Origin of the sequence: Phaeovulum sp. W22_SRMD_FR3 (assembly GCF_052113705.1) — a bacterium.
GTDB lineage: Bacteria > Pseudomonadota > Alphaproteobacteria > Rhodobacterales > Rhodobacteraceae > JBGQOG01.
Genome location: NZ_JBGQOG010000017.1, coordinates 1 through 104960, shown reverse-complemented (window position 1 = coordinate 104960; position 104960 = coordinate 1). Strand labels below are relative to the sequence as shown.

Annotated in this window: 98 protein-coding genes, 1 tRNA gene and 1 pseudogene; 38 read left to right on the top strand and 62 right to left on the bottom strand. The window is 64.6% G+C overall.

The features are described 5' to 3' along the window. Window positions 1–399 precede the first annotated feature (399 nt). Window positions 400–1077: an MFS transporter permease gene (locus ACEN2S_RS18180; RefSeq protein WP_441868687.1), complete on the top strand. Its 678-nt coding sequence runs from the start codon at window positions 400–402 to the stop codon at window positions 1075–1077. Window positions 1078–1084: 7 nt separating this feature from the next. On the opposite strand, the gene ACEN2S_RS18175 is transcribed toward ACEN2S_RS18180, so the two are convergent. The 4 genes from ACEN2S_RS18175 to ACEN2S_RS18160 all read right to left on the bottom strand — a co-directional run bounded on the left by ACEN2S_RS18175 (window position 1085) and on the right by ACEN2S_RS18160 (window position 3474). Beyond that, window positions 1085–1942 carry a hypothetical protein gene (locus ACEN2S_RS18175; RefSeq protein ID WP_441868684.1) on the bottom strand — a complete coding sequence of 286 codons (858 nt, stop codon included), beginning with the start codon at window positions 1940–1942 and terminating at the stop codon, window positions 1085–1087. Between the two features lie 224 nt (window positions 1943–2166). Continuing rightward, on the bottom strand, window positions 2167–2901 hold the full coding sequence (locus tag ACEN2S_RS18170; protein WP_441868681.1) for a CPBP family intramembrane glutamic endopeptidase: 735 nt from the start codon (window positions 2899–2901) through the stop codon (window positions 2167–2169). A gap of 67 nt (window positions 2902–2968) precedes the next feature. Continuing rightward, window positions 2969–3244, bottom strand: coding sequence for a hypothetical protein (locus tag ACEN2S_RS18165; protein WP_441868678.1), 276 nt, complete (start codon window positions 3242–3244; stop codon window positions 2969–2971). A 20-nt stretch (window positions 3245–3264) separates the two neighbouring features. Then, window positions 3265–3474 (bottom strand): hypothetical protein, encoded by a 210-nt coding sequence (locus tag ACEN2S_RS18160; protein WP_441868676.1) that lies wholly within the window; start codon window positions 3472–3474, stop codon window positions 3265–3267. 943 nt (window positions 3475–4417) lie between these two features. On the opposite strand from ACEN2S_RS18160, the gene ACEN2S_RS18155 reads away from it, so the two are divergent. Next, window positions 4418–4720, top strand: a complete 303-nt coding sequence (locus ACEN2S_RS18155) for a helix-turn-helix domain-containing protein (protein ID WP_441868673.1) — start codon at window positions 4418–4420, stop codon at window positions 4718–4720. A gap of 720 nt (window positions 4721–5440) precedes the next feature. Here ACEN2S_RS18155 and ACEN2S_RS18150 read toward each other — a convergent pair. After that, on the bottom strand, window positions 5441–5779 hold the full coding sequence (locus ACEN2S_RS18150) for a hypothetical protein (protein ID WP_441868705.1): 339 nt from the start codon (window positions 5777–5779) through the stop codon (window positions 5441–5443). Here ACEN2S_RS18150 and ACEN2S_RS18145 point away from each other — a divergent pair. From ACEN2S_RS18145 to ACEN2S_RS18135, 3 genes are read left to right on the top strand one after another with little or no spacing between them, the layout of a single operon-like run. Next, complete coding sequence (locus ACEN2S_RS18145; RefSeq protein ID WP_441868702.1) at window positions 5699–6298, top strand: hypothetical protein; 600 nt, start codon at window positions 5699–5701, stop codon at window positions 6296–6298. The two genes, ACEN2S_RS18150 and ACEN2S_RS18145, sit on opposite strands and share 81 nt — an antisense overlap. Beyond that, window positions 6291–6497, top strand: a complete 207-nt coding sequence (locus ACEN2S_RS18140) for a hypothetical protein (RefSeq protein WP_441868670.1) — start codon at window positions 6291–6293, stop codon at window positions 6495–6497. The genes ACEN2S_RS18145 and ACEN2S_RS18140 overlap by 8 nt, the downstream gene beginning before the upstream one ends. Continuing rightward, window positions 6494–7540 (top strand): tyrosine-type recombinase/integrase, encoded by a 1047-nt coding sequence (locus tag ACEN2S_RS18135; protein ID WP_441868667.1) that lies wholly within the window; start codon window positions 6494–6496, stop codon window positions 7538–7540. The genes ACEN2S_RS18140 and ACEN2S_RS18135 overlap by 4 nt, the downstream gene beginning before the upstream one ends. A gap of 76 nt (window positions 7541–7616) precedes the next feature. Here the strand turns inward: ACEN2S_RS18135 and ACEN2S_RS18130 are convergent. Both ACEN2S_RS18130 and ypfJ read right to left on the bottom strand, forming a co-directional pair. Beyond that, window positions 7617–7700, bottom strand: a tRNA-Leu gene (locus ACEN2S_RS18130). A gap of 331 nt (window positions 7701–8031) precedes the next feature. After that, window positions 8032–8928, bottom strand: a complete 897-nt coding sequence (gene ypfJ, locus ACEN2S_RS18125) for a KPN_02809 family neutral zinc metallopeptidase (RefSeq protein ID WP_441868664.1) — start codon at window positions 8926–8928, stop codon at window positions 8032–8034. A 178-nt stretch (window positions 8929–9106) separates the two neighbouring features. Between ypfJ and ACEN2S_RS18120 the strand changes: the two genes are divergently transcribed. The 7 genes from ACEN2S_RS18120 (at window position 9107) to gluQRS (ending at window position 16576) form a co-directional block, all read left to right on the top strand. After that, window positions 9107–9685 (top strand): YqaA family protein, encoded by a 579-nt coding sequence (locus ACEN2S_RS18120; protein ID WP_441868661.1) that lies wholly within the window; start codon window positions 9107–9109, stop codon window positions 9683–9685. After that, window positions 9682–10140 carry a disulfide bond formation protein B gene (locus ACEN2S_RS18115; RefSeq protein ID WP_441868658.1) on the top strand — a complete coding sequence of 153 codons (459 nt, stop codon included), beginning with the start codon at window positions 9682–9684 and terminating at the stop codon, window positions 10138–10140. The genes ACEN2S_RS18120 and ACEN2S_RS18115 overlap by 4 nt, the downstream gene beginning before the upstream one ends. A 120-nt stretch (window positions 10141–10260) precedes the next feature. Beyond that, window positions 10261–13011, top strand: coding sequence for a DNA gyrase subunit A (gyrA, locus tag ACEN2S_RS18110; protein ID WP_441868655.1), 2751 nt, complete (start codon window positions 10261–10263; stop codon window positions 13009–13011). A 134-nt stretch (window positions 13012–13145) separates the two neighbouring features. Next, a complete protein-coding gene (locus ACEN2S_RS18105; RefSeq protein WP_441868652.1) occupies window positions 13146–13850 on the top strand; it encodes a hypothetical protein in 705 nt (234 codons plus the stop codon). 116 nt (window positions 13851–13966) lie between these two features. Further along, window positions 13967–14317 carry a DUF6614 family protein gene (locus tag ACEN2S_RS18100; RefSeq protein ID WP_441868649.1) on the top strand — a complete coding sequence of 117 codons (351 nt, stop codon included), beginning with the start codon at window positions 13967–13969 and terminating at the stop codon, window positions 14315–14317. A gap of 76 nt (window positions 14318–14393) precedes the next feature. Further along, window positions 14394–15734: a methylenetetrahydrofolate--tRNA-(uracil(54)-C(5))-methyltransferase (FADH(2)-oxidizing) TrmFO gene (trmFO, locus tag ACEN2S_RS18095; RefSeq protein WP_441868646.1), complete on the top strand. Its 1341-nt coding sequence runs from the start codon at window positions 14394–14396 to the stop codon at window positions 15732–15734. Next, the gene (gluQRS, locus tag ACEN2S_RS18090) at window positions 15713–16576 is read left to right on the top strand and encodes a tRNA glutamyl-Q(34) synthetase GluQRS (protein WP_441868643.1); all 864 of its coding nucleotides are present in this window, start codon (window positions 15713–15715) and stop codon (window positions 16574–16576) included. Before trmFO ends, gluQRS begins: the two co-directional genes overlap by 22 nt. 58 nt (window positions 16577–16634) lie before the next feature. Here gluQRS and hisI read toward each other — a convergent pair whose 3' ends face one another. Next, window positions 16635–16994 (bottom strand): phosphoribosyl-AMP cyclohydrolase, encoded by a 360-nt coding sequence (gene hisI, locus ACEN2S_RS18085; protein WP_441868640.1) that lies wholly within the window; start codon window positions 16992–16994, stop codon window positions 16635–16637. Window positions 16995–17057: 63 nt separating this feature from the next. On the opposite strand from hisI, the gene ACEN2S_RS18080 reads away from it, so the two are divergent. Both ACEN2S_RS18080 and ACEN2S_RS18075 read left to right on the top strand, forming a co-directional pair. Further along, the gene (locus ACEN2S_RS18080; protein ID WP_441868637.1) at window positions 17058–17525 is read left to right on the top strand and encodes an iron-sulfur cluster assembly scaffold protein; all 468 of its coding nucleotides are present in this window, start codon (window positions 17058–17060) and stop codon (window positions 17523–17525) included. 54 nt (window positions 17526–17579) lie between these two features. Next, window positions 17580–18980: a methyl-accepting chemotaxis protein gene (locus ACEN2S_RS18075; RefSeq protein WP_441868634.1), complete on the top strand. Its 1401-nt coding sequence runs from the start codon at window positions 17580–17582 to the stop codon at window positions 18978–18980. A gap of 981 nt (window positions 18981–19961) precedes the next feature. Here the strand turns inward: ACEN2S_RS18075 and ACEN2S_RS18070 are convergent. The 5 genes from ACEN2S_RS18070 to sciP all read right to left on the bottom strand — a co-directional run bounded on the left by ACEN2S_RS18070 (window position 19962) and on the right by sciP (window position 25945). Next, on the bottom strand, window positions 19962–20084 hold the full coding sequence (locus ACEN2S_RS18070; protein WP_441868632.1) for a hypothetical protein: 123 nt from the start codon (window positions 20082–20084) through the stop codon (window positions 19962–19964). 137 nt (window positions 20085–20221) lie between these two features. After that, complete coding sequence (recG, locus tag ACEN2S_RS18065) at window positions 20222–22312, bottom strand: ATP-dependent DNA helicase RecG (protein ID WP_441868629.1); 2091 nt, start codon at window positions 22310–22312, stop codon at window positions 20222–20224. After that, entirely contained in the window at window positions 22309–24585 is a 2277-nt protein-coding gene (gene ligA, locus ACEN2S_RS18060; RefSeq protein WP_441868699.1) for an NAD-dependent DNA ligase LigA, read from the bottom strand. Before ligA ends, recG begins: the two co-directional genes overlap by 4 nt. Before the next feature lie 272 nt (window positions 24586–24857). Continuing rightward, entirely contained in the window at window positions 24858–25571 is a 714-nt protein-coding gene (gene ctrA, locus ACEN2S_RS18055) for a response regulator transcription factor CtrA (RefSeq protein ID WP_441868626.1), read from the bottom strand. A 95-nt stretch (window positions 25572–25666) separates the two neighbouring features. Continuing rightward, window positions 25667–25945 carry a CtrA inhibitor SciP gene (sciP, locus tag ACEN2S_RS18050; RefSeq protein ID WP_441868623.1) on the bottom strand — a complete coding sequence of 93 codons (279 nt, stop codon included), beginning with the start codon at window positions 25943–25945 and terminating at the stop codon, window positions 25667–25669. Window positions 25946–26102: 157 nt separating this feature from the next. Between sciP and mnmA the strand changes: the two genes are divergently transcribed. Further along, a complete protein-coding gene (mnmA, locus tag ACEN2S_RS18045) occupies window positions 26103–27239 on the top strand; it encodes a tRNA 2-thiouridine(34) synthase MnmA (RefSeq protein ID WP_441868620.1) in 1137 nt (378 codons plus the stop codon). 88 nt (window positions 27240–27327) lie between these two features. On the opposite strand, the gene lpxB is transcribed toward mnmA, so the two are convergent. From lpxB to pyrH, 13 genes are all read right to left on the bottom strand, one after another. Next, window positions 27328–28470 carry a lipid-A-disaccharide synthase gene (gene lpxB, locus ACEN2S_RS18040; protein ID WP_441868617.1) on the bottom strand — a complete coding sequence of 381 codons (1143 nt, stop codon included), beginning with the start codon at window positions 28468–28470 and terminating at the stop codon, window positions 27328–27330. After that, the gene (locus ACEN2S_RS18035) at window positions 28467–29291 is read right to left on the bottom strand and encodes an LpxI family protein (protein WP_441868614.1); all 825 of its coding nucleotides are present in this window, start codon (window positions 29289–29291) and stop codon (window positions 28467–28469) included. The genes lpxB and ACEN2S_RS18035 overlap by 4 nt, the downstream gene beginning before the upstream one ends. 25 nt (window positions 29292–29316) lie before the next feature. Then, a complete protein-coding gene (lpxA, locus tag ACEN2S_RS18030; protein ID WP_441868612.1) occupies window positions 29317–30114 on the bottom strand; it encodes an acyl-ACP--UDP-N-acetylglucosamine O-acyltransferase in 798 nt (265 codons plus the stop codon). A 3-nt stretch (window positions 30115–30117) separates the two neighbouring features. Next, on the bottom strand, window positions 30118–30579 hold the full coding sequence (gene fabZ, locus ACEN2S_RS18025; RefSeq protein ID WP_441868609.1) for a 3-hydroxyacyl-ACP dehydratase FabZ: 462 nt from the start codon (window positions 30577–30579) through the stop codon (window positions 30118–30120). Window positions 30580–30759: 180 nt separating this feature from the next. Then, window positions 30760–31632 carry a hypothetical protein gene (locus tag ACEN2S_RS18020; protein WP_441868606.1) on the bottom strand — a complete coding sequence of 291 codons (873 nt, stop codon included), beginning with the start codon at window positions 31630–31632 and terminating at the stop codon, window positions 30760–30762. Beyond that, window positions 31632–33971 (bottom strand): outer membrane protein assembly factor BamA, encoded by a 2340-nt coding sequence (bamA, locus tag ACEN2S_RS18015; protein WP_441868603.1) that lies wholly within the window; start codon window positions 33969–33971, stop codon window positions 31632–31634. The genes ACEN2S_RS18020 and bamA overlap by 1 nt, the downstream gene beginning before the upstream one ends. A gap of 101 nt (window positions 33972–34072) precedes the next feature. After that, complete coding sequence (locus ACEN2S_RS18010) at window positions 34073–34243, bottom strand: hypothetical protein (RefSeq protein WP_441868600.1); 171 nt, start codon at window positions 34241–34243, stop codon at window positions 34073–34075. Between the two features lie 95 nt (window positions 34244–34338). Next, on the bottom strand, window positions 34339–35682 hold the full coding sequence (rseP, locus tag ACEN2S_RS18005; protein WP_441868597.1) for an RIP metalloprotease RseP: 1344 nt from the start codon (window positions 35680–35682) through the stop codon (window positions 34339–34341). Continuing rightward, window positions 35679–36863 carry a 1-deoxy-D-xylulose-5-phosphate reductoisomerase gene (gene dxr, locus ACEN2S_RS18000; RefSeq protein ID WP_441868594.1) on the bottom strand — a complete coding sequence of 395 codons (1185 nt, stop codon included), beginning with the start codon at window positions 36861–36863 and terminating at the stop codon, window positions 35679–35681. The genes rseP and dxr overlap by 4 nt, the downstream gene beginning before the upstream one ends. A 3-nt stretch (window positions 36864–36866) precedes the next feature. Beyond that, on the bottom strand, window positions 36867–37748 hold the full coding sequence (locus ACEN2S_RS17995) for a phosphatidate cytidylyltransferase (protein ID WP_441868591.1): 882 nt from the start codon (window positions 37746–37748) through the stop codon (window positions 36867–36869). Beyond that, window positions 37745–38497, bottom strand: a complete 753-nt coding sequence (gene uppS / locus ACEN2S_RS17990) for a polyprenyl diphosphate synthase (protein ID WP_441868588.1) — start codon at window positions 38495–38497, stop codon at window positions 37745–37747. Before uppS ends, ACEN2S_RS17995 begins: the two co-directional genes overlap by 4 nt. 29 nt (window positions 38498–38526) lie before the next feature. Beyond that, window positions 38527–39090: a ribosome recycling factor gene (gene frr, locus ACEN2S_RS17985; RefSeq protein WP_441868585.1), complete on the bottom strand. Its 564-nt coding sequence runs from the start codon at window positions 39088–39090 to the stop codon at window positions 38527–38529. Between the two features lie 144 nt (window positions 39091–39234). Further along, entirely contained in the window at window positions 39235–39966 is a 732-nt protein-coding gene (gene pyrH / locus ACEN2S_RS17980) for a UMP kinase (RefSeq protein WP_441868582.1), read from the bottom strand. Window positions 39967–40164: 198 nt separating this feature from the next. On the opposite strand from pyrH, the gene miaA reads away from it, so the two are divergent. Beyond that, window positions 40165–41064 (top strand): tRNA (adenosine(37)-N6)-dimethylallyltransferase MiaA, encoded by a 900-nt coding sequence (gene miaA / locus ACEN2S_RS17975; RefSeq protein ID WP_441868579.1) that lies wholly within the window; start codon window positions 40165–40167, stop codon window positions 41062–41064. A gap of 95 nt (window positions 41065–41159) precedes the next feature. Next, complete coding sequence (locus ACEN2S_RS17970) at window positions 41160–42062, top strand: helix-turn-helix domain-containing protein (protein WP_441868576.1); 903 nt, start codon at window positions 41160–41162, stop codon at window positions 42060–42062. A 103-nt stretch (window positions 42063–42165) separates the two neighbouring features. Here the strand turns inward: ACEN2S_RS17970 and ACEN2S_RS17965 are convergent, their stop codons facing one another. The 13 genes from ACEN2S_RS17965 to ACEN2S_RS17905 all read right to left on the bottom strand — a co-directional run bounded on the left by ACEN2S_RS17965 (window position 42166) and on the right by ACEN2S_RS17905 (window position 56253). Further along, entirely contained in the window at window positions 42166–42987 is an 822-nt protein-coding gene (locus ACEN2S_RS17965; protein WP_441868573.1) for a sugar phosphate isomerase/epimerase family protein, read from the bottom strand. After that, window positions 42981–44147 (bottom strand): dihydrodipicolinate synthase family protein, encoded by a 1167-nt coding sequence (locus tag ACEN2S_RS17960; protein WP_441868571.1) that lies wholly within the window; start codon window positions 44145–44147, stop codon window positions 42981–42983. The genes ACEN2S_RS17965 and ACEN2S_RS17960 overlap by 7 nt, the downstream gene beginning before the upstream one ends. A gap of 1 nt (window position 44148) precedes the next feature. Then, window positions 44149–45300 carry a Gfo/Idh/MocA family protein gene (locus tag ACEN2S_RS17955; protein ID WP_441868568.1) on the bottom strand — a complete coding sequence of 384 codons (1152 nt, stop codon included), beginning with the start codon at window positions 45298–45300 and terminating at the stop codon, window positions 44149–44151. Window positions 45301–45436: 136 nt separating this feature from the next. Then, complete coding sequence (locus ACEN2S_RS17950; protein WP_441868565.1) at window positions 45437–46180, bottom strand: TetR/AcrR family transcriptional regulator; 744 nt, start codon at window positions 46178–46180, stop codon at window positions 45437–45439. Then, window positions 46180–47271 carry a Gfo/Idh/MocA family protein gene (locus ACEN2S_RS17945; protein ID WP_441868562.1) on the bottom strand — a complete coding sequence of 364 codons (1092 nt, stop codon included), beginning with the start codon at window positions 47269–47271 and terminating at the stop codon, window positions 46180–46182. Before ACEN2S_RS17945 ends, ACEN2S_RS17950 begins: the two co-directional genes overlap by 1 nt. Continuing rightward, complete coding sequence (locus ACEN2S_RS17940; RefSeq protein WP_441868559.1) at window positions 47268–48317, bottom strand: Gfo/Idh/MocA family protein; 1050 nt, start codon at window positions 48315–48317, stop codon at window positions 47268–47270. The genes ACEN2S_RS17945 and ACEN2S_RS17940 overlap by 4 nt, the downstream gene beginning before the upstream one ends. Then, complete coding sequence (locus ACEN2S_RS17935; protein WP_441868556.1) at window positions 48314–49612, bottom strand: Gfo/Idh/MocA family protein; 1299 nt, start codon at window positions 49610–49612, stop codon at window positions 48314–48316. The genes ACEN2S_RS17940 and ACEN2S_RS17935 overlap by 4 nt, the downstream gene beginning before the upstream one ends. Next, entirely contained in the window at window positions 49609–50700 is a 1092-nt protein-coding gene (locus tag ACEN2S_RS17930) for an ABC transporter ATP-binding protein (RefSeq protein ID WP_441868553.1), read from the bottom strand. The genes ACEN2S_RS17935 and ACEN2S_RS17930 overlap by 4 nt, the downstream gene beginning before the upstream one ends. A gap of 19 nt (window positions 50701–50719) precedes the next feature. Beyond that, window positions 50720–51628, bottom strand: a complete 909-nt coding sequence (locus ACEN2S_RS17925) for a carbohydrate ABC transporter permease (protein ID WP_441868550.1) — start codon at window positions 51626–51628, stop codon at window positions 50720–50722. Beyond that, a complete protein-coding gene (locus tag ACEN2S_RS17920; protein ID WP_441868547.1) occupies window positions 51615–52508 on the bottom strand; it encodes a carbohydrate ABC transporter permease in 894 nt (297 codons plus the stop codon). The genes ACEN2S_RS17925 and ACEN2S_RS17920 overlap by 14 nt, the downstream gene beginning before the upstream one ends. Before the next feature lie 63 nt (window positions 52509–52571). Further along, window positions 52572–53855 (bottom strand): ABC transporter substrate-binding protein, encoded by a 1284-nt coding sequence (locus tag ACEN2S_RS17915; RefSeq protein ID WP_441868544.1) that lies wholly within the window; start codon window positions 53853–53855, stop codon window positions 52572–52574. 330 nt (window positions 53856–54185) lie between these two features. After that, entirely contained in the window at window positions 54186–54941 is a 756-nt protein-coding gene (locus tag ACEN2S_RS17910; RefSeq protein ID WP_441868541.1) for a hydroxypyruvate isomerase family protein, read from the bottom strand. Between the two features lie 34 nt (window positions 54942–54975). Further along, a complete protein-coding gene (locus ACEN2S_RS17905; protein ID WP_441868538.1) occupies window positions 54976–56253 on the bottom strand; it encodes an MFS transporter in 1278 nt (425 codons plus the stop codon). Window positions 56254–56668: 415 nt separating this feature from the next. On the opposite strand from ACEN2S_RS17905, the gene ACEN2S_RS17900 reads away from it, so the two are divergent. The 6 genes from ACEN2S_RS17900 (at window position 56669) to ACEN2S_RS17875 (ending at window position 61737) form a co-directional block, all read left to right on the top strand. After that, window positions 56669–57379 carry a CerR family C-terminal domain-containing protein gene (locus ACEN2S_RS17900; RefSeq protein ID WP_441868535.1) on the top strand — a complete coding sequence of 237 codons (711 nt, stop codon included), beginning with the start codon at window positions 56669–56671 and terminating at the stop codon, window positions 57377–57379. After that, the gene (locus tag ACEN2S_RS17895; RefSeq protein WP_441868532.1) at window positions 57376–58329 is read left to right on the top strand and encodes an HlyD family secretion protein; all 954 of its coding nucleotides are present in this window, start codon (window positions 57376–57378) and stop codon (window positions 58327–58329) included. Before ACEN2S_RS17900 ends, ACEN2S_RS17895 begins: the two co-directional genes overlap by 4 nt. After that, entirely contained in the window at window positions 58326–59300 is a 975-nt protein-coding gene (locus tag ACEN2S_RS17890) for an ATP-binding cassette domain-containing protein (RefSeq protein ID WP_441868529.1), read from the top strand. The genes ACEN2S_RS17895 and ACEN2S_RS17890 overlap by 4 nt, the downstream gene beginning before the upstream one ends. A 40-nt stretch (window positions 59301–59340) precedes the next feature. Continuing rightward, window positions 59341–60489 (top strand): ABC transporter permease, encoded by a 1149-nt coding sequence (locus tag ACEN2S_RS17885; RefSeq protein WP_441868526.1) that lies wholly within the window; start codon window positions 59341–59343, stop codon window positions 60487–60489. A 106-nt stretch (window positions 60490–60595) separates the two neighbouring features. Next, entirely contained in the window at window positions 60596–61051 is a 456-nt protein-coding gene (locus ACEN2S_RS17880; protein WP_441868519.1) for a hypothetical protein, read from the top strand. Next, the gene (locus ACEN2S_RS17875) at window positions 61048–61737 is read left to right on the top strand and encodes an HTTM domain-containing protein (protein WP_441868516.1); all 690 of its coding nucleotides are present in this window, start codon (window positions 61048–61050) and stop codon (window positions 61735–61737) included. Before ACEN2S_RS17880 ends, ACEN2S_RS17875 begins: the two co-directional genes overlap by 4 nt. Here ACEN2S_RS17875 and ACEN2S_RS17870 read toward each other — a convergent pair. The 3 genes from ACEN2S_RS17870 to ACEN2S_RS17860 form a co-directional block, all read right to left on the bottom strand. Next, window positions 61734–62744, bottom strand: a complete 1011-nt coding sequence (locus ACEN2S_RS17870) for a zinc-binding metallopeptidase family protein (protein ID WP_441868513.1) — start codon at window positions 62742–62744, stop codon at window positions 61734–61736. The two genes, ACEN2S_RS17875 and ACEN2S_RS17870, sit on opposite strands and share 4 nt — an antisense overlap. A 179-nt stretch (window positions 62745–62923) precedes the next feature. After that, on the bottom strand, window positions 62924–64087 hold the full coding sequence (gene nagA, locus ACEN2S_RS17865; RefSeq protein WP_441868510.1) for an N-acetylglucosamine-6-phosphate deacetylase: 1164 nt from the start codon (window positions 64085–64087) through the stop codon (window positions 62924–62926). Between the two features lie 116 nt (window positions 64088–64203). Next, entirely contained in the window at window positions 64204–64485 is a 282-nt protein-coding gene (locus ACEN2S_RS17860; protein ID WP_441868507.1) for an allophanate hydrolase-related protein, read from the bottom strand. Window positions 64486–64537: 52 nt separating this feature from the next. Here ACEN2S_RS17860 and ACEN2S_RS17855 point away from each other — a divergent pair, with 52 nt between their 5' ends. Next, on the top strand, window positions 64538–65131 hold the full coding sequence (locus ACEN2S_RS17855; RefSeq protein WP_441868505.1) for a cysteine hydrolase family protein: 594 nt from the start codon (window positions 64538–64540) through the stop codon (window positions 65129–65131). Window positions 65132–65155: 24 nt separating this feature from the next. On the opposite strand, the gene ACEN2S_RS17850 is transcribed toward ACEN2S_RS17855, so the two are convergent. From ACEN2S_RS17850 to ACEN2S_RS17835, 4 genes are all read right to left on the bottom strand, one after another. Continuing rightward, window positions 65156–66004, bottom strand: a complete 849-nt coding sequence (locus ACEN2S_RS17850; protein ID WP_441868502.1) for an alpha/beta fold hydrolase — start codon at window positions 66002–66004, stop codon at window positions 65156–65158. A gap of 181 nt (window positions 66005–66185) precedes the next feature. Further along, window positions 66186–68324, bottom strand: a complete 2139-nt coding sequence (locus ACEN2S_RS17845; protein WP_441868499.1) for a phosphatase PAP2 family protein — start codon at window positions 68322–68324, stop codon at window positions 66186–66188. A gap of 21 nt (window positions 68325–68345) precedes the next feature. Beyond that, entirely contained in the window at window positions 68346–69455 is a 1110-nt protein-coding gene (gene aroB, locus ACEN2S_RS17840) for a 3-dehydroquinate synthase (protein ID WP_441868496.1), read from the bottom strand. Window positions 69456–69458: 3 nt separating this feature from the next. Continuing rightward, window positions 69459–70091, bottom strand: a complete 633-nt coding sequence (locus tag ACEN2S_RS17835; protein ID WP_441868696.1) for a shikimate kinase — start codon at window positions 70089–70091, stop codon at window positions 69459–69461. 315 nt (window positions 70092–70406) lie between these two features. On the opposite strand from ACEN2S_RS17835, the gene ACEN2S_RS17830 reads away from it, so the two are divergent. From ACEN2S_RS17830 to ACEN2S_RS17815, 4 genes are read left to right on the top strand one after another with little or no spacing between them, the layout of a single operon-like run. Further along, window positions 70407–70544, top strand: a complete 138-nt coding sequence (locus ACEN2S_RS17830) for a hypothetical protein (protein ID WP_441868493.1) — start codon at window positions 70407–70409, stop codon at window positions 70542–70544. Further along, window positions 70531–72249, top strand: a complete 1719-nt coding sequence (locus tag ACEN2S_RS17825) for a hypothetical protein (protein WP_441868490.1) — start codon at window positions 70531–70533, stop codon at window positions 72247–72249. Before ACEN2S_RS17830 ends, ACEN2S_RS17825 begins: the two co-directional genes overlap by 14 nt. Further along, entirely contained in the window at window positions 72246–73226 is a 981-nt protein-coding gene (locus ACEN2S_RS17820; protein WP_441868487.1) for a site-specific tyrosine recombinase XerD, read from the top strand. The genes ACEN2S_RS17825 and ACEN2S_RS17820 overlap by 4 nt, the downstream gene beginning before the upstream one ends. A 48-nt stretch (window positions 73227–73274) precedes the next feature. Further along, on the top strand, window positions 73275–74579 hold the full coding sequence (locus tag ACEN2S_RS17815) for an HlyC/CorC family transporter (protein ID WP_441868484.1): 1305 nt from the start codon (window positions 73275–73277) through the stop codon (window positions 74577–74579). A gap of 133 nt (window positions 74580–74712) precedes the next feature. Here the strand turns inward: ACEN2S_RS17815 and ACEN2S_RS17810 are convergent, their stop codons facing one another. The 6 genes from ACEN2S_RS17810 to ACEN2S_RS17785 all read right to left on the bottom strand — a co-directional run bounded on the left by ACEN2S_RS17810 (window position 74713) and on the right by ACEN2S_RS17785 (window position 82732). Further along, window positions 74713–76257: a trimethylamine methyltransferase family protein gene (locus tag ACEN2S_RS17810; RefSeq protein ID WP_441868481.1), complete on the bottom strand. Its 1545-nt coding sequence runs from the start codon at window positions 76255–76257 to the stop codon at window positions 74713–74715. Window positions 76258–76351: 94 nt separating this feature from the next. Beyond that, on the bottom strand, window positions 76352–77440 hold the full coding sequence (locus ACEN2S_RS17805; protein ID WP_441868478.1) for an ABC transporter ATP-binding protein: 1089 nt from the start codon (window positions 77438–77440) through the stop codon (window positions 76352–76354). A 10-nt stretch (window positions 77441–77450) separates the two neighbouring features. Then, window positions 77451–79076, bottom strand: a complete 1626-nt coding sequence (locus ACEN2S_RS17800) for an alpha-amylase family glycosyl hydrolase (protein ID WP_441868693.1) — start codon at window positions 79074–79076, stop codon at window positions 77451–77453. A 13-nt stretch (window positions 79077–79089) separates the two neighbouring features. Continuing rightward, window positions 79090–80223: a carbohydrate ABC transporter permease gene (locus tag ACEN2S_RS17795; RefSeq protein ID WP_441868475.1), complete on the bottom strand. Its 1134-nt coding sequence runs from the start codon at window positions 80221–80223 to the stop codon at window positions 79090–79092. Window positions 80224–80236: 13 nt separating this feature from the next. Then, the gene (locus ACEN2S_RS17790; RefSeq protein ID WP_441868472.1) at window positions 80237–81232 is read right to left on the bottom strand and encodes a carbohydrate ABC transporter permease; all 996 of its coding nucleotides are present in this window, start codon (window positions 81230–81232) and stop codon (window positions 80237–80239) included. 150 nt (window positions 81233–81382) lie between these two features. Then, a complete protein-coding gene (locus ACEN2S_RS17785) occupies window positions 81383–82732 on the bottom strand; it encodes an ABC transporter substrate-binding protein (RefSeq protein WP_441868469.1) in 1350 nt (449 codons plus the stop codon). A 331-nt stretch (window positions 82733–83063) separates the two neighbouring features. On the opposite strand from ACEN2S_RS17785, the pseudogene ACEN2S_RS17780 reads away from it, so the two are divergent. The 10 genes and pseudogenes from ACEN2S_RS17780 to ACEN2S_RS17735 all read left to right on the top strand — a co-directional run. Next, window positions 83064–84083: pseudogene (locus ACEN2S_RS17780) on the top strand (LacI family DNA-binding transcriptional regulator); the annotation flags it as partial. 228 nt (window positions 84084–84311) lie between these two features. After that, window positions 84312–85637, top strand: a complete 1326-nt coding sequence (locus ACEN2S_RS17775; protein WP_441868467.1) for a GH1 family beta-glucosidase — start codon at window positions 84312–84314, stop codon at window positions 85635–85637. A 3-nt stretch (window positions 85638–85640) separates the two neighbouring features. Continuing rightward, a complete protein-coding gene (locus ACEN2S_RS17770; RefSeq protein ID WP_441868464.1) occupies window positions 85641–86612 on the top strand; it encodes a glucokinase in 972 nt (323 codons plus the stop codon). 116 nt (window positions 86613–86728) lie between these two features. After that, window positions 86729–87007 (top strand): STAS domain-containing protein, encoded by a 279-nt coding sequence (locus ACEN2S_RS17765; RefSeq protein ID WP_441868461.1) that lies wholly within the window; start codon window positions 86729–86731, stop codon window positions 87005–87007. Beyond that, window positions 87004–87369: a response regulator gene (locus tag ACEN2S_RS17760; RefSeq protein WP_441868458.1), complete on the top strand. Its 366-nt coding sequence runs from the start codon at window positions 87004–87006 to the stop codon at window positions 87367–87369. Before ACEN2S_RS17765 ends, ACEN2S_RS17760 begins: the two co-directional genes overlap by 4 nt. 12 nt (window positions 87370–87381) lie before the next feature. Further along, window positions 87382–89595, top strand: coding sequence for a chemotaxis protein CheA (locus ACEN2S_RS17755; RefSeq protein ID WP_441868455.1), 2214 nt, complete (start codon window positions 87382–87384; stop codon window positions 89593–89595). A gap of 5 nt (window positions 89596–89600) precedes the next feature. Further along, a complete protein-coding gene (locus ACEN2S_RS17750; protein WP_441868452.1) occupies window positions 89601–90068 on the top strand; it encodes a chemotaxis protein CheW in 468 nt (155 codons plus the stop codon). Continuing rightward, complete coding sequence (locus ACEN2S_RS17745; protein ID WP_441868450.1) at window positions 90065–90949, top strand: CheR family methyltransferase; 885 nt, start codon at window positions 90065–90067, stop codon at window positions 90947–90949. Before ACEN2S_RS17750 ends, ACEN2S_RS17745 begins: the two co-directional genes overlap by 4 nt. Continuing rightward, a complete protein-coding gene (locus ACEN2S_RS17740) occupies window positions 90940–91326 on the top strand; it encodes a response regulator (RefSeq protein WP_441868447.1) in 387 nt (128 codons plus the stop codon). The genes ACEN2S_RS17745 and ACEN2S_RS17740 overlap by 10 nt, the downstream gene beginning before the upstream one ends. Beyond that, entirely contained in the window at window positions 91326–91718 is a 393-nt protein-coding gene (locus ACEN2S_RS17735) for a hypothetical protein (protein WP_441868444.1), read from the top strand. Before ACEN2S_RS17740 ends, ACEN2S_RS17735 begins: the two co-directional genes overlap by 1 nt. A 185-nt stretch (window positions 91719–91903) precedes the next feature. Here the strand turns inward: ACEN2S_RS17735 and ACEN2S_RS17730 are convergent, their stop codons facing one another. The 10 genes from ACEN2S_RS17730 to ACEN2S_RS17685 form a co-directional block, all read right to left on the bottom strand. After that, window positions 91904–92410 (bottom strand): GNAT family N-acetyltransferase, encoded by a 507-nt coding sequence (locus tag ACEN2S_RS17730; RefSeq protein ID WP_441868441.1) that lies wholly within the window; start codon window positions 92408–92410, stop codon window positions 91904–91906. Between the two features lie 263 nt (window positions 92411–92673). Further along, window positions 92674–93057, bottom strand: a complete 384-nt coding sequence (locus ACEN2S_RS17725) for a chemotaxis protein CheD (RefSeq protein WP_441868438.1) — start codon at window positions 93055–93057, stop codon at window positions 92674–92676. A gap of 149 nt (window positions 93058–93206) precedes the next feature. Continuing rightward, a complete protein-coding gene (locus ACEN2S_RS17720; RefSeq protein WP_441868435.1) occupies window positions 93207–94253 on the bottom strand; it encodes a protein-glutamate methylesterase/protein-glutamine glutaminase in 1047 nt (348 codons plus the stop codon). Window positions 94254–94304: 51 nt separating this feature from the next. Continuing rightward, entirely contained in the window at window positions 94305–97478 is a 3174-nt protein-coding gene (locus tag ACEN2S_RS17715) for a methyl-accepting chemotaxis protein (protein ID WP_441868432.1), read from the bottom strand. 117 nt (window positions 97479–97595) lie between these two features. After that, window positions 97596–98363, bottom strand: coding sequence for a squalene/phytoene synthase family protein (locus tag ACEN2S_RS17710; RefSeq protein ID WP_441868429.1), 768 nt, complete (start codon window positions 98361–98363; stop codon window positions 97596–97598). Beyond that, window positions 98360–99997, bottom strand: a complete 1638-nt coding sequence (cimA, locus tag ACEN2S_RS17705; protein ID WP_441868426.1) for a citramalate synthase — start codon at window positions 99995–99997, stop codon at window positions 98360–98362. The genes ACEN2S_RS17710 and cimA overlap by 4 nt, the downstream gene beginning before the upstream one ends. Then, window positions 99994–101409, bottom strand: a complete 1416-nt coding sequence (gene cysS, locus ACEN2S_RS17700) for a cysteine--tRNA ligase (RefSeq protein ID WP_441868423.1) — start codon at window positions 101407–101409, stop codon at window positions 99994–99996. Before cysS ends, cimA begins: the two co-directional genes overlap by 4 nt. Window positions 101410–101730: 321 nt before the next feature. Then, window positions 101731–102807, bottom strand: a complete 1077-nt coding sequence (locus tag ACEN2S_RS17695; protein WP_441868690.1) for an ABC transporter ATP-binding protein — start codon at window positions 102805–102807, stop codon at window positions 101731–101733. A gap of 14 nt (window positions 102808–102821) precedes the next feature. Next, window positions 102822–103628 carry an ABC transporter permease gene (locus ACEN2S_RS17690; protein WP_441868420.1) on the bottom strand — a complete coding sequence of 269 codons (807 nt, stop codon included), beginning with the start codon at window positions 103626–103628 and terminating at the stop codon, window positions 102822–102824. A gap of 10 nt (window positions 103629–103638) precedes the next feature. Next, window positions 103639–104466 carry an ABC transporter permease gene (locus ACEN2S_RS17685; protein WP_441868417.1) on the bottom strand — a complete coding sequence of 276 codons (828 nt, stop codon included), beginning with the start codon at window positions 104464–104466 and terminating at the stop codon, window positions 103639–103641. Window positions 104467–104960: the final 494 nt, after the last annotated feature.

Here is a 104960-nt window from a genome sequence, read left to right as displayed (position 1 = left end):
CTACCTCAGCCCGATGGAGTTCGAGGCCCGCGATATGCTAGCTTAACCTGCTGTCCACGAAACCGGCAGCAGCTCATCGTGCCAGGCGCCGGGTATGACCGGTCGCAGCCCAAAGCAGACCCGCCAATTGCCGCCTTGGCGCGAAGACTGCTCATGCAGGTCGGGCAGCGATCGGCCTGATGACGATGTCGCCTGGCACCGAAGAAAATCGGGAAAGCAGTCATTCGCAAGGCCCGCACATAAAGGTCTAGCCTAGGCGGGGAGAGCGAAGACCACGCCCGACGCTTCGCGTATCTTGATCCAGCAGCCGGAGGAATTGAACGGCCGGATGCAATCTGCTCCTTGGTTAGATGCAGGCCTTTGCGCTACGGTCGGTCGACCCCAAAACACAGGCACGTTATGGACTTCATGAACCTTCTCCGCTCGGCGGAACAACTGCTTTACGAAGTTGTCTCTTGGCTGGTCTTTTACCCGCTGACCCTTTGGCGCTGCATAATACGGCCGATTTCAATGATCGCATATGCGGAGCAGGAGCTGACCCGCCCGCCGGAGGACCAGTTCGCTAGCGCCTTGAGCCCGCCGATCTTTCTGTTCTTGACGCTGATCATCGCCCATAGCATCCAGACCGGCATATTCCACAACGACGCAGTCTTTGAGGGGCTGCTCTCCGATCAGCGCAACCTGCTGATCCTTCGGGCGGTGGCGTTCAGCCTGTTCCCACTCTTGTTGGGGATCCAGCATGTCCGCCTGTCGGGTCAAGCGCTCAGCCGCAAGACTTTGAGGCCGATGTTCTATGCGCAATGTTATGTCACTGTGCCTTTTGTGCTGGCGCTGGATCTGGCGATGATGCTCGTGAATGCCCCTTATGAGAGAGCTGGCCTGGCCGCATGCGCTTTGTTCGTGTCGGGGCTGATCTGGTATGCGGTGGCGTTGACGCGGGGCTTCATGATCCACCGCAACACCAGCCGTTCCCGGGCGATGGGGCAGACGGCGGTGGCGATCATGCTTGGCGCGGTCTGCTTTATGGCGACCATGGCACTGTCCTTGCTCAGCGGACCGGTCACGTTCAGCAACTGAAAAAGAGCTAGGGTGCCACGGCCAATTGACCCGTCGCATCATCTGGCGGAACGATGGCGGTGGTCCAGTTGGTGCCGACGATCTGCCATTCAGGATCGCGGGACTGCATTTCGCGGAACAGACCGGGGAAATGCCCGCTGCCATAGGTGATGTAAATATTCGCCTCAGGACGTGAGGCAATACGGTCCGCCAGACGCTGATTGCGGAAATCGAGGATCACGGCGTTCAGGGCATCCGGGCCTTCTGCATCGCCGAGGATCACCGAGAACATGCCCCGGCAAGCGGCGGCCAGCAGATCTTTCTGGCTGCCGTGAAGGCCCGCGGCAAATTCGATCAGACGCGACATGTTGAAACCTGCACTGTCCGTGCCCGCGCCCTGCGGCAGCGCGTCGGCCAATGCCGGATTGGCGGCAACCTGACGCTGCCATTCTTCATACATCTCTGTCGTCGTGACATCGGCGGTGACCAGATGCATGGGGTCCAGCGCCTGATCCCGCTGGAGGAAGGCCAGGAAGTCGCCCTGAAAGCTCAGCCCGCAGATCTCGCCGATCCTGCCATATTGCGCGTTCAGATCGCCACCGGAATGGGTGGCGGCGTCCAGCCAGGCCTCAGCCTCGGGCGTGCCGGGCTGAACGCCTTCAAAGAACAGCACATAGCCTGCGTCCTTTGCCCGGATCAGGTCATAGCTGACCGAACGGTAGAACTGCTCCGATCCGACATGCACCATGCCCTGAAAGACCACCTCGCGCTTGCCATCACTGAGCGTGACCCGGGGCACGGCCAGCGGATGCAATGCCGGTTGCAGCACCAGCCACCAGCCGGGTGCCGCAACAAGGCCGGTCAGCAGGCCCGCTCCGATCAGCATGGCTGTCAGCCCCGATCCTGATCGCGCTCTGTGGCCAGTGAACAGGCGGCGGGTTCCGAACACGACAAGTCCGATCAGGGTCCCTGAGAGGATCACAGTCCAAAAGATCATGGGCGACGCGGCCCACAATAACGGTGCGCCAATCAGAAAGAAAATCACGACCAGCGCCCAGCCGAGAGCTTTCAGGCGGATCGCGGCATCATGGGACAGGGCCATGGCAGTCCTCAACTTTCACTGCCCATCGGTGCATGGCCGAGGGCAAAAGCAAAGAGGAAACCGGACCAGTCATTCAGAATATGCGCCCCGCTGGACACCCACAGGTTGCGGGTCACGATATAGGCAAGCGTCAGGAATACCCGCGCCGATCCGATCACGATCAGCGCCTGCGCCCAGTTCCAGTCATAGGTCGGCAGATGCGCCGCCCCGAAGATCAGGGCTGACACGATCAGCGCTGCCCCAATGCCAACCCTGCGCGACAGACCAAGACGGGTGACACAGAGCCACAATACGGCGAGGAACGGCACGATTCCGAAAAGCTCTTCACCGATCAGCTGCGGGATCGTGGGGGTCAGTCGCGCGATCAGGTCAGATGTGGTCATCTCGCCCATAGCGGCAGACACGGGGTTGTCGCTGAACGAAAAGAACTGCGACAGGATCAACGCCACCCCCATCGATCCGGCCAGCGTCAGCAGGGCAAACAGCAGCATCTGCCCGATCTGGCGCAGCCCAACCCTGCGGAACAGCGCGGTCCAATGCGGCCCAGCCACCCATCGCAGCGCCAGCAACGGGATGCACAGGAACAGGAGTGCAGGGATCAGGCTTTGTGGAAATGTCTGAATTGGCAACAGGACCAGGGCAGAAAAAGCGATGGCAAGCGCTGCCATAAGGATCAGCCAGTGCCGCCCCGTCAGCAGGACGGGTCGACCCGAATAATAGGGAAAGTCAGGTAATTTGGTCATGGCGTCTCTGCCTCGCGGTCCTAAGAAAGCTGTGTGGCGGGACGCGGAACGCACCCCGCCGCCCGGATCAGCCGTAGGCAAAGAGCTCTTTGACCTGAGCGCTGTTGTTGGTGCGGCAGATCGTCATGTTCTGCCCATTATGGGTCAGAAACATCTGAATACCCGAACCATCGCGCAGCGGCGCAGCGCTGACCACCTCGATAAAGGTTGGCGTGGTGCGCTCGCGGAACGCCATCGCCTGCTTGCAGGCCAGCACATCCGCGGGAAAGTCGCCGGGGCTGGATGTCCCTTCAACACAGGCCGTCAGCGCCAGAGCGCCCAAAGTAAATATGGGGTATTTCATGGCTGTCTCCATCGTCCGGGTTATTCAACGTAGAGGGTCAGGGTGTAATCCGCCGTCTCGTTGCGCCGCGCGGCGTTGCGCATCAGATAGACGTCGATCACATATTTGCCGCTGGAAGGGATGGCCACCGTGGTGCCGTTTCCATCCATTGAGCTGTTGTAAAGCGCCTCATTGGCCCCCGGCGCGGTGATGTTGAAGTAGAGACTGGGGTTGCCAGCGTCGAGTTGCACGCTCATTTTCTGACCCGCTCTGACAGACAGGCTGTATTGAACGGAATTGTAGCCCTTCACCATTGATGTGAGTGTCGCACCCGATGTGCCCGCTGCGAAATGCACAGTCTCGCGGCGGACATCATCGGCAAGTGCGGGCATGCCACTGATCATCAGAAGCAGAGCACAGAGTCGGCTCAGTTTGCGCAACATCATGGAAACGATCCTTTTTGTGAGTGCTGTTTTGACTTTTTCAGGCAGCAGGGTGCCAAGGCAGAGGCGAAAGACAAGAGGTGGTTCCGTAATTGGCGTTTGAACCTAATTCTTGCCGGCGGAGCGGCAGGTGGCTGAAAGCTTCGCACAATCACGTCGACAGTCCTGAGGGAACCGCAGGCGCAGAGCAAGTGCCTCAGCTTTTTCACCGCACCGGCAGCTTCCGCTTTCTGATTGCTGCGGGGCGGTTGGCAGTTCACCGCCTCAGTGCGGAGCAGATGGTGCTGGCCAGCGTCTGGTCGACCTCGCATGAGATTGGCCTGAAAGAACCTCACAGGGTGACATTGCGGTTCCCTTGGGCGGGCCGCATCACCTGCGCCGTGCAAGACGACAGGGTCGGTGCTGACGCGGAAGCTGTACTGGCCTGCGCGCCCAACGGCCGCCGCCCTATGACAGCGCGCCCGCGCCGTGCTTCCTGCCCGGCGGCTGTGCTGACGCGTCTTTTCGCGACCCTTCGGAAGGTGCTGGAGGTCGAGGATCTGAGGCCCAGCCGGATTGCCCCACGCCGGGACGCGGACTCTGCCGTAATCGCGCGACCCCGCGTGCGCGCGGGCCACATGCTGTCGACTGACCGAGCGGGACTGCTCGGTCGCGGACAGGTGGCGGCCTTCAACGCGCTGACCGTTGATCACGCGCTCGCATTTGCAGGCCCAGATCACTTCACCGCCTCGCTCGGAAGACGGCGCGTGGCTTGGGACATTGCGGTGAGGCGGGACCGCCACGCCGAAACGATGTTGGTCGCGGCGTTGGCGCGCGGACGGGGTGCAGTTGTCGAGCTCTTCAGGTCGCTTTTCGAGAAGCAGGCTATGCCACGCCGCAAGAGGTTCCGGCCAACATCCGTCTTAGTGCCGCGCGGGTCAGGTTCTTGTCTGGCGGGCAAAACGTCACCCAAAGCGAACTCGTCAGCGGTGCGACACATCTGGGGCGTTTCATGCATGCTTATCGCCAGCAATTTGGCGAAACACCGGGAGTGACTCTGGGCAAGAGGGTATGACCGCTTAGACTGGCGTATGCTTGGCGACATAGGTGATCCTCCGGGGGATTAATCTACTCTAGATTGCATCCGCAGATTGGCAATCCGAAATGCGAAGATTGCTCAGGAAAGACTTGGAAACTCTGGGGTGAAAAAAGCCCTTGCCTGCGCGCCCAATTGTTTGTGTTAACGCTCAGAATATTTCGATGACGATCTTTCCCTTGGCTGTGTCAGCCTCCATCGCTGCAGGGGCGCGGCGCAAGGCTTCCGTATTGATCGGGTGAAAAACTCGGTCACGGTGGTGCGAATACTGCCTTCGTGGACGGTGTGATTGCGCCGCCACTCAAGCGGCGGCTTCCGGGATTGCTGCCTTGCAGCATTCTTTGGGGCCGATTGGCAGCTCTGGGCCGTCCTTACCATTCAGCGAGACCCTGCGGCCTGAACTTTGCAAAGGTCGCGATCTGCGCAGTGCCGTCGTTCGTGATAAGCGCAACGAAAGTCCGCTCTCCGCCCCTCACGTCGATCCGAAGCCGGAAATGCGGCGCAGTGAACGAACGGCTGCTTTTGCCGGATGCTGCAATCGCGCTGCCGCACATGCATCGGGCGGCTCTCCGCCCTTCACGCACCGTACTGGCTACGTGCTGCGCCGGACACGACCGACGGCAAAGAGCGGCTCTGATAAGCCTCGCCACACGGCTTACGAGCGGCGGGAGCGGACCGGCCGCCCCTCCACCCTGCCCCTCAGCGCCGCCCTGCCCCGGCCATCCGGTCCAGTGCCGCGCCCAAGGCCTTCCGCAGCGCCTCGCGGTTCTTCCCGTCCGAGACCCAGCCGAACCGCGTCAGCACCGCGCTCAGCGTCAGTTCCTCCAGGCAGACGGCATCCACCAGCGCCAGATCGGTGATGATGCCCCGCGCGGCAGCGCCCCGGGCGGAGGGCCGGATCCGGCGGATCTGCATGGCGACGCCGGTTCCGACCCGCGCCCGCAGGCGGCGGATGTCATCGCCCTCGGCCACGAAAGCATCCATGAACTCACCACCTTTGGCAGCAACCGCCACATCCGGGGCGAGATCCGCGACCATCTGAACGATGGTTGGGACATGCTCGCCGTGATGCATCCGCCCTGCACGCGGCTTTGCAAATCCGGCGTCCGCTGGCTGCACGTCCCGCCGCCCGGCCGCACCGCCGCCGAAATGCAGGCCGAGCTGGAAGCGGGTGCTGCGCTCTTCTCGGACTGCTGGCGCGCCCCGATCCCGCGCATCGCCATCGAGAACCCGGTGATGCACCGCCACGCCCGCGCGCTGCTGCCCGCCGATCTGCCAAAGCCGCAGATCGTGCAGCCCTGGTGGTTTGGCGAGCCCTTCTTCAAGGCGACCGGCTTCTATCTGCGCGGCCTCGCCCCGCTGACCGCCAGCAACCGCCTGACGCCGCCCAGGAAGGCGCTGGAACCCGCGCGGCACAAAGCCTGGTCCGCGATCCACCGCGCACCACCCGGGCCGGACCGCTGGAAATTCAGATCCCGCAGCTTCACCGGCATCGCCGAAGCCTGCGCAAACCAATGGGGCGGATGTGCCCAGGAACAGGAGGCCCGACATGGGTAAAGTGACGGTCATCGCAGCAACCCGCCTCACAGCGGCAAAGATGCTCGACCTGAAGCCATCCGATTTCGATACATTGGTCGAAGTCGGTGCGCTTCCAAGGCCAGTAGCGCTGGGAAAACATGAGCGCTGGCCCGTTGCCGAGCTCGAAGCCATCGTGACCGGTAGGAAATTCAGGCCTCAATCGGATTTTGAACTGTGAAAAAATCGGACCGCCCCTACATCATCTGGCGCATGTGCGGCAAAACCCGCCGCGCCTATTTCCGGATCAACTGGACCGAGGGCGGCAAGCGGCGCGCCCGCGAGATCAGGATCAATGCGGCGCCAGACACGCCGGAGTTCGACCGGGAATACTGGGCGTTGCGCTCGGGCATGTCCGAAAAGCTGGCCCCGCCACCGTCCAAGACTTCCTGGCGTGTATTGGTTCGTGAATATCGGTCATCGGTAAAATACCGAAAGCTGGCAGCCAGCACCCGCAAACCCTACGACCGCGTGATCGAAGAGATTCTGGCGAAGAATGCCGATAAGGACGTGGCCTCGATGACCCGCGCCCACATCCGCGCGATCCATCAAAAGTACCGCGACACGCCGCGCAAGGCGGACTGGTACGTACAGATCATCAGCCTGTTGCTGAATTTTGCCGCTAAAACGCTCGACTGGGAAGTGAAGAACGTCGCCGAAGGTATTGAACTCTATGGCAAGCAGCGCGAGTTTCTGCCGTGGCCAGAATGGATGGTTGCGAAACTGCCGACGGCCCCGAGCCACGTCCGGACTGCGGCCGAGTTGATCCTTGGCACCGGACAACGCCCCAATGCGGCGATAACCATGCGCCGTGAGCATTTCCGGGGCGACTGGATGGAGGTGCTCGACGAAAAGAATGCGGAGCGTTTCGAGGTTTTCTGTCCGCAACCGCTGCGCAACTATCTCGCTGAGTTACCGAAATCCGGCGCTTACGTGCTGGCGAAAAACCTGACTGAGCCGATGGGCTATAACACAGTCGAAAAAGCATTTCGGGGCTGGCGCATGACGCTTGGCGACGCGGCCGCGCCCTTCTCGCTGCATGGCCTGCGCAAGCTGGCTATCGTGCGACTTGCCGAAGCCGGATGCACCGACGCACAGATCCAGGCGATCACCAATCAGAGCGCCGAAATGGTCGCCTTCTACCGGCGCCAGGCGAGTCGCAAACGGCGCTCAAAGGCAGCGCATGAGCTTGGAACGAAGCGGGACCAAAACGGGAAAGAGTGAACGCGCGAGTGAATGTTTGTGAATAAAGCAAAAATGTCAGAACTAGATCACTGACATTTTCGCTTTTAATTCAAGGTGGTACCCGAGGTCGGACTCGAACCGACACGCCTCGCGGCGGGGGATTTTGAATCCCCTGCGTCTACCATTCCACCACTCGGGCACAACTGCTCTGCGTTTAGCCTCCCGCGCCGAGCAAGACAAGAGGGGCAAAGCGGCCTTTGGCGAAAAAATACCGCACCTCCGTGCCGGATAAGCCATGGTGTTGCCGCCCTGCCGTCCCCGCGATCCGTCCCCCCGGGATCTGGCAACCCTGCCCCCGCAAAGCACTTTTCCCGCGCGCCTCTGACGGGTCAGCCTGCAGGGGCGCGCAGGTCCGGCCCTCCGCGCGGACAGGTGCGGCGATCTTCCCGGCGGTTCGGCCGCCCCCTCCCGCCCGGGCATCATCCGTGCATTTGATGGGGGCTGGTGCGCGGGCGTCCCAGCAACCGCGCTCAGATCTTGCGCGCCGCGAAAGTGTCACAGCTGTCCAGCCGGCCGCTTCTGTAGCCTTTGGTGAACCAGCTCTCGCGCTGCGCCGAAGTACCGTGGGTGAAGCTTTCCGGCATCGGCACCCGGCCCGCGTTGCGCTGCAACGTGTCATCCCCAATGCGGCGCGCGGCGCCCGAGGCTTCGGCAATATCCCCCGGCTCGATCGAGCCCAGCATCTGCCCCGCCGCTTTCGCCCAGACACCCGAGAAGCAATCGGCCTGCAGCTCAATCCGCACCGAGAGGGCATTGGAGGCCGCCTCGCCCACCCGCGCGCGCTCGGCATTCACCTTGCTCAGAATCCCCAGCTCATCCTGCACATGATGCGCGACCTCATGCGCCACGACATAGGCGGCGGCGAAATCGCCCTTGGCCCCCAGCTGCCCCGAAAGCGTACGGAAGAACGCGGTATCAAGATAGACCTTCTGATCCACCGGGCAGTAAAACGGCCCCGTCGCCCCCGAGGCATTGCCGCAGGAGGAGCGGGTGACGCCGCTGTACAGAACGAGGGTCACCGGACGATAGGCCTCGCCGACCTGCGCGCGGAAGATCCCGTCCCAGACCTGTTCGGTATCGCCCAAGGTGACGGCGACGAAATCGCCCATCTCCTTATCCTCCGCGCTGAGCGCGGCGGGGCGCGAGGCGGTGCTGGTGCTGGTGCTGGTGCCGCCGTCCAGAAGCGGGGTCAGGTCGATCCCGAAGAAGTAGCCGATCACCACAACGGCCACCAGTCCCACGCCACCAATCGGCAGGCCCGCGCCGCCGCGGCGGCTGCCACCCCCCGACATCCTGCCCCCCGACATCCCGCCCGCACTGCGCCGGTCCTCGATGTTGCGGCTCTGCCGCCGTCCCCGCCATTGCATCCCGACTATCCTCCACCCCGGGGTTGGTGCCGCCGAATTCAGCGCACTGGTCACGTTGACGAGACTAACCGTCGCGCCGCTGTCTCAAAAGCCCCCTATCGCTTGACGCCCGCGCAGGCGCAGGCCAAACCAAGCCAAACGGACCATCCGACAGACAAGAACGCATGAGGGGCGCTGAATGATCCGCAGATTATACGACTGGACGATGTCGCTGGCGGAAAGCCGCCACGCGCTCTGGGCGCTGGCGATTGTCGCCTTTGTCGAAAGCTCGTTCTTTCCGATCCCGCCCGATGTGCTGATGATCCCGATGATCCTCGCGCGGCCCGACCGGGCGTTTCGCATCGCGCTGATCGCCACCATCGCCTCGGTGCTGGGCGGGTGCCTGGGCTATTACATCGGCTATGGGCTGATGGATGTGGTGGGACAACCGCTGCTGGCCTTTTACGGCAAGGAAGCCGCTTTTGCGGATCTCTCGCTGCGGTTCAATGAATGGGGCGGCTGGGCCGTGCTGATGGCGGGGGTCACCCCGTTCCCGTTCAAGGTCATCACCATCTTCTCGGGCGCCACGCATCTGTCGCTGCCGCTGTTCATTGCGGTGGCGGTTCTCGCCCGGGCGCTGCGCTTCTTTCTGGTGGCGGCGCTTTTGTGGAAATTCGGCCCGCCCGTGCGCAATTTCATTGAAAAGCGCCTGGGCATGGTCTTCACCGTTTTCGTCGTGCTGCTGGTCGGCAGCTTCTATGCCTTGAGGTTCCTATGACCCGTCTGAAACTGGCGCTTGCCGCCGCCGCCGGTTCCGCAGCCCTTCTGGCAGGGGCCTTCAGCTTTCAGGTGATGGGCTATGCCCCCTGCCATCTGTGCTGGCTGCAACGCTATCCGCATATGGCCGCCGTGGCCCTGGGGGTGCTGGTGCTGATCTTTGGCCCGGCGCCGATCCTGCTGGCGCTGGGGGCGCTGGCCGCCCTCGCCACCTCCGGCCTTGGCCTCTATCACGTGGGCGTCGAGCAGAAGTGGTGGGAGGGGCCGAACACCTGCACCTCGGGCGATATCACGCAAGTGTCGCCGGATGCGCTCCTGGATCAGATCATGGCGGCGCCGCTGATCCGCTGCGATGAGATTGCCTGGTCGCTGATGGGAATTTCGATGGCGGGCTGGAACGCGATCCTCTCGTTCCTGCTGGCGCTCCTCTGGCTGAAGGCGCTGCGGCGCGCCTGATCCCGCGCCAGCGGTCACAGCAAGCAGCGGTGGGTGGCATGTGCCATTGCACCGCAAGCACTCGTTGGGCTATAGTGCGGGCCAACAAGATCTAGAAGAAACAGCAAGGGCGGAAACCGCGTGACCGATACCCCTGAAACGCCTGAAACCGAAGACGAAAAACCGCATGCGCCGGTCTATCACGGCCCCACGGTCTCTATCGCCGAGGAAATGAAGACCGCCTATCTCGATTACGCAATGAGCGTGATCGTCAGCCGCGCGATCCCGGATCTGCGCGACGGGCTGAAGCCTGTGCACCGCCGCATCCTGTTCGCGATGCATGAGACCGGCAATACGCATGACAAATCCTACCGCAAATCGGCGCGCCCGGTCGGCGACACGATGGGGAAATACCACCCCCATGGTGACGCCTCGATCTATGACGCGCTGGTGCGGATGGCGCAGCCCTTCTCGATGTCGCTCAAGCTCCTCGACGGACAGGGTAACTTCGGCTCGATGGACGGCGACAGCGCCGCCGCCATGCGCTACACCGAAGTGCGGATGGACAAATCCGCCGCCGCCCTGCTGGCCGATATCGAAAAAGACACGGTCGATTTTCAGGACAACTATGACGGCAAGGACCGCGAACCGACGGTGCTGCCGGCGCGCTTCCCGAACATGCTGGTCAATGGCGCGGGCGGTATCGCCGTCGGCATGGCGACCAACATCCCGCCGCACAATTTGGGCGAGGTTGTCGATGGCACGCTGGCGCTGATCGAAAACCCGGATCTGACCTCGGAAGAGCTGATGCAGTACATCCCTGCCCCGGATTTTCCGACGGGCGGGCTGATCATGGGCCGCGGCGGCGCCCGCAAGGCCTATATCGAGGGCCGGGGTTCGGTCATCATCCGCGCGAAAACCCGCGTGGAAGAGATCCGCAAGGACCGCTATGCCATCGTCATCGACGAGATCCCCTATCAGGTGAACAAGGCGACGATGATCGAGAAGATCGCGGAACTGGTCCGCGACAAGAAACTCGAAGGCATCGCGCATGTGCAGGACGAAAGCGACCGCGTCGGCGTGCGCGTCGTGATCGAGCTGAAACGCGATGCGACGCCGGATGTGGTCTTGAACCAGCTCTTCCGCTTTACCGCGATGCAAACCTCGTTCGGCTGCAACATGCTGGCGCTGAACGGTGGCAAGCCCGAGCAGCTGACCCTGCGCGATTTTCTGAGCTATTTCATCACCTTCCGCGAGGAAGTTGTGGCGCGCCGTACGGCGTTTGAACTGCGCAAGGCGCGGGAACGCAGCCATATCCTTTGTGGTCTGGCGGTGGCGGTGTCCAATGTGGATGAGGTGGTGCGCACCATCCGCGCCTCGGCCGATGCGGCAGAAGCGCGCGAGCGGCTGATGACCCGGCGCTGGCCCGCGCATGAGATCGCCGAATATATCCGGCTGATCGACGATCCGACCCATCCGATGAACGAGGATGGCACCTATAACCTCTCGGAAACCCAGGCGCGTGCGATCCTCGATCTGCGGCTGCAGCGCCTGACGGCGATGGGCGTGAAAGAGGTGACGGACGAGCTGCAGGATCTGGCCGCGAAAATCCGCGACTATCTGGCGATTCTGGCCAGCCGCGAGCGGATCATGGAGATCATCTCGAACGAACTCCGCGAGGTGCGCGCCAATTTCGCCGTGCCGCGCCGGACCGAGATCATCGACTGGGCCGGGGATATGGACGATGAGGATCTCATCGAGCGCGAGGATATGGTGGTCACCATCACCTCGGGCGGCTATATCAAACGCACCAATCTGGCCGAGTTCCGCGCGCAACGGCGCGGCGGCAAGGGCCTGTCGTCGATGGCGACCAAGGAAGATGACGTGGTCACCACGCTCTTCGTGGCCAACACCCACACGCAACTGTTGTTCTTCACCACCGACGGCATGGTCTACAAGCTGAAATGCTGGCGCCTGCCGCTGGCGGGCCGGACCGCCAAGGGCAAGGCCATCGTCAATATCCTGCCGATCCCGCCGGGCATCTCGATCGCCGCCATCATGCCGGTGGATGCGCCCGAGGAAGAATGGGACAACCTGCAGATCGTCTTCGCCACCTCCGAGGGCGATGTGCGGCGCAACGCTTTGTCCGACTTCACCAATGTCATGCGCAACGGCAAGATCGCGATGAAACTGCCCGAGGGCATCACGCTGGTGAACGCCCGCATCGCGGGCGAAGATGATGACGTGATGCTGGTCACCGCACTCGGCCGGGCGATCCGCTTCCAGACGACGGAAGTGCGGGTGTTCAAGGGCCGCGATTCCACCGGCGTGCGCGGTATCCGCCTCGCCGAGGGGGACACGGTCGTGTCGATGTCGATCATCCGGCATTTCGAGGCCAGCGCTGAAGAGCGTGCCGCCTATCTCAAACAGCGCCGTCTGGTGGCGGGTGCGTTGGATGACGCGACGGAATCGGATGATGACGAAGAGGCGGTTGAGGGCGGCCAGCTGAGCCCCGAACGCTACGCCGAAATGTCGGCGGCCGAGGATCTGATCCTGACCATCACCGCCAATGGCGCCGGCAAGATCTCTTCCTCGCACGGCTATCCGGTGCGCGGACGTGGCGGCCAGGGCGTGGGTGCGATGGACAAGGCGATGCGCGGTGGCGCGCTCGTGGCCTCCTTCCCGGTGGAACCCGGCGATCAGGTCATGCTGGCCACCTCGACCGGCCAGTCGATCCGCTGCCCGGTGGATCAGATCAGCTTCCGCTCCCGCTCGGCGGGTGGTGTGAAGGTGTTTGACACCGCGAAAGGCGAAGAGGTGGTTTCGGTCGCCCGCATCGCCGATCAGGGCGACGAGGCCGACATCGCCGTGGAGCCGACCCCGGAGGCGTGAGCCGGCCCCCCTGACCCAGAGCAGCGAAAGCAGCTCTCGGCAAGTTTACGCCACGCGGTCCGCGACAGGATTGCGTGGCGTTTTCAATAGGACTAAGCAAAAGAAAACCAACAACAAACCGAGGCAGTAAACACATGGCAAAACATCTTATCGCCGCGCTTTCGGCGCTGGCTCTCGTGCCGCAACTGGCGGGTGCTTTTGAGATCACCGGCGCCAGCGTCGGGCTGAACTACTCCACCTTCGCCGACCACGGCATGCGCGACACCAACAAGGCATCGCTCGGCGGGTCGCTGGAAGCGGGTTTCGGCCCGAACTTCTCGATCCAGACCGACATCGCCGCGCATCAATTCGGCTTTCTGGACGACAGCGGCCAGAACTTTGCGCTGCACGGCATCTATCACATGAGCAACGGCGCCTCTGTCGGTGCCTTTGCGGGCCGCGACTGGCTGGCCGGGCAGAACCTTGACCTCTGGGGCATCGAGGCGCGCAACACCTTTGGCATGTTCGACGTCGAGGGCAACCTGACCTTCATCGACGGCGACAATGGCCGGGGCAATGCGGTGGGGCTGCGCAGCGATTATGCACTGAGCGACCGTCTCTCGCTGGGTGGCCGGTTCGACTATGTCGACGACGGCTCGGAAACCCTGACCCGCGTCGGCGCCCTCGCCGATTTCGCGCCGCAGGACGGTATGGTGATCTCGGGTGAATTCGGCGCCGCCGACCTGCCCGATGACAATGTCGAGCCCTATGTCGGCCTGGGTGTGAAAATGACCTTTGGCGGCAACCGGGGCACCACCTTCGGCAGCCGCGGCCTGCAAGACATCCTGCCGGGCTTCTGATCCCCCTCTTGTCGATACCCCTTTCCGGGCGGCTCCCCCCGCGGCAGCCGCCCGGAATTTAAGCGTTTCTCAAGACCTTGCTGTTTCACTGAGGGCGAGTGTCCGGGAGGAACGCGATGAATCTCTATCACTGCATGATCGAGCTGAAATCCGATGCCAAGGCTTTGGCCTTTGCGGCGGCGGCGGAAGTTTGGCTGAACGATCTGAAAGACCGCGCGATGATCGTCAACTGGCGGCTGATGCGGCGCAAACTGGGCCTGGCCACCGACAGCCATTGTGATTTCCTGCTCGAGATCGAGGTTGAGGGGCTGGCGCATCTGGATGCCACTTTCCACGCGCTGGGACAGGCCGATGAGACCGTCGTGCGCCATTACGAGCAATTCCACCACATGATCGGCCGTGCCGAAGTGGGGCTTTACCGCCCCTATCCCGACCCTGAGCGGCGCGAGCGGATCGCCCTGCTCTGAGCGGCCGCAGGCATCGGTGTCGCCGGGGCCATTCTGCGCAATTGCATTGGTCTGCCGGGCCGGATATGACCCGGCCATGACACAAACACTCCACATCCTCGGCGGCGGCATGGCCGGATCAGAAGCAGCATGGCAAGCGGCCGAGGCCGGCGTGCCGGTGGTGCTGCATGAGATGCGCCCGCAGGTCGGCACTTTCGCGCACCGCACCGGCTCTTTCGCCGAAATGGTCTGCTCCAATTCCTTCCGCTCGGATGATGATGAGCGCAACGCCGTGGGCCTCCTGCATTGGGAGATGGGGGCCGCGGGCGGGCTGATCATGGAAATGGCCCGCGCCCACCGCCTGCCCGCGGGCGGCGCGCTGGCCGTCGACCGCGATCCCTTTGCCGAAGCGGTCACCGCGCGGCTGCGCAGCCACCCGCTGATCTCGGTGGCCGAGGGTGAAGTGACGGAACTCCCCACCGAGGGGCATTGGATCATCGCCACCGGCCCCCTCACCTCCGGCGCGCTGGCCGAGAGCATCCGCGCCGAGACCGGGGCCGAGGCTCTGGCGTTTTTCGATGCCATCGCCCCCATCGTCTATGCCGAGAGCGTGGACATGACCAAGGCCTGGATGCAGTCGCGCTATGACAAGGGCGAGACGCTGGAAGAGCAGACGGCCTATATGAACTGCCCGCTCACCAAAGACGAATATGAGGCCTTCATCGACGCGCTGCTGGCCGCCGAGAAGACCGAGTTTCATGAGGGTGAAACCGCGGGCTATTTCGACGGCTGCCTGCCCATCGAAGTGATGGCCGAGCGCGGGCGCGAGACGCTGCGTTTCGGCCCGATGAAGCCGGTGGGCCTGACCAATGCGCATCAGCCGGATGTGAAACCCTATGCGGTGGTGCAGCTGCGCCGCGACAATGCTCTGGGCACGCTTTACAACATCGTCGGCTTTCAGACCAAGATGAAGTACGGCGCACAAACTGCTGTTCTCAAAATGATCCCGGCATTGGCCGAGGCGTCTTTCGCCCGGCTTGGCGGCATTCACCGCAACACGTTCATCAACTCACCGACGCTGCTTGACGCACAGATGCGGCTGAAATCGCGGCCGAATATCCGCTTTGCCGGGCAGATCACCGGGGTGGAAGGCTATGTGGAAAGCGCCGCGATGGGGCTTTTGGCCGGACGTCTGGCCGCGGCGGAAATTCAGGGCCGCAGCCTTGAGGCCCCCTCGGGCGAAACCGCGATGGGCGCGCTGATCCATCACATCACCGGCGGCGCCGAGGCGAAGACCTTTCAGCCGATGAACGTCAACTTCGGCCTCTTCCCGCCGATTGAGGCCAAGGGCGGACGTCGCGGACGCAAGGACCGCTACAAAGCCTATACCGACCGGGCAAAAGAAGTGTTCAGCGAATGGCTTGCGCGCCAAAGCTGAAGCGCACGCGCTTTGCGCCATCGCCCACCGGCCCGCTGCATTTGGGCCATGCGCTGGCGGCATTTGTTGCCGCCAGCCGCGCCGATCCGGGTGCGTTTCTGCTCAGGATCGAGGATATTGACCAAAGTCGCTGCCGCCCCGCCTGGGAAGCGCAGATCTATGAGGATCTGCATTGGCTGGGCCTGAGCTGGCCGGAACCGGTCTGGCGGCAATCCGAGCGGCGGGGCGCCTATGAAACTGCTCTCAACAGATTGATTTCAAGCGGTTTATGCTACCCTTGCCGCTGCACGCGCGGCGATATCCGCGCCGCCCTTGCCGCACCGCAAGAAGGCGCGCCGCTGGTGGGCCCGGATGGCCTCGTCTATCCCGGCACCTGCCGCCACAGGCGCATCGCGGATGCGGCGCCCGGCGACGCGATCCGGCTGGACATGGCGCGGGCCGTGGCCACTCTCTCCGGGGACGAGGGCTTTCAAGAAAGCGGGCCCGCCTTTCGCGGCCTTCACAGGCTGGATCAGGACTGGCTGGTAACCCATTGCGGTGACATCATTTTGTCGCGCCGCGAGATGGGCACCAGCTATCATCTGGCGGTCGTGGTCGATGATGCGGCGCAGGGCATCACCGAGGTGACGCGCGGCGAGGATCTCTTTGAAGCGACCGCCATTCACCGCCTCTTGCAGGCGCTGCTGGACCTGCCGACGCCCGCCTATCATCACCATCGGCTGATCCGGGACGAGAACGGCAAGCGGCTGGCCAAACGCGATGACGCCCGCAGCCTGCACACCTACCGGGCCGAGGGGTACAGCCCTGCCGATATCCGCGACATTATCGAATTTACCGACTAAATTCAGTGCGTTAACGGAAAAACTTAACCCTTCCGACACCACATCCCGGCACGAGGTCTCACACCATCGGTGCCATGATCTCGACTTCATCCCCAGCCCTGACCGCGGTGTAAAAGCACGAGCGGCGGTTGGTATGGCAGGCCGGCCCCTCCTGATGCACCAGCACCAAAAGGCAATCGCGGTCGCAATCCACCCGCATCTCGACCAGTGTCTGCAGGTGTCCCGAGGTCTCGCCCTTCACCCAGAACGCCTGCCGCGAGCGCGACCAATAGGTGACCTTGCCGGTCTCCAGCGTTTTGGCGATCGAGGCGGCATTCATCCAGGCCATCATCAGCACCTCGCCCGTCTCCGGGTCCTGCGCAATGGCGGGGATCAGCCCCTGGGCGTCAAATTTCAGGCTTTCGGGGTCGAAGGTCATGGCAAGGTCTTTCGCATCACGGGGTTGCGCCTTATCTATCACGCAGCAGCGGCGGGGAAAACCATGAGCGACAGCGACCTGATCAAACTCTATTCGCAGCGGATCCTGGCGCTGGCGGCCGATATTCCGCATCTGGGCACGCTGGCGGACGCCGATGGCCATGCCCGCAAGCGCGCGCCGATGTGCGGCTCGACCGTCGCCGTGGACCTGCGGCTCAAGGACGGGCGCATCGCGGCATTCGCGCAGGATGTGCAGGCCTGTGCGCTGGGTCAGGCCTCGGCATCGGTGCTGGGCGATGTGGTGCTGGGCCGCAACCGGGCCGAACTGCAAGCCGCCCGCGACGCGCTGGAGGCGATGCTGCGCGACAGCGGGCCAACCCCGGACGCGCCGTTTGACGGGCTGGCGGTGCTGATCCCGGCGCGGGAATATCCCAACCGGCATGCCTCGGTTTTGCTGGCATTCGAGGCGACTCTGGCGGCCTTTGATGCCGCAGTTACCGCGGATGCGGACAGAAATTCCCGGGCGGGTTAAGCATTCTGCAAGGCGCGGGTGTCACCTTGGGCGCGACTTGTGAGGACTTCGCCCATGATACATACCCCCCCGATGACCGCCGAATCCGACCCGCTTCTGGACCATTTGGCCGCGAGCGCGGTGACGCTCGCACGCGATATCGTGGATGTGGCGGGCTATCTTGATCAGGTCGATGGCGAGGCGGCGGCGCTGCGGCAGCAATTGACGCAGGCCCGCGCCCAGGCCGAACTGGTGGACCGCGCCAATACCGAAGTAATCGCCAGCGTCGATCTGATCTCCTCCTCGGCCGAGGCGACGATGGGTACGGTCACCTCGGCGGTCAAGGCGCTGCGCGAGACGGATGGCCACACCCGCACGGTGGCGGAATGGGTGCAGCATGTCGACGGGCGGATGGCCGAGATCGAGGGCACGCTGAACGCGGTTTTGTCCTCGAACAACGAAATTTCTTCCATCGCGGCGCAGGTGAACATTCTGGCGATCAACGCCAAGATCGAAGCGGCACGGGCAGGCGATGCGGGCCGCGGCTTTGCGGTGGTGGCCGAGGCGATCAACGATCTGTCGCGCAAGACCGCCGCCGCAGCCGAAACCATCGGCGATTCCATTGCCGGGCTGACCCAACGGATCGAATCCCTGCGCAATGAGGCGGGCACGATTGCCGTTTCGGCGGGCGAGGTTCTGCGCGGCGGCGCGCAAACCGATGCGCAGCTGACCGAGATGACCCGTTCGGTCGAAGGCACAAGGGGTGCCGCGCGCGAAATCTCCAGCCGGGCGCAGGAGGTTCGTCAGGCCCATGCCAGCTTCAACCCCAGCTTCCAACAGGTGATCCGGGGCGTCAACGCCTCGGCCGATCAGGTGCATGAGGCGCGCGAGCGGGTCGATGCGCTGATCTCGCTCAGTGAGGGGATGGTTCAGGGCACCGTGGCGCTGGGGGGCGCTTCCGAGGATGCCGGGATGATCGCGATGGTGCAGGACACCGCTGCCCGGATCGGCGCGGCTTTCACCGAGGGCGTGGCGCGCGGCGCGATCCCGCTGCAGGCGCTTTTTGATCAGCGCTACAAGCCGGTTGCGGGCACAGATCCGGTCCAGAGCCTTGCGCCCTATACCCGGTTTTGCGATCAGATCCTGCCGGCATTGCAAGAGCCGATCCTCGGTCTCGACCCGCGTGTGGTCTTTGCGGCCTGCGTGGACCGCAACGGCTATCTGCCGACGCATAACCGGAAATTCTCGGCCCCGCCCAGCGGCGATCCGGTCTGGGACGCGGCCAATTGCCGGAACCGGCGCATTTTCAACGACAGGGTCGGCCTGCGCGCGGGGCAATCCACCGCCCCCTTCGTCCTGCAGGTCTATCGCCGGGATATGGGCGGCGGTGCCTATGTCCTGCTCAAGGATGTCTCGGCGCCGATTTTTGTCGAAGGCCGCCATTGGGGCGGGTTGCGCATCGCCTATGCGTTCTAGCCCCGCGATCCCGGCGGTGCCTCTCCGGCAGGTCTGACACCGCCGCAGGATGCGCAGGTCTGCGGGAGGGGGCCCAAACGCCCGGCGCGCCAGCTCCGGTCACTTGACCCGGCGCCGCAAAGGCCCGGGCGCTGTGCGCGGGGCCGTTTGCCGCATGACGGCGGCGGCCGGACCAGAAACCTGGCCGATGGGATCGCGACATCTCCGCCCGCCGTCGTCAACCGACATCTTTGCCCAACGTCCCCGACCGGCCTTCCCGAGCAATTTCCCCGACCTGGCTTCCGAACCAACCTGCCAAACAGGCCTTCCCAATCGACTGTTCCGACCACCGGGCCTCCCTTAGCTTCGGCGCAGCCACGGCCGCCTCTGCGGTCACCACCGCAGGATCTCGCTGGGCCATGCCCGCACGATTCTGACGGACGAAGCGCCACTCCGTCAGCCCACCCCCGATCTGCCGCAGCTGACAAGCCGCCCCCCGCCGGAGATCGCGTCGGGTGATCGCCATCGGTGATCACCATCGGGGCAGCCGCCGAAGCCGCCAGAAATGCGCGCGCAATCTGCAAACCGCAATCTACAAGACGCAATTGTCTCCGACAGCCCGTGATCCTCCCGCGTTCTCGACAAAAAAAGACCGCCTTGCCCGGAGGCAAGACGGTCAGGAAAGCGCTTCGCGGGGGAACAGGTAGGTGCAGCGGACAGCACCGGGAGCGAAAGCGCAGAGGCAGTAAGCATAGAGACAGTAGGTTCAGTAAAAACGGAGCCGCAGCTCCGCAGAGCCACCAGAGCGAAACGCCCCGGAGGGGGTGATGCCTGACGGGGCGTTCCGGGCCCGGTGTCACGCATCGGAAAGACGACCTCGAATTCCTCCCTAAAATATCACAAGCGCGGATCACAGCGCCCAGAGACAAAGGCCCCCGGGACAAAGGCCCCCGGACAAATTTCCCGAGACAGAGGCCCCGGGCCCAAAGGCCCCGGCAGTTCTCAGATCAGGTTCGGCAAATGCAGGCCAACCACCAGCATCACGACGAGCGACACCGCGCCCAAGGCATCTTGCCACAAGGTGGCGTGGTTGCGGGACAGGACGGATTTCAGTTCCTTGGCCATGACGAACCCTCTCTCTGGCGATCTGTTGCTCCTTTGTTCCCATATTGAGTTCCGCCTGTAAAGAACTTTATGAGAACAAAACGGAACAAAAGATGATTTTATCGCCAGGAAGGGTTTAACCCACGGAAATGAAGGGTTTAACCCACGGAAATCAAACGGATTGCCCGGTCCTGTTCCATCAGCCACAACAGGATGCGCGCCGCCTGCCCGCGCGGGCTTTGCAGGCTGGGGTCCTCGGCCAACAGCCGCCGCGCATCCGATTGCGCCACCGCCATCAGCCCCGCCTGCCGCTCGAGATCCGCAATGCGGAATCGCGGCAAGCCGCTTTGCGCGGTGCCGATGACATCGCCCGCCCCCCGCATCGCGAGGTCTTCCTCGGCGATGCGAAAGCCATCCTCCGTCTCGCGCAGGATCTGCAAACGCCGCTCTCCCGTGTCGGACAACGGCGCCTGATAGAGCAACAGACAGGTGCTCTCGGCAGCACCCCGCCCCACGCGCCCCCGAAGCTGGTGCAGCTGCGCCAGCCCGAAACTTTCGGCCCGCTCGATCACCATGATCGAGGCATTGGGCACATTCACCCCCACCTCGATCACCGTGGTCGCCACCAAAACGCGGGAACGACCCGCGACGAAATCCGCCATCGCCGCATCCTTGTCGGCGGGCGGCAATTGCCCATGCACGAGGCCGACGACGCCTTCCCCCAGCGCGGCACGCAGCGAGCGGAACCGTTCCTCGGCCGAGGTCATATCGACCAGCTCGCTTTCCTCGACGAGCGGACAGACCCAATAGGCCTGCCGCCCCTCGGCAATCGCCCGTTTGAGATGCGCCACCACCTCCTCCAGCCGCGCGGTCGAGAGCAGCGCGGTTTTCACCGGCAGCCGTCCGGGCGGCTTTTCATCGAGCACGCTGATGTCCATATCGCCGTATTGCGCCAGCGACAGCGAGCGCGGGATCGGCGTTGCCGTCATCACCAGCACATCGACGGCCTGGCCCTTGGCGCCCAGCTCCATCCGTTGCGCGACACCAAAGCGGTGCTGCTCGTCCACCACCGCCAGCCGCAGGTCGTGGAAATGCACGTCCTTCTGGAACACCGCATGGGTGCCGACCAGAATCCCGATCTCGCCCGAGGCCAGCCGCGCGAGTTTCGCCGCCCGCTCGCCCGTCTTGTCGCGGCCCGTCAGGATCGCCATCTCGATCCCCGCCGCTTCGGCCAAGGGGGCCAGCCCCTCGGCATGTTGCCGCGCGAGGATCTCAGTCGGGGCCATCATCACGCCCTGCCCGCCCGCCTCGACCGCCGCCACGAGGGCCAGCATCGCCACCAAGGTTTTCCCCGAGCCGACATCGCCCTGCAACAGCCGGTTCATCCGCCGGGCGGTGGCCATATCCTCGGTGATCTCACGCACAGCGCGGCGCTGCGCCCCCGTGGGCGCATAGGGCAGCGAGGCCAGCACCTTCGCCGCCAGAACCCCGCTGCCCCGCGTCTCGCGCCCTTTGGCGCGGCGGCTTTGCGCGCGGGCCAAGGCCAGCGTCAACTGATGCGCCATCAGCTCATCATAGGCCAGCCGCGCCCGGGCGGGGGCGGTCGCCGAAAGATCCTCAAACCCCTGCGGCGCATGCACGGCGCGCACGGCATCCGCCCAATCCGGCCAGCCTTCGCGCGCCTTTTGCGCGCCATCAATCCATTCCGGCAGCGCCGGCACCCGGCTCAGCGCGCCCTGCACCGATTTCGCTATCCCGCGCTGGGTGAGGCCCGCCGTCAGCGGATAGACCGGCTCATATCCCGGCAGATCCGGGGCCTCTTCCGGTCGCAGTATATGGTCGGGATGCACCATTTGCCCGACGCCATCAAAGAGTTCCAGCTTGCCCGAGACCACCCGCCGCTCGCCCGGCGGCAGCTGCTTCTCCAGCCAGTCGCCCCGCGCGTGAAAGAAGACGAGGTTGAAGTCGGTCGCCGCATCGCGCACCAGCACCCGCGCCGGGCCACCTTTGCGCCGTGCCGGGAAATGCTGCAAAACCTCGACCGCCACCGTCACCGTGCAGGGCGCCTGCACCTCCTGGATCGAGCCGCGCAGGCGGCGGTCAATCCCAGAATACGGCAGTGTAAACAACAGGTCACGCGGCCGGGTGACGCCCAGCCCGGCATAGGCTTTGGCGGTTTTCTCCCCGATCCCCGGCAGGGTCTCCAACTCGGCAAAGAGCGGAAAGAGAGGGGCGGGCCTGCCGCTCATAGGCCCTCGATCAGCGCGAGCCAGCCGTCTTCGTCGATCACCGTCACGCCGAGTTCCGCTGCTTTCTTGGCCTTGGAGCCCGCGCCCGGTCCCGCCACCAAAAGGTCGGTTTTCGCTGAAACCGAGCCCGCCACTTTGGCCCCAAGGCTTTCGGCGCGCGCCTTGGCCTCGGCCCGGGTCATCTTTTCCAGCGTGCCGGTGAAAACCACGGTTTTGCCGGTGACCGGCGAGGCGACAGCGACCTGTTTGACAAATTCCTGAACCTCCAGAAATCCGACAAGATCGTTGATCGCCGCGCGTTCTTCGGGGTTGGCGAAAGCATCCGAGAGCGAGAGCGCCACCACCGGACCGATGCCGTCAATGGCCACCAGATCGGCCCAGGCGCGGGCGGCCCCGCGCGGCACATCGGCCGCAGCAATGGCCACGCTGCGCGCCTCCGACACTTTGGCGCGGCGGTTGTGGCCGAGGGCAATGGCCCGCTCCTCCGCCTCGGCCAGATCGGCGGCACGATGCGCGAGGGCGGCGGGGCGTGCGGCGTCCAATGTCTCTGCCAGCGCCTCCCAGCGGCCGAAATGGCGGGCCAGATCCTGCGCCGCCACCTCGCCGACATGGCGGATCCCCAGCGCGAAAATCAGCCGATTCAGCGCGATATGGCGGCGTTCCTCGATCGCAGCAAAGAGATTGGTCACCGATTTCTCACCCCAGCCATCGCGGTTCTTCAGCTTGCGCAAAGGCTCGGCCGCGTCGCGGGTGGCGAGGGTGAAGATGTCGGCGGGGGTGCGGATCGGCAGCGTCTCATCGGCGAAGAACGCCTCGACCTGCTTGGCCCCCAGCCCTTCGATGTCAAAGGCCGCGCGCGACACGAAATGGCGCAGCTTTTCCACCGCCTGCGCCGGGCAGATCAACCCGCCCGAGCAGCGGCACACGGCATCGCCCTCCTCCCGCACCGCGGGCGAGCCGCATTCCGGGCAGGTGGTCGGGAAAGCATAGGCGACACTGTCCCCGGGACGCCGCGCGAGGTCGACATCCTTGATCTTCGGGATCACATCGCCCGCGCGGTAGATCTGCACCCAATCGCCTTCGCGGATATCGCGCCCCTCGCGGATCGGCTGGCCTTTGGAATCGCGGCCCTGAATGTAATCCTCATTGTGCAGCGTCGCGTTCGACACCACGACACCGCCCACCGTCACCGGGCTGAGCCGCGCGACGGGGCTGAGCGCGCCGGTGCGGCCCACCTGAATCTCGATTTTCTCCAGCCGCGTCCAGGCCAGTTCCGCCGGGAATTTATGCGCAATCGCCCAGCGGGGCGTGGTCGAGCGGAAGCCGAGCCGCGCCTGCAGCGCGAGGTCATTCACCTTGTAGACCACCCCGTCGATGTCATAGCCAAGGCCCGCGCGGCGCTGCTCAATCTCGCGGTAGACGGCGCGCAAAGCCTCGGGACCCGCGCAGAGACGGGTCAGCGGATTGGTCTGGAACCCCAGCGCCGCCAGCCGCTCGATCGCGCCCATCTGCGTCTCGGCCAAAGGCTGCGACAGATCCCCCCAAGCATAGGCGAAAAAGCGCAGTGGCCGGGATCTGGTGATGCTGGCGTCCAACTGGCGCAGCGAGCCCGCGGCGGCATTGCGCGGATTGGCAAAGGTTTTCGCCCCCGCCGCCTCTTGCCGCGCGTTCAGTGCGGCGAAATCGGCATGGCTCATATAGACCTCGCCGCGCACCTCCAGCACCTCGGGGGCGCCAGTCAGGTGCTGCGGGATATCGGTGATGGTGCGGGCGTTCTCAGTCACATTCTCGCCGGTCTCGCCATCGCCGCGCGTTGCGGCCTGGATCAGCACGCCGTTTTCATAGCGCAGGCTGAGCGAGAGGCCGTCAATCTTCGGCTCGGCGGTATAGGACAGATCCTGCGCACCCCAGCCGAGATATTTGCGGATGCGGTCGTCGAAATCATCGACATCCTCATCGGCAAAGGCATTCTCAAGGCTGAGCATCCGCACGACATGCGGGATCTTGCCAAAGCCCTCGGCCAGGGCACCGCCCACCTGTTCGGTCGGGCTGTCGGGGGTTTTCAGCGTGGGAAACGCCGCCTCGATGGCCGCCAAGCGCCGCTTGAGCGCATCATAGCGGGCATCATCCATCACCGGCGCATCGTCGCGGTGATAGGCCAGATTGGCCGCCTCCAGCTCTGATGCCAGCGCAGCGTGTTCGGCCCGCGCTTCGGACAAAGACAGCTCTGCCGGATCCCGCTGCACGTTTGAATGATCTGTGAAATCCGCCATTTTCTCGTCCCCGTCCTGCGCCTGCCAGAAATAGGCGCAGCCGCGGGTGAGGTCCAGTGCGGACAAGGTCGGCCTGCCGGAAATACCCGGCGGAAGGTGGCGACAGGGCGTTGTCGCCCCGGGCACGATTGCATATTTGCGCGGCCCCGTCCCGAGACCCCGACCCTGCGCCGCTTGCACAAGCGACAGCAGCAATGTTTGAACCAGCCCCGCAGGATCAGGGGGAACGCAGACGCGCTCCCTCCTGTCACAATGTCCGGGGGGCGTCCGTGTCAGGCACCAATGGCGATGCGGCGTTCATTCTCAACCGGGCTCGGATCGCGCAGCACATAGCCACGGCCCCAGACGGTCTCGATGTAATTGTCGCCGCCGGTCATCTCCGAGAGCTTCTTGCGCAGTTTGCAGATGAACACGTCGATGATTTTCAGTTCCGGCTCATCCATCCCGCCATAGAGGTGGTTGAGGAACATTTCCTTGGTCAGCGTGGTGCCCTTGCGCAGGCTCAAAAGCTCCAGCATCTGGTATTCCTTGCCGGTCAGATGCACGGATTTACCCTCGGCATCCACGGTTTTGGCATCCAGATTGACCGAGATCTTGCCGGTCCGGATCACCGATTGCGCATGGCCTTTCGAGCGGCGGATGATCGCATGGATCCGCGCCACCAGCTCTTCACGGTGGAAGGGCTTGGTCATGTAGTCATCGGCACCGAAACCGAAACCCTTGATCTTGTTCTCGGTGTCATCGGCACCGGAGAGAATCAGGATGGGGGTGTCGACCCGGGCGAGACGCAGCTGACGCAGCACCTCATGCCCGTTCATATCCGGCAGATTCAAATCCAGAAGGATCAAATCGTAATCATACAGTTTCGCCAGATCGATGCCTTCTTCACCCAGATCGGTGCAGTAGACATTAAGATTGGCATGCGTCAACATCAGCTCAATGCTGCGAGACGTCGTGGGATCGTCTTCCACCAAAAGAATTCGCATCCTGAGTACTCCGCTTTAATCCCTCGAACAGCTTCGACATTCACAGTAAATGGTTAACGCCCCGTTACTGTCGCAGGTTTAAAGCGTTTTTCAACTCATAGTTGTCGAAATTTTTGAATTGCTGTCACTTTGAGGGCAGCCTCGCCATGTTTGCTGACCGCGGCGCGCCACATCTCGAACTCTTCCTCCGAGAGATCATAGCGTGCCAAAACCTCGGCCAAGGGGATCAACCCATAGGCTACTGCTTTGACAATGATTGCTTTTCTGCTGGCCACCCAGCGCCGCGTTTCCGCGGGCGGCAGGTCGGCGCGCGTCAGAACCGTGCCATCGGGCAAGGTCACCGCGCGCGGCCCATCCACTTTCTTAAGATACATTGGTACACCCCTCTTCGTCCTTCGAGAGTGAATCTGCACCCGTGGTCCTTAAGGAGGCGTGAAACCTGCCCTTGTGAGTAGTTCGCATTTTCCTATATTCCTTCGAACCCGGTTAACAGGTCGATAAGACCCTCCCTCCCTCGTAAGGTTAATGCTCATGGACACTCTGCCGCTGAACTCGCTGGGCTTTGCCAAGCGGCCGCAGGACACGCGCGTCGTGGTCGCCATGTCGGGCGGCGTCGACAGCTCGGTCGTGGCCGCGATGCTGAAGGAGGAGGGATATGACGTCGTCGGCGTCACCCTGCAGCTCTATGACCATGGCGCGGCACTGGCGAAAAAGGGCGCCTGCTGCGCCGGGCTTGATATCCATGATGCGCGCCGGGTGGCGGAAACCATGGGCTTTCCGCATTATGTGCTGGATTACGAGAACACCTTCCGCGAGGCGGTGATCGATGAATTCGCCGATGCCTATCTGGCCGGGGCGACGCCGGTCCCCTGTATCCGCTGCAACGAACGGGTGAAATTCAAGGATCTGCTGGAAACCGCCAAGGACCTTGAGGCCGACTGCATGGCCACCGGCCATTACATCCAGCGCAAGATGGGCACCGAAGGCCCTGAGCTGCATTCGGCGGCCGATTCCAACCGCGATCAGAGCTATTTCCTGTTCTCGACCACGCCCGAGCAGCTGTCTTACCTTCGCTTCCCGTTGGGCCATCTCGCCTCCAAGGCCGAGACCCGGGCGCTGGCGGCGAAATACGGCCTCTCGGTCGCCGACAAGCCCGACAGTCAGGACATCTGTTTTGTGCCAAACGGCAATTACGCGGCGGTGATCGAGAAACTGCGCCCCGGCTCGGCGGAACCGGGTGATATTGTCGATCAGAGCGGCCATGTGCTCGGCACCCATAAGGGCGTGATCCACTACACCATCGGCCAGCGCCGGGGCCTCGGCATCGGCGGCCTTGGCGATCCGCTCTATGTGGTGAAACTCGATCCCGACACGCGGCAGGTGATCGTGGGTCCGAAAGAGGCACTCTCCACCCGCACCATCCCGGTGCGCGAAGTGAACTGGCTGGGCGATGAACCCTTCGACAGCCGACCCGAATGGCACCTCAAGGTCCGCGTCCGCTCCACCCGCCCGCCGCGCGAGGCGGTGATCCGCCCGATCTCGGCCACCGAAGCCGAGGTGGAGCTGCTGCAAGCCGAGGAAGGCGTCAGCCCCGGTCAGGCCTGCGTCTTCTACGATCCCGACAGCACCCGCATTCTCGGCGGCAGCTGGATCTGGAAAGGCCGCTGAGGCTTTGCCTGATTGAAAATATCCCCGCCGGAGGCTTCGACGGGGAAACCGGGAGCCTCCGGCGGGGATATTTAAGATCAGGCAAAGGTCAGAGCTGCGCCAGGACTGAGCGGGCCGCGCGCAGGCCGGGGGCTTCGGCGCCCTGCCCCAGACGCTCCATGGTGACCGCCATCGCGGCCATTTGGCTGGCGCGGCGCATCGGATCTTCCAGAAGGCGCAGGAGTTCCTGCGCAATCGGTCCCGGGCGGCAATTGCTGCCGAGGAATTCCGGGATCACCCGGGTTTCGGCCACCAGATTGACCAGCGTCACCGTATCCACCTTGAGCAAGCGCCCGATCAGGAACCGGCTGAGCGGCGCCATATCATAGGCGATGACCATCGGCGTGTGGCTGGCCGCCAGTTCAAGGCTGACCGTGCCGCTGGCGGCAAGCGCCAGATCGGCGGCGGCAAAGGCCGCGCGTTTGTCCGCGGCCTGTTCCACCACGATCGGCGCCACCGGCCAGCGGGCGGTCATTTCGCGCACCAGGGGGGCGACGCCGCGCACGGTGGGCAGCACCACCCGCAGGCCCGGCTCGCGGTCACGCAGCTGCATCAGCGCCTCGTCAAAGCGGGGGCCGAGGCGTTTCACCTCGCCCCGGCGCGAGCCCGGCAGGCAGAGCACCAAGGGCTGTTCGGGGCCGATCATATAAGTCTCGCGGAAGGCGGCTGCCTCGGCGGCGCTGGCTTGCGGCTCGGCGACCACCGGATGGCCGACGAAATCACAGCTCATCCCCGCCGCCTGCATATAGGGCGGCTCAAACGGCAAGAGGGCAAGGACATGGTCGATCACTTCGGCCATTTTCGCGGCACGTCCGGGGCGCCAGGCCCAGACCGAGGGGGCGACGTAATGGATGGTCTTTTGCTGCGGCACCGTGGCGCGCACGAGGCGGGCGACGCGCAGGCAGAAATCCGGGCTGTCGATGGTGATCAGCGCATCGGGCGCGGCCGCGATCACCGCCGCCGCCGTCTCGGCAATGCGGCGTTTCAGCTGGCGGTATTTCGGCAGCACCTCCAGGATGCCCATCACCGACAGCTCCTCCATCGGGAACAGGCTCTCGAGCCCCTCATCGGCCATCAAGGGACCGCCCACCCCGACAAAGCTGACCCCGGGGGCCAGTTCCTTCAACCCCGCCATCAGCGCCGCACCGAGCTTGTCGCCCGAGGCCTCCCCGGCGATCAAAAACAGCTTCACGCGCGCGACCACAGGAACAGGCCCGCGGCCTCGGCCGCCGCGACCACCGCCGCGCGGTCCAGCAGCATCACGCCGCCCGCTTCCCAGGCGATGCCCGCAAGGCCCGCCGCCGCCGCACGTGTCACGGTTTCGGGGCCAATCACCGGCAGGTCAATCCGGCGGTCCTGCTCGGGCTTGGGGGCTTTGTAAAACACGCCGCGCGCGCCTTTGGGGTTGGGTTTCAGGCCCTGATGCAGCGCGGCAAAGTCGAGCATGGCATCGGTGCCGGGCAGCGTCTCGGCGGCAAGGCAGAGGCCCTGTGCCACCACCGCGCCCTGCCCCAGATCAAGGACGCCAAGCCCGGCCACGATCCGCGCCGCCTGGGCGGCATCGGCGGCATCGGCCTCGCTCGGGCTGCCGCAGAGCACCCCGGCTTCTGGCACCAGCGCCGGGGCGATGGCATCTGCCCCCACCACTTCCAGATCCCATTCCTCGAAAATCGCGATCACCGCGCGCAGCGCCGCGTCATCGCCCGCCTGCATCGCGCCCAACAGGCGGGGCACAAGCTGCGCCGTGCGCGGATCAAACAGCTCCGGCTCAATCCGCGGCCGCCGGATCGCCCCGGCGAAGACCACCCGGGTGATGCCGCAGTCAACCAGATGATCGAGAAAGGGCACCAGCCGCTCAATGCGGAACCGCAGGGGCTCCGCGCCCGGCACCGCGGCGGGAAACCCCTCCAGCTCGGCCAGAAGATAGCCGCCCTCCAGCGATTTTGCCAAAAGCCCGGGCAGAACCCCGGTGCCGGCGATGATTGCCAGCTTTGCCCCGTCAACACGCGCCATTGCCGTCATCCGACTTCCTAACCTGTTACCGCGGCGTCAGAAAACTACGATCCGACGGACCGAGGATGAAGGCCAGCACTTCGCGGACATAATCATCCTCGGCGCTGCCCTGCTCTGACATTTTGCGGGCCGTTTCGCGGAAACTGCCTTCTCCCAGCGCGGTATAAAGATCGCGCAACGCATGTACGGCCGCCCGATCCGCCCCGCGCCGCTTCAACCCCACGAGGTTCAGCCCCTCGAGATGCGCGCGCGGTCCCTGCACGAGGCCATGCGGGATCACATCCGCCGTCACCATGGTCACCGCGCCGATCATCGCGCCGCGCCCGATGCGCACCCATTGGTGCACGCCCGAGAGCCCGCCAACGATCACCTCATCTTCGAGCACGCAATGGCCCGCAATGGCGACATTGTTCACGAGGATCACATTATTGCCGATCTGACAATCATGCGCCACATGCGCGCCCGCCATGAACAGCCCGTCATCGCCGACGCGGGTGATATAGCCGCCGCCCTCGGTGCCGGTGTTCATCGTCACATGTTCGCGGATGCGGTTGCGCTTGCCGATGATCAGGCGGCTTTTCTCGCCCTTGAATTTCAGATCCTGCGGCACCTCGCCCAAGGTGGCAAAGGAGAAGATCACCGTATCCTCGCCGATCTCGGTGGCGCCGGTGATCACCGCATGCGATTTCACATGCACCCGGGCGCCCAGAACCACCTCCGGTCCGATCAGGCAGAAGGGGCCAACCACGGCCCCTTCGCCGATGACCGCGCCGTCTTCGACAACGCTGGAGGGATGGATGCGGGCGCTCGGATGAATGCTCATGTCTTACCCCTGAAGGTCCATCATCGCGGTAAATTCCGCCTCACAGGCCAGCTGGCCCTCGACCAGACCACGGCCCTCGAATTTCCAGATCTTGCCGCCACCGCGTTTCACGGTGACATGCAGCTCCAGCACGTCGCCGGGCACGACTTTGCGGCGGAATTTGCATTTGTCGATGCCCATGAAATAGGTCAGCAGCGGCTTGTCGACCACATCGAGCGAAATCCCCACCACCACGGCCGAGGTCTGCGCCATCGCCTCAACGATGGTCACGCCCGGCATGATCGGCATTTCCGGGAAATGGCCCTGAAAATGCGGCTCGTTCACGGTGACATTCTTGATACCGACGGCACCTTTGAACGGCACGATGTCGCGGACCTTGTCGATCAGCAAGAACGGATACCGGTGCGGAATGATCCGCTTGATCAGCGAGATATCGGCTTCGGTATAGGGGGCGGGTTCAGTCATCGGGGCTCCTTCCCTTCGGGGTATCGCGCGGCCCCGGACTGCGGGATGGGGACACGCCTGCCTTTTGCGGCTTTGGGTCTTGCTAGCAATGCCCGCGCCCCTTGGCAAGCAGGCGCGGCCTGAGGGGCGGCGCCTTGCGCCATGCGTTGCCGCACAAATGCGGCGTGGAGGGATGAAATTTCAAGGGGTTCCGGTGGCGGGCGCCTCAGCTTTGCCCGCCGCAGGCTTGTCTGAACCGGGCGGCGTGGCGGCAGGCTGATCGGCCGGGTCCGTGTCCGGCACCACCGGCGCCCCCGCCCCTGTCTCAGGCCCTGTCGTCGCCTCAGACCCAGTCGTGGCTTCTGGCCCCGTCGTGGCTTCGGGCCCCGGCACCGGGGCCGCACCCGCAGCCCGCGCGGCATCCACGCGCCCGGCGCCATCGCCCAGACGCTGATCGGCCAGCGTCACCATGTCTTCGGTCACATCCAGCGTCACGAGGCTGCGGATGATCACCCGGGCGTCGATCACCGCCGTCGCCCCGCGTGAAATCAGCACCGTATCCAGCAGCGGCAGTGCCGCGCTGATGAAGGCGCGCCGCTCTTCATCCGCCAGCGCCGCAATCGCCCGCGACTTGGCCTCCTGCGCCCGGCGTATGCCCACGACCTTGGTGTCAAACGCATCCGCCGCCGCGCGAAAATCGGCGGGGGCCATGCCCGCGCGCCGTTTTGTCAGATCGCGCTCTTCGGCGGTCAGCTCTTCGGTGACACGGTTGTTTTCCCGTGTCAGATCGCCCCCGGCGGCGGCAATGTCGCGCGCAACCCGCTGCCCCCAGGCCGAGCGCTGATAAAGCCCGTCCCAATCGACGGTCAGCAGCGGACTCGCCGGCGCCGCCACCTGCGGCACCTGATAGAACTGCCCCCCCGGCGCCTCGGAGGTCCGCCCCGTCGAGAAGGGCAATCCCCCCCAAGGGTCACCGATCGAGGTCTGCGCCGCCGCCCCGGAGCCGATCAGCGCGCCCAGCAGGACGAGCGCGCATCCGGCGCGGTGGCCGTGGTGACGCCGCCGACCGATCATCAGAACTGCGTCGAGATCGTCAGGTCAAAGTTCTGTTCGAGGTCGTAGTCTTCCTTCATCAGCGCTTTCGAGAAGTTGAAGCGCAGCGGGCCGATCGGCGTCGTCCAGAACACCGACAGACCGATGGCCGAGCGGATGTGCATGTCATCGCTGCCGCCCAGCGTGTTCGCCGCCGATGCGGTGGCCGAGTTCAGCCCCCAGACCGAGCCGAAATCAAGGAAGGCACCGCCGGTGATGCCATATTCTTCCGGCAGGCCGACCGGGAAGGCCGCTTCAAAGCGGGCGGCGGCAAAGAAGTTACCGCCCAAAGCGTCATAGTTCCCGTTCAGATCGCGCGGGCCATAGCCACGCGATTCAAAGCCGCGGATCTTGTTGTTGCCGCTGAACCGCTCGGTCACCCGGCTGCTTTGACCGTTGAGCATAGACAGCGCGCCCGCCTCGAACTCGGCCCGCAGGGTCACTTCTTCCTGCATCACCTTGGTCTGCGCCTGCACCAGCGCCGTGGTGGTGATCGCCTCGATATCGCCGCCGATCCCGGCGTAATCCTGCCCGAAGCGCAGCAAGATGCCCGCATTCGGATTGAGACCGGTGACGCGGGTGTCATAGCTGTAGGTATAGCCAAAGCCCGAACTGGTCTTGGTGCCCTGTTCGTTGATCAGCGCCTGCGAAGAGGCCGCGTCCACGTCGAACAGTTCATCGCTGCTGTAGCTGTAGCGCAGCTCAAGGCGGCCATTGTCGGACACCGGGAACTCGAGCGCCGGCGAGAAGCCGAACATCTTGGTGGAGTAATACGAATTATCGTTGCTCGAGGTGTTGTAGAAGGCGTTGAACTTGAACTTCAGATCGCGGCCAAACACATAGGGCTCGATGAAGGTGAGCGAGTTGTTCTGCGTGTCCGATGCGGTGGCGATGCTGACCGCCACATATTGCCCGCGGCCGAGGAAGTTCGATTCCTTCAGCGCGATCTCGATGCCGGGGCCCGAATTCACTCCGTAGCTGGCCCCGAAGGACAGCGAGCCTGTGGGCTGCTCCTCGACATTGACATCGACCACAACCTGATCCGCCGCCGTCCCCGGACGGGTGTTCACATCGGCCTTGGCAAAGAAGCCGAGCGCGCGCACACGTTCCGCCGAGTTGCGGATTTCGCGCGGGTTGAACGGATCCCCCTCAACGGTCTTGAACTGGCGGCGCACCACGCGGTCAAGCGTTGTGGTGTTGCCTTCGATGTCGATCCGCTCAACAAAAACCCGCGGGCCTTTCTTGATGTGGAACACGACATCCAGCGTCTGATCCCGCTCGTTGCGGATCACTTCCGGCTCGAACTGAACAAAATTCAGGTTCTTTTCCAGCGCCAGCGCTTCCATCCGGCTGATCGCCGTGTCCAGCGCGGTGGGCGAATAGACCACCCCCGGGCGGATCTTGATCGTGTCCTGGAAATCGGCCGCATCCAGACCCTCGATCTCGCTGACCGTCGAGATCTGGTTGAAGGCGTAGCGCTGCCCTTCACGCACGTTGAAGGTCAGAAAGAACGCATTGCGTTCACGCGAGAGTTCCGAAGACACGCCCAGAACCTGCGCATCAATATAGCCGCGCGAGCGGTAGAAATCCGTCAGCAGTTGTTTGTCGAATTCAACGCGGTCCGCCACGAAAGTGTCGCGCTGAATGACCCGGCGCAGAATGCCCGCCTGTTTCGTCTCAAGCACCTGCCGCAGGCGGCGGTCCGAGAAGGCACGGTTGCCGGTGAACGACAGACGCTCCACCTCGGTCACCGCCCCTTCGCGGATCTCGAAGGCCAGATCGACGCGGTTGCCGTCACGCTTGATGATCTTGGGATCGACCCGCGCGGCCAGACGCCCGGCCTGGGTATAGGCCTCAACGATCTTGGCGGCATCGGCCTCTGCCGTGGCGGCGGAATAGACCTTGCGGCTCTGGCTCTGCACGATCGAGGCCAGATTTTCGTCTTTCAGGCGCTTGTTGCCCTCAAACGACACCACGTTGATCGTCGGGTTTTCGACAACCTTGATGACCAGCGTCCCACCCGAGGGGACCACTTCAACGCTTTCAAACAGGCCGGAGGCCTGGATGCGCTGCAGGGCGGCGTTCAGCTCGCCCGCGCTGATCGCCTTGCCGCGCGAAATCGCCGCGAAGGACAGAATGGTCGCCGGTTCGATCCGGTCATTCCCTTCGATCTTCACCTGGCTGAAACTGTAATTCTGTGCGAACAGGATCGTCGGACCACTCACCGTGGCAGCGCCGAGCGCGACCACCGCGCAGGCGGTCCGCAGATGGCGCAACGGGCCCCGTCCAGTATTGCCCGAATTCTTCTGCCAGACCGTCATCGTCGTCTCCCGCCCAGTACTATTCTACTGAGACGTGACTAGCCGGAATGGGGGGGCTTGTCAAAAGCCGCAAGCACAATTCCCGGCCCCTTGTCGCGCTTTCACAACTGATGCGCATTCACCGGGCCATTGCCCCATATCGGCAGCAGCTCATGCACGATGATGCCCGCGCCCAAAAGCGCCACGATCAGCGCCACCGGCAGCAGCAACCGGTCCAGTGCCAGATCCAGCACGACCGAAATTCCCCGATAGCTTTCCGCAATCATTTGCATGGCTTTTCCCCACACCCGTTTGGACCCACTCCAGACGGGCTACCGGGGCAATAGGGCCAAAATGCGGCGCAAACCGCCCAAATCCTGCGAATTGCTTAACAGAACAGATCGTTGGTCAGGCCGAAAAGCATCAAAACCAGCACAAAACCGCCGCCAAGCGCGTAGAGGAAATTAAGCACTTTGTCGGACGGCGGACGCCGGGTGATCGCCTCATAGGCGTGGAACACCAGATGGCCGCCATCCAGAACGGGAATCGGGAAGAGGTTGAGCAGCCCCACCGCCGTCGACAGCATGGCGATGAACCAGATGAAACTGGTGGCCCCCGCCCCCGCCGCCGCGCCCGAGCTTTCGGCAATGCCCAAGGGGCCGCGCAGATTGCAGCTCGAGATGGCGCCCGTTGCCATATGCCACATCCCCGAGACCGAAGAGCGCATCACGAACCAGACCTCATTCGCCGCGCCGGTCACCGCCTCCACCACGCCCGTCGGGCGCAGCGCGGGGGTGAAGAAATAGCCGCCCGTGGCCCCGATCAGATAGCGCGTCTCAAAGCCGCCGTCGCGCAGCGGCATGTCGGTCGAGCGCGGGGTGAGCGTCACCGTCAGCACCTCATCCGCCGCCATGCCGGGCCGCCAGACCTCGAGCGTCATCGGCTGGCCCTGCGAGAGTTTCACCTGCTCTTGCAGGTCCGAGAATTCATACAGCCGCATGCCATCGGCGCGGATCACCACATCGCCGGGCTGCAAACCCGCCGCGGCCGCCGCCGATCCCGGCGCAATCCCGTCAAGCCGCGCCGGATACAGCGCCGGACCCGCCGCGTTCAGATCTGCCCCCTCGCGGGTCACCAGATAGGTCAGCGAAGGCGAGGACGGCAAGGTTTCCGAGGCTTTGAAGAGGGCGTCGTAATCCGGCGTTTCGATACCGCCCACCGCGCGGATCACATCGCCGGTTTTCACATCGCCCGTGCCTTCGGGCATCTCGATCAGCGTACCGATCTGCGGCTCGGTCGTGGCCGATCCGGAATAAAGCGCCATCGCGGTGAGGATGATCATCGACAGGATGAAGTTGAACACCGGCCCTGCCGCAACCGTCGCCGCCCGCGCCCAGAGCGGCGCGCCCTGCATGGTGGCGCGGCGCTCTTCCGCGCTCAGCCCCTGCAGTGCCGCCTCATCCACCCCGGCCGAGGCCGCATTGGCGTCCCCGCGGAATTTCACATAGCCGCCGAGCGGGATCAGCGCGATCTGCCAGCGGGTGCCGCGCTTGTCCACACGGCTGATCAGTTTCGGGCCGAACCCGAGGCTGAACACATCCGCCGCGATTCCCGACCAGCGCCCGACGATGTAATGGCCGAACTCATGCACGGCGACGATGATCGACAAAGCGATGATAAAGGCGCCCGCCGTATAGAGAATATTCCCGAAATCCGGGATCAGCCCGCTCATGCTACCGTCCTTTGTTGGCCCATCACCACGCGCGCCAGCGCCCGTGCCTCGGCATCCGTCTGCATCACGTTATCTAGGCTCAGCGCGCCATTGCCCAGCCCCTGCCGCGATGACATCTCTGCGAGCACCGCCTCGACCACCGCGGCCATTTGCAAAAAGCCGATCTCGCCCGCGATAAACCCATCCAGCGCCGCCTCTTTCGCCGCATTGAAGGCGGCCCCGGCCGTGCCCCCCAGCGCCATCACCTCATAGGCCAGACGCAGGGCCGGATAGCGCGCGGGATCGGGGGCGCGGAAACTCAGCGCGCCAATCGCCGCGAGGTCGAGCCGCGCCACCGGCAAGGGGTCGCGCCGCGGCCAGTTCAGCGCATAGCCGATCGCATGCCGCATGTCGGGCGCGCCCAGATGCGCCATCAGCGCGCCATCGGCAAAACCCACCAGCGCATGCACGAGACTTTCGGGATGCACCAGCACCTCGATCTTCTCGGGTGCGATGCCGAAATATTCACGCGTCTCAATGACTTCCAGCGCCTTGTTGAACATCGAGGCGCTGTCGATGGTGATCCGTTGCCCCATGTCCCAATTGGGATGGCTCGAGGCCTCGGCCACGCTTGCCCGTGCCAGACGCTCCATCGGCCAGTCGCGAAACGCCCCGCCCGAGGCGGTGATGATGATCCGCTCCACCTCGGCGATATCCTCGCCGACCAGCGCCTGAAACACCGCCGAATGTTCGCTGTCCACCGGCAGAATGCGGGCACCATGTTTCGCCGCCTCGGCCATCAGCAAAGGCCCGGCAGTCACCAGGCTTTCCTTGTTCGCCAGCGCCAGCGTGGTCCCGTGCCGCAAAGCATGAAAACCGGGGGCCAGCCCCGCCGCGCCGACAATCGCGCTCATGATCCAGTCGGCGGGACGATCGGCGGCCTCGATCAGCGCCGCCTCGCCCGCCGCCACCGCGATGCCGCTGCCCGCCAAAGCCGCACGCAGGGCGGGCAGGCAATCGTCATAGGCCGTGACGGCCACCTCGGCCCGCAGCGCCCGCGCCATCGCCGCCAGCCGCGCCACATTGCGGCCGCCGGTCAGCGCGACGGTGTGATAGGCCTCCGGGCCGCCCTGCCGCATCAGGAGATCAAAGGTGCTCTCCCCGATCGAGCCGGTGGCACCGAATACCGATATTCTGCGCATGTCTCAGCCCCCGAAAACCGGAAGATACCCCAGTGCCGCCACCGCCAGCAAAAACGCCGCCGCGCCGACCAGCGCGTCGAACCGGTCGAGCACGCCGCCATGGCCCGGGATCAGGCGGCTGCTGTCCTTGACGCCCGAGCGGCGCTTGATCCAGCTTTCGGCAATATCGCCCATTTGCCCGGCAAAAGCCATGAAAGGCGACAGGATCACCACATCCCAGCCGCCGCCCCAGGCGCGGAACGCCAGACCAACGCCGATGGCGCCGATCCAGCCCGCCACCGTGCCGGACCAGGTTTTCTTCGGGCTGACGGCCGGCCAGAATTTCGGCCCGCCGAGGCTGCGGCCCGCGAAATAACCCATCACATCCGAGACGATCACCACCGCGACAATCCACAGGATCAGCCGCACGCCCACTTCGCTGCGGAACCCCACGAGGGCAAAGCCGGTGGCCATGATCGCCAGCGCATAGACCAGATAAATCCTCCGGTCCCGGCGCGGCATCAACGTACCAAAGATCGCGGGCAAGGGCAAAAAGGCCAGCAAAAGCGGATGCTTGAAGAACAAGACCGCCCCCAGCACCAAAGCGGCAAAGCCCGCCAGCGACCAGGCCCGCGCGCCCGCGCCTTTTTCCTGGATCTGCGGCGTGGTCATCACGCTGAGCTCCCAGATCATCAGCGCGGTGATCACCACCGCCAGCTCGGCAAACCAATGCCCGCCCGCCCAGATCGCCGCCGCCCCCAGCGCCAGCAGCACCACCGCCGAGAGGGTGCGCGCCTTCAGGTCCAGCCACCGGGCGGCGGCCTTGCGCTCTTCGATCTGTGCGGACTGCGCCGCCTTCACCGCCTCTTGCGGGGCGGGTGTCTCTTCTGGTGCGGGTCCGCTCATGCGCTGACCACGCCGCCAAAGCGCCGCTCGCGCCCGGAGAACCGCGACAGCACTTCCGCCAGCTGTTCCGGCCCGAAATCCGGCCAAAGCGTGGGGGTGAATTCATATTCGGCATAGGCCGCCTGCCAGGGCAGGAAATTCGAGGTCCGCGTCTCGCCCGAGGTGCGGATCACCAGATCGGGGTCGGGAATCCCGGCGGTGTCGAGGAAAGCCTCATAGGTGTCCTGATCCACCGAAGCCGGATCGAGCCGCCCTGCCGCCACTTCTTCCGCCATGCGGCGGGCAGCGCGGGTCAGCTCATCGCGGCCGCCGTAGTTGATGGCAACGGTCAGGTTCAGCCGGTCATATTGCGCCGTCCGCGCCTCGATCCCCGCCATCAGCTTTTGCAGCTTGGGGTCCAGACGCTCGCGCCCGCCGATAAAGCGCATCCGCACATTCTCGGCGGCCAGACGTTCGGCCTCGCCCTCGATGTAGCGGGCGAAAATGCCCATCAGCCCAAGGACTTCCTCGGTCGAGCGTTTCCAGTTCTCGGTGGAAAAGGCGTAAACGGTCACCCATTTCACGCCCAGATCCGGGCAGGCCCGCACGATCTGCTTGACCCGCTCGGCGCCCCGGCGGTGGCCGACCAGCCGCGGCCAGCCGCGGTTCTTGGCCCAGCGGCCGTTGCCATCCATGATGATGGCCACATGCCCAACCCCATAGCCCCCTTCGGGAGCGAGCGGCGTGGTGCTAATGTCTTTCGCGGCCATGGCCCCGCCCCCTCCCGCTGTCCAGGGTCTCAGACCTGCATGATCTCGGCTTGCTTGCCTTCGAGCATCTTGTCGACGACAGCGGTCATTTTATCGGTCAGCGTCTGCACTTCGTCGGACCAGAATTTCTGATCATCTTCCGACATGCCCGCGGCCTTGGCCTTCTTGATCTGGTCCATGCCATCGCGGCGCACGTTGCGCACCGCCACACGGGCGTGTTCGGCATATTGCGCGGCCACGCGGGTCAGTTCCTTGCGGCGCTCTTCGTTCAGCTCGGGGATCGGCAGCATGATGATGGTGCCATTGAGCTGCGGGTTGATGCCCAGACCCGAATCGCGGATCGCCTTCTCGGCCTTCGACACCAGCCCCTTGTCCCAGACGTTGATGGTGACCATCCGCGGCTCGGGCACGTTCACCGTGCCGATCTGGTTGATCGGCGTCGGCGAGCCATAGGCATCGACCATGATCGGCTCAACCATCGAGGCCGAGGCGCGGCCGGTGCGCAGCGAGGCGAATTCCTGCTTGAGGGAATTCATCGCCCCGTCCATGCGGCGCTGCAGGTCATCAATATCAATCTCGATCTCGTCGGACATGGGTCAGTTTCCGTCTGTTGCGGCCCGTTTCGGGGCCTTCTAGCGGTTTTGGCGTGCAAACGCCATGGTCAGCACGCGGGAGAATGTTGTGACGGGCTGCCGCCCGGCGGTCAAGCGCCGAGCGTCACACCCGAAGTATCGGGATCAGTCCTGCACGCGGGTATAGGTGCCCTGCCCGGCCAGAATGCCGCGGAACCCGCCCGGCTCATCCAGGCTGAACACGATGATCGGCAGGTTGTTGTCGCGCGCGAGTGCGATGGCGCTGGCATCCATCACCCCCAGATGCTTTTGCAGCACCTCGTCATAGCTGACGGTCTCATAGCGCTTGGCATCGGCGTGTTTCTTCGGGTCTTTGTCATAGACGCCATCAACCTTGGTGCCCTTGAAGATCGCCTCGCAGCCCATCTCATTGGCGCGCAGCGTCGCGGCGGTGTCGGTGGTGAAATAGGGGTTGCCGGTGCCGGCGGCGAAAATGCAGACCCGCTTTTTCTCAAGGTGGCGCACGGCGCGGCGGCGGATATAGGGCTCGCAAACCTGATCCATCGGAATCGCCGAGATCACCCGGGTGTGGATGTTCAGCGCCTCAAGCGCCGCCTGCATCGCCAGCGCGTTCATCACCGTGGCCAGCATGCCCATGTAATCGGCGGTGGTCCGCTCCATCCCCTGCGCCGAACCGGCAAGACCGCGGAAGATATTGCCGCCGCCGATCACCATGCAGATCTCAACACCCAGATCCTGCACCGATTTCACTTCCTGCGCGATGCGGGCCACGGTCGGCGGATGCAGGCCAAAGCCCTGATCGCCCATCAGCGCCTCACCGGAAATCTTCAGAAGGACGCGCTTATATTTCACAATCGGCTCGCTCTGCGTGCTCATCTCAAATCCTTCAATTCAGGGTGCGGCAGGCCCGTCGGGACCCTCGCGCGGGGCAGGTTGTCATTCGGGGGCAAAATGTCGGAAAAGGGGCGCGGGTTCAACCGCCCGAAACCGCTAATTGTGCAAACCAGCGCCGCCCCCGTCGAATTGCCTCTCCCGGAGGCAGTCCGGGGGGCCGATGCCAGAGGAAACGCCGCGATGACCGAGGCCGCCATACCGCCCGCCCCGCCCCCGGCGGACCCCGATCCGGCGCGCCATGTGCTGATCGCCGGGCCCACGGCGAGTGGCAAATCGGCGCTGGCGCTGGATCTGGCGCGGCGTCAGGGCGGGTTGATCGTCAATGCCGATGCGCTGCAGGTCTGGTCCTGCTGGCGGCTTCTCTCGGCCCGGCCCTCAGCCGAAGAGGAAGCCGAAGCGCACCACCGCCTCTATGGCCACAGGCACCCGGGCGAGGATTATTCCGTCGGCCATTGGCTGCGCGAGATCACCGGCCTTCTGGCCACGGGCGAGCGGCTGATCATCATCGGCGGCACCGGCCTTTATTTCACCGCCCTGACCGAAGGGCTGGCCGAGATTCCCGCCACCCCGCCCGCGACCCGTCTGCTCGCCGACCAAAGACTGGCGGCGGAGGGGCCGGAGGCACTGCTGGCGGAACTTGATCCCGCCACCCGCGCCCGCATCGACGCGCTGAACCCCGCCCGCATCCAGCGCGCCTGGGAGGTGCAATCGGCCACCGGGCGCGGCCTTGCCGCCTGGCAGGATGGCACGCCGCCGCCGCTCCTGCCGCTGCATCAGGTGACGCCGCTGTTGATCGAGGCAGACCGCGACTGGTTGGCCGACCGGATCGACCGCCGGTTTGACCTGATGCTGGAGGGCGGCGCGCTCGAGGAGGCGCGGGCGGTGCTGCCGATCTGGGCGGAAAAGGCGCTTTGGGCGCGGGCGATCGGCGCGCCGGAACTGATTGCGCATCTGCGCGGCGAGCTGGATCTGGCCACCGCCCGCAGCCTCGCCCAGGCCGCAAGCCGACAATATGCCAAGCGGCAACGCACATGGTTTCGTAGCAAGATGGGCGGCTGGCACAAGATCATGCGGGGGTAACGCAGCATCGGCGCCTCCCCGCCGCATCTGGAAAAATCCCTTTCAAAAAAGGCACTTCCGGCATAATCTTCGGGCAATTCGCAAGGATACCCGGCTTGAAACTCTTTTCCTCCCCGCCGCTCTCGCAACTTGGTTCCGCCCCGCAACCCGCGCCGCCCGTCGTTCCGGTGGTGGCACAGGCGCGCGTCAGCCTGCCCGATGCGCCGATGCAGGTGCGGGTGGTGCCGATCACCCGGCTGGCGCAAGGTGGCCGCTGGCGGGTGGAGGCGATGCGCGCCCAGCCCGAGCCGGTGCTTTTGTGGTTCACCCGCGGTCAGGGGCGGATCACTCTGGGGGGCCTCACCCGCGGCTATGGCGCGCATAATGCGGTCTTCATTCCGGCGGGGGTCATGCACGGCTTTGAGGTGGGGCCGCAGACCAATGGTCTGGCGCTGTTCTTTGGCCGCGATTGTGACGTCACCCTGCCCGATGCCAGCCAGCATCTGCGGATCCGCGAATCCGGTCCGCAGGCGGAGCTGTCGCAGATTTTCGAGCAGATCCAGCGCGAGCTGGAAAGCCAGAAGCCCGGGGCTGACCGCGCGGCGCGCCACCATCTGGGCCTGCTCTCGGTCTGGCTCGAGCGGCAGATCGCGCAGGTCGAGGCCGATCCCGCCGCGCAAAAACAACCCCGCCCCGCCGCCGCGCGCCGCCTTGCCGCGCGCTATGCCGCCGTGCTGGAACGGCGCTTCCGTTCGGGCAAGGGCGTAGCCGATATGGCGGCAGAGCTGGGCGTGACCCCAACGCATCTGACGCGGGTCTGCCGCGAGGCCTGTGGCCGCTCGGCGCATGATCTCTTGCAGGAACGCCGCCTCTATGAGGCGCGCCGCATGCTGACCGAAACCCGCGAACCGGTGGGCGCGATTGCCGAGGCTTTGGGCTTTACCAGCCCCGCCTATTTCGCCCGCGCCTTTCAGGCGGGCACCGGCAAGACCCCCAGCGCCTTTCGCAAGGGCAGCTGAGGCAGCGCCAACAGCTGACGCAGAATGACGCGAAGGCGCGGGGGCATCCCGCGCCTTGCGCCTTTGGCGGTGCCGGAGGGCAGAGGAACCGCTCCGGCCGGGATCAGCAGCAGCTCTGCCCGCGTTGGAGGATTTCGGCCAGCACCGCATCGCCCTCCCGTTTCCACCAATTCTCGGCCGAGAAAATCTCGACCTCATTCAGCCCGGTAAAGCCCTCGGCCTCGACCGCGCGGCGCAGCGCCGGAATATCGATCACCCCGTCGCCCATCATGCCGCGATCCGTCAGCAGATCGCGGGTCGGGTTCAGCCAGTCGCAGAGATGAAAGGCCAGGAGACGCTCGCGCCCTGCCCGTTTGATCTGCGCGAGGATCTCGGGGTCCCACCAGATGTGATAGACATCGAGCGCCACGCCGATCCCCGCGCCCAATTGGTCGCAGATGTCGAGCGCCTGCGCCGTGGTGCTGACCACCGCGCGGTCGGCGGCATACATCGGATGCAAGGGTTCGATGGCGATTTTCACCGCCGCCGTCCGGGCATAATCCAGCGTGCGCGCCAGCCCCTCTTCGACAATCGCCCGTGCACCCGGCAGATCGCGCGAGCCTGCGGGCAGGCCGCCAACCACCATCACCAGACACTCGGCCCCAATCGCCGCCGCCTCATCCACCGCACGGAAATTGTCATCGAGCACGGCCTGCGTCAGCGCACCCTCCGCCGTGTACCAGCCGCCACGACAAAGGCCCGAGACCCGCAGGCCCGAGGCGCGGATGGCCTTGGCCCCGGCCTCGACCCCCGCCGCCTGCAGCACATCGCGCCAGGGCGAGATGCCGCCAAAGCCGTGCCGCAGACAGCCGTCGATGCATTGCTGCAGGTTCCACTGCGCCTTCACCGTGGCCGTGTTGAGCGAGATGCGGTCAGGGGTCAGCATGCCGCACCTCCCACGCCCCGGGGCGCCATCACCGCCCGCACCCGTGCCGCCGCGAGATCGGGGTCGGTGAACAGCCCCGCCGCATTGGCCAGCCGCACCACCTCGGCCAGATGCAGGGTGGAGCGGGCGCTTTCCTGCCCGGCGATCATGGTGAAATGATCCTGATGCCCGGTGAGATAGGCCAGAAACACCACCCCCGTCTTGTAAAACCGAGTGGGCGCGCGGAACACATGCCGTGAGAGGGGCACGGTCGGCGCAAAGGCCGCGTCATAGCCCGCCCGGTCCCCGGCGGCGAGCGCAGTGAGTGCCCGTGCCGCCGCCCCGGCAATCGGGTCAAAGATGCCCAGAAGCGCGTGGGAATAGCCCTGATCGTCGCCGGCAATCAGCTCGGGGTAGTTGAAATCATCGCCGGTATACATCTTGACGCCCGCAGGCAGACGGCGGCGCATCGAGACCTCTTTCTCGGCCGAAAGCAGCGAGATTTTGATGCCATCGACCTTATCCGCATTCTCGGCGATCACCTGCAGACAGGTATCCATCGCCTGCATATGGTCGCCGCTGCCCCAATAGCCCGCCAGCGCCGGGTCGAACATCTCGCCCAGCCAATGCAGGATGGCAGGCTGCGCCAGTTGGCCCAGAATGGAGCCATAGACGCGGCCGTAATCCTCGGGGCCCTTCGCCACGGCGCAAAGCGCGCGGCTGGCCATCAGGATCACCCGCCCGCCGGTGGCCTCGACCGCGGCGCATTGCATGGCATAGGCCTCGATCACCTCATCGAGCGTGGTCTCGGGCGTCGGCAGCAGATGGTCGGTGCCCGCGCCGCAAGCAATCAGATGCCCGTCGGCGCGGGCTTCCGCGACCGAGCGCCGGATCAGTTCCAGCGAGGTCGGCCAATCGAGGCCCATGCCGCGCTGGGCGGTGTCCATCGCTTCGGCCACGCCAAAGCCGAGGCTCCAGAGGTGGCGGCGAAAGCCCATCGTGCGCTCCCAATCCACCGCGCCGCCGATGCCGGGGTCGATGTCGGAGAAGGGATCCGCCACCACATGCGCCGCCGCATAGGCGATGCGGTTCCACTGGCCGCCCTTCGCAGGCAGCGGCCCGGCGGTCAGGGTGAATGGCGCGATCCGGCCCGATGCGTCGGGAAGAAGAACCTCTGCCATCTCAGATCTCCAGATCTTCGAGATCGACCCAGCGGCGTTCGCGCGCGGAGCGGTAGCCCGCCTCGGCCAGCTGCACGCCCTTGGCGCCCTCGGTCAGCGTATAGGCCCAGGTACCATCCTCAACGACATGGCGCAGGAACTGCTCCCATTGCACCTTGAAACCATTGTCGAGCACCGCATTGTCCGGCACCTCTTCCCAGCCCTCAAAGAAATTGAGCGCCTGCGGCTGATCGGGGTTCCAGACCGGTTTCGGCGTGTTGACCCGGTGCTGGCTGTAGCATTTGTGCAGACCCGCCACGGCAGAGCCATGCGTGCCGTCGATCTGGAAGGTCACCAGATCATCGCGCCGCACACGGGTACACCAGCTGGAGTTGATATGGGCGACGATGTCCCCCTCAAGCATAAAGGTGGCATAGGCGGCATCATCGGCAGTGGCTTTGTAGTGTTGCCCCTTCTCATCCCAGCGGTCGGCGATATGGGTGGCGGTGGTGCAGCTGACCGATTTCACCGGGGCCACGACATTGTCGAGCACATAGCGCCAGTGGCAGAGCATGTCCGAGACCATGCCGCCGCCATCCGCCGCGCGGTAGTTCCAGCTGGGGCGCTGGGCGGGCATCCAGTCGCCCTCAAACACCCAATAGCCGAACTCGCCCTTGACCGAGAGGATCTTGCCGAAAAAGCCACTGTCGCGCAGGCGTTTGAGCTTCACCAGACCGGGCAGGTCCAGCTTGTCATGCACGATGCCGTTCTTCACGCCCTTTTCCTTGGCGTAGCGGGCGATGGCAACGGCCTCTTCCAGCCCTTCCGACACCGGTTTTTCCGAATAGACATGTTTGCCCGCGTCAATCGCCCGCCGCAAAAGACCGGGGCGCAGTTTGGTCGAGGCGGCGTCAAAGAAGATGGTGTCGTCAGGATTGGCGAGCGCGGCGTCGAGATCGGTGGTCCAGCGGTCGACCCCGTGTTTTTTGGCCAAAGCCTCGATCTTCGCCGCATCCCGGCCGACGATGATCGGATCGGGGATCAGCATCGTGCCATCTTTCAGCGCCATCCCCCCTTGGGCCCGCAGCGCCAGGATCGAGCGGATCAGATGCTGGTTCATCCCCATCCGTCCGGTGACGCCGTGCATGATGATGCCAATTCGTTGGGTTTTCATGGGTTAAGCCTTTCCGTCCCTGCCGTTCGCGCGGAACGGCTTTCGTTAATCTAACCAGTTGGTTTTTTGTTGTGGCGGGCGGAACCCATATGGGCTCCGGGTGGGGTGGATCGGGGCCCGGTGCGGCCCCGGGAATTCAGCCTTCCGGGGTGGCGGGGTCGGTTGCCGCGCCGGATGCCGGGGCACAGAGATAGGCCAGCACGATGTCCTGACTTTGCCGCAAGAGCGCGGCACTCCAGGCCGGGCTGTCGGCCTCAACCCCGAAGACGGCCGAGAGCGTGTAGCGGTTGGCCATCGGGAAATAGAAGAGCGAGGCGATCAGGAGATAGAGGCTGGTCGCCGATATTTCACGGGTGAAGATCCCGTCGCGGTGGCCCTTTTCCAGCATCAGCGAGACGGTATCGGTCAGCTGCGACTGGATCTGCCGGATGTCACCGATCTGCGAGACGGTGGCCCCGCGCCGCAGGTTCTCCTCGGCCAGAAGCCGCAGGAACCAGGGGTTATCGTTGTAATGGTCAAAGGTGAATTCAACCAGCCGCAACACGCCCTCAACCGGGCCATAGCTCGACAGATCCAGCTCGCGCTCGCCCATCCGGATCTGGATATAGGCCGAGCGGAGCACGATCTTGTAAAGCTCTTCCTTGTCACCGAAATAGCTGTAGATCAGCGATTTATTGGCATTCGCCCGTGCCGCGATCCGGTCGATGCGCGCGCCCGACACCCCGAATTCCGAGAATTCATAGGTGGCGGCGGTCAGGATGGCGGATTTCGTCGCCTCGCTGTCCTTGGCCGCGCGGCGGTCGGCGGCGGGGGCGGGTTCCATCCCCTCCACCGCAGCCACCCGCTTGTAATCGATCATCTCGTGCACGTTCTTTTCCATCAGGCGGCATCCTCGGTTGCGGGCAGCCAGCTCTCCATCAGCGGATGCCCGGCGGCCAGCGGCAAAGCCTCAAACTGCCCGGTCCGGTGCGACTGATAGATGGCGGTGATCAGTTCCATCGAATGCGCGGCCTCGGCAAGTGTGGGCAGATAGACGGGGGTTCCCCCCTTCAGATCTGCCGCAATATCGGCAAAGAAGCCATCGAAGCGCAGCGGAAAATCGCGGATTTCTGCAATGACCGCATCGATTTCGGCCTGATCCGCGGGATTTGCGGCGGTAAAGGTCCAGGTCTCGGCGCCGATCTTATAGGGATGCAGATCGCTTTCGGCGGTGAGTTTCTCAAAGCAGGCCCGCATCCGCGACATGTTCCCTGCATTGCCAAGGCAGATCGACGAGGTGACCAGCGCCCCTTGCCCGGTCCGCATGGCGATGGCGGCGCAATCCTCGGTCTCGATCGGATTGACCTTGGTGTCGAGCATGGCCGCCACCGAGACCACATCGCCCATCAGATGCGTGGCGAGGTTGTGGATATGGGTGGCATGGCTGACAATCGCCCCGCCCCGCTCGCCCGACCAACGGCCGCGCCAGGGAATGGCGTAATACTCCGCGCCGCGCTGCCAATGCGTCTCCAGCGTCAGAACGTAAGGTTTTCCGGTCAGGCCGCGCTTTTGCAACTCATGCATCTGCCGGTAGCCGGTACCATAGCGGTATTGAAAGACCGGATAGACCATCCGCCCCACCGCCGCCGCCTTGGCCATCACCTGCCGCACCTCGGAAACCGAATTCACGAAGGGCTTTTCGCAAATCACATGTTTGCCCGCCGCAAGCGCCGCCATCATCGCCGGAAAATGCAGATGCGGCGGCAGGCAGATGTCGACCAGATCGACCTCCGGATCCTCGAACACCTTTTGCATATCGGTGGCGACACGGCAGCCCGGGAAGGCGGCGGCGACAGAGGTCGCCAGTTCGAGGTTGATGTCGCACAAAGTGTGCAGCGCGAAATCGGCGGGGTTGTTCATCACCCCCTCTTCGATATGCGAGCGGCCGATCCCGGCGCCGATCACCGCGACATTGATCTTTTTATCGGTCATTTTTGGCCCTCCCCGGCCAGTGAGGTCTCAGCCAATGACGCCTCTGCCATTGCCTGTGCGGTCAGCGCGAGTTCGGTGGCGAGAAATGCGTGGCGCTGCGTCATCGCCGTCTCGCCGCGGCTCTCGATATCCGCCGTGAGGCGGCCGAAATAGGGCGTGCCCTGCCCCTTGGCGCTCAGATATTCCACACCCTTGGCATCGGCGAGGAAGACATGCTCTGTCCCCTCGCGCCCGGCGATGTCGATGTATTTGCGCAGCTCGATATAGCCCTCGCTGCCCAGAATGGTGATGCGCCCGTCGCCCCAGACAGGCAGGCCCTTTGGCGTCAGCCAATCCACCCGCGCATAGCCGCGGCCCTGATCGCCCTCGAGCATCACCTCGCCGAAATCCTGCAATTCGGCATGCTGCGGCGTGGCCATATTGCCGACATGCGCCGAGACAACGCGGGCCGAGGTCGAGCCGGTGTAATGCAGGAACTGGTCGAACTGATGCGCGGCGATGTCGCAGAGAATCCCGCCCGTCGCCTGCCGCGAAAAGAACCATTCCGCCCGGTGGCCATTGCCGAGTTTGTGCGGCCCGAGACCGACGGTTTGCAGCACCTTGCCAATGCGCCCCTCGGCGATGATCTTGTCAACGAGGGTGGTGGTTTCTACCGCCAGCCGTTCCGAAAAACACACCGACCAGATGCGCCCGGTTTCCGCCTGCACCGCCTTGACCCGCGCCAGTTGGTCCAGCGTGGTGGCACCGGGTTTGTCGACCATCACATCCTTGCCATGCTGCATGGCGGAAATGGCGAAACCCGCGCGCTGCTCGGGGATGGCCGAGATCAGGATCAGCGAAAGACTATCGTCCTCAAGGATTTGCGCCGCGTCCTTCACCTGCGGAATTTCCGGGTGTTTGGCGGTGAAATTGGCGATGTCCACCGGATCGGTGCGCTCGGATGTCCACCAGGCGACCAGTTCGGCCCCGGCGGCGCGCATGCCCGCGATCTGGCCATAGATATGGCCGTGATCGATGCCCATCACCCCAATGCGAAGCGGTTTCATACGGTCTCTCCCAGATCAATGCCCCGGCTTTTCAGCATGGTCGGAATCTCCACCGGACTGCCGCTGTCGATCGACATGTTGGCGGCGATGCCGGTCAGGATCGAATAGGCCCCCGCGATGTGATCGGAGGCGCGGTTATAGCTGTCCTCGGGCATCGCTTCGGGGTCGAAGATATAGCCGAGCATCACCGGATCGGCGCCGCCATGCATCCCCTTGCCAAGCGGCACATCCAGCACCTGCGGTGCCTGCCCCGCCAGATGCAGCTCGGTCGTCACCGCATCCTTGGCATGTTCGCGGCTGCCGCCAAAGACGCCGTGCACCTCGACATGCCGGTGCGTCAGCTCGCCCTTGGTGCCCTGAAACTTGATCTCCAGCCCCTCCCAAGGGGCATAGGCGACCAGCGTGTAATTCGCCGTAGCACCCGAAGCGTAGCGGATATGCGCCTGCATCGTGTCCTCGATGCCGATCTCGGCGTCAAAGACGCAGAGGTCACGGAAATAGCCATCCTCAGCCTCGGCCTCGCGGTAGAGGCTGCGCAGCGCGGGATCGGCGTCCATGTCGAGCTCAAAATCGCATTTCGCGGCCACCGGACAGGTGGCACAGCGCGCGCCGCGCCCCTCAAGCCCCAGTTCCACCGCCGTTTCGGGGCGGTAGAAGGCGCGTTGGCCCGAGGCAAAGACCTTTTCCGGCACCGAGCCCAGCCACCAGTTCAAGAGATCAAAGTGGTGGGTGGATTTATGCACCAGAAGGCCGCCGGAATTGGTCTTCTGCCGGTGCCAGCGGCGGAAGTAATCCGCGCCATGCACCCGGTCGAGATACCAGCGGAAATCCACCGCCGTGATATCGCCAATCGTGCCGGAAGCGAGAAGCTCCTTGATCTGCGTCCGCGCCGGGGAATAGCGGTAGTTGAAGGTCACGGTGACCTTGCGCCCGCTGGCCCGTTGCGCATCCACGATCAGCTTCAGCCGGTCGAGGTCAATCGTCATCGGCTTTTCGCAGATGACATCGCAGCCCGCCTCGAACGCCCGCACGATATAGTCGGAATGCAGGAAGTCGGGGGTGGTCACCACCACGGTATCGGGCTTTTGCTCGGCCAAGAGCGTGTCAAACTCATCCGCCAGATACGAGGCCACGCCATTGGTGCCGGGCCGCGAGGCAGCCTCCGCCGCCAGCCGCAGCCGCGCGGGGTTATTGTCGCAGACGGCCACGATTTCATGCTTGCTGCCGTAATCCTCCATCACCGAGTCACGGAACATCTTGTGGCGCGAGCCACAGCCAACGATGGCCAGTTTCATGCGGCATTCTCCTCGGCCATGGCTTCGACGCGCAGACCGGCTTCGTTGAAATAATGCGCCTCACCGGGGTCGAAGGTCACGCTGACCTCCTCGCCCACGAAATGCCGCGCCTTGCCCGCGGCATGCACGAGGTAGACCGCACCAGAGGCCAGGGCGACATGCACGAAAATCTCGGAGCCGAGATATTCCACCAACTGCACCTTGGCGGGCGCCTGCACCGGACCGTGCCCCAGATGCATCGCCTCCGGCCGGATGCCCATCGTCAGCTTGCCCGCCCCCGTCGCCAGACCCGGCACCTTGATCGCGCCGAAATCGGCCAGCTCCAGCAGCGTCTGCCCCGCCTGATGCCGGGCCATGCCCTCGATCAGGTTGATCTTGGGAGAGCCGATAAAGCCCGCGACAAAGAGATTGCAGGGGCGGGTGTAAAGCTCATAGGGCGTGCCCACCTGCTCAATCCGGCCCGCGCGCAACACGACGATGCGGCTGGCCATGGTCATCGCCTCCACCTGATCATGCGTCACATAAATCATCGTGGTGCCGAGGCGGTTATAAAGCCCCGCCAGTTCGACCCGCATCTGCACCCGCAATTCCGCATCGAGGTTCGACAAGGGCTCATCAAAAAGGAACAATTCCGGCTCGCGCACAATCGCGCGGCCAATCGCCACCCGCTGCTTTTGCCCGCCCGACAGCTGGCGCGGCTTGCGCTCCAGCAGGGGTTCGATCTGCAGGATGCGGGCGGCATCGGCCACCCGGCGCTCGATCTCGGCCTTGGACATTTTCAGGTTCTGCAAACCGAAGGCGAGGTTCTTTTTCACCGACATATGCGGGTAGAGCGCGTAGCTCTGGAACACCATCGAGAGTTTGCGCTGCGAGGCGGGCAGATCGTTGACGATGCGGTCGCCGATGGAGATTGTCCCGGTCGAGATGTCCTCCAACCCGGCAATCATCCGGAGCAGCGTGGATTTACCGCAGCCCGAGGGGCCGACCAGCACCAGAAACTCCCCGTCATGAATGTCGAGATTGAGATCCTTCATCACGGTGACCGCGCCGTAGGATTTACCGACATTACGCAAAGATAGTCCGGACATTTTCGTATCCTTTCCCGAATTATTTCATGCCAGAGGTGGCGATGCCGCGGATGATCAGCTTTTGGAAAGCCACGAAGAACAGCACCACGGGCACCAGCGATAGCACCGACATGGCAAACATCTGGCCAAAGGCCGACTGGCTGTCCTGATCCACAAAGAGGCGCAGCGCGAGGGGCACGGTGTAGCTCTTGATGTCATTGAGATAGATGAGCGGGGCCAGGAAATCCTCCCAGGTCCAGATCAGCGAGAAGATGGCGGCAGTGCCAAGCGCGGGCAGCGACAGCGGCAGAATGATCACCCAAAAGATCTTGTAGGCCGAGCAGCCGTCGATCATCGCCGCCTCGTCGAGTTCCCGCGGCAGTTGCCGGAAGAACTGCACCATCAGGAAGATGAAGAACGCATCCGAGGCGAGGAATTTCGGCACGATCAGCGGCAGATAGGTATCCACCCAGCCGAGCTTGAGGAACATCACATATTGCGGGATGAGGACGACGTGATAGGGGATCATCAGCGTCATCATCATCAGCGCGAAGAAGAAATTCCGCCCCGAGAAGTTCAGCCGCGAAAACGCATAGGCGGCAAAGGCACAGCTGAGCAGGTTCCCCACCACCGACAGCACGGTGACGATCAGCGAATTCAGATAGAAGATGCTGAACGAGACCGGCAGACCATTCCAACCCTTGGAATAATTGTCCCAATGGAACTCTTTCGGCCAGATCGAGAGGTCCGAAAAGATCTGCGTGTCAGGCTTCAGCGAGGACCCGACCATCCACAGCAGCGGATAGATCATGATGAAGGAAAACACGATCAGGAAGGCGTGTTTGTAAAGCCGCGCGCGTTTCTCGCGTTTTGCCTGTGCCAGTTTCAGCTCATGGGCGATGCGGGCGGCATCTTGCGGGGCGAGGCCCGCGGGATCAGTCGCGCTCATTGTCATAATGCACCCAATATTTGGCGGTGACGAAGATGATCAGCGTGAAAGCCCCGATGATCAGAAGAAGCACCCAGGCCAGCGCCGAGGCATAGCCCATGCGGAAGAATTTGAACGCCTCGTTGAAGAGATAGACCGTGTAGAACAAAAGGCTGTCCGCGGGCGCACCCGTGCCGTTCGAGATGATGAAGGCGGAGGAGAAAGTCTTAAACGCTTCAATCGTTTGCAAGATGAGGTTGAAGAAGATCACCGGGGCCAGCATCGGCAAAGTGATGCGGAAGAACTGCCGGGTTTTCGAGGTGCCGTCGATCTCGGCGGCCTCATAGAGGTCTTTCGGGATGCCGCGCAGACCGGCCAGAAAGATCAGCATCGGCGAGCCGAATTGCCACATCGCCAGCGCCACCAATGTGTAGAGCGAGGTGGAGGGGGTGGCGATCCAGTCGGGTCCGTCGATCCCGATCCGCGCCAGCAGCGCATTGACCACGCCATCCGCCGCAAAGAGCTGCCGCCAGAGGATCGCAATGGCGATCGAGGAGCCCAGGAGCGAGGGGAGGTAGAAAATCGCACGGTACATGCCGATGCTGCGCAGCCCCTTGTCCAGAAGCATCGCCACGAACAGCGCCATCGCCAGCCGCGCGGGCACCGCCAGCGTTACGTAATGCATGGTCACCTCCAACGCCTTCCAGAAGCGGCGGTCGCGGGTGAACATATAGTCGTAATTGGCCAGACCCACCCAGCGCGGCGCGCTGACCATGTCGTATTTGGTGAAGGACATGAACAGCGAGACCAGGATCGGTCCCAGCGCCAGCAGGAAAAACCCCACCAGCCAGGGCGCCAGAAATACGTATCCCGGCGCGTTCTTTTGCAGAAAACGTCGCATCTTGCCTCGCGTTCCGAAGCGTGGAGGGCATTCCCCGGAGCGGACCCCGGGGAATGGGGCGGATCAGAGCGCGCGCTCGAGGATCGAGGTGGCTTCTTCCATGAAGAGTTTCGCGCCTTCGGCCGGGGGATAGGTGCCCAGCGTCACATCGGTGCCGATGCGCATGAAGGCGTCTTTCACCTCGCCCGCGCCCTTCGGCGCCGGGGGCGGCAGCGGCCCCACTTTGGTCTGGATCGCCTCAAAGAAATCGACCGAGCGTTTCTCGATGTCCGAGAAAGACGGGGCCAGCGCCGCGCGCACGGCGGGCGAGCAGGGAATCCCGCGCTCCAGCCCCAGCACGGCCGTTTCCTTCGGATCATTGACCCAGGCGTTCATATAGGCCATCGCGCCGTCGATATCCTTGGCATCGCGGCTGAGCGACATGAACATCGAGGGTTTGATGAACTGGCCGGGTTTGCCCTCGGGCTTGTGCGGGATCATCGCGGCATAGAGCGGGTCCTGCATCAGCGCCTGTGCCCCCACCATCTGGTTCGACCAGATCAGCGAGAAGACCGTCTCGCCGGTGACCATGCCATGTTCATTCATCTTGGGGTCTTGCAGACGCACGGTCCGCTCTGCCCCCGGCACGAGGCCAGCCTTGCGCATGTCGGCCCAGAACTGCCAGTAGCTGGCAATGTCATCCTCGGTCGCGCCCACGGTGCCCTCGGCCGTGTAGAAATCGCGGCCGTTCTGCGTGCACCAGGCCTCAAAGGTCACCGCCTGCACGGAGAGATCGTCGATCCCCTTCACCTTGCCGCCCGAGGCCTCATTCGCCTTGGTCGCCGCCGCGATCAGATCGTCATAGGTCCAGTTGATCGGGTCAAACTCCAGCCCGTATTCATCGGCGCGGGCCTTGTTGTAGCTGACCACCTGCGAGTTGGAGCCGATGTTGAGGGCATAAAGCTTGCCATCCACCATGCCGCCTTGCAGCGGTCCCTGGTCAAAATCCTGAATCATCAGGGTCTTGCCGATATGCTCATCCAGCGGCAGCAAGGCACCGCGCCGCACATATTCAAAGAGATAGCGGTAATCCATCTGCACGAGATCGGCCATGTTGCCGCCCGCCGTCTGCGTCGCCATCTTGGTCCAGTAATCACCCCAGCCGATGGTTTCGCCCGAGACATCGAGGCCGGGATTGGCGGCCTTGAAGATGTCGATCACCTCAAAGGTGCGCTTGTCACGCTCGGGGTTGCCCCACCAGAAATGCCGGATCCGCCGCTCTTGCGCGAGCGCCGGAAGCCCCATCAGCGACAGTGCGGCAGCGGTGCCGCCCATGCGTCCCAACAGGGCGCGCCGTGAAATCGTCATGCAGAATTCCTCCCTTTTTCCCGGCGGTATTCCGTCCGGTGTCTCCCTGAAAAGAGGCTAACCACAGTTTCAAAAGTAATCAACCGACTAGTTGGTTGAAGGCCGAATTGTGATTTCCGGGGACGAAAGGCGCAGCTTGAATATGTATGATAACTTGAAACAAGTAACGCGAAAAACACCGTATTGGAGGGGGGATAGACGGAAATTTCGCCTGCAGTGACAAGGCGCAGACCCATGCGATGAATGCCGCGGTCTGTTGCCGGAAATCGCGCAAAAGTTGTGCAGCCCCGCCGAATCACCCCCCCCTACGCGCCAGCCGGGCGCAGGGGATCAGAGCGCGCGCAGCGCCGACAGCCAGCCGAACCCTTCGCCGGGACCGGGGCGATATTCTGCGCCCACTGCGCCAGCGTATCCCTGCCCGCGCAATGCCCGCAGCACGGCGGGAATGTCGACATCCCCGCCCACCGGCACACCCCGGTCCGGGGCGCGGGCGATCTGCACATGGCCGAGATAGGGCAGCACCTGCGGCAGCAGCGCCACGGCATCCTCGCCCGTCCGGGCGACATGATAGAGGTCGAACATCAACCGCAGGGCGGGTTCGGCCAGCGCATCCAGCACCCCGAGGGCCTGCGCCGTGGTGTTCAGGAAATACCCCGGCACATCCTGCGCATTGATCGGCTCGATCAGGATCTGCAAGCCGCGCGCCGCCGCCCGGGGCGCGGCCCAGGCCAGATTGGCGTGAAAGGTTGCCCGGGCCGCGGGCCCCTGCGCGATCCCGGCCATCGCATGCACCATCGGCGCGCCCACCGCAGTGGCATAGTCAAAGGCCTCCTGCAGCGCCGCCTGCGCCTCATCCTCACGCCCGGGCAGCGCCAGAAGTCCGAACGCCCCCGCCCTGCCCGGCCGCGTGTTCAGCGCGAGCATCGGCAACCCGCTGTCGCGCAGCGCCTGCGCCACATGCCCGGCGGGCACATCATAGGGGAAATGGCACTCCACCGCGTCAAAACCCGCCGCGGCCGCCGCGCCAATCGCTTCGGGCAGCGGCAGATCGGTGAACAAGAACCCCAGATTGGCCGATATCCGCATCCCGCCTCCCCCGTCAATCAACGCCGGCCAAAGCTCAGCGCCCGTCCAGCCGCTCCACCTTGGCCAATTGCGGGAACAGCCGCAGCCAGATCAGCACCACCGCGATGGTGCCGATGCCGCCCACAACCCCGGTCGCCACCGGCCCGACCAGCCCGGCCAGCATACCGCTTTCAAACTCGCCAAGCTGGTTCGAGGTGCCGATGAACAGCGAGTTCACCGCATTCACCCTGCCCCGCATGTCATCCGGCGTCATCAGCTGCACGAGCGAGCTGCGCACCACCACGCTGATCGTGTCCGAAGCGCCAATCACAAACAGCGCGATGATCGACAGCGTCACATTGGTGGACAGCGAAAACAGGATGGTCGCCACCCCAAACACCGCCACCGCCGCGAACATCTTGCGCCCGGCCCCGGCTTCCAGCGGCCAGCGCGCCAGCACCAGCGACATCATCAGCGCCCCCACCGCCGGGGCCGCCCGCAGCATCCCCAGCCCGATCGGCCCCGCCTTCAGGATGTCCGAGGCGAAAATCGGCAGCAAGGCCGTGGCCCCGCCCAGCAACACCGCGAAGAGATCAAGCGAGATGGTCCCCAGCATTTCCGGTTTCGAGCGGATAAAGGCCACCCCCGCAAATACGGTGCTGAAACTCATCGGCGCGCGGGGGGCGGGCTTGTGCAGCATGCGGATCACCCGCACATTGCCGCCCGCCAGACAAAACAGCACCGCCGAGACCGCAAAGGGCACCACCGGCCCGATGCCGTAAAAGATCCCGCCGAGCGAGGGCCCGACGATCAGCGCCGTCTGCATGAACGAGGTCGAGGTGGCCACCGCGCGCTGCAGCATGTCGGTGCCGACAATGCCGGGCAGCAGCGCCGCCATGGTTGGGCGCTCAAAGGCCTGCGCCGCCCCCAGCACGGCCACCGCCGCAAGGATCAGATGCGAGGTCAGCGCCCCCTGCCAGACCAGCACCCCCAGCCCGGCCACCGCCAGCGCCTCAACCATCTGACAGATCATCGCGATCCGGCGCCGCTCAAACCGGTCCGCCACCGCGCCCACCGCAAAGGTCAGCACCGCCATCGGCAGAAACTGGAACAGACCGACAAGCCCAAGCATATAAGCGCTTTGGGTCTGGTCATAAATCATCCACCCCAGCGCCACGGTGATCGACTGAAACCCGATGGACGAAAAGGTGCGCGAGGCGATGAAGTTCAGATAATTGCGGTTGTGCAATACTTTGCGGTCAACCTCTTCATGCACCTGCCCGTGATCGACCACACCGTCGGTTTCCAGCGGGCGGGTTTCCGGGCCGCTCATGCCTGCCCCTCACGGCGGGTCTGCGACGAAAAGACAGATCGGGTCACGACGGCTACTCCTCTCGGTGCGGCCAGGCCGAGACACCGGAACAACGGGCGGCGCAGGTCTGTCGCGGCGCCAACCGGCGATACGCTCAGTCTGACAGGGCGGTCAGCGCGCCTCTGCGCTGGCTATCCCCATGATTGTGGCGTGTCAATCAAGGGCAGGCAGCGCCTTTGCGCGACACCGCACAGAAGGCTGCGCAGGGGTTTGGCCGACCCCCTTTCACCCGCTGCGAGGGATCGGATGCGCCCGGCCCCCTCGGACCAGACCGCAGAGACCACGCCCCGGACGCTGCACCCCCAAATCTCCGGACGCCCGGTGAGGCGGGCAATGTGATCGCTTGATTTAATCAATCATTTGTTTGAAAATGACGGTGACCACGAAAGGACCCCGGATGACCCGCGCCGCCGATACAGCCCCACAGCCCGCCCCCGCCGCGTCAGACGGTCCGGCAAATGCCACGCCAGATGGCACGGCAGCCCGCCTTCTGGGCGCCGCGCTGCATCACTTCGGCCATCGCGGATTTGCCGCCACATCCACGCGGCAACTGGCCGAGGCGGCGGGGGTCAACATCGCCGCCATCGCCTATCATTTCGGCTCCAAGACCGGCCTCCGGCTGGCCTGCGCCGATGAAATCACCCGCCGCATCAGCGCGATCACCGGCACCCCGGCCCCCGACGCGCCCCCCTCACCCGCAGAGGCCCGCGCCCGGCTTGAGGGGCTGTTGCGCGCCGTGGCGCATTTCTTGCTCACCGCGCCCGAAGCCGAGGATATGGCGGCCTTTGTCCTGCGGGAAATCACCGATCACGGCCCCGCCTTTGATCGGCTGTATGACGGCTTCTTTGCGCCGAAACACCGCGAGATCTGCGCCCTCTGGGGCGCCGCCAGCGGGCAAGACGCCGAGAGCGAGGCGGTGCGTCTCTCGGTTTTCGCGATGATCGGGCAGGTCGCCTATTTCCGGATCGCCCGGCCGGTGGTGCTGCGCCGTATGGGCTGGGACGCGCCGGGCCTGTCCGACATCACCGCTGTGCAGGACATGCTGGTCGGCAATTTGCGCGCATCCCTGGAAAGGAGCCTGACATGACGGCGTTTTTCTGTGCCCTGCCCCTCGCAGCGTCACTGTTCACGGCCTGCGCCGATCCGGCCCCCCTCGCCTCGGGCTATGTCGAGGGGGATTACACGCTGGTCGCCCCCGTCGCCACCGGGCAGATCACGGCGGTGCAGGTGACGCGGGGCGACCGTGTCGCCGCAGGGCAGCCCCTGGTGCAGATGGAAACCCGCGATGCCGCCATCGCGCTGGCGGGGGCGCAGGCGGCACTGGCGCAGGCCCAAAGCCAGCGCGCCGATCTGGGCGAGGGCAAACGCCCCGAAGAGATCGCGGTGATCGAGGCCACCCTGGCCTCGGCCCGCGCGCAGCTGGCCGAGGCCCTGCGCTCGCGCGACCGGCTGGTCAGCCTGGCCGCGCGCGGCGCCGCGACCGAGACCCAGCGCGATGATGCGATCACCGCCGCCGAAGTCGCCGCCGCGCGGGTGGCCGAGGTCGAGGCCAATCTGACCGTCGCCCGCCTGCCCGCCCGCCCGCAGGCGATTGCCGCCGCCGAGGCGAATGTGGCCGTGGCCGATGCCGCGCAGCAAACGGCGCAATGGTCGCTGGATCAGCGCGCGCTGAGCGCCCCCGCCGCGGGCACCATCGTCGATGTCATCCGCAGGCCGGGCGAGATTGCGGGCCCCTCGGCGCCGGTGCTCTCGCTTCTGGCCGATGGCGCGGTGAAACTGCGGCTCTATGTGCCCGAAACCGCCGTGTCGCAGATTGCGCTGGGCAGCGTGCTCCGGGTGCGCTGCGATGGCTGCGCGCCCGATCTTTCTGCCGTGGTCACCTATGTTTCCGACGCGCCGGAGTTCACGCCGCCGGTGATCTACTCGCTCGAGAACCGGCAAAAGCTGGTCTATCTGATCGAGGCGCATCCCGCCGCCGGGTCCGATCTGAACCCCGGTCAGATCGTCGATGTGCTCTTGCCCGGGGCCGGGAAATGACCGCGCCGGATGCCACAGCCCGCCCGCCGGAGGCCGCACCCGGCGCCACAGCGGCGATTGACGTGCAGGGCCTGACCAAGAGCTTCAACGGCCGCAAGGTGGTGGATGATGTCGGCCTGACCGTGGCGCGCGGCGAGATTGCCGGCTTTCTCGGCCCCAATGGCTCGGGCAAGACCACGACGATCCGGCTGATCTGCGGCCTGCTGACACCGGATGCAGGCACGGGCCGGGTGCTCGGCCATGACATCCGGCGTGACGGGGGGCGGATCAAGCGCGCCACCGGCTATATGACCCAGCGGTTTTCCTTTTACGAAGACCTGACGATCGCCGAGAATTTGCGTTTCGTGGCGGGCCTTTACGCCCTGCCCGATCCAGGCGCCACCGTCGCGGCCACCTTGGCGGATCTGGGGCTGACCGCGCGCCAGCATCAATTGGCCGGAACCCTCTCGGGCGGCTGGAAACAGCGGCTGGCGCTGGCCGCCTGTACCCTGCACCGCCCGCAACTGCTGTTGCTGGACGAGCCGACCGCCGGGGTCGATCCCAAGGCGCGGCGCGAATTCTGGGATGAAATTCATCATCTTGCCGCCACGGGCATGACCGTCCTCGTCTCCACCCATTACATGGATGAGGCCGAGCGCTGCCACCGCATCAACTATATCTCCTACGGGCGGCTGATCGCCTCGGGCACCGTGCCCGAGGTGGTGGCGGGGGCGGCGCTGACCACCTACCGCGTCACCGGCCCGCATGAGGCCACGATTGCGGCGGCCAAGGCGCTGCAGGGCGCGCCCGGGGTCGATCAGATCGCGCCCTTCGGCACCACCCTGCATGTGGTGGGCCGCGATGCCGGGGCGCTTGCCGCCACGCTCGCCCGCATCACTGCCCAAACGGGCTGCACCTTCGCCCCCACCGAGACCAGCCTTGAGGATGTGTTCATCCAGCTGATGGGCCAAAGCCGGGACAATATGCAATGACCGCGCTGTGGACTGGGCCAACCCTCAAGGGGAGTATCAAATGAAACAATCCCTTGCCCGGCTTTTCTCACTCAGCCGCCTCCGCGCGCTTCTGGTCAAGGAGACCATCCAGATGCGCCGCGACCGGCTGACCTTTGGCATGATGCTGGGGATTCCGCTGGTGCAGCTGATGCTCTTCGGCTTTGCGATCAACACCGACCCCAAGCATCTGCCCGCCGCCCTCGTGGCCCCCACGCAGGACCATTACACCCGCGCCATCGTCTCGGCGCTGGAGCTGACCGGCTATTACCGTTTCATCAGCACCGACAGTTCGGCGGCGGAAGCCGAGGCGATGATGGCGCGGGGCGATGTTTCCTTCGTGGTCACCGTCCCCTCGGATTTCGGCAAACGGGTCGCGCGCAATGATGCGCCCACGATCCTGATCGAGGCGGATGCCACCGACCCCTCGGTCGCTTCCGGTGCCATCTCCACCCTCGGCACCGTCGCGGCTGAGGCCCTGCAGCGCGAACGCGGCACCGAGGCGGCGGCGGCGGCGGCGGCGGCCGAACAGCTCGCCGTGATCGTCCACCGCCGCTACAATCCGGAAGGGGTGACGCAATACAACATCGTGCCGGGCCTGCTCGGGGTCATCCTGCAGCTGACCATGGTGATGATGACCTCAATGGCGCTGACGCGGGAAACCGAGCGCGGCACGATGGAGAACCTGCTCTCGATGCCCGCGACGCCGCTGGAGATCATGCTGGGCAAGATCCTGCCCTATCTGGCGGTGGGGGCGGTGCAATTGGTGGTGGTGCTGGCGGCGGCGCGGCTGGTCTTTGGCGTGCCCTTTGTCGGCTCGCTGGCACTGATCCTGTTCGGCGTCCTGTTGTTCGTGCTGGCGCTGGTGATCCTCGGCTATCTGATTTCCACCGCCGCGCGCACGCAGATGCAGGCGATGCAGCTGACCTTCTTCTTCTTCCTGCCCTCCCTCATGCTGTCGGGCTTCATGTTCCCCTATCGCGGCATGCCGGTCTGGGCCCAGACCCTGGGCGAGATCTTTCCGCTCACGCATTTCCTGCGGTTGATCCGGGCGGTGATGCTGAAAGGGGCGGATATGGCGCAGGTGGCAGGGCCGCTGGCGGCGCTGACCTGTTTCGTGCTGCTGCTGGGCGCGGGCGCGCTGATGCGGTTCCGCCGCACGTTGGACTGAACGCGCCAAAATTCCCGCCTCTGGCAACCTAATCTTAAAGCCCCGCCGTTAACCATGACCGGGCCAAGGTGGCAGAGCGAGAGGGGGCCGGACCGGACATGCGCAGATGATCGCGACACTTCGCCTGCTTTTGCCCGCGCTGATCCCCTCCTGGCGGTTTTTCAGCGCGGTCGCCCCCTCGCCCCGTGTGGAATATGCGCTGCTCTCCCGCCCCGGCGCGCGGGCGAAAAACTGGCGCGAATTCCGCCCGCGTCCCGCCCGCCTCAGCCTGGGGCAGATGCTCGGGCGGATGCTCTGGAATCCGGTCTGGAACGAGCAATTGTTTCTGGTCAGCTGCGCCGAGCGGCTGATGGAAAATCCCACCGCCCACAGCATCGACGAAATTGCGCGCCGCGTCTCCGCGGGCATCCCCGCCGCACCGGAGGGTCAGGCAGAGCCGGGCTATCTGCAATTTCGCCTCGTCTTTGTCAGCCGCGAGGGCGCGGTGATCCTGCGCGATGTCGAGTATCTCTCCGAGGTTCTTCCCCGCGCCCTGTCACAGCGAATGGGGCGCGGGCTATGACGCTGGATCAGGCGGTGCGCGCCACCGAAGTCATGATGGCGCTGGCTTTCCTGCAGCAAAGCGCGGAGCATTTCATCGCTGAACCGCGCGAGCGGGTACTGTTCATCCCCCGCTTTGGCCTCAGCCTGCTGCTGCTGACCGGGCTCGCGAATGGGGCCGCGCTCGCCGGGCTGATGCTGATCGGGCTCTTGATGCTGCGGCGCTTTCAGGGCCCCTATAATGGCGGCAGCGACCGGATGAGCCTTCTGATCCTGACCTGCCTGACCCTCGTTCACTTCCTGCCCACAGCGCATTGGAAAGAAACCGCTTTTGGCTATCTCGGCCTGCAGCTCGTGCTGTCCTATTTCATCTCCGGCTGGGTCAAGGTGGTCAATCCCGACTGGCGCAGCGGCAGCGCGCTCTGCGATGTGTTCCGCTTTTCCGCCTATCCGGTCAGCGAGGCTTTGCGCGGCTGGGCCGACTGGCCGCGGCTGATGTTCGTGATGTCCTGGGGGGTGATGGGGTTTGAACTGGCCTTTCCCGCCACCCTCCTGCACCCGGCGCTCCTGATCGCGGGGCTGACGGTGGCGGCCTGTTTTCACCTCAGCAACGCGCTCTGTTTCGGGCTGAACCGGTTTTTCTGGATCTGGCTCTGCGCCTATCCCTCGATCATCTGGCTGCAGCAGCGGCTGGTCACCGGCGCTTAGGCACCGCGCTCGGCCACGATCAGCTGCCGCACCGTCTCCAGCTTGTCGATGACCGCGGGTGAGAGGACGAAGGGGTAAAAGCTGCCATGCCCCATCGTCTCGTTCACGGCATTCAGCGCCATGCTGAGGTCGATCCAGATCCCGGCCAATTGCGCCATCGGCAGCCGGACCATCTGCGCAGCCGAGCCGTCCGCCAGCGCCCCCCCGTCTGCCAGCGCGGCAACGGGCACCAGACCATAGGCAGAGGCCGTCTCCAACCCGCTGAGAATATGCAGGAAATGCGCCCAGGTCTCGGCGAAATCCTCCCAAGGATGCGCGGTGGCATAGGTCGAGACGAAATGCTCCTCCCAGCCCGCCGGGGCGCCCGTCTCGTAATGCTGTTGCAAAGCCGCGCCGTAATCTTGCGTCTCATCGCCAAAGGTGGCGCGGATGCGGGCCAACTGATCGGGATTCGGCGCCACCAGCACATCCCAGTAATGATGCGCCACCTCATGCCGCATATGGCCGGTGAGGGTGCGGTAGGGCTCGTTCAGCTCGGCCCGCAGACGGGCGCGCTCGGCATCATCCGCCTCGGCGATGTTGAGGGTGATCACGCTGTTCTCATGCCCGGTCAGCACATGCGGTCCGGGACCTGAGCGCAAGAGATCGCCCTTGAACTCGAACAGCGGTACCGGCGCGCCCTGCGGGGTTTCCAGCGGCAGGCCGATGTCGATCAACAGCCGGAACAGCGCCCGTTTGGCCTGCTCGATCCGCGCCCAGCGTTGGTCGTTGCCGGGCAGCGACAGGTCGGGGATCACCGTCGTGTGGCAGCACGAGCGGCAGAGCCCCCCGGGCGTCAGGGCCACCCAGTTGCAGCCAATCGCCCCGCGGTTGTCACAGGGCTGCGCGGTCTCAAGCGCCACGAACCCCTGGCCCGGCTGATAGGCAAGTGCGGTGCCACAGGCGAGGCAATCGGTGTTGTGAAACCAGATCTCGCTTTGGCAGACAGGGCAGTGGAAACGCGTCACGGCAATCATCCTTGTGCAATCGGCCCTTCCCAACGTGGCCGGAGCGGGCCGGTTGCACGGGGCGGCAAATTAATCGGCGCCGGGCGGCGCGCATCAGCGGGGCGACCACCCCCGCACACCCCGGCCCCATCGCTCCGGCGCGGGGTTGGAGGTGCTGCCCGCGCCCCGGCCATCAAGGCTCAGTCTTGCGGAAAATACCGGCCGTCCACCACCACGCCACAGCTCGCCAGGTCCTCCCCGAGCAGCGTGAGCGAGGCGCGATACCCCGGCGCAACCCGCCCCAGCTCGGCCGCCAGCCCCAGCGCTGCCGCCGGATGCGTCGCGGCCATGCGCAAGGCCTGCGGCAGCGATACCCCTGCCCCGTCCATGATGCGCCGCACGGCCGCGTCCATCGCCAGATGCGCCCCCGCCAGCGTGCCCGCCGCATCGGTCAGCCGGTCGCCCTGCAGGGTGATCCCGACCCCGTGCAGCGCGAATCCCGGCGCCGTCCCCGCCAGCGTCAGCATCGCATCAGTGACAAGGCACAGCCGCGCGCCCATCGCCTTGACCGCGATGCGGATATTCTCCCAGGCCACATGATGGCCATCGGCGATGATCCCGGCATAGAGGCGGTCCGAGGCGAGAACCGCCCCCACCACCCCCGGCGCCCGCCCGCTCATCTGGGACATCGCGTTGAAAAGATGCGTGGCGCAGCGCAGTCCCGCCGCCTCGGCCGCCGCCACCTCCGCCGCCGTCGCCGCACTATGCCCCACCGAGAGGATCACCCCCGCCGCCGCCAGCGCCGCCAGATGGCCCTCAGGCAGACATTCGGGTGCCAGCGTCAGCATCAGCGGCCCCGGAAACCCCGCCGTCAGCGCCGCCAGATCAGCGGATGTCATCGCCCGGATCGCGGCCGGATCATGGATGCCCGCACGGGCGGGCGACAGAAACGGCCCCTCGAGATGCAGGCCGAGAATGCCGGGCGTCTTTGCCGCCAGCGCGGCGCGCACTGCCGTGAGGGCGCTCAGATAGGCCTCGCCCGGCGCGGTGATGAAGGTCGGCAAAAGATGCGCGGTTCCGCCCCGCCGCGCCCCGGCGGCGATCCGCGCCAAAGCCGCGACGCTGGGGTCAAAATTGAACTGCGTGTCATTCGCGCCGTTGATCTGCAGGTCGATAAAGCCCGGGGCAATGATCTCGGCCACCGGCATCCCCGCCGCCACCGCGCTGGGCAAATCGCCCGGACGGATCGCCCGGATGCGCCCCGCCTCAATCTCGATCACCCGGTTTTCCTGCGGCAGGTCGCTCGCGCCATCGTACAGACGGCGGGCAAAGACCGCGGGGCATTCGGCGTTGATATCGCTCATGTTCAGGCCCCCGCAGATGCACTTGCGCCGGGATCACGGGGGGGCATATCTCTGCCCCGCCGCCCGGCGTGCCGCAGCATATCGCCTTGCCCGGCAGCCGCAATGGCGCAGCCGGGTCAGAGCGTCGCGAGATGGCGCCGCCAATCGCCCGGATCGGTGATGTCCACCGCGCCCTCCACCGCCGCCGCCGCCTCGGACAAAAAGCCCTGCACCGTGCCGCCATCTGACAGCGCGAGCGTACCCAGCCCCAGCGGCGCGGGGATCCCCGCGAGGAAACTGCCCACCGTCTCCAGCGGCAGCGACCAGAGCTCGAGTGCGATCCGCGCCCCCGCCGCCTCCAGTCCCAAATCCAGCGCCGCCAGCATCTCGTCCTGACCCGCGCGTACCAGCAGCGTCACGCCACCCGGCCGCCCGTCGGCGCGCGGCGGCACCGCCGGCCCGGTGGGGCGCGTGCTGATCGCGGGCGAGATCGTGAACGACAAGCCCGGCAAGGGCGCGTTTTACGCCACCGGTCTGGGCGATATCCTGACCCGGCGCGGCATCCGCCAGCTGGTCTTTGCCAGGGTCACCACCGAGGTCTGCGTGCAGACCACGATGCGCGAGGCGAATGACCGCGGCTATGAGGGGCTGCTCGCCACCGAGAGTTACTTTCCCGCCTTCCACGAGGCCGCCATCGCGATGATCACCGCGCAGGGCGGCATTGTCGGCTGGGCCGCACCCACTGCGGCCATTCTGGAGGCGCTGCATGGATCGCGCGGTCAAGGATTTCGCCGGATTTCTGCGGCAAGGCTGGCAAGAGATGCCGCTTCAGCCGTTCCACCCCGGGGTCGAGATCTGCCCGCTGTGGCAAAGCCCTGCCGGAAGCGGCCCCGACATGGCCCTCTTGCGCTATGCGCCTCGGTGCCGCGCCACCGACAATCCGGGACTGGAGACTCTCGGGCAGTCAAAGCGACGAGCGCGGGCGCTATGGCACGGGCGCTTTGGTGTTCAACCCGGCGGGCAGCGCGCACCGGGTTTGGTCAGAGGACGGCTGTACCGTCCTGATACTATGGGAAAAACCGGCGGAGTTTATCTGATACCGGGGGCGGCGCGCGGCGCACCGGTCTCGGACTCGCGCAATGTCCCGAGGCAGGCCAGAATATCGGCCGACAACGCCGCCGGATCCTGGGAAAATGCCACATGCCGCCCGGCGATCACCCGCATCGGGCAATCAATCGCACTGCAAAGCGCCTGGGTTGCCCGGCTGTAATAGGCCTCTGCGCTCTCGCGCCCGATCAGTCCCATGACCGGCACCAGATGACGGCGCAGCGCCGCAAGATCGGGCATCCACATCGACATGACCGGCATTTCCGAGGCGAAGAAATACTCCATATTCCCGGCGCTGCCGTGGTCGCCCACGCCATTTTCCCCCAGCTGATAGCCCTGATGCCCGGTGTTGAACCGCATCATCGCGGCCCCGGCACCCTCCGCGCGGAACACCTCGCCCACATCCTCGGTAAAGGCGACCCATTTCGCCATATCGGGCAACATCTGCAAAATCGGCACCTCATGCACCAGCGCGCCCGCCACCCGGTCCGGGAAAAGCGTCACCACCTCAAGCGCGATGCCGCCGCCGCCGCCCTGGCCCAACAGATAGGCCTTTTCCACCCCCATCGCGTCGAGGATAGCCACCACATCCCGCGCCTGCTGCGCCATCGAAAACGCCACCGTCGGATCGCCGGAACTGCGCGAATTGCAGCGGCGGTCATAGCGCACCACGCAGTAATCGTCCGACAGATGCGCCGAGAGCCGCGCAAAGCGCGCGCCATTGCCGCCGCCGCCCGGAATGGTCACAACCACGGCGCCACGGCCTTCGCGGTCATAGACGATATCCCCGTCTTCGGTGTGCACAGTGGCGGTTTGGGTAAGAAGAAACATTCGCAGCCGACCCCGGATTTTATCAAATATGTCGCGGCTTATGCCATTTCGGCAATAAAGCTCCCCCCGCCAGATCACCTTGCCGCCAGCTTTCGCGCGACGCAACCCCTCGTTGTGCGAATTATCCACATCCCGGATGCAGGTTTAAGCGCGGTTCCGGCCCAAAGCCCCCGGATCGCGGCTATCGGGGCCGCAGCAACAAAAGCTGCGGCACCTGCCCCGGGGGCGAAAGATGCCGCGCGGGGAGGTCCGCCAGCGCGGCCAGCACCGCCGCGCGCTCGGCAGGCGAAGGGTCGCGCGCGTCAATGTCGCCAAACCCCGCGAGCACCGGGTGCATTTCCTCAACCGACAGGTCCACCAACCACAGCGGCACCCGCTGCCCGAGGCTGGTGATATACCCATCCGCCGGCCAGAACCGCAACACGAGCCGCGCTTGCGGCGCGGTTCCTTGTGGCGCAGCACCTTTCGGCCCCGTTACATTCGGCGCGGTTCCTTGTGGCGCAGCACCTTTCGGCCCCGTTACATTCGGCGCGGTTCCTTGTGGCGCGGCATCGGCCCCGGCAGCACCCCCGGCATCGGGCACAGCACGGGTCCAGACCCATCGCGGCAAGACCCCGTCGTGCCACACAAGCCGGACCGGCCGCTCTGCCAGCGGGCCATAGGGCAGCACCTCCGCCAGAATGCGGGACAGGGATTCGGCGGGCTGCGGCTGCCACCCCGCATCCGCCATCGCCGCATTGAGGGCGGAGTCGGACCCGGCGATCTGCGCGATGAACGGGGCCAGGTCTTCCGCTTCCAATGTCACCCTGTGCATCGGAAACTGTCGGCCCGCAGCGGCGCGCCAGGCGCCGGGGGTCACCTCGGGCACGCTGCGGTCATAGGTGTAGCGCAGGCGCGATTGCGGATAATCCTGCACCAGATGCAGCCCGATCGCCGCGCTGTAGACCAGCGCCAATGTTAAAGCCATGTATGAGCTGTGCAGCCTAACCGGCTGGGTATCCATGAAAAATGCCACGCCCGCCACAACCGCCGCCCCAAAGAGCATCCCTCCCGCCACGTCGGAGGGCCAATGCGCCCCGAGATAGATCCGCGAGCAGGAAATCAGCCCTGCGCCCAGCAGCGCCGCCGCATAAAGCGCGATGCGGGTCCGCATCGGGCGCCCCTGCGCGATCAGCAAGGCCACCACGCCAAAGATCACCATCGCCTGACTGGCATGCCCGCTGGGAAAGCTGAAGGAATCCGCGCCCTCATAGATCGGATTGGGACGCGCGCGCGCCAGCAAGACCTTGAGCATCGGCACAAAGACCAGCGGCGCCGAGAAGGCCAGCGCCACCAGCGCCGCCAGCCGGAACTGACGGCAGGCCAGCACCCAGATCAGCGCCGCCAGCGCCAGCACGCCAATCACCGTGCCATCGCCCGCCATGGTCACCCCGACCACAACCCGGTCCAATGCCGGATAGCGCAGCGCCGCCACCGCATTGCTGATCAGCGCATCCGCTGCCGAAAGATCGGGGTCAAACAGCATCTGCCCGGTCACCGCGAGAAAGCCGAGCACCCCGATGGCGGCGATCAGCGCCCAGAGCGCCAGCCCCGCCACCGCGCCCTGCATCCCAAGCACCCGGCGCGCCGCATCCGCCCAAAAGCCGCTTTTCCCGGCAAGCCGGTGCAGCGCCGCCCGGCGGCCGCGCCGCGCCCAGGGCACGCCCTGCACCACCAGAAAGCGCAGGCCGAGATAGCCCAGAATGCCCGCCACCAGCGCCAGCGCCAGCAAGATCATCGCGCGCGGATCGGCCAGCCCGCTCTGCCCCAGACCGTGCCCAAGGCCGAGGCCGATCAGCACCAGCCCCACGCCCCAGACCACCGCCGAGCCGACATTGGCCAGCACGAACCGCGCCACCGGCATGCCCGCGATGCCCGCCAGCACCGGTACCACCGTCTTCACCCCCGGCACGAAACGGCCCCAGAACACGCTCTTTCCGCCATGACGCGCGAAAAACGCCTCGCCGCGCGGTAACCAGCCCGCGGCATGCGAAAACGGCCAGCGTTGAAACAGGCCCCGGCCAAAGCGCCGCCCGAGCACATAGGCCAGCCCGTCACCCGCCACCGCGCCGAGGATGGTCGCGAAGGTGATCGCGAGGCCAAGGCTGGCCGAGCCATGCACCCCCGCCAGCGCCGCCAGCGCAAGGATGATCGCCGTGCCGGGCACCAGCGCGCCCAGCACCACCATCGCCTCGGCCGCCGCCGCCAGAAACGCCAGCAGCGCAATCGCATAGGGATCATGCGCGGCGAAACTCAGCGCGGCCCGGACCATATCGTGCATCGCGCCCCTCCTTTGCCCGCCTTAGCGGGCGGCCAAAGCCTCGGTCAGTTGCGCGCGCAGCACATCGGCGGGCACCTCAGAGGTGACGAAAGCCTGCCCGATCCCGCGCGCAAGGATGAAGCGCAGCTTGCCGTCCAGCACCTTTTTATCCTGCGCCATCAAGCCGATCAGCGTGTCGGCATCCGGCAGATCTCCGGCGATATCGGCCAGATCCACCTTGGTCCCCATCGCCCGCAAATGCGCGCGCAAGCGGCTGGCGAGTTCCTGACTGCACAGGCCCAGCCGCTGGCTCAGCTCGAACGCCATGACGCAGCCGATGGCCACCCCCTCGCCGTGCAAAAGCCGGTCAGAATAGCCGGTGGCGCTTTCCAGCGCATGGCAGAAGGTATGCCCGAGGTTGAGGAGCGCGCGGTCGCCCTCTTCCGTCTCGTCGCGGGCCACGATCTCGGCCTTCATCTCGACCGAGCGTTTCACCGCATGATGCCGCGCCGCAGTGTCGCCGCGCGCCATGGCCGGGGCGTTTTTCTCCAACCAGTCATAGAAAGCCGCATCGCCCAACAGCCCGTATTTCACCACCTCACCATATCCGGCGAGGAAATCGCGCGGCGGCAGGCTGTCGAGAATGCCGATATCAGCGAGCACAAGGCTCGGCTGATGAAAGGCGCCGATCAGGTTCTTGCCCTGCGGCGCGTTGATCCCGGTCTTGCCGCCGACCGAACTGTCGACCTGCGCCAGAAGCGTGGTGGGGATCTGCACGAAACGCACCCCGCGCCGCAGCACGGCGGCGGCAAAGCCCACCAGATCGCCGATCACCCCGCCGCCAAAGGCGATGACGATGTCCTTGCGCTCGACCTTCTGCGCCAAAAGCCATTCGCAGGTGCGGGTGAACTCCGGCCAGCCCTTGGTGCTCTCGCCCGCGGGCAGTGTCAGGCTGACCATCTCGACATCGCCAAGGCCCGCGCGCAGGCGCTCGAGATGCAGCGGGCCGACGGTGTCATCGGTGACCACCGCCACCCGGCGTTTGCGCAACAGGGGCGCGATCTCGGCCCCCGCGCGGTCGATCAGCCCGGTGCCGATCCGCACCTCATAGGAGCGCGCTCCGAGCGCGACCGGCACCACATCCTGCGTCATTGGTCAGTCCTTCTTATCGGCGGTCATCGGGGCGGCGGTCTCGGCGGGCCGCGTTTCAAACAGCCCCGGCACATCGCGCAGGGCCGCAATCACCTTATGCGCCATCTGCTCAATCGACATCTGCGGCTCGGCCTCGACCGTCACCTGTGCCTGCTGATAGATCGGCGTGCGCCCCTCCAGCATCGTGGCCAGCGTCCCCTTCGGATCGGCGGTGCGCAGCAAGGGCCGCGTGGTTTTGTGCCGCACCCGGTTCCACAGAATCTCAAGATCGGCCTTGAGCCAGAGCGACACGCCCCGTTCCGCGATCAGCGCCCGGTTGCCCGGCGCCAGAAACGCCCCGCCCCCGGTGGAGACCACCGCCGGACGCCCCGACAACAGACGCGAGATCACTTCTGATTCGCGGGCGCGGAAAAACGCCTCGCCGTCGCGGGCGAAAATCTCGGCCACGGTCATATTGGCCGCGCGCTCGATCGCCTCGTCGCTGTCCAGAAACGGCACGCCCAATTCGCGCGCCAGCTGCGAGCCGACGGCCGTCTTGCCCGAGCCCATCATGCCGACCATCACCACCGGCCGCGTCAACCGCAGCCCCGGCAGCCCCTCGGACAGCGTTTCCGGCCTTTTCTCTCCTGCCACCATAGTGTTCATGGCTCCCTCACTCCCCGGATGCCCGTGCAGGCATCCCGGTAACCCCTGCCGACCGGACCGGCACGGCGCAGATTCTGCGCCACCGGCCCCATCGCCGCATTCCCGCATTCCCGCCCAAACGCGACCCTGCTCCCCTGTTCGTGAACGGCAAGGCCTCGCCCATGGGCAACTTCTTCCCCTGAATGGCGTGATCTTCCGCGAAATGCCATATATAATCGGCGGCATCCGCCCCGGGCGGGTGGCATAAATCCGCCCTGTCCAAGGGGCATGCCAAAGCAGTTACGGCAAAAGCAAGAAAGAAGACGAATGGGGCAAATTCTACGGGCAATTTTCATTCTGGTCATTTTGGCCGCCATCGGCCTCGCGGGCTATGCCTATTTCGGTGACATGAAGCCGCTGCCGCAGGACCAGAGCATCCCGGTGGAGCTGAATGCTGTCAACTAACCCCCCGCTGTCGCAGGCACCGCAACGCGGTCTGGCCAAAGGCGCCGCGCCGCAGCCCGCATTGGCGCGGTACCAGAGCGCCGTCTGGCTCGCTGCGCTGCTCTGCGCCGCCAGCTTGCACCCGGCGCAGGCCGAAGAGCCGATGTCGGCGATCGACTGGCTGACGCCGTCGGTCGTGCCCGCGGCGATGGCACCGGGCGGCGCCCAGGATGGCGCACCCGGTGCCTTCGGCGGGCATGGGCCGGGCACGACACTGCCGGGCAGCGGGGCCAGCGCCTCGCATCTGCCGCCGCTGCCGGGGGAAGCGCCGGTCAGCAATGGCGCCGGGGTCGAAGACATTGTCACCAGCGCATTGGGGCAGTTCGATCCGGACCGGGTCGGCCTGATTGATGCCGCACGCTCGGGCCTGCCCGCGGGCCTTTGGGGGCTGACGCCGGAACGCGCGCTCGCCGCGCAGCTGCGGCAGGAGCGGGTCGAGACGCTGCCCGCGCTGCAGGCATTGTTGCGCAATCTGCTGCTGGCCGAACTCGACCCGCCGCTGACCCGCGCGCCGGGGGCCGAGGGCTCATTGCTGCTGGCCCGGGTGGACCGGCTGCTGGACATGGGCGCGCTCGATCCGGCCTATGCGCTGCTGATACAGGCGGGGCCAAAGGATCCCGAACGCTTCCGCCGCCTCTTTGACATCGCGCTGTTGCTGGGCGAAGAGAACCGCGCCTGCGCGCTGATGCGCAACACCCCCGAGATTGCCCCCGCCCTGCCCACCCGAATCTTCTGTCTGGCAAGACGCGGCGACTGGTCGGCGGCCTCGCTGACCTTTGGCACCGCCAGCAGCCTCGGGCAGATCCCGGAAGACATGCAGCCCCTGCTGGCGCTGTTCCTCGATGATGAGATGGCGGATGGCGCAGATGAGCTGTCACCGCCGCAGCGCCCGACGCCGCTGGCCTTCCGCCTGATGGAGGCCATTGGTCAGCCGATGCCGACCACCAATCTGCCCGTGGCCTTTGCCCAGGCCGATCTGCGCGCCAACACCGGCTGGAAATCCCGGATTGAAGCCGCCGAACGCCTCGCGCGCATGGGCTCGGTGGAGGCCAATCAATTGCTGGGCCTCTATACCGAGCAGGACCCGGCGGCTTCTGGCGGTGTCTGGGACAGGGTGGCGGCGATCCGCGCCCTCGACAAGGCGATCACCGCCAAGGATCCGGCGGCCGTGGCCACGGCGCTGCCCACCGCCTGGGCGCGGATGGCCGAGATCGGGCTTGAGGCCAATCTCGGCGCGATGTTCGGCTCTGCCCTGGAAAAGATGCCGCTGCAGGGCGAGGCGGCCGCGCTCGCCTTTGACCTCGGGATGCTCTCTGAAGATTACGAGACGATCGCGCGCGACCACACCTCCTCCAGCCTGCGCGAGGCCTTCCTGATGGCGCTGGCGCGCGGCAATACGGCGGCGGTCGAGGCGCCGGATGCGGTGGCGACCGCGATCAAATCGGCCTTTGACACCCCGAGCGCCGCCCCCGCACCCTATGCGGCCGAGCTGGAGGACAACCGTCTGGGCGAAGCTTTGTTGATGGCGATTGATGATGTGGCCGAAGGCGCGCGGGGCGACACCCGGCGTCTGGCGCAGGGATTGCAGCTTCTGCGCTATGTCGGGCTGGAATCCACCGCGCGGCGCGCGGGGTTGGAGGTGATGGTGATGCAGGCCCGCGGATGAACGCCCCCCCGTCAGATCCGGCATCGCTTGCGGCATCCGACCCGGTGCCGGACGCGCATTGGATCTCGGCATTTCTCGAAGCGCAGGCCGCCGAAGCGGGGGCCGCGCGCAACACGCTTCTGGGCTATGGCCGGGATCTTATTGATTTTCAGGGCTGGTTGGCGCATCGCAAATCAGGCTTTGCCAGCGCCAGCCGCGACACCGTCGAAAGCTATCTGATCTCCTGCGAGGCGGAGGGGCTGTCGAAATCCACCCGCGCGCGGCGCCTCTCGTCCATCCGCCAGCTCTACCGTTTCGCCTATGAAGAGGGCTGGCGCGCCGACAATCCCGCCATCCGCATTTCCGGCCCCGGCAAGGATCGCCGTCTTCCGAAAACCCTGAGCCTCGGGGAGGTTGAGGCGCTGTTGGCCGCCGCGCGCGATCTCGGGCGCGGCCCGGCCGAGAAACTGCGCGCCACCGCATTGATGGAACTGCTCTATGCCACCGGCATGCGGGTGAGCGAGCTGGTGGGCCTGCCGGTCAATGCCTGTCGGGGCGATCCCCGGATGCTGATGATCAACGGCAAGGGCAACAAGGACCGGATGGTGCCGCTCTCGCCCCCCGCCCGGCAGGCGCTGACCGACTGGCTGGCCTGCCGCGACGCCGCCGAAGAAGAGGCCCGGCTGAAACGACGGCAGCCCCCGTCAAAATTCCTGTTTCCGGGCTCCGGCGTCGAAGGGCATCTGACGCGGCAGCATTTCCACGGCATGCTGAAGGATATGGCGGTGGCGGCGGGCATCTCACCGGCCGCGGTCACGCCGCATGTGCTGCGCCATGCCTTTGCCACGCATCTGCTGGAAGGCGGCGCCGATCTGCGGGCGATTCAGACGCTGCTGGGCCATGCCGACCTCTCAACCACCGAGATCTACACCCATGTGCTCGACGCGCGGCTGAAAGAACTGGTGCTGACGCATCATCCGCTGGCGCGCGACGCTTGAAGCGCGGCCTCCCTGCCCCCATAACGGGTGGGTAGAAAAGGAATTTTCATGGAACCCGGTACCGTGCTCGACACTGCTTTCTGGCTGACCGCCGCCGCCATCGCGGCGCTTTTGCTGATGTCCGCTTTTTTCTCCGGCTCAGAGACGGCGCTGACCGCCTCATCGCGCTCAAAACTCCGCGCGCGGGCCGATAAAGGGGATAAGGGCGCCGATGTCGCCCTGACGGTGACCGAAGACAGCGAGCGGCTGATCGGCGCCATCCTGCTTGGAAATAACGTGGTCAATATCCTCTCGGCCTCGCTGGCAACGGCGCTGATGACCCGGGTCTTTGGTCAGAGCGGCGTGGCGCTGGCGACGCTGGTGATGACGCTTTTGGTGCTGATCTTTTCCGAAGTGCTGCCGAAGACCTATGCGATCACCAATCCCGAACAGGCGGCCAGCCATGTCGCCCGCCCGATCCGGATTCTGACCTTCGTGCTGGCGCCGGTGGTCAGCGTGGTGCGGCTGATCGTGCGCGGGATCCTCTACCTCTTCGGTGTGCGCACCGATCCCGGCTCGGCGATGTTCACCGTGCATGATGAGATTGCGGGCGCGCTGGCGATCGGCACGCAGGAGGGCACGGTTCACAAAGAGGACCGCGACCGTCTGTTGGGCGCGCTCGACCTCGGCAACCGCACGGTGGATGAGATCATGCGCCACCGCAGCCAGATCGAGATGCTGGATGCCGAGGCGGGACCGGATGCGATCCTGACCGCTGTCCTTGCCTCACCGCACACGCGGCTGCCGCTCTTCAAGGGCGAGCGCGAGAATGTGGTGGGCGTGCTGCATTCCAAGGATCTGTTGCGGGCGGTGGAAAAGGTGCTGCGCGGTGGCGATGGCACCTTGGAAAGCGTCAATGATCTCGACGTGTTGCAGGTGGCGATGAAGCCCTATTTCGTGCCCGAAACCACGCCGCTGGACGAGCAGATGCGCGAGTTCCTGAAACGGCGCACCCATTTCGCGCTGGTGGTGGATGAATATGGCGATCTGAAGGGTCTGATCACGCTCGAGGATATCATCGAGGAGATCGTCGGCGAAATCACCGATGAGTTCGATCTGGCCGCGCCTGCGGCGCTGAACAAGACCGAGACCGGCGATTATCTGGTGGATGGGGCGATGACCATCCGCGACCTGAACCGGATGATGGATTGGCAGCTGCCCGATGATGAAGCCAATACCATCGCCGGGCTTGTGATCCATGAAGCGCAGATGATCCCGACCGAAGGGCAGGTTTTCCTGTTCCACGGTTTCCGTTTCGAGGTGATGGTGCGCAAGGAGAACCGGCTGACGCGGGTGAAGATCCGGCCGCTGTAAGGGGCGGGTTTGGCGCCGGGGGGGCTATTCTGGTGGCCGCGCCTTTGGCCTCTGCGGAAGCCTCCGGCGGGGATATTTAGAACGAAGCAATGGGGGGCGCCGCGCGGCGCCCCCCGATGTTTTTGCGGCTCTTTCAGAGGAAGGCGTCGGGGACGGCGGCCTTTTTACGGGCGACATAGTCGTTGAGCGCCTCGTGCACGCCGGGATCGATTGGCGGGGCCTCATAATCGCCGAGGATCTTCTTGACCCTGGCCTGTGCGAGGGCAACCGTGTCACGCGCGCCCTCTTCATCCCAGGTCTCGAAGGGTTTGTAGTCAAAGACTTCGGTGCGCCAGAACGCCTGCTTGAAATTGCCCTGCGTGTGCTCGCAGCCCAGGTAATGGCCGCCGGGGCCGACCTCGCGGATCGCATTCATCGCCTGGCCGTTTTCGCTCATGTCGATGCCGCCCGCGATGCGGTGCAGCACGCCGAGCTGATCGGCATCCATGACGTATTTCTCATAGGAGGAGACGAGGCCCCCTTCCAGCCAGCCACAGGCATGCAGCATGAAGTTGACGCCCGAGAGCAGGCCGATGTTCAGGCTGTTGGCGGTTTCATAGGCCGCCTGCGCATCGGGGAGTTTCGAGCCGCAGAACGAGCCCGCCGAGCGGTAGGGCAGCCCGAGCCGGCGGGCCAGCTGGCCAGCGCCAAGGGTGATCTGCGCGGCTTCGGGCGTGCCAAAGGTCGGCGCGCCGGAGTTCATGTCGATCGAGGTCACGAAAGCGCCAAAGATCACCGGGGCACCCGGGCGGATCAGCTGGCTGTAGGCGACGCCCGCCAGAACCTCGGCCAGCACCTGCGTCAGCGTGCCCGCCACCGTCACCGGGGCCATCGCGCCGCCGACGATGAAGGGCGAGATGATGCAGGCCTGATTGGCGGCGGCATAGACCTCGAGCGCGTCCATCATGATGCTGTCAAAGGTCAGCGGCGAGTTGATGTTGATCAGCGAGGTCATCACCGTGTTCTCATCGACGAACTTGTCGCCAAAGAGAATTTTCGACATCTCGACCGAATCCACCGCCCGCGATTTCTCGGTGACCGAGCCCATATAGGGTTTGTCCGACAACGTCATATGCGCGTGCAGCATGTCGAGATGGCGCTTGTTCACCGCGACATCGGTCGGTTCGCAGACCGTGCCACCGGAATGGTGCAGCCATTTCGACGATTGGCCGAGTTTCACGAAATTGCGGAAATCGGCGATGGTGGCGTAGCGGCGCCCGCCTTCCAGATCGCGCACGAAGGGCGGCCCGTAAACCGGTGCCAGCACGAGGTTTTTACCCCCGATCACCACGTTGCGCTCAGGATTGCGGGCGTGCTGGATGATGGTCGAAGGCGCGGTTGCGCAAAGCTGGCGCGCGAGGCCGCGCGGGATGCGCACCCGCTCGCCCTGCACATCGGCCCCGGCATCGCGCCAGCGCTGCAGACCCACAGGATTGTCGACAAAATTCACCCCGATCTCGGCCAGAACGGTTTCGGCATTGGCTTCGATGATCGCCAATGCCTCTTCGTTCAGGATCTCGAGATTGGGGATGTTGCGCTCGATATAGCGGGTGAACTCATGCTTGACCGCCGTGCGCTCGGCCCGCCGTGCCGCCCCGCCGCCGCCGCGTGCCCGCCGCCCTGTCGCCACTTCGTCCATGATGCCGCCCTCCGCAACTGCCTCTGGCCCATTTCTAACCGCTCCCGCAGGGGGCAATTGGGTCGATTGCGTCATATGGAACGAAAAAACGACATCAGCGGTAAAGAAGCGAGCGTCCCTCGTGGAAGAGATGCAGCTTGGCCGGGTCCGCCGCCAGTTTCACGGTGGAATGGCGGATGTCGCGGTGAATCCCCGGCAGTTTCGCCACAACCCCGGTTTCCACATCCCCCTCGGGCGCGAAATAGAGCAGCGTCACCTCGCCCAGAGCCTCGACGATATCCACCTTGCCGGTGAAGAGCGCGGCACCCTCGGTCGGCACCAGATCCTCCGGCCGCACCCCGAGATTGACCCGCAGCCCCATGTCTTCGCGCGTGGTGGGAATCGCCACCCCGGCGACACCGCCGCCGTCAAGTTTCACCGTGGTCATCGCGCCGGTGGCGGTGATCTCGCCCGACAGAAGGTTCATCGAGGGGCTGCCGATGAACTGCGCCACGAACTCATTCCGGGGCCGTTCATAAAGCTCGAGCGGCGTGCCGACCTGCGCGATACCGCCCCCCGCCAGCACCACGATCCGGCTGGCCAGTGTCATCGCCTCGACCTGATCATGCGTCACATAGATCATCGTGCGGTCGGGCATCTGCTCTTTCAGCTGCGCGATCTCGATCCGCGTGGCGACCCGCAACGCCGCATCGAGGTTCGACAGCGGCTCATCAAAGAGATAGACCTTGGGGTCGCGCACAATGGCGCGGCCAATGGCCACCCGCTGCCGCTGCCCGCCCGAAAGCGCCTTTGGCAGGCGGTCGAGATAGGGGGTCAGCTGGAGAATGCGGGCGGCATTATCCACGGCCTTTTCAATCTCTTCCGGGCTTTTCTTCGCGATTTTCAGCGCGAAGGCCATGTTGTCGCGCACCGTCATATGCGGGTAGAGCGCATAGCTTTGGAACACCATCGCAATGCCGCGCTGCGCGGGCGGCACATCGTTCATCCGCGCGCCGTCAATCTCCAGCGTGCCGCCAGAGATCCGCTCCAGCCCCGCGATCATCCGCAGGAGGGTGGATTTACCGCAGCCCGAGGGCCCGACGAAAACGATCAACTCGCCCGCCTTGATGTCGAGATCAATGTCGCGCAACACGCGGACCTCGCCATAAGCCTTTGTAATGCCCGTCAGTTTCAGATCGGCCATGGTTCCCCCCTTAGCCTTTGTCCAAGAGCATGATGCTGGGCTGCCAGGGGCCCAGGTTCAGCGTGTGGTCGGGATTGGGACGGCTCGAGCCCAATTCGCCGCCAATGGTCACCCAATGCCCGGCCGGCACCGTGGTGCTGACCGGATGATCCGAGAGGTTGAAAACGCAGAAAATCTCCTCCCCGCCCTCAATCCGGCGGAAGCTGAGCACGTCGCCTTCGGCATGGATCTCGGTCATCGCGCCGCCCCTGAGCGCCAGATGATGACGGCGGAAGGCGATGGCGCGGCGGTAGTAATGCACGAGCGAGGCATGGTCATGCTCGGCCACATCCGCCGCCAGATAATGGTGGACCGAGGGCACCGGCAGCCAGGGCCGCGCGGCGGAGAAACCGCCATAGGCCGCATCCCGCTCCCAGACCATCGGCGTGCGGCAGCCGTCGCGGCCCTTGAACTCCGGCCAGAACTCCTTGCCATAGGGGTCTTGCAGGTCCTCATAGGCAATTTCCGCCTCCGGCAGGCCCAACTCCTCGCCCTGATAGATGCAGACCGAGCCGCGCAGACACATGAGAAGAAGCGTGTAAATCCTTGACGATGCGGGATTAAGACCCCAGCGCGTGATGTGGCGCACCACGTCATGGTTGGAATAGGCCCAGCAGGCCCAGCCTTCCGGCGCCACGCTGTCCACCTTGCGGAAGGTCTCGGCGATAAAGCTGGCGGCCAGCGGCGCATGGCCGGACAACAGCTCAAACGCATAGGACATCTGCATCTTGTCATCGCCCGAGGTATATTCCCCGAGGATCTCCAGCCCGCGCTGGCTGTCGCCGATCTCGCCCACGGCGGCGGCGTTGTAGCCATTCATCAGCGTGCGGAGTTTGCGAAGAAATTCAACGTTCTTCGGGTGGTTCTTGTCGTAAATATGCCGCTGGTGGTTATAGGGGTTCACCTTCGGCGCGGTGCTGTCATTACGCTCTTCCGGCGGCAGGGCAGGATTGTTGCGCAGGGCCTCGTCGTGCATGTAGAAATTGATCGTGTCGAGGCGGAAGCCGTCGACCCCCCGCTCCAGCCAGAAGCGGGCCACGTTGAGCAATTCTTCCTGCACCGCCGGATTGTGGAAGTTCAGATCCGGCTGCGAGACCAGGAAGTTATGCATGTAATATTGCTCGCGCCGGGCGTCCCATTGCCAGCCCGAGCCGCCAAAGATCGACAGCCAGTTGTTCGGCGGCGTGCCATCGGGTTTCGGGTCCGACCAGACATACCAATCGGCCTTGGCATTCTCGCGCCCGTCGCGGCTTTCCTTGAACCAGGGATGCTGGTCCGAGGTGTGGCTGAGCACGAGGTCGATCATCACTTTCAGCCCCAAGGCATGGGCGGTGGCGATCACCTGATCGAAATCGGACAACTGGCCGAACATCGGGTCAACGTCGCAATAATCGCTGACGTCATAGCCGAAATCCTTCATCGGCGAGGTGAAGAAAGGCGAGATCCAGATCGCATCGGCACCAAGGCTGGCCACATGCGGCAGGCGGCGGACGATGCCCAGAAGGTCGCCGATCCCGTCGCCATTGCTGTCCTGATAGGAGCGCGGGTAGATCTGATAGATCACCGCACCACGCCACCAATTCGGATCTTTTTTCATAACATTCATAGAATTAGCCACCTTTAACCGAGCCGGCCAACAGGCCGCGCACCAGATATTTTTGCATCGAGAAGAAAACGATCAACGGGACCGCAATCGAAATGAAGGCCGAGGCCGCAAGGATTTCCCAATCGCCGCCGCGACTGCCCAACAGCTCACGCAGCACGCCGGTCATCACCAGCTGATCGCGGCTGTTGCCGAGGAAAACCGTTGCCACCAGAAGGTCGTTCCAGACCCAGAGGAACTGGAAAATCGCGAAAGACGCCAGCGCCGGGAACGACAGCGGCAGGATGATGCGGCGGAAAATGTCGAACTCCGTCGCGCCATCCACCCGCGCGCTTTCGATGATTTCCTTCGGCAGGCCCACCATGTAATTGCGCAGCAAGTAGATGGCGAGCGGCAGGCCAAAGCCGGTATGCGCCAGCCAGATCCCCATATAGCCTTTGCCCAGACCGATGTCGTTGTGCAGCTTCAAAAGCGGGATCAGCGCCAGCTGTAGGGGCACGACCAGCAGCCCGACGACGCAGGCAATGAGCAGCGCCCGCCCCGGAAAATCCATCCATGCCAAGGCATAAGCGGCGAAAGCGGCGATCAGGATCGGGATCACCGTCGCCGGGATCGTCACCGTGAAGGTGTTGAGAAAAGCGCGGCCCAGCCCCTCTGCCCCAAACACCCGGCCGTAGTTTTCCGTGGTGAAACGCGGCGGCGTGCTGGTGGTGACAAAAATCCGCATCCCCCGGCTCTCGGTGAATTCGGTGGGCGAGGTCAGCCGGTAGCTGCCATCGGCGGCCACGGTCAGCGTCTGCCCGTCCTTCAACGCTGCGGTATCGCCGGGGGCGAATTCCTCAGGGCTGCGCGAATTGGTGCCCCAGGCCTTGAGGCTCTGACCGCCGCTGAGCGCGCTGCCGGTGATGACAAAGCCATCCCCCTCGGGCTGCTGATCGGCGGCACTGCCCGCGCGCACAAAGGCCGAGGCGGTTGAGGCGCTGCCCGCCTGCCACCAGCCGGAGGTGGCGATCTGGTCGCGGTCGCGGAACGAGGAGACGAGAAGGCCGAAGGTGGGGATCGTCCAGAGGATCACCAGAAACGCCGCCGCGAGATTGACCGCCCAGACCAGACTGGAACGGGTGCCTGCGATATTTTCCATCACTGCATCTCCCTCATTGCATCTCACGGCGCGCGTTGCGGATGTTCCAGATCATGATCGGTGTGACCAGAAGCATGATGACGATGGCGATGGCAGAGCCCCGGCCATAATCCGGCGTGCCCTTGAACATCCAAGTGTACATGAAATTGGCCAAAACCTGCGTGCCCCATTCGCCGTTGGTCATCACGAAAACGATGTCAAAGACTTTGAGCACGGTGATGGTGATCGTGGTCCAGACGACGGCAATGGTGCCCCAGATCTGCGGCACCTTGATCTGGAAGAACAGCCGCCAGGGCCCGCAGCCGTCCAGAATGGCCGCCTCGATGGTTTCCTCGGGGATGCCGCGCAATGCGGCCGAGAGGATCACCATGGCAAAGCCGGTCTGGATCCAGATCAGCACCATCATCAGAAAGAAGGAGTTCCAGATCGGCAGCACCAGCCAGGTCTGCGGCGCAAAGCCGAAATGGGTGACGATGGCGTTCAGCAGGCCGATCTGTTCCTGCCCTTCGGCGCGGTAATCATAGATGAATTTCCAGATCACCCCGGCGCCGACGAATGAAATGGCCATCGGCATGAAGATGAGCGATTTGGCGAAATTGCCCCAGCGGATACGGTCGGTCAGCTGCGCCGCGATCAGGCCAAACAGCGTCGCCATCGCGGGCACGGTGATCAGCCAAAGCATGTTGTTGAACAGGCTCTCGTGGAATTTGCTGTCCGCCACCAGCCAGCGGTAATTGTCCAACCCGATGAAATCGCGGCCATCGGCATCGAGCAGCGACAGCCAGATGGATTTGAACACCGGATAGACCAGATAGACCCCGAGGGCGAGAATGGCCGGCCCGAGGAAGAGCCAGGGCCGCACGGCATTGGTGCGCGCGATGTTGCGCGCCGCCTGCGGCCCCCGCACCGGATAGAGCGTGTCGAGCACGAAATTCGAGCCCCAGAACCAGGCGACGCAGGCAAAAACCCCGGCGACAATGGTCCCTGCGGCAAACAAGAGCTGTTGCATGATCCCCCCTCATCGCCCGTTTCGGGCGGCATCTTCGCGGGCCCTTTTCGGGCGCTGCTTTGCCCGGCACCGCCGGGTGCCGTCTTCCCTGCCCCGGTTCGGGCACGGGAGGCCGCGCCGGGCATTCCCGGCACGGCCCGTTTGAACTGCTTACTTCAACGTGTCCCAGGTTTTCTGGATGTTGTCGGCCACGGATTGCGCATCTTTGCCGCCCGCATAATCCACCATGCCCGTCCAGAAGGCCCCGGCGCCAATCGCGCCCGGCATCAGGTCGGAGCCGTCAAAGCGGAAGGTGGTGGCGTTCAACAGGATGTCGCCCATTTTCCGCAAGGTCGGGTCGCCGTAAACCTCGGTGTTCACGCCTTTGTACGGGGTGAGGAAACCGGTCTGCGCCATCCAGATCTCATGCGCGATCGGGGTTTCGAGGAATTTCACAAACTCCACCGCCGCCGGATTGTCCGACATCACCGAGAACATCGTGCCCGCGCCCAGCACCGGCTGGCCGAGGTCTTTCTCGGCATAGGCCGGGAAGTAGAAGAAATCCGCGTCCTGCCCGATCACCGTGCCTTCCGGGAAGAAGGAGGGGATGAAGCTCGCCTGTTTGTGCATGTAGCATTGCGGCGGCGAGGAGAAGAGCCCCTTGGGGCTGTCGCGGAAATCGGTTGCGGCCACGGCACCCGAACCGCCCGCCACATATTTGTCATTGCGGGCAAACGCACCGAATTCCTCAATCGCGGCCACGACTTTCGGATCGTTGAACTTCAGGTCATTGCGCACCCAGGCGTCATAATCCTCGGGGCTGTTGATCCGCAGCATCATGTCTTCGACCCAATCGGTCGCGGGCCAGCCGGTGGCCCCGCCCGAGCCGAGACCGATGCACCAGGGCGTACCGCCATCGGCCACGATCTGATCGGTCAGCGCCTTCAGCTCTTCCATGGTTGTGGGCACTTCATAGCCCGCATCCTCGAAATTCTCCGGCACATACCAGACCAGCGATTTCACATCCGCCTTATAGGGGAAGGCATATAGATGTTTGCTGCCATCCGCCCCGGCATAGGTGCCGAGATCGGCCCAGCTTTGACCGGCGGCGTAATTGTCCACCAACCATTGCGACATTTCATCGGGCAGCGGCTTCAGATGGCCCTTGCGCGCCAGATCGGCGGCCAGACCCGGCTGCGGGAACACCGCCACATCCGGCGGGCTGCCCGCTTCGGCATCAATGACGATCTGCTGCTCAAAGCTGTCAGAGCCGGAATATTGCACATCAGCGCCGGTCGCGGCCTCGAAATAGGCGATCACGCTTTCCACCAGCTGCTGATCGGCCGACAGCCAGGGGCCAAGCACCTTGACCGTCTGCCCCTTCAGATCCACCGATTTCAGCGCGTCATAGGACGCCCAGTTGAACCGTGCATCCTCGCCCGGCGCGAATTTCAGATCCTGCGCCGCCGCAGCCCCCGCCCAAAGCGCCAGTACCGCCGCACTCGCGTAGAACTTCCGCATCCTCTCTCCTCCTCTGTTGGCGCCGTAAACGCCCGAAACCCCCGCACCGAGATTCGCTCTCAAAGCGCTTTGACTGATAAACACTCGGCGAAGCCCTGCGCAAAGTCAATTCCCCCCACCATCCGGAAAGGCCACACTCCCTTGAATTGCTGCGCCTTGCCAATGCAGATGCAGCATTTTCAACTAGGGCCGCAGCATTGACGCCCCGCCCGGCCTTGCGTAATGTCATCGCAAATCCAAACCGCTTTGGCTGGGCTTTTCGACCAATCCGATCTGAATTACACCGGGAAAAACCACGACACCCGGCTCCGACCAGCCGCAGGGATATGCCATGAACCTCAAGGACCTCGCCGCGCATCTGAACCTGTCCCCGACCACCGTCAGCCGGGCACTGAACGGCTATCCGGAGGTGGGTGAGGCCACGCGCAAACGGGTGGCCGAGGCGGCGCGCCAATTCAACTACCGACCCAACACCCGCGCGCAATCGCTGGCCACGGGCCGGGCGATGGCGATTGGCCATGTGATCCCGATCTCGACCCAGCATGAGATCGTGAACCCGGTTTTCGCCGATTTCATCGCCGGGGCGGGCGAGGTTTATGCCCGCGCGGGCTATGACATGATCCTGACCATCGTGCCCGACATGGATGAGGGCCGCGCCTATCGCGAGATCCGCTCGAAGGGGAATGTCGACGGGATCATCGTGCATGGCCCGCGCGAGAATGACGCCCGGATCCCGCTCCTGCGCGAGCTGGGCCTGCCGTTCGTGGTGCATGGTCGCTCGACCGGGGCCAGCGCGGAATATTCCTGGGTGGATGTGAACAACACCCGCGCCTTCACCCGCGCCACCGACTTTCTGCTCGATCTCGGGCATCGGCGGATCGCGCTGGTGAACGGTCTGGAGTTCATGGATTTCGCCATCCGCCGCCGCCGGGGCTATGAGGCGGCGCTGCTCGCGCGCGGGCTGCCGGTGGACCCCGCGCTGATGACGGCGGGCGAGATGACCGAGGCGCAGGGCGCCCGCGCGGCCCGCGCCATGCTGGGCGGCCCCAATCCGCCCACCGCCTTTCTGACCTCCTCGCTGCTCTCGGCCATGGGCGTGCGCCGCGCGGCCGAGGCGGCGGGACTGCGGCTGGGGCGCGACATTTCCGTCGTCACCCATGATGACGAGCTGGGCTATCTGCAAAACGGCGAGGAAGAGCCGATCTTCACCGCCACCCGCTCCTCGGTGCGCGCGGCGGGCCAACACTCGGCGCAGATGCTGCTTGATATTATCGCGGCGCCCGGCTCTGCGCCGCGCCAGCAGCTGATGGAGGCGGTGCTGGTGCTCGGCCAGTCCACCGGCCCCGCCCCGATGTCCGCGGCCCTGGCGCCGGTCCCGGGCGGGGCTGGCGGTGCCGCTCCGGACACCGATACCCCGCGCGCGCTGCGGACCCCGGCCGCGTCAAAGACCTCTCCGATCCGGCCCCCGGCCGCCGCAGAGCCCGGCGCCGGGGACGCAACCTTGCCGCAGCCCCTGCGGCCCGGCACCGCAACCCCCTGATTTTCCGGCGCGCCCGCGCCGCCTGCTTTGAGGTATACCATGCTTCCCACCCGTGCTGACTTTCCGCCCGGCTTCCTTTTCGGGGCCGCCACCTCCTCCTATCAGATCGAGGGCCACACATTCGGCGGTGCCGGGGTGACGCATTGGGACACATTCGCCGCCACCCCCGGCAATGTGGTGCGGGCCGAGAATGGCGATACCGCCTGCGACCATTACCACCGCTGGCCCGCGGATCTTGACCTGCTGCGTGACGGCAATTTCGACGTCTACCGCTTCTCCACCTCCTGGGCGCGGGTGCTGCCCGAGGGGCGCGGGGCGGCCAATCCCGAGGGGCTGGATTTCTACGACCGGCTGGTCGACGGGCTTCTGGAACGCGGGCTGAAGCCTGCCGCGACGCTCTATCACTGGGAACTGCCCGCGCCGTTGGCGGATCTGGGCGGCTGGCGCAACCGCGACATTGCGGGCTGGTTCGGCGATTTCACCGAGGTGATCATGCGCCGGATCGGCGACCGGCTCTGGTCAGCCGCGCCGATCAACGAGCCCTGGTGCGTCGGCTGGCTCAGCCATTTCCTCGGCCATCATGCGCCGGGCCTGCGCGACATCCGCGCCACGGCGCATGCAATGCATCATGTGATGCTGGCGCATGGCACGGCCATCGGCGTGATGCGCGATCTGGGCATGAAAAATCTGGGCGGCGTCTTCAACTTTGAATATGCGCAGCCCGCCGATGACACGCCGGAAGCCGCCCGCGCCGCCGCCCTCTATGACGCCTATTACAACCAGTTCTTCCTCTCGGGCATTTTCAAGGGCCGCTATCCCGATCTGGTGATGGAGGGTTTCGCGCCGCATATGCCAAAGAACTGGCAGGATGATTTCGCGGTGATTCAGGCGCCCTTGGACTGGGTCGGGCTGAATTACTACACCCGCAAACTGATCGCCCCCGCCCCCGGACCCTGGCCCGCGCATCAGGAAGTGCCGGGACCTTTGCCGAAAACCGCGATGGAGTGGGAGATTTATCCGCAGGGCCTCACGCATTTCCTGACCATGGTGGCGCGCGACTATACCGGCACCCTGCCCCTCTATGTCACCGAAAACGGCATGGCGGGATATGATGAGCTGGTGGCGGGCGCGGTCGATGATCAGCCGCGCATCGATTATCTTGCCGCGCATCTGAACGCCGCCCGCGACGCCATTGCGCAGGGCGTGCCGCTGAACGGCTATTTCACGTGGTCGCTGCTGGACAATTACGAATGGTCCTTGGGCTATGAAAAGCGCTTTGGACTGGTGCATATGGACTTCGACAGCTTGCAGCGCACCCCCAAGGCATCTTATCACGCACTTAGAGCCGCATTTGCACAGGGATAAGCCATGACCCGCGCCACCAACCGCTTTTCGCTTCTGGCCGATATTGGCGGAACCAACACCCGTGTGGCGCTGGCCGAGGGGAAGCGCCTGCTGCCCGACAGCATCCGCCGCTTCAGCAATGCCGACTATCCGGCGCTGGACGCGGTGCTGGCGGAATACCGCGCGCTGGAGGGGGGCGTCGATTGCGCCGGGGCCTGCGTTGCGGTGGCCGGGCCGGTGCGGGGCGGTGTCGCCTCGATGACAAATCTGGACTGGACGATTGATTCTGCCAGCCTCAGCCGCGCGACCGGCGCGGAAACTGTCGCCATTTTGAATGATCTTCAGGCGCAGGGACATGCTTTGGGCCATCTGGAGGCCAGCGCCTTGCGGCAGGTGGTGGCCGGAAGCGGCGATCACGGCGCCGATCCCAGCCAGCTGGTGATCGGGGTCGGCACCGGTTTCAACGCGGCGCCCGTGCATGAATTTCCGGGCGGGCGCATCGTCGCCGCCTCGGAATGTGGCCATGCCAACCTGCCGATCCGCACCGATGCCGACCTGCGCCTCCTGCGCTTTGTCGAGACGGTGCATGGTTTCCCCGGGGTTGAGGACGTGCTCTCTGGCCGTGGGCTGGAACGGGTTTTTGCCTGGGTTTCCACCGAAAACGGCACCCCGGAAGAGCGCCGCGCCCAGGATATCATGGCCGCAATGGACGCGCGCGAGGCTTTGGCGCTGGAAACGGGCCGCATCTTCGTGCGCATGCTCGGCACGGTGGCGGGCAATCTCTCGCTGATCCACCTGCCCTTCGGCGGCGTTTACCTTTGTGGTGGCGTTGCGCGGGCCTTCACCCCCTGGCTCGCAGAGTTCGGTTTTGCCGAGGCCTTCCGCGACAAGGGGCGATTCTCCGGCTTCATGCAGAATTTTGCGGTCTCGATCATCGAAGACGATTATGCGGCCCTCACCGGCTGTGCGGCCCACCTTTCGACGCAGATGCGCTGAAAAAAGCCTGACCTCGTCAAATCAATATTAACCCGGCGCCCCTAATCCTCAGTCATCTCGGATTGAAAGGGGATAAAGGTGAGCCTTTCTCAGCCAACTAATTCCGGGGGCGCGGCATGAGCGCGCCTCTCGTACTACAGCAGAGGCTGGATCTTCCAGCCGCTGCACCGCTGGCTTCGGCGATTTGCGCCCAGGCCGGATCGGATCTGACGATTGATGCGGGCGAGGTCTCCCATTTGGGCGGACTGTGCCTGCAGGTGCTGGCCGCTGCGGCGATCAGCTGGCGGCAGGCGGGCAATGACCTTCGCCTGACTCCGCGTTCGCAATCTTTTGACGATGCACTTGATCTGTTTGGCGTGACGCTGGCCGATCTGGAAACGGAGGGCTCGGCATGACGCTGACCGTTCTGGCCGTCGATGACAGCCGTACCATTCGCGACATGTTGCGTCTGGCCCTGGGCGAGGCAGGCTTTACCCTGCATCTGGCCGAGGATGGCGTGCATGGGCTGGAGGTGCTGGATGGCATTTCCCCCGATGCGATCATCTCTGACATCAACATGCCGCGTCTCGATGGCTTTGGCTTCATCGAGGCGGTGCGCAAGCAAGACAAGCACCGGGCGACCCCCATTCTTGTGCTCACCACCGAGAGCGCGCCCGAGCTGAAGGCCCGGGCCCGTGCGGCCGGTGCCACCGGATGGATCGTCAAGCCGTTCGATCCGCCGAAGCTGGTGAAGGCACTTCACATGGTCGCAGGCTAAGGGAGAGGCGTCATGGCACATGACCCGATGGCAGAAATTCGAGCGTCCTTCTTCGTCGAATGCGAAGAATTGTTGGAAAGCCTGCAAGATGCGCTTTCTGCAATGGACGAAGGCGAACACGACAATGAGACGATCAACGTCGTGTTTCGGGCGGTTCATTCGATCAAAGGCGGCGCCGGGGCTTTCAAGCTGACGGCACTGGTTGCCTTTGCGCACCGCTATGAGACGGTTCTGGATGAATTGCGCGCCGGGCGTCTTGAAATTACGCCAGAGGGCATGAAGCTGTTCTTCCAGGCAGCGGACCTGCTGCAAGACCACGTCCGGGCCGCGCGTGATGGCGATGCGGAACCGGCGGGGGCCGAGGAGGTGCTTCTGGCGCTTGAGGCCATGATTGGCGGCGGCGCCGGTCTGCCCCCGGAAGAAGAGGAAGTCACGGATTTCACGCCGATGGGCCTGTGCTTTGACCTCGATCTGGGTGGTGACACCGACGCAGAGGCCAGTGGCTTCACGCTGACCTTTACCCCGAAATCCGAGCTTTACGCTTCGGGCAATGAAACCTTCCACCTCCTGCGCGCCCTGAACGCGCTGGGGGCGGTAGATACCCGCTGCAATCTGGGCGATCTGCCCGGCGTTGAGGCCATCGAGCCCGAGAAAGCCCAGCTCAGCTGGACCCTGACCTTCGCGCCCGCCGTGACCGAAAACGACATTCGCGAGATCTTCGATTTCGTCGAGGATTGCTGCGAGATCGAAATCACCGGGGGTGCAGCACCGGCCCCGTCGGGCTTTGCCTTGCCGGATCTGGGCGACCTGCCCGATCTGTCCAGCCTGCCCGCCACCAAACCCGAAGAGGATGATGTGCCGATGATGGTCGAAGCACCTCAGCCTTCGGTGGCAGCACCCGCGCCGGTCGCGGCTGCGGCACCTGTCGCCGCGCCGGAAACCGCCGCCCCTGCGGCCGCTGTCGTGGCGGCACCTGCCGCTGCGGGCGGTGGTGGTGGCGGTGGCGGCAACCATGCCGAACCGGCCCAGGCCACGGTGCGGGTTGATCTGGACCGCATCGACCGTCTGGTGAACCTCGTGGGCGAGCTGGTCATCAACCAGGCCATGCTCGCGCAATCGGTGGCCGAAGCCGGTCTGCCGCCCAATTCGGCGGTGATGAGCGGGCTTGAGGCCTTCATGATGCTGACCCGGGACATTCAGGACAGCGTGATGATGATCCGCGCGCAACCGGTAAAACCGCTGTTCCAGCGGATGGCCCGGATCGTGCGCGAAGCCTCGGCCATCGTTGGCAAAGAGGTGCGTCTGAAGACCGAAGGTGAAGGCACCGAGGTCGACAAGACGGTGATCGAACGTCTGGCCGATCCGCTGACCCATATGATCCGCAACGCGGTCGACCATGGGCTGGAGACGCCGGAGACACGCGAAGCCGCGGGCAAGCCGCGCGAAGGGGTGATCACCCTTTCCGCCCAGCACCGCTCGGGCCGCGTGGTGATCGAGATCGAGGATGACGGCGCCGGCATCAACCGTCCGCGCGTCAAGGAGATTGCGATTTCCAAGGGGCTGATCCCGGCGGATGCGCAGCTTTCGGATACCGATATCGACAACCTGTTGTTCCTGCCCGGTTTCTCCACCGCCAGCACCATCTCGAGCCTGTCGGGGCGCGGCGTGGGGATGGATGTGGTCCGCTCGGCCATCCAGTCGCTCGGCGGCCGGATCACCATCACTTCGGAAGCCGGCAAGGGCACGAAATTCTCGATCTCGCTGCCGCTGACGCTGGCGGTTCTTGACGGGATGGTGGTGCATGTGGCGGGCGAGACCCTGGTGGTGCCGCTCTCGGCAATCCTTGAGACGGCGACGCTGACCGATGCCGATATCCGCTCGCTCGGGCCGCAGACCAATGTGATCCATGTGCGCGGTGCCTTCGTGCCCCTCTATGATCTCGGGGCCGAACTCGGATACCGCCAGCCGAAAGGCAACTACAACGGTGGCATCGTGCTCTTGACCGCGCAGGAAGATGGCAGCAGAACCGCCTTGGTTGTGGACTCCATCCTTGAACAACGTCAAGTTGTGATCAAGGGCCTGCAACAAAGCTACGGTCATATCCCCGGCATCGCCGCCGCAACCATCCTTGGTGACGGTCAGATCGCGCTGATCCTTGACCCCGCCGACCTCGTCCAGAACGCCACGGGTCGTACCCGTGCCCCCGAATTCGCTCTTGCAGGATGACCCAGATGACCAATCATACAAACCAGCAAAACACCGGCGATGTGGAACTCTTGTCCTTCCGTCTGGCCGAGCAGGAATACAGCGTCGACATCATGTCGGTCCGCGAGATCCGCGGCTGGACCCGCGCGACGCCGCTGCCGCACAGCCCGGCGCATGTGCGCGGCGTGATCAACCTGCGCGGCACCGTGCTGCCGGTGGTGGACCTGTCCACCCGCCTCGGCATGGCCCCGGTGGAGGGGGATGCGCGCAACGTCATCATCGTGGTGCAGGTGGGCAGCCAGTCGGCGGGCCTGCTGGTGGATGCGGTTTCCGACATCCTCGCCCTGCCCCGCGCCGAGTTGCAGACCCCGCCGGAACTGGCAGCAGACACCGCCCATAGCTTCATCTCGGCACTGACCATCGTGGAAGGCCGCATGATCCGCGTCCTCGACCTTTCGGCCGTGCTGCCCGACGACAACGCAGAGGCAGCATGAGCCAGCAATTCTCCCTGTCCAATGGCGCGGCCCCCCCGACCGATGCGGAAATGCGGCTGATTGCGCGCATCCTGCACGACGCGGCGGGTATCGTCATCGCGCCGGGCAAGGGCAGCATGGTTCAATCGCGCCTGGCCAAACGGCTGCGCGCGCTGGGCCTGCCGAGCTACGAAAGCTATCTCGACCTTGTTCAGTCCGATGAAGGTGCCGCCGAAAAGCGCGAGATGATCTCGGCCCTGACCACCAATGTGACGCATTTCTTTCGGGAATCGCATCACTTTGACCTGTTGCGCGACAAGATCCTGCCGCCCCTCGTGGCGCGGGCGAAAGCGGGTGGCAAGGTGCGGATCTGGTCCGCAGGCTGCTCGATCGGGCAAGAGGCCTATTCGATCGCCATGGTGCTGGCCGAACTGGTGCCGGACCCCAATGCGCTCGACATCAAGATCCTGTGCACCGACATCGACCCGGTGGTGACCGCCAAGGGCCGCGCCGCGATCTATGAAACCTCGAATGCCGACAGCATTCCGGCGGAGCTGCGCCGCAAGTATATTGAGAACGTCCCCCAAGGGATTCGCGTCGTCGAACCCCTGCGGCGTCTGATGACGTTCAACGAGCTGAACCTGCACGCGGCCTGGCCGATGAAGGGCAAGTTTGACGTGATCTTCTGCCGCAATGTGGTGATCTATTTCGACCCGCCCGCCCAAGCCAAACTCTGGCAACGGTTCGGCGCGGCGCTGGCCCCCGAGGGCTGGCTCATGGTCGGGCATTCGGAACGCGTGCCCACCGACGACAAATCCGGCTTCATGACCGCCGGGATTACCGCCTACCGTCATGCCAGTGCTGGCATGCCCCCCAAAGCAGGAGAGAAGACATGGCATTGAGAGACCAGATCCGGATCATGGTGGTCGATGACATGTCGACCAGCCGTGGTCTGATCACCCAAGCCCTCGACTCGATGGGGATCCGTCAGGTGGGCATCGCTTCCGACGGGCCCGGTGCGCTGGGCGCGATTGAAAAGACCCCGGTTCACCTGGTGATCTCGGATTACAACATGCCGGGCATGGATGGGCTGCAGCTGCTGCACTCGCTGCGGACCAATCCCAAGACCAAGGGTCTGGGGTTCATCCTGATCACCGGGCGCGCGGACAAGGAAATCATCGACACCGGGCGCAAGCTGGGCATGAACAACTTCCTCAAGAAGCCGTTCACCCCGCAGGAACTGCGTGCCTGTATCGAAGCCGTTGTGGGGAGACTCTGATGGGCTATTCGGCTGCCGCCTCGATCGTACCGGACCGCCGCGACCTGCCGCTGGACGCCCTGGCAGCCCGCATCGCCGATGAGCTGGACACCCTGGCCGAACTGTCGGCGCAGGTGCAGGCATCGCTGTCGCAATGTCATTTCGCCGATCACACGCCTGCCTCGGCGGTGCGTGGCCTGCAAGGGATCGACCGGATCACCCAGGCGCTCGAAGATCTCGGCCGGCTGATGGCGGCGGTCTCGGGCGAGATGCCCGACAACGTCAAGCTGCATGCGGTGCCGATCCTGTCCAGACTGCGCCTGCATGAGCTGGTGACCAACCTTGATCCCCTGAACCCGCGGCGTGGGGAAAAGGTTGAGCCGGAGCCGGATGGCGACATCCAATGGTTCTGAATCACTGCCACCGGTGCATGACATCGCCCGGCCCCCGTTGTAACAAGTATCAGATCTGAAACGCGGCCCTCCCCCCGAGGCGCCGCGTTTTTTGCCCCCTGGCCAGGGCCGCGCTCAGGCGGGCAGCCCTCGGCCCGGCTCCCGCGGATCCGGGCGGGGGGCTGACTGCGGCCCGCCGCCGCCACTCAGCCCGCCGCACCCGCCCCCGGCGCCGCCGCCTCTGAGCCCCGGGGCACAGCACGGCGCAAGGTGAGCGAGGTGGGCCGGTCAAACCCCGGATGCGCCGTGGCCGCCACCTGCACGAACCCCATCCGCTGAAACGCCGCAAGATTTTCGGTGAGCTCCACCCGCACCTGCAGCTCCAGCTGCGGCAGGCCAAGCGCACGTGCCCGCGTCTCGGCCTGCGCCACCAGAATCCGCGCCAGACCCAGCTTGCGCGCCGCGGCCGCCACGGCCAGCTTCCCCAGATACAGCGCATCGCCCTTGGGGGTGAGAAACAGGCAGGCCTGCACCGGTGCACCGATCGCCCAAACCTCGCCCGCCCGGCAGTGCTGCGCGACATCATCCAGCGTCAGCCGGTGCATCGACGAAGGCGGGTCGATCCGCGCGTCCATATAGGCAAAGCTCTCGCGGATCAGCGCCAGTATCTCTGGCAGATCGGCGTCTTCGGCGGTCATGCGGCGGGGAATCATCCGGTGCTCCTGCGGTATTCCCTGAAACCTGACGCGGCGACGGTTCGGTGACAAGCGATGCGCGGCACGCCCGGAGACCGGACAGCAAGAAGCGTCACGCCGAAACGCCCGCAACCGGATGCGGAATTTTGACGCCTCGCCTCCGGCCCGGCGGCGGCGCCTCAAACCCGCTTTCCCGGGTCGCGACAGCGCGTCACCCCGGCATGACATGCAAAAAGGGCCCCCGAAACCGGGGGCCTTTATCGTCTCGCCACAGGCCGTGATCAGAAGAGTTCGACCTCGTTGCCGGATTTGACGACGGGCGGCTTTTCGACGATGGCCTGTACCGTCTCGCCCAAAAGCTTTTGGCGCGCGCGCCCGTCGGCGGGCCAGAACTCGACCCGGCGCGCCTGGGTACCGCCCAGACTTTGGCCGGTGCAGGTGATCCCCTCCTCGCGCAGAAAGCCCAGCACGAAGGTGGCGTTTTTCGCCCCCACATCCGAGAGCCCCGCGATCATCCGCGCGCCGCCAAAAACCTTGGCATGCAGATTGTTGCGCGACGCGCCTTGCTTGATCATGGCGTTGATCAGCAATTCCATCGCGTTGACCCCGAAACTCGCGGCCTGAATCCCCACATTGCTTCCCTCGGGCAGCAAAAAGTGGTTCATCCCGCCGACGCGGGCCTTCGGGTCATAAATGCAGGTCGCGACACATGATCCGAGGATCGTCGAGATCGGCGATTCCGTTCCGTCTCCAATGGCATATTCCCCTTGCGAAATATGCCGCGGTCGCCCCGGGCGAGATGCAAAATCTGAGCTCAAGCCTGTATCCTTTGAGGTTGTGCGATGCCGGGCTTGCCAGTCATCGCCAGGATTTCCTTTGCGATACGGCCGAGCGGGACCAGTTTCTCCGCTCCGCCGTTTTCAAACGCCGCTTTGGGCATACCAAACACAACCGAACTTGCTTCGTCCTGCGCGATGCAGCGGGCACCGGCCCGGCGCATCTGCAGCATCCCTTCCGCCCCGTCACGCCCCATCCCGGTGAGCATCACCGCCACCGAGCGCGCCGCAATCCCGACCGCCGATTCCATCAGCACATCGACCGAGGGGCGGTGGCCCGAACGCTTTTCACCCTCGAACAACCGGCAGGTCGGCACCGTGCCGCAATTGACCGCGAGGTGATGATCCCCACCGGGCGCGAGGTAGACATGCCCCTGCTCCAGCGGGGCGCCGTGGCGCGCCAGCTCAATCTTCGGCGCAATGCGCGCATCCAGACGGTGCGCGAAACTGGCCAGAAACCCGGCGGGCATGTGCTGGGTGATCAGTGTCGGCGGGCAATCGGCGGGGTATTCCGCCAGCACGGTTTCCAGCGCATCGACGCCGCCGGTGGACGATCCGATGAACACACAGCGGCCGTTCCAGTTGAAGCCGGAGGCCGGTTTTGTCACCTGCCGGTCATTTTGCGTGCGCACCCGCGCCCCGGCCGCCATCAGCAGGATCTCGGGCAAGTTCACAAAGCCCGAGGGCAGTTTGTCCGCGGCGGGCTTGCCCACGCATTCCACCGCCCCGAGCGACAAAGCTTCCAGCGCGGCCGAGCTGCCCTTATGCGTCTCGGTCGAGATCATCACCACCGGCATCGGCCGCAGGCGCATGAGTTTCTCCAGGAATTCCAAGCCGTTCATCCGCGGCATCTCGACATCGAGTGTCAGGACATCCGGCGACAGGGTCTTGATCATTTCCCGCGCCTGATACGGATCAGCCGCCTCCCCGACGACCTCCAGACGCGGGTCTTCGCTGATCCGCGCCCGGATCAGTTTCCGGATCGTTGTTGAGTCGTCCACAATCAAAACTCGAGTCCTGGCCATGTGAGACCCTCTCCCTAATAATCACATCACTTGTGCCCAACGGGGCGGAATTCAGAAATCGACCCAATCGTCGCCGCTGGCGTCACTGGTGTGTTTGACAGCCAGATTGCCCTGCGTGCTGGGCGGCGGCGCCACCCGGCGCGAGGAAAAGCCCGGCGCAGCGGTGGTCGCGGCAGCGCCGGTCCGGGCGGGTGTGGTCACCGGCCGGGCGGGCGTCGCAGCCGTTGCGGGCGTCGCAGCCGTGGTCACCGGCGCCCGGCGTGCCGCCGTTGCAGGGGCTGCGGCAGGCGCCGATCCGATGCGGAACTGCGAGGTGGTCTCGGTCAGGCTTTGCGCGCCGCGCGTCAGCGAATGGCTGGCTGCCGTGGTCTGCTCGAACATCGCGGCGTTTTGCTGGGTCACCTGATCCAGCTGGTTCACCGCCACGTTGATCTCGGCCAGGCCCGAGCTCTGCTCAGTCGCCGCCCCCGCAATCAGCGAGACACGGGCGGCAATGTCGATCACCGAGCTGAGGATCCCCTCCAGCGCCACCCCGGTTTCCCCCACGAGCGACACACCGCGCCGCACATGATTGCCGGATTCCGAGATCAGCCCGTCAATCTCCCGCGCCGCCTCCGAAGAGCGCTGCGCCAACGCCCGCACTTCCGAGGCCACCACCGCAAAGCCACGGCCCGCCTCGCCCGCACGCGCGGCCTCAACCCCGGCGTTCAGCGCCAGAAGGTTGGTCTGGAACGCGATATCGTCGATCACACTGATGATCTTCGAGATCTTGGCCGAGGAGCTTTCAATCTCGCCCATCGCGGCCACGGCCTGTTTCACCACCTCGCCCGAAACCTCGGCGCTCGAGCGCGCCTCGGTCACCACGCGGTTGGCATCCTTGGCGCCTTCCGCCGCAGAGGTCACCGAAGAGGTCAGCTGATCCAGCGCCGCCGCGGTTTGCTCCAGCGTTGCGGCCTGCTGTTCGGTCCGGCGGCTCAGGTCCTCCGCCGCATTCGAGATTTCACGCGCCTCGCCTTCAATCGATCCCGCATTCTCGATCACGATCGACATCGCCTGCCGCAGATTGTCCGCGGCGCTGTTGAAGTCAGCGCGCAGCTGTTCGTATTCGGCGCGGAAATTGGTCTCGATCCGGGTGGTCAGATCGCCCGCCGACAGGTTTTGCAGGCCGACGCGCAGCGAATCCACCACCACGTTCTGCGCCTTGACCATCTCGGCCCGCTCCGCTTCCGCGGCACGCAGGCGGCTTTGCGCTTCGGTGACATCCACCGCCATCAGCACCATCCGCACCAGCGTGCCGTTGCGGTCCAGCACCGGGTTCAGCGACCCTTCAACGAGCACCTCACGCCCTTTGCCATCCCGCAGCGCAAAGCGCCCGGTGATCGGTTCGCGCGCACCGGCGGCCAACTGGACGGAATGCTCCCGGCCATCGGCTTCGATCTGCGCCAGAATCTCATTGATCGACTTTTGCGCCATCTCCGCCGGGCTGGTGCCGAGGCAGGTCACCGCATTGGCATTGATCTTGTTCAGAGCCCCCGTGGCGCTGAACTCCACCATCAGCTGATGGGCATCAATCGCCCCGAGCAGCGCCCGGTTCATCATCTCTGCCGTGATGTCGCGCCACTCCACCACGAGGCCGATGCGGCCGCGTTCGGCCTGCTGCACCTCATTGACCTCGACCGAGAAACGGCCATCGCCGATGCGCAGTTCAGCCTGGAACGGCAAGCGCGCCGGATCCGAGATGATCGCGTTGATCCGCGCCGCCTGCGTGTGGAACACGTCAATGTTGCGGCCGATCAGGGCATCGGGGTCAATCTCGGCGTTGATCTTGCGGAAATCGGCAATGCGGTTGCGGATCAGATCGCGCACCGCGCCGTTGACATAGGTAATGTTGAAATCATTGTCGGTCATCATCAGGGCTGCGGACGACCCCTCGAAGGCGGCGCCTTTCAGCGCACCCTCTTCGGCCACGGCTTCGCCCTTGATCAGCTCACCGCGGAAGGATTCCAGCGCGCGGGCCATTTGCCCCACCTCATCGCCCCGGGTGCTGTAGGGGACGGAGGCGCTCAGATCCTTGCCGGCGATACGGTCCATCGCGGCGCGCAGCAGGGTCAGCGGGCGGGCGATGTTGCGGGCCAGGAACCACGAGATCGCGACCATCAATACCAGCAACATGCCCGCGTTCATCATCATCTTTTTCGCCAGCGCCACCGCGGGGCCGAACAGTTCACCCTGCCCCTGCTCGACCACCAGCGCCAGATCGCGCTGCAGCAGATGCACCGGGCGGTAGGCCAGCCGCGAGGGCATGCCATTGGCGCCCAACTCATCGGTGGTGCCGGTCTCGCCTTTCAGCGCGGCGTCCACGGCCTGCGAGTTCATTTTGAGCGACAGCACCGTCGGCGTCGGCGACAGCCGCAGGTTGGACATGATCAGATGGTCGCTGCCGACCAGATAGCCCTGGCCGGTCTGGCCCAGGCCCGAGGGGTTGCCCATCGCGGCATCGATCCGGTCGAGCGGGATCTGGATGGCATAGACGCCCTGAATGTCGCCATTGGTCGCGCGCACCGGCGCGGCGATGAATGCCGCAGGCGCGCCGTTCGACGGGGCGTAATTGCGCAGATCCGAGACGATCGGCGTGTCATCCGTTGCGGCAAGCGCCTGACGAACCACATCCCCCAGCGGGGTATCCTTGTACTCCCCCGTCAGCAGATTGCTGCCGAAATCCGCCTCTTTCGCCATCGTGTAGAGGACGTTGCCCGCAGTATCGATGAGGAATACGTCGTAATAGCCCTTTTGCTGCGCGGCGGTCACATAGGAATTGTGATAGCGGCGGTGCTGGATCGAATAATCGGTGATGTCCCCGGCAAATTCCAGCAGCTGGCGCTGGCCCACAGGGTTCGGGTTCTCGTCGACATAGAGTTTGCGCACATAGCCGCTCGGGTCTTCGCCAAGCCGTTTCCAGGCGGAGGAAAACTCGCGCAACCCGCGCGAGGTGGCCTGGCTGGCCGCCTCTGCCCGCACATCCCCGATCAGCGCTTCCTGCCAGGTCACCAACTGATCGGCGCGCGACTCGAGCGTGCCGTTCAAACGGTTGTTGCCTTCGACATCGAGGAGCGCGCGCGCATCGCGGTAGGCCTGAAACCCCATGATCGTCATCGCCGTCATGGCCACACCGACCATCATCAGGGGCAATTTCAGCGTCAGTTTGCGATTGTCGATAAATTTCATCGATACGTCTCCGTTCGCCACCGCCGATGCAGGGCACACTCATCCGAAAAAGCCCCAAAGCGGACCCATTCGGATGAACCTGAACGAAAGACCTGAAGATTCGTTTAAGCGCCGCGCCTACCAGCGCGCAAAAAATGCAAGTTGCAATAGCGTGATCCGCCGCGAAAATTCGGAGAGCTGCAGGCCCCCCTCGGCCACCAGCGCCGGGGCCGCCGCCGCCTGCCGCAACAATCCCCGCGCCTGCCAGCCGGCAAAAAGCGCAGGCGCCGCCATCGCCGGAACCGCGCTGCGCGACGCCCGTGCGCGTGCAACCCGCGCCAATCCCCGCCGCGCCAGCTCTGCCACCGCCGCCGGGCGGCCGTCCACCAGCGGATAGCGCCCGCGGGCTTCCAGCGCGGGCACCGCCGTCAGCCAGCCCGCCAGACCTGCGCCCCAGGCCAGATCGCGCACCACAGGCTCGGCGCTCTGCGGCGCGCCGAGGAGTTTGGCCGCCGCCCACATCAGATGGCCCGAGGTGGCATCCAGATGCGCGTCAAACGCCGCCTGATCCTCAAAAGGTTCCGCCCAGCAATCCCAGCGCCGCGCCTCTGCCGCCGCCGCCAGCAGGCGGCAATCGAGGCCCTGTTCCGCCAGATCCGCCAGTTCCGGCGCGACCCCCGCCACCCGGCGGCCCGCCGCCAGCCCCTCCAGCGCATCGACCCACCATTGCAGCCGCATCTCGGCCACCATCGGTTCGGCGCTGGCCCAGGGCGCGCGCGCCAGTTCCAGATTGAGCGCATAGATCGGCCAGAGCTGCGCGCGCGCCGCCGGGGCCGCCGCCATCGTCGCCAGAAAGCGGACCGGATCGCCCGCCTCCACCTTTTGCGCCAGATCCGCGAGGCTCACTTTTTGTCTCCACCGGCGGGCTGCGCGCCATCGCGCACCAGCTTCCAGATCATCGCATCCAGCAATGCCTCAAAGCTCGCATCCACGATGTTCGGCGAGACGCCCACGGTCGACCAGCGCCGCCCCTGCCCGTCCTCGCTGTCGATGATGACCCGCGTCACCGCCTCGGTGCCGCCTTGCGTGATCCGCACCTTGAAATCCACCAGTTTCAGATCGTCGATGAACCCCTGATAGGGCCCGAGATCCTTGGCCAGTGCCTTGGAGAGCGCATTGACCGGCCCGCGGTCGCCGCCCGCCTCATCCATGCTCTCCGAGACCGAAAGCATCTTTTCGCCGCCGATCTTCACCACCACCACCGCTTCCGACAGGGTGATCATCTGATCGTATTTGTTCTTGCGCCGCTCCACCGTCACCCGGTAGCGCTTGACCTCAAAGAATTCCGGCAACAGCCCGAGCGCCCGCCGCGCCACCAGCTCAAAGCTCGCCTGCGCGCCGTCATAGGCATAGCCCTGATCCTCGCGCGCCTTGATCTCATCGAGAATCCCGGCCAGGCGCGGATCTTTCGGGTCGACCTCAATCCCCGCCTGCGCCAGCCGCGCGCGCAGGTTCGACTGCCCCGCCTGATTGGACATCGGGATGATACGGGCATTGCCGACGCGCGACGGCTCAATATGCTCATAGGTGGCGGGATCTTTCAGGATCGCGCTGGCATGCAGGCCCGCCTTATGCGCGAAGGCCGAAGCCCCCACATAGGGCGCCGCGCGCAGAGGCACCCGGTTCAGAATATCATCGAGCATCCGGCTGATCCGGGTGATGCCCGGCAGCTTTTCCACCGCAATCCCGGTGTCATAGGCGCTGACATAGGGTTCTTTCAGCAAGAGCGTCGGGATCAGGGTGATCAGATTGGCATTGCCACAGCGCTCGCCCAACCCGTTCAGCGTGCCCTGAATCTGCCGCACCCCGGCATCCACCGCCGCCAGCGAACAGGCCACCGCCTGCCCGGTATCATCATGCGTGTGAATGCCCAGCCGGTCGCCGGGGATGCCCGAAGCAATCACCGCCCGCACCGTCTCGCCGACCTCGGCGGGCAGCGTGCCGCCATTGGTATCGCAGAGCACGATCCAGCGCGCCCCGGCATCATAGGCCGCGCGGAGACATTCCAGCGCATAGGCGGGATTGGCGCGGTAGCCGTCAAAGAAATGCTCGGCGTCAAACAGCGCCTCGCGCCCCAACGCCACAATATGCGCCACGGATGCCGCGATATTCTCAACATTTTCCGGCAGGCTGACGCCGAGGGCGGTCGTCACATGATATTCATGCGTCTTGCCCACGAGACAGACCGCCGGGGTGCCCGCATTGATCACCGCCGCCAGCACATCATCATTCGCGGCCGACCGCCCGGCGCGTTTGGTCATCCCGAACGCGGTAAAGGTCGCGCGTGTCTCGGGCCGCACCTCAAAGAAATCGCTGTCGGTCGGATTGGCCCCCGGCCAGCCGCCCTCGATGTAATCAATCCCCAGATCATCCAGCGCCTGGGTGATCTGCAGCTTTTCGGGCACCGAGAATTGCACGCCTTGCGTTTGCTGACCGTCGCGCAGCGTGGTGTCATAAAGATAGAGGCGCTCGCGGCTCATTTCAGCGCCTCCAGCTTGGTGGCATCAATGTCTTTTGTGACGAGAACCTCTGGACCTTGCGGCGTCGCCTTCAATTCAGCACCAAGAGCGGTCAGCGCAGCCTTAAGAAGGTCCGCTTCAACGAACAGCTTGTCTTTACGCAATTGGCTCCATTTCGCTGCAATTGCATCCAAAGCGTCAAAATAGGGAAAGAAATCCACAGGGCCAATAATAAAAGCGAACTGCTTCCTCTCGAAGCGCCGCGACACTGCCCAATCACCCATGTGATCTTCCAGGAGGCCCAACATTGCCGCCGAAGCCTTCAGCCCCGCCAGATCCCCGGCGCCTGCCAATTCGTGCAGCGCCGCAATCGCGCCCGCCGTGTTCAGATCATCACCAAGCGCCGCGATCACCGCGGGCGCCGGGCTTGCCGCGGGCTCGATGCCCGCGACAAGACCACGCCACTTGCGCAAGGTGGCCTCGGCCTGCGCCGCCTTTTCCGCCGTCCAGTCCATCGGCCGCCCGTAATGCGTGCCGAGATAGACCAGCCGGATCACCTCGCCCGGATAACCCTGATCCAGCAAATCCCGCACGGTGAAGAAATTGCCCAAGGACTTGGACATCTTCTTCCCCTCCACCTGCAACATCTCATTATGCAGCCAGAAATTCGCAAAGCCCGCGCCGGGATGCGCGCAGCAACTCTGCGCGATCTCATTCTCGTGGTGCGGGAATTGCAGATCGATCCCGCCCGCATGAATATCAAAGGCCGCGCCCAGGAGTTCATAGGACATCGCCGAGCATTCGATGTGCCAGCCCGGCCGCCCATAGCCCCAGGGGCTGTCCCAACCCGGCACCCCGGCCTCTGACGGCTTCCAGAGCACGAAATCCATCGGATCACGCTTATAGGGTGCCACCTCAACCCGCGCCCCGGCAATCATATCATCGACCGAGCGCCCCGACAGCGCGCCATATTCGGGATACGACCGCACATCAAACAGCACATGCCCCTCGGCGGCATAGGCATGCCCGCGCGCGATCAGCCCCTCGATCATTTCGATCATCGCGCCAATGTAATCCGTGGCCCGCGGCTCATGATCCGGGCGCAGCGCACCCAGAGCATCCATATCGGCATGATACCAGCCGATCGTCTCTTCGGTGATGTTGCGGATATCCCGCCCCGTCTCCGCCGCCCGCGCGTTGATCTTGTCATCCACATCGGTGAAATTGCGCACATAGGTCACATGTTCCGCACCATATTCATGGCGCAACAACCGGTAGAGCACATCAAACACCACCACCGGCCGCGCATTGCCGATATGGGCGCGGTCATAGACCGTCGGCCCGCAGAGATACATCCGCACATTCTGCGCATCAATTGGCGTGAACGCCTCTTTCTTGCGGGACTTGGTGTTGTGCAAACGAATGTTGGTCATGTCAGATCCTCTCCGCGGGCATCCCGGCGGCGGGTCTATCAGGTTCATCCGGTTTTGCAAAACGAAGGAACGGCCCGCCTGACGAATGTCAGCAGGTAATGCAAATGGTGCAGATGGCGGCCGTTGTGTTCATGGCGCGGAAGCTAGCCGAGCCCGCGCGCGCTGACAAGCACCTTCGCCAGGCCCGTCGCCGGAGCGGGGGCCAGCCCCCGCACCCCCGGGATATTTGAAACGAAGCAAAACCTGAGGCATTGCTTCGTTTCAAATATCCTCGGGGGGTGAGGCCGCAAGGCCGAGGGGGGCAGACGGCCCCCCTTCTGCTCAGCGGAATAGCACCAGCGCGCCCGCCGACCAGGCGACACGGGTGCGGGTGCCAATATCGAGGACCGGGCGGCCGAAGACATTGCGCATCGAGATGCGGACCGGGCTGTCCACACCATCGAGCTTCACATCGTAATAGGTCATATCGCCATAGTAGACGACCTCTTCAATGGTGCCGCTGGTTTCGCGGTCGCTGGCGGTCTGCCCTTCATAAAGGATGGTCAAGGTTTCCGGGCGAAAGCCAACCGCGACCGCGCCGCCTGTCACCGCCCCGGGGGCCTGCTCAGCGGTGATCTCCACTGCACCAAGACCGGCCACCTGCAACTGGAACCCTTCGGCAAGTTCAGCCGTGATGCTGGCGGGTAGGAAATTCATCACCCCGATGAACTCCGCCACCTGCCGCGAGTTCGGGCGGCGGTAGAGGGTTTCGGGATCGGCCAATTGCGCGATCTGCCCCTCGAACATCACCGCGATCCGGTCCGACATCACCAGCGCCTCTTCCTGGTCATGCGTCACCAGCACGAAGGTGATCCCCACCTGCCGTTGCAGCCGGATCAGTTCCACCTGCATCTGCTCGCGCATCTTCTTGTCCAGCGCCGAGAGCGGCTCATCGAGCAAAAGCACCTTGGGCTTCAGGATCAGCGCCCGCGCCAACGCCACCCGTTGCCGCTGCCCGCCCGACAGCGCATGTGCCGCACGCGCGCCGTAGCCCTTGAGCCCCACCATTTCGAGGGCTTCCGCCACCGCCTGCGCCTTCTCTGCCGCCGTGCGCGGATCGCGCCGCAGGCCAAAGCCCACATTCTCCGCCACCGTCAGATGCGGGAAAATCGCATAGGACTGGAACACCATATTGGTGGGCCGCTTGTTGGCCGGCACATCGGCCATTTCCTTGCCGTCGATCAGCACGACGCCCGAGGAAATCCCCTCGAACCCGGCAATCGTGCGCAACAAGGTCGTCTTGCCACACCCCGACGGGCCGAGCAGCGAAAAGAACTCCCCCGCCCGGATCTCGGCGGTGATCCCGCGCAGGGCGTGATAGTCGCCGTAGTATTTCTGAACGTCGCGGAATTCGATCATCGTGGAGCGGGTGTTCACAGGAAGCCTCCGGAATCCTTGGCGCCGGTTTTCGCGATGCCGCGGCGGCGGAAATATTCAGCAATCGTCAGCAGCACGACCGACAACAGGACAAGACAGGTTCCCAGCGCCATGATCATCGGGATCTGCTTGGGGAACCGCAATTGCGAGAAGATATAGGTGGGCAGCGTCGGTTCATTCCCCGCAAGGAAGAAGGCGATGATGAATTCGTCGAGCGAGATCGTGAAGGAAATCAGCAGGGACGAGATGATGCCCGGCATCACCAAGGGCAGGATGATCAGGCGGAACGTCGACCATTTCCCCTCGCCCAGATCATAGGCCGCCTCCTCCAGACTCCGGTCAAGCGCACCGAATGCCGTGTTCAGGATCGCAATCGAATAGGGCGTGCAGATCAGCACATGGCCCAGAATGACGGTGAAGATCGTCAGCTTGACGCCCATCCCGAGCAGCACCACCAACAGGCTGACCGAGACGATGATCTCGGGCAGCACCAGCGGCAGCATGATCAGCCCGATGATCGGGCCTTTGCCCGGAAAGCTGAACCGGGTCGAGGCGCGGGCGGCGAAAATGCCAAAGGCAGTGGCAAAGATCGCCGAGGAAACCGCGATGATCATTGAGTTTTTCACCGCTGTCCCGAGGGTGGGGTTTGACCACATCTCCTCAAACCAATGGGTGGTGAAACCCTTGAGCGGAAAGGCGATGATGGTGCCGTCATTGAAAGCAAAAATCGGCAGCAAGAGGATCGGCGCGTAGAGAAACAGCAGATAGGCCAGCGCATAGATCCGCAACACGGGGAATTTCATGGCTCAGCCCTCACTTCTGGCCGCGCAGGAAGCGCCGGTTGAGGAACAGGAAAATCAGGCTGATGATGGTGACCAGCACCATCGCCGAGACGGCCACCGCCGAGCCCATCGGCTTGTTGTCCAGATCCAGCATCCGGGCCTGAATGACATTGGCGATCATCGGGATCTTGCCGCCGCCGATCAGCTGCGGTGTCACGTAATCGCCGATGGTCGGGATAAAGACGATCAGCACCGAGGCCACCACACCCGGCATCGCCAAAGGCAGCGTCACCCGGCAGAACGTGCGGAATTTCGACTCGCCCAGATCAAGCCCCGCCTCCAGCAGCGAGCGGTCGATCTTTTCCAGCGCGACAAAGATCGGCAGGATCGCAAAGGGCGCATAGGCATGCGCCAGCGTCAGCACGATGGAATTGACGTTATAGAGGATGAAGGTCAGCGGCTGCTCGATGATCCCCAGCGCCTTCAGCCCCGAATTGATCACCCCGTTATACCCGAGGATCACCTTCCACAGGAAAACCCGGATCAGATAGGAGGTCCAGAAAGGGATGGTGATCAGGAAGAGCCAACGTGCTTTCATCGAGGAGGAGACGTGAAAGGACACGTAATAGGCGATCGGAAAGGCCAGCAGCACCGTCACCAGCGTCACCAGCCCCGAGATCATCAGACTGCGCAACATGATCGAGCGGAACACCGGATCGCCCCAGGTGTCGATATAGTTCTCCAAGGTAAATTCGTGGATGACGGTCAGATAGCCATCCTTGAAAAACGAATAGGCGATGATCGTGACAAGCGGCGCCGCCAACATCAGCAGCGCATAAACCGCTGTCGGACTGACCATGGCCAACCCGCTGAATGCTTCGGATCGGGTGAAACGCCTCCAACCGCTGCGATCTGCCATCCACTGTCCCCCGTTCGCCGCAAATCTCTGTCTGCGCAAGGGCAGGTTTGCACGGGAAAAACGCCGTGAAAAGGGGGCGTGAAGCGCTGACGTCAGGACGGGGGCGGAAATTCAAAGCAAACGCTCAAATTTTTGGCGCCAGTCTCGCCCGGCGGCGCCAACGCCCGTCCCACGACACCAGCCATCCGCCGCGCGCACGGGTAACCTTGCGACAGGGGGGCTGTCTGCCCCCCACGGCCTCTGGCCTCCCCCCGAGGATATTTCACCCGAAGCAAAACCTTGCACCTTGCTTCGTCGCAAATATCCCGGGGGTGGGGGGGGTGGGCCCCACCTTCCCCCCCCCCCCCAAGCAAACCACCAGGAAGACTGTTTCACAACCCCACCCAAACCCTCCACCCCCTCTCCTCCCCCCCCCCCCCACCCCCCCCCAAACC

Excerpts from the sequence above, each read along its gene's own strand:
- rseP (WP_441868597.1), bottom strand. The coding sequence starts at position 35,682 with ATGAGCGGGCTGATCCCGGATTTCGGGAATATTCTCTATACGGCGGGC.
- ACEN2S_RS17830 (WP_441868493.1), top strand. The coding sequence starts at position 70,407 with ATGGGGCAAATTCTACGGGCAATTTTCATTCTGGTCATTTTGGCCGCC.
- ACEN2S_RS18170 (WP_441868681.1), bottom strand. The coding sequence starts at position 2,901 with ATGACCAAATTACCTGACTTTCCCTATTATTCGGGTCGACCCGTCCTG.
- ACEN2S_RS18035 (WP_441868614.1), bottom strand. The coding sequence starts at position 29,291 with ATGGCGCGTGTTGACGGGGCAAAGCTGGCAATCATCGCCGGCACCGGG.
- trmFO (WP_441868646.1), top strand. The coding sequence starts at position 14,394 with ATGACACAAACACTCCACATCCTCGGCGGCGGCATGGCCGGATCAGAA.
- ACEN2S_RS17960 (WP_441868571.1), bottom strand. The coding sequence starts at position 44,147 with ATGGCAGAGGTTCTTCTTCCCGACGCATCGGGCCGGATCGCGCCATTC.
- ACEN2S_RS17885 (WP_441868526.1), top strand. The coding sequence starts at position 59,341 with ATGAAACAATCCCTTGCCCGGCTTTTCTCACTCAGCCGCCTCCGCGCG.
- ACEN2S_RS18120 (WP_441868661.1), top strand. The coding sequence starts at position 9,107 with ATGATCCGCAGATTATACGACTGGACGATGTCGCTGGCGGAAAGCCGC.
- ligA (WP_441868699.1), bottom strand. The coding sequence starts at position 24,585 with ATGGCGGATTTCACAGATCATTCAAACGTGCAGCGGGATCCGGCAGAG.
- ACEN2S_RS17790 (WP_441868472.1), bottom strand. The coding sequence starts at position 81,232 with ATGCAACAGCTCTTGTTTGCCGCAGGGACCATTGTCGCCGGGGTTTTT.
- sciP (WP_441868623.1), bottom strand. The coding sequence starts at position 25,945 with ATGTATCTTAAGAAAGTGGATGGGCCGCGCGCGGTGACCTTGCCCGAT.
- ACEN2S_RS17850 (WP_441868502.1), bottom strand. The coding sequence starts at position 66,004 with ATGTTTCTTCTTACCCAAACCGCCACTGTGCACACCGAAGACGGGGAT.
- ACEN2S_RS17720 (WP_441868435.1), bottom strand. The coding sequence starts at position 94,253 with ATGGCCAGGACTCGAGTTTTGATTGTGGACGACTCAACAACGATCCGG.
- ACEN2S_RS18100 (WP_441868649.1), top strand. The coding sequence starts at position 13,967 with ATGAATCTCTATCACTGCATGATCGAGCTGAAATCCGATGCCAAGGCT.
- ACEN2S_RS17910 (WP_441868541.1), bottom strand. The coding sequence starts at position 54,941 with ATGCGGATATCGGCCAATCTGGGGTTCTTGTTCACCGATCTGCCGCTG.
- ACEN2S_RS17915 (WP_441868544.1), bottom strand. The coding sequence starts at position 53,855 with ATGACGATTTCACGGCGCGCCCTGTTGGGACGCATGGGCGGCACCGCT.
- ACEN2S_RS17890 (WP_441868529.1), top strand. The coding sequence starts at position 58,326 with ATGACCGCGCCGGATGCCACAGCCCGCCCGCCGGAGGCCGCACCCGGC.
- ACEN2S_RS17905 (WP_441868538.1), bottom strand. The coding sequence starts at position 56,253 with ATGAGCGGCCCGGAAACCCGCCCGCTGGAAACCGACGGTGTGGTCGAT.
- recG (WP_441868629.1), bottom strand. The coding sequence starts at position 22,312 with ATGAGCGGCAGGCCCGCCCCTCTCTTTCCGCTCTTTGCCGAGTTGGAG.
- dxr (WP_441868594.1), bottom strand. The coding sequence starts at position 36,863 with ATGCGCAGAATATCGGTATTCGGTGCCACCGGCTCGATCGGGGAGAGC.
- ACEN2S_RS17920 (WP_441868547.1), bottom strand. The coding sequence starts at position 52,508 with ATGCGACGTTTTCTGCAAAAGAACGCGCCGGGATACGTATTTCTGGCG.
- ACEN2S_RS17810 (WP_441868481.1), bottom strand. The coding sequence starts at position 76,257 with ATGGACGAAGTGGCGACAGGGCGGCGGGCACGCGGCGGCGGCGGGGCG.
- ACEN2S_RS17965 (WP_441868573.1), bottom strand. The coding sequence starts at position 42,987 with ATGCTGACCCCTGACCGCATCTCGCTCAACACGGCCACGGTGAAGGCG.
- ACEN2S_RS17825 (WP_441868490.1), top strand. The coding sequence starts at position 70,531 with ATGCTGTCAACTAACCCCCCGCTGTCGCAGGCACCGCAACGCGGTCTG.
- ACEN2S_RS17715 (WP_441868432.1), bottom strand. The coding sequence starts at position 97,478 with ATGAAATTTATCGACAATCGCAAACTGACGCTGAAATTGCCCCTGATG.
- ACEN2S_RS17770 (WP_441868464.1), top strand. The coding sequence starts at position 85,641 with ATGACCCGCGCCACCAACCGCTTTTCGCTTCTGGCCGATATTGGCGGA.
- ACEN2S_RS17895 (WP_441868532.1), top strand. The coding sequence starts at position 57,376 with ATGACGGCGTTTTTCTGTGCCCTGCCCCTCGCAGCGTCACTGTTCACG.
- ACEN2S_RS17945 (WP_441868562.1), bottom strand. The coding sequence starts at position 47,271 with ATGACCGATAAAAAGATCAATGTCGCGGTGATCGGCGCCGGGATCGGC.
- ACEN2S_RS17760 (WP_441868458.1), top strand. The coding sequence starts at position 87,004 with ATGACGCTGACCGTTCTGGCCGTCGATGACAGCCGTACCATTCGCGAC.
- hisI (WP_441868640.1), bottom strand. The coding sequence starts at position 16,994 with ATGACCTTCGACCCCGAAAGCCTGAAATTTGACGCCCAGGGGCTGATC.
- bamA (WP_441868603.1), bottom strand. The coding sequence starts at position 33,971 with ATGACGGTCTGGCAGAAGAATTCGGGCAATACTGGACGGGGCCCGTTG.
- ACEN2S_RS17690 (WP_441868420.1), bottom strand. The coding sequence starts at position 103,628 with ATGAAATTCCCCGTGTTGCGGATCTATGCGCTGGCCTATCTGCTGTTT.
- ypfJ (WP_441868664.1), bottom strand. The coding sequence starts at position 8,928 with ATGCAATGGCGGGGACGGCGGCAGAGCCGCAACATCGAGGACCGGCGC.
- cysS (WP_441868423.1), bottom strand. The coding sequence starts at position 101,409 with ATGACCAACATTCGTTTGCACAACACCAAGTCCCGCAAGAAAGAGGCG.
- ACEN2S_RS17750 (WP_441868452.1), top strand. The coding sequence starts at position 89,601 with ATGACCAATCATACAAACCAGCAAAACACCGGCGATGTGGAACTCTTG.
- uppS (WP_441868588.1), bottom strand. The coding sequence starts at position 38,497 with ATGGCCGCGAAAGACATTAGCACCACGCCGCTCGCTCCCGAAGGGGGC.
- ACEN2S_RS17795 (WP_441868475.1), bottom strand. The coding sequence starts at position 80,223 with ATGGAAAATATCGCAGGCACCCGTTCCAGTCTGGTCTGGGCGGTCAAT.
- ACEN2S_RS17765 (WP_441868461.1), top strand. The coding sequence starts at position 86,729 with ATGAGCGCGCCTCTCGTACTACAGCAGAGGCTGGATCTTCCAGCCGCT.
- ACEN2S_RS17740 (WP_441868447.1), top strand. The coding sequence starts at position 90,940 with ATGGCATTGAGAGACCAGATCCGGATCATGGTGGTCGATGACATGTCG.
- ACEN2S_RS18020 (WP_441868606.1), bottom strand. The coding sequence starts at position 31,632 with ATGATCGGTCGGCGGCGTCACCACGGCCACCGCGCCGGATGCGCGCTC.
- ACEN2S_RS17820 (WP_441868487.1), top strand. The coding sequence starts at position 72,246 with ATGAACGCCCCCCCGTCAGATCCGGCATCGCTTGCGGCATCCGACCCG.
- ACEN2S_RS17755 (WP_441868455.1), top strand. The coding sequence starts at position 87,382 with ATGGCACATGACCCGATGGCAGAAATTCGAGCGTCCTTCTTCGTCGAA.
- ACEN2S_RS17785 (WP_441868469.1), bottom strand. The coding sequence starts at position 82,732 with ATGCGGAAGTTCTACGCGAGTGCGGCGGTACTGGCGCTTTGGGCGGGG.
- ACEN2S_RS17875 (WP_441868516.1), top strand. The coding sequence starts at position 61,048 with ATGACGCTGGATCAGGCGGTGCGCGCCACCGAAGTCATGATGGCGCTG.
- pyrH (WP_441868582.1), bottom strand. The coding sequence starts at position 39,966 with ATGAGCACGCAGAGCGAGCCGATTGTGAAATATAAGCGCGTCCTTCTG.
- ACEN2S_RS17880 (WP_441868519.1), top strand. The coding sequence starts at position 60,596 with ATGATCGCGACACTTCGCCTGCTTTTGCCCGCGCTGATCCCCTCCTGG.
- ACEN2S_RS18165 (WP_441868678.1), bottom strand. The coding sequence starts at position 3,244 with ATGAAATACCCCATATTTACTTTGGGCGCTCTGGCGCTGACGGCCTGT.
- ACEN2S_RS18075 (WP_441868634.1), top strand. The coding sequence starts at position 17,580 with ATGATACATACCCCCCCGATGACCGCCGAATCCGACCCGCTTCTGGAC.
- ACEN2S_RS17800 (WP_441868693.1), bottom strand. The coding sequence starts at position 79,076 with ATGAAAAAAGATCCGAATTGGTGGCGTGGTGCGGTGATCTATCAGATC.
- ACEN2S_RS17730 (WP_441868441.1), bottom strand. The coding sequence starts at position 92,410 with ATGATTCCCCGCCGCATGACCGCCGAAGACGCCGATCTGCCAGAGATA.
- ACEN2S_RS17805 (WP_441868478.1), bottom strand. The coding sequence starts at position 77,440 with ATGGCCGATCTGAAACTGACGGGCATTACAAAGGCTTATGGCGAGGTC.
- ACEN2S_RS17685 (WP_441868417.1), bottom strand. The coding sequence starts at position 104,466 with ATGGTCAGTCCGACAGCGGTTTATGCGCTGCTGATGTTGGCGGCGCCG.
- ACEN2S_RS17745 (WP_441868450.1), top strand. The coding sequence starts at position 90,065 with ATGAGCCAGCAATTCTCCCTGTCCAATGGCGCGGCCCCCCCGACCGAT.
- ACEN2S_RS17950 (WP_441868565.1), bottom strand. The coding sequence starts at position 46,180 with ATGGAAAAGAACGTGCACGAGATGATCGATTACAAGCGGGTGGCTGCG.
- ACEN2S_RS17845 (WP_441868499.1), bottom strand. The coding sequence starts at position 68,324 with ATGCACGATATGGTCCGGGCCGCGCTGAGTTTCGCCGCGCATGATCCC.
- ACEN2S_RS18105 (WP_441868652.1), top strand. The coding sequence starts at position 13,146 with ATGGCAAAACATCTTATCGCCGCGCTTTCGGCGCTGGCTCTCGTGCCG.
- ctrA (WP_441868626.1), bottom strand. The coding sequence starts at position 25,571 with ATGCGAATTCTTTTGGTGGAAGACGATCCCACGACGTCTCGCAGCATT.
- miaA (WP_441868579.1), top strand. The coding sequence starts at position 40,165 with ATGACCGAGGCCGCCATACCGCCCGCCCCGCCCCCGGCGGACCCCGAT.
- ACEN2S_RS18180 (WP_441868687.1), top strand. The coding sequence starts at position 400 with ATGGACTTCATGAACCTTCTCCGCTCGGCGGAACAACTGCTTTACGAA.
- ACEN2S_RS18070 (WP_441868632.1), bottom strand. The coding sequence starts at position 20,084 with ATGGCCAAGGAACTGAAATCCGTCCTGTCCCGCAACCACGCCACCTTG.
- ACEN2S_RS17935 (WP_441868556.1), bottom strand. The coding sequence starts at position 49,612 with ATGAAACTGGCCATCGTTGGCTGTGGCTCGCGCCACAAGATGTTCCGT.
- aroB (WP_441868496.1), bottom strand. The coding sequence starts at position 69,455 with ATGACGCAGGATGTGGTGCCGGTCGCGCTCGGAGCGCGCTCCTATGAG.
- ACEN2S_RS18115 (WP_441868658.1), top strand. The coding sequence starts at position 9,682 with ATGACCCGTCTGAAACTGGCGCTTGCCGCCGCCGCCGGTTCCGCAGCC.
- fabZ (WP_441868609.1), bottom strand. The coding sequence starts at position 30,579 with ATGACTGAACCCGCCCCCTATACCGAAGCCGATATCTCGCTGATCAAG.
- cimA (WP_441868426.1), bottom strand. The coding sequence starts at position 99,997 with ATGAGCCGCGAGCGCCTCTATCTTTATGACACCACGCTGCGCGACGGT.
- mnmA (WP_441868620.1), top strand. The coding sequence starts at position 26,103 with ATGGACACTCTGCCGCTGAACTCGCTGGGCTTTGCCAAGCGGCCGCAG.
- ACEN2S_RS17815 (WP_441868484.1), top strand. The coding sequence starts at position 73,275 with ATGGAACCCGGTACCGTGCTCGACACTGCTTTCTGGCTGACCGCCGCC.
- ACEN2S_RS17735 (WP_441868444.1), top strand. The coding sequence starts at position 91,326 with ATGGGCTATTCGGCTGCCGCCTCGATCGTACCGGACCGCCGCGACCTG.
- ACEN2S_RS17775 (WP_441868467.1), top strand. The coding sequence starts at position 84,312 with ATGCTTCCCACCCGTGCTGACTTTCCGCCCGGCTTCCTTTTCGGGGCC.
- ACEN2S_RS17955 (WP_441868568.1), bottom strand. The coding sequence starts at position 45,300 with ATGAAAACCCAACGAATTGGCATCATCATGCACGGCGTCACCGGACGG.
- ACEN2S_RS18150 (WP_441868705.1), bottom strand. The coding sequence starts at position 5,779 with ATGGTCGCGGATCTCGCCCCGGATGTGGCGGTTGCTGCCAAAGGTGGT.
- ACEN2S_RS17940 (WP_441868559.1), bottom strand. The coding sequence starts at position 48,317 with ATGAAACCGCTTCGCATTGGGGTGATGGGCATCGATCACGGCCATATC.
- lpxA (WP_441868612.1), bottom strand. The coding sequence starts at position 30,114 with ATGAGCATTCATCCGAGCGCCCGCATCCATCCCTCCAGCGTTGTCGAA.
- nagA (WP_441868510.1), bottom strand. The coding sequence starts at position 64,087 with ATGAGCGATATCAACGCCGAATGCCCCGCGGTCTTTGCCCGCCGTCTG.
- ACEN2S_RS18140 (WP_441868670.1), top strand. The coding sequence starts at position 6,291 with ATGGGTAAAGTGACGGTCATCGCAGCAACCCGCCTCACAGCGGCAAAG.
- ACEN2S_RS18010 (WP_441868600.1), bottom strand. The coding sequence starts at position 34,243 with ATGCAAATGATTGCGGAAAGCTATCGGGGAATTTCGGTCGTGCTGGAT.
- ACEN2S_RS17925 (WP_441868550.1), bottom strand. The coding sequence starts at position 51,628 with ATGAGCGCGACTGATCCCGCGGGCCTCGCCCCGCAAGATGCCGCCCGC.
- ACEN2S_RS17725 (WP_441868438.1), bottom strand. The coding sequence starts at position 93,057 with ATGAACCACTTTTTGCTGCCCGAGGGAAGCAATGTGGGGATTCAGGCC.
- frr (WP_441868585.1), bottom strand. The coding sequence starts at position 39,090 with ATGTCCGACGAGATCGAGATTGATATTGATGACCTGCAGCGCCGCATG.
- ACEN2S_RS18080 (WP_441868637.1), top strand. The coding sequence starts at position 17,058 with ATGAGCGACAGCGACCTGATCAAACTCTATTCGCAGCGGATCCTGGCG.
- ACEN2S_RS17930 (WP_441868553.1), bottom strand. The coding sequence starts at position 50,700 with ATGTCCGGACTATCTTTGCGTAATGTCGGTAAATCCTACGGCGCGGTC.
- gluQRS (WP_441868643.1), top strand. The coding sequence starts at position 15,713 with ATGGCTTGCGCGCCAAAGCTGAAGCGCACGCGCTTTGCGCCATCGCCC.
- ACEN2S_RS17695 (WP_441868690.1), bottom strand. The coding sequence starts at position 102,807 with ATGATCGAATTCCGCGACGTTCAGAAATACTACGGCGACTATCACGCC.
- ACEN2S_RS17995 (WP_441868591.1), bottom strand. The coding sequence starts at position 37,748 with ATGAGCGGACCCGCACCAGAAGAGACACCCGCCCCGCAAGAGGCGGTG.
- ACEN2S_RS17835 (WP_441868696.1), bottom strand. The coding sequence starts at position 70,091 with ATGGTGGCAGGAGAGAAAAGGCCGGAAACGCTGTCCGAGGGGCTGCCG.
- ACEN2S_RS18175 (WP_441868684.1), bottom strand. The coding sequence starts at position 1,942 with ATGCTGATCGGAGCGGGCCTGCTGACCGGCCTTGTTGCGGCACCCGGC.